We start from the raw sequence: 108,060 nt of genomic DNA on the forward strand, positions 1-108,060 counted from the left end.
ATTCCGACAAGATGGTCCGTCGCGACGTTGGAAACCCCATCGACGCGGTGCAGGACGAGGTCGATGGAAGGCAAGGTCGGCAAGCCGTATTCGGCCGGATCGAGCATCCGCACCGATTTTGGGTGACCTATCGGCGTACGAAGCGCGAGCCCGAGTCCGGCTGCGGTCGCCGCCCACAAGCCTGCGAGACTGGGGCTGACAAACGCCACTCGCCAAGCTGTGCCCTGGCGATCGAGCTGTTCGCAAGCGATATCTCGTAGAAGGCAGGGCGTTTCGAGAAGGGCAAGCGGGAGAGGCTCGCCACGATCGTTACGCCATGCATCATTCGCGGCGGCGAGCCAGCAGAGCGGCACGCTTGCTATGCGTTCGACGCGAGCAGGACGTTCTCCTCCATCCCAGGCGAGAGCGATATCAAGCTGCCGGGATGCAATCTTGTCGACCAGTTCGCCGTTGCGGGCTATCCGGCCCTCGATGCGGACCTTCGGGTGAGCTCGGGCGAACTGTCCCAGGACGCCAGGCAAGATCGTTTCACCGAAATCCTCCTGTAGTCCGAGGCGAATCCAGCCTTCGAGATTGGCCCCGCCTACGGCGCCGAGCGCCTCATCGTTGAGGTCCAGGAGGCGTTGGGCGTAGGAAAGGAGGGTTTCGCCAGCGTCGGTCAATCTCAGTCCGCGCCCTGACTTGCGAAGCAGGGTAACGCCCGCCTGCTCCTCCAATTTCTTGAGTTGGGCGCTCACCGCTGAGGTCGAGCGGCCCAGCCGCTCGGCGGCCCGGGCAAAGGATCCCGTTTCGAAACCCACTGCGAAGCTGCGCAAAGCATCGAGATCAAGATTGGTAGGCCGCATAACTGTCCTGAAAAACCGGATCTTTCGTCCTGAATTATTCGATTTTCCGCACAGTTGTCGATCGCCAGAATGGCGTTGTCAAATGAAGAGGAAGTCAGAACTCGATGAGCGCTGCGTTCGAAACGGAATCCGAATCTCCGACCAGGATGACGGTATGGCGTGACGGATCGAATATCACCGCGGCCCCGCCCGACATCGCCAATCGGCCATTTCTCGCTCAAATGCTGCTGTCGAGCAGCCGAGAAGGCGACATGACCGCAATGCGGGTCTTCATGGAGCCGGGCACGATGACGAACTGGCACAGCCATCCGCGTGGTCAGCTCCTGTTCGTCGTCAGCGGTGTCGGCCATGTGCAGCGTCACGGCGAAGCGGCCGAATGTGTTCGCGCCGGCGACACCGTCTGGTTCGCCGCGGGTGAGCGCCATCGGCATGGCGCCGCATCAGACAGTTCGTTCAGCTATCTCAGCGTGCAATGCGTCAGGGATGGCACTGCGGTTCGTTGGCTGGACACGGCCGAAAGCGAGGAGGCCGAGCAATGATCGCGATGCAATACAGTCTGGTCTTTCCAGCTGACTACGACATGACGATCATCGAACGGCGCATTCGCGACAAGGGGCCGTTGCTTGACGGCTTTCCGCACCTTCGTTTCAAGGCCTATCTGTCTGCGCGCAAGGACGAGATCGATTTCGCGAGCCCGGAGAATCTCTATGCGCCGTTCTATCTCTGGGACAGGCCGGATGGGGTCAGCAACTTCCTGACCGGCCCCGGCTTCGCTCAACTGACAAAGGACTTCGGCTGGCCAAGTGTCGACATATGGCTGATCTGGCATAGCGTCGTCGCCGTCGACGTCGCGGACGCGCGCTTTGCGAGCCGTCACGTCGAGGCCATTTCGCCCTATCGCGATCTGACGGAACTGAAAAACGAGTCGATCCGATGGGCCAAATCGGATTCACCGAAAGGAGCCTTGGCAGTCGTCGTTGGATTTGATCCGAAAGGATGGCGCCTGGAGCGTTTTCAACTTTGGCGAAGCGCCCCGTCGCCTTCGGACGTCGCCGACCAGATCTACCGCGTTGGCCACGTATCAGAGGGTCCCCAGGCCTGAGCCGCGGCCAATTCCGGCGAAGCCGCTGCGTGTCATCACCTTTCGATTTGGGCCGTAACGGATTGCGGCCCGGCCATTTGCCCCGGGCGGCCAATCCAGCGGGGCACGTCAAGTTGCAAATTCGTCCAAAAAGGCTCAAAGGAAGCGCCAACGCGCCGGTCTTGCCGCGCCCTTCCCTTGCTCCTTTGTTGAGTTCTGCCGCCGATGAACGCCGTCGCGCCGAAAATCTCGTTCGTCTCTCTCGGGTGCCCCAAGGCGCTCGTCGATTCCGAACGCATCATCACCTCGCTGCGCTCGGAGGGCTATGAGCTCAGCAAGAGCCATGCGGGCGCCGACGTCGTCATCGTCAACACCTGCGGCTTCCTTGACAGCGCCAAGCAGGAATCGCTGGAGGCGATCGGCTCTGCCATGGCCGAGAACGGCAAGGTCATCGTCACCGGCTGCATGGGCGCCGAGCCCGAGCAGATCCGCGACGCCTTCCCGAACCTGCTCGCGATCACCGGCCCGCAGGCCTATGAGAGCGTGGTCTCGGCCGTGCATCAGGCCGTGCCGCCCAAGCACGATCCCTTCATCGACCTGGTGCCTGACCAGGGCATCAAGCTGACGCCGCGGCACTACGCCTACCTAAAGATCTCAGAGGGTTGCAACAACCGCTGCAGCTTCTGCATCATTCCAAAGCTGCGCGGCGACCTGGTCTCGCGGCCGATCGGCGATGTGCTCCGCGAGGCCGAGAAGCTGGTCAAGGCCGGCGTCAAGGAGCTGCTGGTGATCTCGCAGGACACCAGCGCCTACGGGCTCGACATCAAGTATGCGCCGTCGATGTGGAAGGATCGCGAAGTCCGCACCCGCTTCTTCGAGCTGGCGCGCGAGCTCGGGCAGATGGGGGTCTGGGTGCGGATGCACTATGTCTACCCCTATCCGCATGTCGACGAGGTCATCCCGCTGATGGCGGAGGGCAACGTGCTGCCCTATCTCGACATTCCGTTCCAGCATGCCTCGCCCTCGGTGCTGAAGGCGATGCGCCGGCCGGCCCATCACGAGAAGACGCTGGAGCGGATCCGGACATGGCGCGAGATCTGCCCGGACCTCGCCATCCGCTCGACCTTCATCGTCGGCTTCCCCGGCGAAACCGAGGAGGACGTCGACTTTCTGCTCGACTGGCTGAAGGAAGCGAAGCTGGAGCGGGTCGGCTGCTTCAAATACGAGCCGGTCAAGGGCGCGACCGCCAATGATCTCGGCCTGCCGCTGGTCGACGAGGGCGAGAAGGAGGCGCGCTGGCATCGCTTCATGAAGACGCAGGCCGAGGTCTCGGCCCGCATCGTCAAGGGCCGTGTCGGCAAGCGCATTCCGGTGATCATCGATGAGGTCGGCCCGACAGTCGCCAAGGGCCGCTCGAAATGGGATGCGCCGGAGATCGACGGCAATGTCTATGTCTCGAGCCGGCGGCCGCTGCGGCCGGGCGATATCGTCACCGTGAAGATCGAGCGCGCCGACGCCTACGACCTGCACGGCATGGCGGTCTGATCAGGCAAGCGCAGCCGACACAGTCCGCGGCATGCGGCGCGGTTCGGCGACGCGGCCGACGCGGGGACGCGACGACTTCTCGAAGACGACCTGGGCATCGCTGATCTGGGTGGCGAGCTGAAGCGTCGGACGGGCGGAGAGCTGCGTCTGGAGCGCCATCGCGACAATGACGAAGGAGAGAGCGAAACCAGCGCGGCGAAGAAGCGGGGACATGACGTAGGGACCAGGGATCTTGTTGTTGGTCCCGCTTTGCCGGCTCCAGGCGTGGTTTCGCTTTCAGGTTTCGGGATTTTCGTTTTTCCTGCTCCCTTTACGTCAGGCTCTCGAAACCGACTCTCTCGCGCGTGACGTCCGGCCGAGCCGTCCCAGCCACCAGCCGAAGCGTTGCGCCGCCATGGCGATAGCCAGCGCGTAGGCGAGCAGAGCCAGCATAAAGCCGGCCGCCTGCAGGCCGAGAGCGCCGAGCACGAGAGCCGAGCGCCCGAGCAGTTTGAGCACCGCCCGCGCCGTCGACGGCTTCGCCGTTGCCAGCTTCGCGGCCCGGCCGATGTCCCCTGCGTCCTCGGCGACGGCAAGCACCTGGCGCAGGCCCCGTTGGCCGGTGCGGGCGTAGAGCGAGCCGGCGTCCTGGCCGAGCGCGGTGAAGCGCGCCAAAGCCGCTGGCCGGACGATGCCGCCGGCGGTGGCTTTGGCGGCCGCGAGATCCAGCCTTGCGGCAGCGCCTAAGCTCGCCGACAGGGCCGGCCGGTCGATGGCGCCGGCGGCCATGCGGCCGAGATTCGCGGTCAGCACGGGGGAAAGCAGCTTTGCCTTGCTCGCCGCCTTGACGGCACTGACGCCGCCCCGGGCCGGAAGGCCACCTCCGAGACTGACCCAGGTTGCTGCGCTGATCGCCAGGCCGACAGCGGCGAGCACCAACACTGTCTCGTCGATCGTCTCGCCAGCCGCCAGCCTGCTGCCTTCGCGGGCGAGATCGCGCAGATCGCCGAAGCCGCTGATATCGCCGACCAGCGCACCGGCGAAGGCGGCCTCGCTCTCGCGGTCACCCGCGACGAAGCCGTAGCCGAAGTCGGAGACGGCTCGGGCCAGTGCGTTTGCCTTCAAGGCCTCGATTCGCGCAATGCGATCGGGCGCGACGGCAGTCCCGCGCTCGGCCGCCAGCGCGAGGAAACTCTCGGCGAGGGAAAGATCGCCGGCTGTCACCGCCAGGTCGATCTCACGGGCGATGCGATCCTGCGTCGCGACGCCGGGGAGGCGCAGCCGCGACAGCTCGGTGGGATCGTCCTGCGCCTGCTGGAGGCGCCAGCCCTGCAAAGCCGGCGGAGCGATCACGGCTCCGCCAACTGCGAGAGCCAGAACGAGGCTCGACGAAACGATGACCCTGTGAATGCGCAAGCGGCATACCTGAAACGGAAACGGTCCGGCCACCCGGCCGGACCGCAATTCACCTAACCTTTGATTCAGGCGGAAATTGCGCCGCCGCTACGGCACGATCACCGTCGAGCCGGTCGTGCCGCGCCCTTCCAGCGCGCGGTGGGCGTCTGCGGCGTCCTTTAGCGCGAAGCGGGCGTTGATCGCGACGGCGACCTTGCCGGAGCCGACGGCCTCGAACAGGTTCTTCGCCATCGCGACCAGCGTCTCACGGTTGGCGGTGTGCGTGTTCATCGTCGGGCGGGTGACGTAGAGCGAGCCCTTCGCGGCGAGGATACCGAGATTGAAGGCCTCGACCGCGCCCGAGGCGTTGCCGAAGCTCGCCAGCAGGCCGAAGGGCCTCAGCGAGTCGAGCGAGCCCATGAAAGTGTCCTTGCCGACGCCGTCATAGACGACGTTGCAGAGCTTGCCGCCGGTGATCTCCTTGACCCGCGCCGGAACGTCCTCGTTGCGGTAGAGGATGACATGGTCGGCCTTGTTCGCCTTGGCGAGTTCGGCCTTCTCCTTGCTGCCGACCGTGCCGATCACGGTCGCGCCGAGCGCCTTGCCCCATTGGCACAGGATCGAGCCGGTGCCGCCGGCCGCGGCATGGACCAGGATCGTGTCGCCGGCTTTCACCGGATAGGTGCGATGGAGCAGGTATTCGGCAGTCAGCCCCTTCAGCAGCATGCTGGCGGCGGCCTCGTAAGAGACGTTGTCGGGCAAAGCGACGACGGCCGAGGCCGGAACGATGCGCTCCTCGGCATAGGCGCCATGGGCGGCGACGACGGCGATGCGGTCGCCGGGCTTGAACTCGGTCACGCCGGGGCCGACCGCGAGCACGTCGCCGGCCGATTCATTGCCGAGCGTGAACGGCAGCGGCGCCGGATAGAGGCCGGTGCGGAAATAGGTGTCGATGAAGTTGAGGCCGATGGCGCGGTTGCGGATCAGGATTTCGCCCGGCCCAGGGGCCGGCGGGCTGATCTCCTCCAGCTGCAGAACCTCGGGGCCACCGGTCTTGTGTACGCGGATTGCTTTCGCCATGGCGATCATCTCCTCCTGTCGATGGCGCCGACGATAGGGACTTGCCCTGCCTGGGCGCAACGGCCGCGCCGCATTCGCGACCGGCATTCGACGCCGGGCGTGCTGGCGAATTTGCATAGACGGCGCTGTCCTGCGGCAAGCGTGCGCTCGCCAGCGGCGCCGGCATCGGTTACCGAAAGGCCATGACGGACCAGCAGAATTGCGACATCGCGATCGTCGGGGCAGGCGCGGTCGGGCTCGCGGCGGCGCTCGCGCTCGCCGCCGCCGGGCGGCAGGTCGCGCTGTTCGGGCAGGCCAGCGCGCCGCGCGATGGCCGCACGGTCGCTTTGCTCGACGGCTCGTGGCGATTGCTCGAAGCACTTGGCCTGACGGAAACGCTGGACACAGTCGCGGCGCCGCTTGCGGTCATGCGTATGGTCGATGACACCGGCAGCCTGTTTCGGCAGCCGCCGGTCGAGTTCAAGGCGGCCGAGCTCGGGCTGCCGGCCTTCGGCTGGAACATCGAGAACGCCGCGCTGGTCGAGGCGATGGCCGCGAAGGCGGCCGCCGAGCCACGCATCCGCATGATCCCGCAGGCAGTGACGCAGATCACCGCGGGCGCCGACAGCGTCCGTCTGGCGGGTGACGGCTTCAAGCCTGTCGCGGTCCGCCTCGTCGTCGGCGCCGATGGCCGCAAGTCGCGGGTCCGTGAGGCTGCCGGCATCACGACGCGCGACTGGAGCTATCCGCAGGTGGCGCTGACGGCGATCCTGAGCCATCGCCGCGAGCATCGGGACGCATCGACCGAATTCCACACCCGCTCGGGGCCCTGCACGCTGGTGCCGATGCCCGGCCGGCGCTCCTCGCTGGTCTGGCTGGTCGAACCGACTGAGGCCGAGCGGATCGCCGGGCTCGATGATTCTGCGTTCGCCCAGGCGGTCGAACGCCGGACCCATTCGATCCTCGGCGCGCTCACGGTTGCAGGCCCGCGCGGGCGCGTGCCGATGGGCGGCCTGTCGGTCGATCGGTTCGCGGGTGGGCGCATGGCGCTGATCGGCGAAGCCGCGCATGTCTTCCCGCCGATCGGGGCGCAGGGGCTCAATCTCGGCCTGCGCGACGTCGCGGCCCTGCGCGATGCCGTCGCCGGCGCTGACGATCCCGGCGAGCTTGCGGCGCTGTCAGCCTATGATCGCTCGCGCCAGGCCGATGTGCGCCTGCGCACCGGCGCTGTCGATGCGCTCAACCGGACCCTGCTGACCGACCTGCTGCCGGCCGACCTGATGCGTGGCGCCGGGCTGCTGGCGCTGTCGCGCATCGCGCCCTTGCGCCGCCTGGTCATGCGCCAGGGGCTGGCCGGCGGCACTGCGGCGGGCTGAACCTCAAACCTCGTAGTCGCCGACCGGCGGGCTTGGCCGCAGCGCCGGCGCGGCGTCGCGGAAGACCGGCGCGAGTGGCAATGGCGTCGACACCATGCGCTTTCCACCGGGCTCCTCGACCTGCCGGTCGAGCAGGCCGCGCGCGGTCAGCTGCGGATCGGCCAGCGCCTCGTCGAGCGTGCGCACCACGGTGCAGCAGCAGTCGAGCGGCTCGATCGTCGCCCGCCAATGAGTGGCCGGTTGACCGGCGATGATCTTGGTGATCGCGGCTCGCGTAGCTGCGGGATCATGCCGGTCGTCGCGGAGCTCTTTGGCGAGCCCGATGCCCTCGCAAAAACTCGTCCAGAACTTCTCCTCAAGCGCACCGACGGCGAGGAACCAGCCATCGGCGGTCGCATAAAGGCCATAGCGCGGGCTGGCGCCGGTCAGCAGCCCCTCCCCGCCATTGGGATAGCGGCCCGAGGCCTGCCCCTGTGCCAGCGCGTACCATGAGAAGGTGAGCATCGCGTCGGTCATGGCGATGTCGAGATGGCAGCCTTGGCCGGAGCGGTCGCGCTCGCGCAAGGCCAGCAGGATGTTGATCACCGCCGGCATGGCGCCGCCGGCAATGTCGGCGACCAGGGTCGGCGGCAGTGGTGCCTCGCGGCCCGGCGCGAGCGACTGGCCGAGCAGCCCGCCGATCGCCTGGTAGTTGATGTCGTGGCCAGCCTCGGCGGCGCGTGGGCCGTCCTGGCCGTAGCCGCTGATCGAGCAGTAGACCAGCCGCGGATTGAGCGCCTTCAGAGCCTCGTAGCCGAAGCCGAGCCGGGACATGACGCCCGGCCGGAACTGCTCGATCACGATGTCAGCTTGCCTGATCAGCGGTGTCAGCCGCTCCAGCGCATCGGGCGCCTTGAGATCGATGGCGAGGCTCCGCTTGCCGCGGTTCAGCGCGGCGAAGGGAGCGGAGGTCTCGCCGAATTGCGGCGGAAAGCGGCGCATGTCCTCGCCATCCGGCCGCTCGATCCGGATCACGCGCGCGCCCGCTTCGGCGAGGAAGAGACTCGCTAGCGGTCCGGGCAGCAGGGTCGAGAAGTCGAGGACGAGGAGGTCAGAGAGTGGCTGCATCGCTGGGTCCGGGAAGACAGGCCGTTGCAGGCCGTCAGTGGAACAAATCTGCCGGCATCCTGCCCGTCTTCACCAGCCACAGGAAGCCCGTCAGCGTCACCGTCGAGACGATGGTTCCGACAAGGATGCAGGCCGAGGCACGCTCGATGCCGACGCGGTACTGCGTCGAGATCACGAAGATGTTCAGTGCCGGCGGCAGCGCCGCCATGATCGCGGCGGCATAAACCCAGGGTGCCGAGAAGTCGCCAAGGCCGGATAGCAGCAGCCAGACCAGAAGCGGATGCAGCAGCAGCTTGATGGCGACGAGCCAGGGCAGCTCGCTCGGCATCTGCCGGATCGGCTGCAATGCAACGGTCACGCCGAGCAGGAAGAGCGCGCAGGGGGCCGCGGCCTGCGAGAGCCAGAGCGTCATCTTGTCGATCGCGGTCGGCAATTCGAGCTTGAGAAAGGCCGCGAGCACGCCGGCGACGGTGGCGACGTTGAAAGGATGGGTCACGACCCGCCGGATCACCTCGCCCGCCGTCGCGCCGAAGCTGCGCTTCTCGACGCCGGCCAGGGCCATCAGGAACGGAATTAGCGAGAACAGCAGCAGGTTGTCGAAAACGAAGATCAGGACGACCGGGGCGCTGGCGACGGGCCCTAGCGCCGCCAGGATCAGCGGCGGGCCCATATAGCCGATATTGGAATAGGAGCCGGCGACGCCCTGCATCACCGCCTGCGGCATGTCGCCATGGGTATGGCGCCAGCCAAGCGCGAAGGAGAGCACGAAGGCGCAGAAGGTCGCGAGCGTCGTCACCGCGACGAAACGCCAGTTGGTCAAATCGCTCAGGGGCTTGTCGGCGATCAGCCGGTAGAACAGGCAAGGCAGCGCGACATAGATCAGGAAGAACTGCATCCAGGCGAGCCCCTCGCCCGGCAGGCGCTTGTAGCGGCCGATCAGGAAGCCGAGCAGGATCAACCCGAAGAAGGGTGCGACCAGATTGAACAGGCTGGCGATGTCGGCCATGCGGCACTCTCGAGCGCCGACGATGGCGGCTGCGCCGCCTTATAGGATGGGCGCCGGCGCCTGAGAACCCGCAGGGGCGCACATCCCTGCGCCGGTCGCGAAATGCCGTTGCGGTGAGCCCGCTGCCCGAGTTCCGCCCCCTCGTTTCATGCAACTAAAAATTGCAGCTTTCGACAAAGCTGGAAGCGATCGGGTAACACATTTCTGCCATGTTCCCCGAATGGCTCATGGAAAAGGCGATGATGAGCAGCTCTCAAGCGGCAGCAGGTAGCTCGGTGTCCGGGGCTCTCTGGCGATCTTCGATCACGTCTCCGGTTTTCTGGATCGTGGCATTCCTGGTGATGGTGATCCTGGGGCTCGCACTGCCGATCCGCCTGCCGCTGGGGCCGAACTACTGGGATACCGACATCTATCTCGACGCGGCCCAGCGCATCCGGCAGGGCCAAATCCCCAATATCGACTTCTTCACCTCGATCGGTCCGCTCGGCTTCTATCTCACCGCGGGGATCAAGGCGCTGTTCCCGCAGGCCCAGCCGGCCCTGCTCGCCAACTGGGCGATCGTGCCGATCTCGCTGCCGATCGCCGCGCTGATCGCCTGGGACATCGACGCGCGCTCGCGCAAGCTGGCGCTGGCGATCGTCATTCCGTTCCTGTTCCTGACCTCGCTTCCGATCAATCTTCACAGCCTCTACCCGTCGCCCGGCTTCGATGGCTTCGGGTACTACAACCGCCATGTCGCCCTGCTGCTCTATCTGCTGCTGGCGGCACTCCTCTTCGTCGAGAGTCGGATCCTGCTGACGACGCTCGTCGCGGTGCTGATGGTCGCGCTGTTCCTGGTCAAGGTCACGGGCCCGGTATCGGGCGCCGCCCTCGTCGGCTATGCGGTCCTGGCCGGGCGCATGCGCTTTCGCGATGCGTCGATCGCCGCCGGCGCGGTCATAGCGTGCCTGGGCGCGATCGAGCTCGCGACGGGCGTGGTCTATGCCTATGTCGAGGACATCATCGACCTCGCCCTGCTCAACTCCGCCTCGTTCCTGCGGCGTTTCCTGACGCTGGGCTCGATCAAGTTCAATGTGATAGCGCCCTGCCTGGCGCTGATCGGCGTCCTTGCCTACATGGCGCGAAGAGACAGGCTGTCGCCGGCAAGCCTGCTGATCTCGCCGCTGGGCTGGCTCAGCGCAAGCCTCTTCGCCCTCGTCCTAGGCGAGACGCAGAACAGCGGATCGCTCGAGTTCATCGGGCTCTGGCCGGTGTTGATCCTGATCCTCAAGGACCATTCTCACAGGTCCGGCGACCCGTTGCGCCCATGGGTGCTGGTGCTCGTCATGGCGGTGTCGCTGCCGAGCGCCGTGATTTTCCTGGAGCGGGGCGCGCGGGCGCTGATCGCTGCGCCGCGCTACCAGGCGCTGGCGGTGCCGGATGTCGGACCGCTCGGCCGCGTCAGCCTCAAGCCTGAACTCGCACAGCGGGCGATCGCCCAGATCGAGCACTATCCGAAATACAAGGAGGCCTATGAGGACCTCGCCCGCCAGGGCCTGCTGCCGTCGGCGACCTTGTTCTCGGAGATCGATCATCAGGCGACCTGGCTGCTCGAAGTGCAGCAGGGGCTCGATGCGATCAAGCGCTGGGAGGCGGCGAATCGTCGCCAGCTGAACGGCTTCTTCGCACTCGATTTCGTCAGCCCGTTCAACCATCTGCTCGGTCGCGCCGCGCCGCAGCACGTTGCGCTCGGCATCGATACCGAGCGCACCAATCCGAAGGTCACGCGCGAGATGCTGGAGGCCCTGCGCGACATCGACGCGATCATGCGGCCCAAATGCCCCTACGAGGTCAAGCGGGCGGCGATCTGGAAGCAGTTCGCGCAGGCTCTGGAGGGCCGCCAGCTCGTCGCGCTGTCGCCCTGCTGGGACATGTATCTGAGGAAGTAACCTACCCGGAGCGCCGAGAGGACGTATGCCAAGCGGCGTTGCGATGCTTATAGCGCTGGCGGGAATGGCGCGGTCTACGGGAGTCGAACCCGTCTCCCCAGCGTGAAAGGCTGGTGTCCTAACCGATAGACGAAGACCGCGGGCCTGAGCGCGAAGCGCTCTTGCGAGGCGGGGCGAGCTATAGTGTCCCGGCGAAGCTTGGGCAACCCCGTTGTCAGGGTTTTTCGCATTCGCTCACAGCGGCCGGGCCAGATCCACCACGCGCACCTCGGCCCGTTCGCTGCCGCCCCAGCGATTCAGCGTCAATGTGCCGGCCAGATGCACGCTCTCGCCGCGTGCCGCCAGCAGCGCCTGGCCGAGCGGCTCGCGCGCGGCGCGGAAGGCGATTCCTCCGATGGTGGCGCCATCGCCCGCCCGCAGCTTGATGCGCAGATGCCCGCCGGCGCCGACCTCGATCACCTCCGTCAGGCGGTGCGCCGGCAGCACGAAGACCGGCTCCGGGCAGCCGGCGCCGAACGGGCCGGCCCGATCGATCTCGGCGAGCAGGCGCGGATTGGCACCGCCGGCGCTGATCGCCGCGTCGATCAGCAGGGCTTCGGCCTCGCGCGAGCCGGCGACGCCGCCGGCCAGCCTTTCGCTGACGAAATTGGCGAAGGCGCCCTCCTGTCCTGGCGCCAGCGTCACGCCCGCCGCCATGGCATGGCCACCGCCCTTGACCGCAAGGCCGGCCTCGACCGCCTGGCGCACGGCCGAGCCGAGATCGACGCCGGCGATCGAACGGCCCGAGCCGGTCGCGCCGCCATTGGCATTGCGCGCCAGCGCGAAGGCCGGCCGGTTGAACCGTTCCTTCAGGCGGCCCGCGATCAGTCCGACGATGCCAGGATGCCAATCGGCCGAACCGACGACCAGCACCGGATGCGAAGCGGCATCCTCGAAGTGGTGCTCGACCTCGGCCACCGCCTCCTCGACCGCAGCCCGCTCGATCTCCTGACGCTCCTGGTTGAGCCGGTTGAGCTCGGCGGCGATCGTGCGCGCCTCGACCTCGTCGCGGGTCAGAAGCAAGCGGGCGCCGAGAGCCGCGTCGCCGATGCGTCCGCCGGCATTGATGCGCGGCCCGAGCAGGAATCCGAGATGCCAGGCCTGCACGGGGCCATCGAGCCCGGCGATGTCGAGCAGCGCCGCGAGGCCGGGCCGCTGGCGCAGTCGCATCACGGCGATGCCCTGGCGCACGAAGGCTCGGTTGAGGCCGATCAGCGGCACGACATCGGCGACCGTCGCCAGCCCGACAAGATCGAGCGCCGCGAGCAGATCGGGCTCACCGCCCCTCGCCTGCCAGGCGCCGCGCCGACGCAGTTCGCGATTGGTCGCGACGAGCGCCAGGAAGACGACGCCGGCGGCACAGAGATGGCCCAGGCCGGAGAGATCGTCCTGCCGGTTGGGATTGACCAGCGCCTGGACCTCGGGGAGCAGTTCGGGCGCCTGGTGATGGTCGAGCACGACGGTGTCGAGGCCGAGCCGTGCCGCCTGCTGCAGGGGCTCGTGGCTGGTGGTGCCGCAGTCGACGGTGACGAGCAGCGTCGCGCCCTCGCCGGCCAGCATCGTGATCGCCTCGGCATTGGGGCCATAGCCCTCGATCAGCCGATCGGGGATATGGATGCGCGGCTTTGCTCCGGCCTCCGCGAGAAAACCGGAGAGCAGGGCCGCCGAGCAGGCGCCGTCGACATCGTAGTCGCCGAAGATCGCGACTTTCTCGCCGGATATCGCCGCCTGGGCGAGCCGCTGGGCGGCGCGGTCCATGTCGCGCAGCACGGACGGGTCCGGCAGCAGGTCGCGCAGCTTCGGCTCGAGATGGCGCAGCGCCTCGCTGGAGGCGACGCCGCGGCCGGCGAGGACGCGCGCCAGCGTGTCGGGCACGCCTTCGACTTGCGCCAGCGCCTCGGCCAGCGCGAGGCCGGCGGGATCGAGGCGGTTGCGCCAGGGGCGTCCAAGGGCGGAGTGCGCGACGCCGAGGAACAGGCGATTCTGGCCGAGGGTCATGCGCCACCGCTGGCGCAGCGGCGCGGCTTCGTCAATCGGCAGGGCATCACTCGAGCGGCTTCTGATCCTCGATCGCCTGCGCCGTGACCTTGCGGGCACTCACCGGCGCATGCCCGGAGACTTCGGCGCCGGCATCGGGCTTCAGCCTGATCATCCACAAGGCCGATGAGGCCGAGATCAGGCCGACGAGAGCGAAGGCTGGCCAGAAATCGCCTGCGCCCAGCGCCTTGCCGCCATTGTAGAGATTGGCGGCCTCCAGCGCGAAGGCGCCGACGGTGATGCCGAGGCTGAGGGACAATTGCTGGGCGACGCTGGAGAAGCTGGTCGCGCTCGACATGTCGCGGTTCGAGACGTCGGCATAGCTCAGCGCATTGATGCCGGTGAACTGCAGCGAGCGGAAGCAGCCGCCGACGAAGAGCACGCCGAGCATGAGCCAGTGCGGTGTCGTCGGCGTGAACAGGCCTGAAGCCGCCAGGAAGGCCGAGCCGATCAACGCGTTGAACGTCAACACGCCGCGAAAGCCGAAGCGGGCGAGGATCGTCTTCGCCAGCGTCTTCATCACGAGGGCGCCGGCGGCCGAAGCGAAGGTGATCAGGCCAGATTGCAGTGCGTCGAGCCCGAAGCCGAGCTGCAGCATCAAAGGCAGCAGGAAGGGGATCGCGCCGATGCCGACGCGAAATATCGAGCCGCCGAGGACGCCGATCCGATAGGTCGGAATGCGCAGCAGCGAGAGATTGAGCACCGGATAAGCCAGCCGGCGGGCATGGAACCAGTAGATGACCAGCGCCACGATGCCGAACGCCACGCAGCCATAGGAGACGGCGACAGGCACGAGATGGCGCCCACCGGTTGCGAGGCCGAGCATCAGCGCGGCGAAGCCCGTCGATGACAACAGGAAGCCGGTGATGTCGAGCGGCGCGACGTCCTCCTCGCGGATATCCTCGAAGAACATTGTCGCCAGAGCGATGCCGAGCAGGCCGATCGGCAGGTTGATGAAGAAGATCCAGCGCCAGTCGAAATAGGTGGTGATGAAGCCGCCGACGACCGGGCCGACGACCGGGCCGACCAGCGCCGGCACCGTTAGATAGGCCAGTGCACTGACGAGTTCGGACTTCTCGACGCTGCGCAGTATGACGAGCCGGCCGACCGGCACCATCATCGCCCCGCCCATGCCCTGGATGAAGCGCGCGCCGACGAAGGCACCGAGCGAGTTCGAGAAGGCGCAAAGCACCGACCCGAACATGAAGATGCCGAGCGCCGTCCTGAAGATGGTACGGGCGCCGAATTTGTCGGCCATCCAGCCGGAGATCGGGATGAAGACAGCGAGGCTGACGAGGTAGGAGGTCAGCGCCAGCTTGAGCGCGATCGGATCCTCGCCGAGCGATTTGGCAATCACCGGCAGCGAGGTCGCGATCACCGTCGAGTCGGTGTTCTCCATGAACAACGCGCAGGCGACGATGAGAGGCAGGAGCTTGGCGCGCTGCAAGGTATCGAACTTTCGGATTTTTCGCCGCCCGCTGCCCTTTAATGCGGCTCTATCCGGCTGGCGAGGGCCGACAGGGGTGTGGTGACGAGGGTTGCATCCGGTGCATGGCGAGGGGACTGTGGCTATTCAAGGAAAGCCGGCTTCCGATCTGCTCTCACGTCGTCACAAGGACGTGAGAGCGGCCCCGTTATGCGTTTGCGACAAGGCGATCCGGCTCAACCATACCTATCTCTTGGGTTGAAGGGGCGATGGTTTCGCTTACGCCGACGCGGCCGGTCCGCGGGCAAGAGGTGTCCTATGATCAACTCCACCTACCACGCAGTCCGCTCGCTCACCGTGACCGCTTTGCGTCACGGTGCCGCTGTCGCTTTGCTGGCCGGCGCCGCGTTCTTCAGCGCTGGCCAGGCGCCGGCCTTGGCCCAGTCGACCAGCTGGGAAGACGGCTGCGCGATGCGCGTCGTCACCCCGGGTTCGGGCGATGCGCTGCGGAACTACAACTGCGCCCGTCAGAAGGAATGCCAGCAGATGGCGAACGCCAAAGGCGGCATGATGATGGGCATGGGCTGTTTCGGCGTCGAGCCGAAGGCGGCCGGGCCGGCAGCGCAGCAGGCTGGCCGGACACGCCCGGCGCAGCAGCAATAGGCTCAGCCCCATCTGGGCTCTAAGCGGTCCGGCCGTCCGGCCGGAACCGCTTAGATAGTTTTTGTCACAACGCCCCTAGCGGGCCGGTCACACGCGTGATATCGGGCCTCGTCAACTCGGCTTAGGGCATATCCGCCCTGCCCCTTTTCAGTGCCGGCCGCACCGGCCCCGGAGTTGACGATGGCGACGATCACTGACGGCCTCATTCGCGACGGTTTCACCTTCGACGACGTGCTGCTCGAGCCCGGCCCGTCCGAAGTGATGCCTGGCGATGTCGACATCTCGACCAAGCTCACCAAGACGATCTCGCTCAACCTGCCGATCATCGCCTCGGCGATGGATACGGTCACCGAGGCGAAGATGGCGATCGCCATGGCGCAGGCCGGCGGCCTCGGCGTCGTGCATCGCAATCTCGACCCCGAACAGCAGGCCGACCAGGTCCGCCTCGTCAAGAAGTTCGAATCCGGGATGATCGCCAACCCGATCACGATCCATCCCGACGAGACACTGGCCGACGCGTTGACGCTGATGCGCAACAACGGCATTTCCGGCATCCCGGTCGTCGAGCGCGGGCCTCAGGGGCACAACGGCAAGCTGGTCGGCATCCTGACCAATCGCGACGTGCGCTTTGCCGCCAATCCGGAACAGCCCGTCTCGGAGCTGATGACCAAGGACCGCCTCATCACGGTCCGCGAGGGCGTCGCGCAGGATGAAGCCCGCCGACTGCTGCATCAGTTCCGCATCGAGAAGCTGCTGGTGGTCGACGATCACTACCGCTGCATCGGCCTGATCACCGTCAAGGACATGGAGAAGCAGGTCACGCATCCCAATGCCGCCAAGGACAGCCGGGGCCGGCTCCTGGTCGCGGCGGCGACGACGACCGGCGACCTCGGCTTCGAGCGCTCCGAGATGCTGATCGATGCCGGCGTCGACCTCATCGTTGTCGACACCGCCCATGGCCACTCGGCCAAGGTGCTGGAGGCGGTGACGCGGGTTAAGAAGCTCTCGAATGCCGTCCAGGTCATCGCCGGCAACGTCGCTACCGCCGGCGGCGCTCAGGCGCTGATCGATGCCGGCGCCGACGCGATCAAGGTCGGCATCGGCCCCGGTTCGATCTGCACCACCCGTATCGTCGCCGGCGTCGGCGTGCCGCAGCTCACTGCGGTGATGGATGCGGCCTCGGCAGGGCAGAAGGCCGGCATCCCGATCATCGCCGATGGCGGCATCAAGTATTCGGGCGACCTCGCCAAGGCGCTCGCGGCCGGTGCTGCCTGCGCCATGGTCGGCTCGCTGCTCGCCGGCACAGACGAGACACCGGGCGAGACCTTCCTGTACCAGGGGCGCTCCTACAAGGCGTATCGCGGCATGGGCTCGGTCGGTGCGATGGCGCGCGGCTCGGCCGACCGCTATTTCCAGCAGGACATCAAGGATGCGCTGAAGCTGGTGCCTGAGGGCATCGAGGGCCAGGTCGCCTATAAGGGCCCGGTCTCGGGTGTGCTGCATCAGCTCGCCGGCGGCCTGCGCGCCGCGATGGGCTATGTCGGCGGCCGCGACCTCGAAGACTATCGCAACAAGGCCCGCTTCATCCGCATCACCAGCGCCGGCCTGCGCGAGAGCCATGTCCATGACGTGACGATCGTGCGCGAAAGCCCGAACTATCCGACGCGCTCCTGATCTCGGATCGCCTCACGGCGATCTGTCCTTTTTCGATCGGGCATCAGATACTTCCGGAGCGTGGACCCAGTTGTCGGTCTGCCGCTCCGCGAAGAGGACGACATGACGCTCAAGCTTATCTATCCGGCGCTGGCCCAGATTCTCTGGACCTTCGTCGTCCTCGTCATCATGTTCCAGCGCCGCAAGCGGGCCTTCGCCAATCGCGAGATCGGGCTCGCCGATATCGCCGTCTCGACCGAGCGTTATCCTGACTCCGCGCGACTGGCCGCGGCCAATTTCAGTAATCAGTTCGAGACTCCGGTCCTGTTCTTCGCGCTGATCCTGATTGCGATCCATGTCGGCGCGACCGGCTATGTCATGGCAGCGCTAGCCTGGGCTTATGTCGCGACACGTGTCGTCCATACATTGGTTCACACTGGAACCAACAGCCTGAAGCAGCGTGCACTCATCTTTGCTGCTGGCATTGCTTGCCTATTCTTCATGTGGGTTGGTATCGTGGTTGCTGTTCTCTGAACAGCTTTTGCTTGTCGCACGCAAGACGTGTGCGGCCGATTTCGACCGGCCGAATTGTCGTCCTGTCACCTCGTCGCTACAGCGCTCAATAAACCGTGTTAGACACTTGCGTCGAAACCGGGCCGTCTTCATGCTAAATTCTTGCGGTGAGGACAATGGGGGGAGCGACCGTCCGAATTTGCCGGATACGGCGTTCCCGTGGCGCAAGGCTTTCTATGGCAGTGCTGACTTTCGGGCGTGTGGCTCTGTTCTCGGCCGCGGGCGTGCTCGCCGCGGGCGCGTTTCTTCATTACACCGGGCGCCCCGTTCCCTGGCCGCTCGATCAGGTTCCTTACGGCAAGGTGATCCCCGGCCCAGCCAAGCCCGCCGCCACGGCATCAGCCCCCGCAGCGGGCGGCAACAACCGCTCGGGCCAGGCCAACCGGCCGCCGGTGACGATCGTCACCGCAAAAGTCGAGCGCCGGCCGATGCCGGTGCGGATCGATGCGATCGGCACCGTCCAGGCGATCTCGACCGTCAACATCCGCTCGCGCGTCGACAGCCAGATCATGGCGGTCGAATTCCGCGACGGCGCCATGGTCAACAAGGGAGACGTGCTGTTCCGGCTGGATTCACGCCAGCTCGAGGCGCAGCTCCGTCAGGCCGAGGCGAATGTTGCGCGCGACAAGGCCTCGCTGATTGCGGCCGAATCCGATCTGCGCCGGGCCGAGGAGCTCTCGCGGCGCGAGATCGCCACCGACGCACGGCTCGATACCGCCCGCACGGCCGTGAGCACGCTGCGCGCCGCCATCCGCGGCGGCGAGGCGGCTGTCGACAGTCTGCGCGTCCAGCTCAGCTATTACACGATCAGCGCGCCGGTTTCGGGCCGCGTCGGAGTCGCCGCCCTCAAGGAAGGCAATATCGCCAAGAGCGGCGACAGCTCGGCGATGCTCGCGACGATCAACCAGATCGACCCGATCTATGTCAGCTTCGCCGTGGCGCAGCGCTATCTGCCGGAGATCCGCGAGGCGATGCAGGCGAAGACGGCGGTCGTCCAGGCGAGCCAGCAGGGCGTCGGCAGGACCATCGAGGGTACGATCGCGGTGATCGACAATGCGGTCGATGCGACGACCGGCACGATCCAGATCCGCGCCAGCTTCGACAATCCCGCCGAGACGCTCTGGCCGGGCGCGCTCGGCCAGGTCAGGCTGACGCTGCGGACCGAGCCCGATGCCGTCACCGTGCCGCGTGAGGCCGTCCAGACCGGGCAGAACGGCTCCTATGTCTTCGTGATCGAGAACAATGTCGCCCGCGCCCGGCCGATCGTCGTCGCACGTAATGTCGATGACCGCGCCGTCATCGCCTCGGGCCTGACCGGCGACGAGACCGTGGCGATCGACGGGCAACTGCTGCTGACAGAAGGCGCGCGCACGATCGAGCGCGGCCGCGGCGGCCAGAGCCCGCCAGCGCCCAATCTCACCTCCCAGCGGGGGAGCGCCGGCTGATGAACCTGCCCGAGCTCTGCATCCGTCGCCCGGTCATGACGACCCTCCTGATGGCGACGTTCCTGATCTTCGGGCTGTTCGCCTTCAAGCAGCTGCCGGTCGCGGCGCTGCCCCGGGTCGATTTCCCGACCATCAATGTCAGCGCCCGCCTGCCGGGTGCGAGCCCCGAAACGATGGCCTCCTCGGTCGCGGCGCCGCTCGAGCGCGAATTCGCCTCGATCTCCGGCATCACCTCGATGTCGTCGGTCTCACAGCAGGGCTCGACCTCGATCACGCTTCAGTTCGACCTCAACCGCAACATCGACGGCGCCGCGCTCGACGTGCAGGCGGCGCTCAGTGCGACGGTGCGGCGCCTGCCGCCCGAGCTCCCTGCCCCGCCGAGCTTCAGGAAGGTGAACCCGGCAGACCAGCCGGTATTGTTCATGGTGCTGACCTCGGCGACCAAGCCGCTCTACGAGGTCCATGAATTCGGCGAGAACATCCTGCAGCAGCAGATCTCGCAATTGCCCGGCGTCGCCCAGGTCAACATCTTCGGCGCGCAGAAATACGCCGTGCGGGTGCGGGTCAATCCCGACGCCGTCTCGGCCCGCGGCCTCTCTCTTGCCGAAGTCCGCACCGCCATCGCCGCCGCCAATTCCAACTCTCCGGTCGGCACGCTGAATGGCTCCAACCAGCGCCTGACGCTCGGCGCCACCGGCCAGATGGAACGCGCCGGCGAGTATGGCAACCTGATCATCTCGCAGAAGAATGGCATCCCGATCCGCCTCAACGACGTCGCGCAGATCTATGATTCCGTTGAGAACGACCAGACCGGCAGCTGGTACAACGGCCAGCGCTCGATCATGCTCGCGGTCTACCGCCAGTCGGACGCCAACACCGTCCAGGTCGTCGACAGCATCAAGGACAAGCTCGACGCCTATCGGGCGCAATTGCCCGCAGCGATCGAACTGCACGTCCTGAACGACCGTTCGATCCCGATCCGCGAGGCGGTCGAGGACGTCGAGGTCTCGCTGATGATCGCGATCGCCCTCGTCATCATGGTGATCTTCCTGTTCCTGAAGAGCTTCGCCGCAACGGTGATCCCGACGCTGGCGCTGCCGATCTCCCTGGTCGGCACCTTCGCGATCATGTTTGCGCTGGGCTATTCGCTCGACAACATCTCGCTGCTGGCGCTGACGCTTGCGGTCGGCTTCGTCGTCGACGACGCCATCGTCATGCTGGAGAACATCATCCGGCATATCGAAATGGGCAAGAAGCCGTTCCAGGCGGCGCTCGACGGCTCGCGCGAGATCGGCTTCACCATCCTGTCGATCACCATCTCGCTCGTCGCCGTCTTCATCCCGGTCTTCTTCATGGGCGGCGTGGTCGGCAAGGTCTTCGCCGAATTCGCCGGCACGATCGCCGCGGCGATCATCGTCTCCGGCTTCGTCTCGCTGACGTTGACGCCGATGCTGTGCGCCCGCTTCCTCAAGGCGCACGACCATCACAAGAAGCCGAACATCGTCGAGCGCGTGTTCGAAGCCGGCTTCCAGGACATGCTCGGCGCCTATCGCTGGACGCTCGACCTCGTGCTGAGGGCGCGCTTCCTGATGCTGCTGGTGACGCTCGGCACGGTCTATGTCTCGGTCCAGCTCTATATGGACGTGCCCAAGGGCTTCTTCCCGACCGAGGATACCGGCCTGCTGCGCGGCTCGACCGAAGGCCCGCCGGACACCTCCTTCGAGGCGATGGCGGCACGCCAGATCCGTCTCGCCGAGATCGTCAAGGCCGATCCCGCGATCGACTACCTGACCTCGAATATCGGCGGCTTCAACGCCACCAATAACGGCTTCATGTTCATCGCGCTGAAGCCGAAGGAGCAGCGCGACAAGGCCGAGGTCGTGATCGCACGCCTGCGCCGGGCCGTCTCGGAGGTGCCGGGCATCACCGCGGTGTTCCAGCAGGTCCAGAACATCAACCTCAACGCCGGCCGTTCCTCGCGGGCGCAGTATCTCTATTCGCTGCAGGGGCCTGATCTTGGCGCCCTCTTCAATTACGCGCCGCTGATGCAGCAGCGCCTGTCGCAGCTGCCGCAACTGCGCGACGCCAATATCGACCTGCAACTGCGCAACCCGCAGCTCTCGATCGACATCGATCGCGAGCGCGCCGCCAGCCTGGGCATCTCCAGCGACCAGATCCGCCAGGCGCTCGGCAACGCCTTCGGCTCGCGCCAGATCGCGACGATCTTCACGCCAGCGACCGATTACCAGGTGATCATGGAGGCCGAGCGCGCCTACCAGCAGGACCCGGCGGTGCTGTCGCGCCTGATGCTCAAGGCCGCCAACGGCCAGAACGTGCCGCTCGAGGCGGTGGCGACGATCAAGCCGAGCGTCGGGCCGCTCGCGGTCAACCGGATCTCGCAGCAGCCGGCGGTGACGATCTCGTTCAATACCGCGCCCGGCGTCTCGCTCGGCGATGCCGTCAACGCGATCCGCGCCGCCGAGCGCGACATCAACCTGCCTGCCTCGATCGTCACCAGCTTCGCCGGCTCGGCTCAGCTTTTCCAGGATGCGCTGAAGGGCCAGGGCCTGCTGATCTTCGCGGCGATCCTGGTGATCTACATCATCCTCGGCATTCTCTACGAGAGTTTCATCCACCCGATCACGATCCTGTCCGGCCTGCCCTCGGCGGGCCTGGGCGCCCTCCTCGCCCTGCAGTATTTCCACATGGACCTGTCGGTGATCGCGATCATCGGCATCCTGATGCTGGTCGGCATCGTCAAGAAGAACGCGATCATGATGGTCGACTTCGCGATCGAGCGCCGCAAGATGGGTGACGACGCGCTGACCGCCATCCGTGATGCCGCGCTGGTGCGCTTCCGGCCGATCATGATGACGAGCTTCGCGGCGATCTTCGGCGTGCTGCCGATCGCGCTCGGCCATGGCGCCGGAGCGGAACTGCGCCAGCCGCTCGGCATCGCCGTGGTCGGTGGCCTCGTCGTCTCGCAGCTGCTGACGCTCTACATCACGCCGGTCGTCTATTTCTATCTCGACAAGGTCGACAGCTTCATCTCCGGCCGCGGTCGCGGCGAGCGGGAGGAAGCGGCCTCGGTGCCGGGCGCGATCCCGGTCGCGATCCCGCAGGCGATGCATCGCCGGCCGGATTGAGGCATCCGGCTCCGGCCGCCGGTCGCTTCAGACCGGCAGACCCTATTCCAGCGATCTGCGCATTAACGATGACGCCGGCTTTGCGGTGACGGCTGCTGCGCGGCCGTTGAGTCTTAACGAAAAGTAAACTAAGCCAATCCTGCGGCGGACAATGAACTAGCGAGCGGTGGAGAGATCGCGGTGCTTCGTGTCCGTAATGTCGATTGCCTGCGTTCCGATCCTGTCCCGCCGACCGGTTCCAGTTCCTCGACGAAGGTGAATTCCGTCCCGCGTGGCCGCAGCGGTGGCTTGCGCATGGTCGCCATGGCCGGCGTCGGGCTCGCGCTCGGCGCGAGTGGCACGGTCCTGACCGTCTCGCTGGTCCAGGCCGAGGACGACGCCGGAATCCGCGCCTTTTATCGCGAGGAAGCTACCCGCCGGGCCGAACGCGTGCCGGCTCGGGCCGCCTACGCCTCCGTTCCCGTGTCGGCTTATGCCCCGGCCCGCCAAACCTGGTCCGTGCCCTTCTTCCAGCAGGCACGCCCGGATGGGCGTCTTGCACCGCCGCCGGTCGAGCTCAATCCGTTCAAGCCGGTCCGTGCCGCAACCAGGCAGGTGCAGCAGAAGCCGAAGCTGCCGCCGATCCGCTACGACACCGTGTCCGGCGCGGCCGATGTGACGCGGACCATCTGCGTGCGCCTCTGCGACGGCTTCCAGGCGCCGATCGGCCATCTGCGCAGCCAGTCCGATCTCAGGGCGCATGAGGCGCTCTGCCAGGCCGCCAACCCCGGCGTGCCGGTCAAGGTCTTCAAGGTCGCGGCCGGCGCCGCGACGATCGACGACGCCGTGGCGAACGACGGCAAGACCTATCGCCAGCTGCCGATGGCCTATGCCTATGAGCGCGGCGCCGATCCAGCCTGCCGGCCTGCCATCGCAACGGCGAAGGATCGCCGCGTCTCGCTGCTGCGCGACTTCACCTTGCGTCCGGGCGACAGCATCGTGCTCGACGGACGGGTGCGGACCTTCACCGGCGGCAAATGGCCCTACAACACCGCCGATTTCCGCGATTTCCGCGGCGCGCCCGACCTGACGGCCAGCGACCGTCGCCAGATCGACGAGAAGGTCGGCGTCTCGCATCGGGAAGCGCAGGTCCGCGCCTTGCGCCGGCAGATGCGGGTGCGCGAGGCCAGCCTGCACGATGACAGCTATGCCAGCGACGCCGATACGCTCGGTCTGCGTGGCGTGCTCACCCCCCGCGATCCGATTGCGAATCCGGCGCGCGTCGTGCTGCAGACGCCGTTTTCGCGCAACTGAGCGGTCTTAAGTTTATTATCCTAGGATTCCCGCCCTAGGATAATTCACCCAAATCCTGCCGAAAGACCGATGGACGGCGCGGCGACCTTCCGGCACATTCGCTGCATCGCAGCATGGAGCCGATGCATGACGACCAAGACGCCGCGCCAGTTCTTCCGCCCGCTGGCGATCGGCGCGCCTGAGCCCTATCGCGAGCTGCCGCTGCGGCTGGAGCGGATGATCCATTTCGTGCCGCCGCACCTCGAGAAGGTCCGCGCCAAGGTTCCCGAGCTCGCCGGCCAGGTCGACATCGTGCTCGGCAACCTCGAGGATGCGATTCCGGTCGAGGCGAAGCAGGCGGCGCGCGACGGGTTCATCGAGCTTGCCAAAGCGACCGATTTTGGCGCGACCGGCCTGTGGACCCGCGTCAATGCGCTGAACTCGCCCTGGTTTCTCGACGACATCGCCGCGATCATGGCTGAGATCGGCGGCAAGCTCGACGTCGTCATGGTGCCGAAGGTCGAGGGCCCCTGGGACATCCATTATGTCGACCAGCTGCTGGCGCAGTACGAGGCGCGCCATGCCCTGCCCAAACCGATCCTGATCCACGCCATTCTTGAGACGGCCGAGGGCGTGAAGAACCTCGATGCGATCGCCACCGCCTCCCCGCGCATGCATGGCATGAGCCTGGGCCCGGCGGACCTCGCGGCCTCGCGCGCCATGAAGACGACGCGCGTCGGCGGCGGCCATCCCGAATACAAGGTCATCGCCGACCCCACGCCCGATGGCGGCCCGCGCGCCGTGGCGCAGCAGGATCTTTGGCATTACACCCTCGCGAAGATGGTCGACGCCTGCGCCTCGGCCGGCCTGAAGCCCTTCTACGGCCCGTTCGGCGACTTCTCGGACGGAGCCGCCTGCGAGGCGCAGTTCCGCAACGCCTTCCTGCTCGGCTGCGCCGGCGCCTGGACGCTGCATCCCTCGCAGATCGAGATCGCCAAGCGCGTCTTCAGCCCCGATCCGGACGAGGTTTCCTTCGCCAGACGCATCCTGGAAGCAATGCCGGACGGCTCAGGCGCGGTGATGATCGACGGCAAGATGCAGGACGACGCGACCTGGAAGCAGGCCAAGGTCATTGTCGACCTGGCGCGGCAGGTTGCGGCCCGCGATCCGGCGCTGGCGGCGCGCTACGGCTTCTGAAAGAGCGCTGCCGCGACATCGACGGATATTGACGCATTTGCGACGTAATCCTACGTCAAGCGCAGGGTTACGGCGACACCGGCTGTGACGGGCCGGCCTGGGGCTGAACGAGGATCATGGAATCACGCACGGCGAAATTCCGCATCGGCGACGTTGTACGCCATCGCGTCTATCCGTTCCGCGGCGTGATCTTCGACGTCGATCCGGTGTTCTCGAACTCGGACGAATGGTGGCTGGCGATCCCGGAGCATCTGCGCCCGTCCAAGGACCAGCCCTTCTATCACCTCTTCGCCGAGAACGAGGAAACCGAGTACGTCGCCTATGTCTCGGAACAAAATCTCGTGATCGACGAGTCGGGCCAGCCGATCCGTCATCCGCAGGCGCGCGAATATTTCCGGCGCGACCGCAAGGGCAAGTATCGACTCGACAAGGCCGAGCTGAACTGAGTTGCCGAATTTCCAATAGACGTGCTGCGTGCTGACGAAGGGGTGGTTTCGTGAGCACCAGCCATGCCGACATCGTCATTCTTGGCGGTGGCCATAATGGCCTCGTCTGCGCCTTCTATCTGGCCAAGGCCGGACTGAAGGTCATCGTGCTGGAGCGGCGCGCCGTGGTCGGCGGCGCGGCGGTCACCGAGGAATTCCATCCCGGCTTCCGCAACTCCACGGCGAGCTACACGGTCAGCCTGCTCAATCCGCGCATCATCGCGGATATGGAGCTGGCACGGCACGGGCTGCGCATCGTCGAGCGGCGCATGGCGAACTTCCTGCCGCTGCCGGATGGGCGCTATCTCGCTGCCGGCGAGGGGCGCACGGAAGCGGAGGTGGCGAAATTCTCCGCCCGCGATGCGGAGCGGCTGTCGACCTATGGCGTGCGGCTGGAACGGATCGCTGCCATGCTGCGCGATCTCGTGCTGCAGGCGCCGCCCAATCTCGGGGATGGCGGCTGGCTGGCGGCGCTGCCGCAGATGCTGGACGCGGTTGCGCTCGGGCGGCGCATCGCCGGCCTCGACCAGTCCGGCCGGCGCGATCTCCTCGACCTCTTCACCAAATCGGCCGGCGACTGGCTCGACGGCTGGTTCGGGAGCGATCCGGTCAAGGCGCTGTTCGGCTTCGACAGCGTGGTCGGCAACTATGCCAGCCCCTATACGCCCGGCTCGGCCTATGTGCTGCTGCATCACGTCTTCGGCGAGGTCAACGGCAAGCGCGGTGCCTGGGGCCATGCGCTTGGCGGCATGGGCGCGATCACGCAGGCGATGGCGCGGGCCTGCGCCGAACAGGGCGTCGAGATCAGGCTGGAGACGCCGGTCGCTCAGGTTCTGACCGAAAAAGGCTGCGCCGTCGGTGCCGTGACCGAACAGGGCGATGTGGTGCGGGCGCGCGCCGTAGTGTCCAACCTGCATCCGCGCCTGCTGTTCGAGCGGTTCGTCGATCCGGCGATCGTTGCCGCCGACTTCGGCGAGCGCATCCGCCGCTATGCCTCGGGCTCTGGCACCTTCCGGATGAACGTGGCGTTGTCGGAACTGCCCCGCTTCACCTGCCTGCCGGAGTCGGGTGAGCACCTCACCGCCGGAATCATCATCGCGCCCTCGCTCGCCTATATGGACCGCGCCCATGCACAGGCCCGGCTGTCGGGCTGGTCGAGCGAGCCGATCGTAGAGATGCTGATCCCATCGACGCTGGACGATGGCCTCGCCCCGCCCGGTCGCCATGTCGCCAGCCTGTTCTGCCAGCATGTTGCGCCACAGCTGCCGGACGGCGGGAGTTGGGATGCGCATCGCGATGCGGTGGCCGATCTGATGATCGACACGGTGGATCGCTATGCGCCGGGGTTCCGGGCTTCCGTCATCGGCCGGGTGGCTCTGGCGCCGAGCGATCTGGAGGCGCGCTTCGGATTGGTGAGCGGCGACATCTTCCATGGCCGCCTGACGCTCGACCAGCTCTTCAGCGCCCGCCCGGTGCTCGGCCATGCCGATTATCGCATGCCGGTGCCGGGCCTCTATCTCTGCGGCTCGGGCGCCCATCCGGGCGGCGGCGTCACCGGTGCGCCGGGCCATAATGCGGCCCGCTCCGTGCTCGCCGACCTGAAGCCCCGGCGTTTCAGACTGCGGCCACAGCGAGCGTGACCGGCCTCCTCAGGAGTTGCTGCCGACGCGTTCTGCCTGAGGGAAACGGGCCCCGAAGGCCCCTTCCCGCTCGGGTGGCAGCCTGACCAGCAGGCTGAGCGCGCCGTCTTCCGCATCCTCGCGCTCGAGGATCTCGCCATTGGCGTGTAGCCAGGCCAGGGACTTGCCGTCGCCCGGTTCCAGTGTGAGCCGATAGACTGGCCGGGTGCGGGCGATGCGCCGCTCGATCGCGTCGGTCAGCCTTTCCAAGCCCTCGCCGGTCAAGGCGGAGACCAGCACCGGCCGGGAGGCTCCCGGCTTGAGCTCGGTCAGCGCCGCCTGGCGCTCACGCTCGTCACCCGAGAGTAGATCGGCCTTGTTCCAGACCTCGATGACGCGCTCGCCGTCCTCCGGGTCGATGCCGAGATCGCGCAGGATGCCCTGGACATCGGCGGCCTGGGCCTGCGTATCCTCATGCGAGACGTCGCGGACATGCAGCAGCACATCGGCCTCGATCGCATCTTCCAGCGTGGCACGGAAAGCCGCGACGAGCTGCGTCGGCAGGTCGGAGATGAAGCCGACCGTGTCGGAGAGCATGATCCTGGCGCCATGGGGCAGCTTCAGCGCCCGCGCCGTCGGGTCGAGCGTGGCGAAAAGCATGTCCTGCGCCAGAACTTCGGCCGAGGTCAGCCGGTTGAACAGCGTCGACTTGCCGGCATTGGTGTAGCCGACCAGCGCGACGACCGGATAGGGCACGCGCTTGCGGCTGGCGCGATGCAGCGAGCGCGTGCGCTTCACGCTGTCGAGCTCGCGCTCGATCTTGGTCATCCGCTCCTGGATGATGCGCCGGTCGGCCTCGATCTGGGTCTCACCGGGTCCGCCGAGGAAGCCGAAGCCGCCGCGCTGGCGCTCCAGGTGGGTCCAGGACCTGACCAGGCGGCTCTTCTGATAGTTGAGATGGGCGAGCTCGACCTGCAGCGCGCCTTCGCGCGTGCGGGCGCGCCGGCCGAAGATCTCGAGGATCAGGCCAGTGCGGTCGATCACCTTGCAGCCGAAGGCCTTTTCGAGATTGCGCTGCTGCACCGGCGACAGGGCGCAGTCCATCACGACGAGGCCGATTTCCTCGATCTTGACGCGCTCGGCCAGTTCCTCGACCTTGCCCTTGCCGAGATAGGTTGCTGGCCGCAGCGCCGTCAGGACCACGGGGATCGCCTCGACAATCTGGAGGTCGATGGCGCTGGCGAGGCCGAACGCCTCGTCCAGCCGCGCTGCATGGCTGCGCTGGTTCTCGTCGCCCGCAGCGGCCCGGCTGGCGGCATGGCGCGCCAGGTAAGGACCGATCACAAAGGCGCGAGTGTCCGCGGCCAAGGCATGCTCGGCCGCATCGATCGAGATGCCGATTGCGCTTGCGCTGCCTGTCGTCGAGCCGCCGGCCTTGCCGCCCACGGTCAGGCCTTGTCCGTGTCCTCGGGCTCGAACAGTTGGACCGGATGGCCCGGCATGATGGTCGAGATCGCATGCTTGTAGACGAGCTGCGAATGCCCGTCGCGACGCAGGAGAACGCAGAAATTATCGAACCAGGTGACCACGCCCTGCAGTTTGACGCCGTTCACGAGAAAGATGGTCAGCGGAATCTTCTGTTTGCGGACGTGATTGAGGAAGGTGTCCTGGAGATTTTGAGCCCGTTCGGCGGCCATGGGTAATCCCTGTTGTTGGGATCGCAATCGGCTTGCTCTTGCGATCCAGATCGTTCCGTTCGGCTTCGGCGCCAATCGCCGGGCCGTCGGAACACCGACGCTTCATTAGATCGTGACCCGGCGAGAACGCGCAAGGGTTGCGGAACGTCAATTTCGGCCAACCGCCTTGCGTGCGGCGCAACACGACGGTTGGATTTCAGCCCACTCCAAGCGATTTCAGCTTACGGTGCAGGGCTGAACGCTCCATGCCGATGAACTCCGCCGTGCGCGAGATGTTGCCGGAGAAACGGGCGATCTGCGCCATCAGATATTCGCGCTCGAAGATCTCGCGGGCATCGCGCAGCGGCAGGCTCATCAGCTTCTCGCCACCCGAGCCGGAGGGCGTCGTCGGCACCATGGCGCCGACCTCGGCCGGCAGCATGTCGACGGTGATCTCCGCCGTGGGCTCGCCCTTGGTCAGGATCATCAGCCGTTCGACGTTGTTGCGCAGCTCGCGGACATTGCCCGGCCATTCATGCGATTGCAGAATCGCCATGGCGTCGCCGCCGATTCGACGCTTGGGCAGGCCGGTCGCGACCGAGATCTGGTCCATGAAGAACTCGATCAGCTCGGGAACGTCCTCGCGCCGCTCAGACAAGGCCGGCACGCGGATCGGCACCACGCCGAGCCGGTGATACAGGTCCTCGCGCAATTGACCGTCGGCGATCAGCTTGGCGAGGTCGCGGCTGCTGGACGAGATGATCCTGACGTCGACATGAACGCGGGTCGCGCCGCCGACACGCTGGAAGTTCTGGTCGACCAGGACGCGCAGGATGCGGTTCTGAGTCTCGCGCGGCATGTCGCCGATCTCGTCGATGTAGAGCGTGCCGCCATGCGCTTCCTCGAGCGCGCCGACCCGACGCGAGCGCCCGTCGCCGCCCTCGATGCCGAACAGCTCCTCCTCCATCGTCTCGGGCGTGATCGTCGCGGCGTTGATCACCACGAAGGGGCCGGCCGAGCGGGTCGAGGCGTCGTGCAGGGTGCGCGCGGTCAGCTCCTTGCCGCAGCCCGGCTCGCCCGTGATCAGCACGCGGGCATTGGTCGGCGCGACGCGCTCCAGCGTCTGGCGCAACTGGTTGACCGCGGTCGAGCGGCCGACGATGCGGCTGGCCTGGACCGAGCGCGTCTTGAGCTCGCGGACCTCGCGCCGCAGGCGAGAGGCTTCCAGCGCCCGCTCGGCGACGAGCACGAGCCGGTCGGCCTTGAACGGCTTCTCGATGAAGTCGTAGGCGCCGCTCTTGATTGCCGAGACGGCTGTCTCGATGTTGCCGTGCCCGGAGATCATCACCACCGCTAGGTCGGGATGGCTCTCCTTGATCAGCTCCAGCACCTGCAACCCGTCGAGCCGGCTGCCTTGCAGCCAGATGTCGAGGAAGACGAGGTTGGGCCGCCGTGCCGCGATCGCGGCCAGCGCCTCGTCGGCGGAGCCCGCCTTGCGCGTCCGATAGCCCTCGTCCTCCAGGAGGCCGGCCACCAGTTCGCGAATATCGACCTCGTCGTCGACGACGAGAATGTCAGCACTCATGCCTTCGTCCCGTTTACTTGTCGTGCGGCGGAATTCGCCGGGTGATTGCGTGCGTCTGGCCTGTCTTCGTCGGCCGGCGGCGGTCCGGTCTCGATGAACCAGAGCCTGATCCGGGCGCCGCGGGCGCCGTCGGGGCGGTCAAGCAACTCAATGCCGCCGCCATGATCCTCGAGGATCTTGCCGACGATGGCGAGGCCGAGCCCTGTGCCGCCGTCGCGGGTGGTCATGTAGGGCTCGAGCAGCTTCTGGCGCTGGTCGGCCGGCAAGCCCTTGCCGTTGTCGAGGATGTCGATGACGATCCGCCCGTCCTGTGTCCGTTCGAAACTGATCTCGATGCGGCCCTTGCCGCGCTCCTCGGCTGGCACCGCCTGGATCGCCTCGGTCGCGTTCTTGATGACGTTGGTCAGGGCCTGCGAGATCAGGCGCCGGTCGAAATGGGCCAGGACCGGCGCCTCCGGCAGGTTGTCGGTGATGTCGATCTCGGGATTGCCGACCCGCATCAGGAAGGTGACCTGCCTTGCCGTCTCGATGATGTCGTCCCGTGCCGGCGAGGGCTTGGGCATGCGGGCGAAGGATGAGAACTCGTCGACCATGCGGCGAATGTCCTCGACTTGGCGCACGATCGTCGCCGTGCACTGGTCGAAGATCTCCTTGTCGTCGACGATGACGCGGCCGAACTTGCGCCGGATCCGCTCGGCCGAGAGCTGGATCGGCGTCAGCGGGTTCTTGATCTCATGGGCGATGCGGCGGGCGACGTCGGCCCAGGCGGCTGTGCGCTGCGCCGAGACGAGATCGGTAATGTCGTCGAGCGTCACGACCAGCCCGGCACCAGCCCCCTCGCCTTCGCGCGTCGCGCGGATGTTGAGCATGCGCTCGCGGCCGCCACGGGTGATCGCTGCCTGGCTGGAGCTCAGGCGCTGGCGATTGCTCAGTGCCTCGGAGACGAAGCCGGCGATCTCGGGAACGACGCGCGCGACGGGTTCGCCGAGCAGCCGGCCGCCGGAGCCAAGCAGGGTCTCGGCCGAGCGGTTGCTGAGGGTGATGTGCCCGTCCTCGTCGATGCCGAGCACGCCCGAAGAGACGCCGGAGAGCACCGTCTCGGTGAATCGCCTGCGTCGGTCGATCACTTCGCTCGCCGTGACCAGCCCATCGCGCTGGCGGCGCAGTTCGGCGGTCATCTTGTTGAAGGTTTCGCCGAGATGGGCGAGATCCCCCTCCGCTCGTCGTATCGGCACCTGGACGTAGAAATTGCCGCTGGAGACCTGGTCGGTCGCGTGGATCATCCGCCGGATCGGGGCGACGAGGCCATTGGCGAAATTGAGGCCGAGCCAGATCGCCGAGAGCAGCAGGATCACCGAGATCAGCGCGTACATCGAAGCGAAGGCGACCTGCACGCCCTTCCGCCGCGCGTCGATGCCGAGATATTCGACCACGGCGCCGCGGGCGACGGCCGGGAACTCGACAGCGAGCGGATCGACCTCGCGGGCGACATAGAGGAAGGCGCCGTCATAGGTCGGCAGCTTCATCAGCGCGCCGAAGACCCGCCCCTCCGACGGTAATACGCAGATCGGCTCGGGTGAGCTCTGCGCGTCTTCGAATGCGTCGGCATTGGGCTTGTGGGCGTCGCGCAGCACGTCGATATTGGCGCGGACGACGACGGTGTCCGGCGGCTTCATGATCCAGACCACCGGCAGGCCGAGCGCCGTGGCCCGCGCCGTCAGAAAGGTCTCGAACCAGCGCCGATCAGCGTCGTAGGCGGTTTTCGCCCGCCCGAGATCATCGGCGAGCAACCTGATCTCGCGGCCGAGCGAACGGCATTGGCCGGTCGTGTAGGCGTCGGCGACCTCGACGGATTTGAAGATCACGTCGCGCATCCGGTCGGAGAACCAGGGCTCGAGACCGCGCTCCAGCGTCGCCGTCGCGATGATCGCGACGAGAATCGCCGGCAAGGCGGCGACGATGCTGAACAGGCTGACGATCCGCACATGCAGGCCGGCGGCGGCCACGCCCTTACGCCTGGCGCGGATCAGAACCGCCGCCTCGAAGGCGACGATGATCAGCAGGAGCAGGATCAGCAGGCCGTTGATGATGAAGACGCCGACCACGACCTCGTGGACGGGTGCGACCGGCGTCGCGCCAGAGAGAACGAGGAAGGTGGTGAGCGCCGAGACCAGCGCGAACCCGACGACGAGCGCGCCTAGCCAGCCCGAGACCCGGCGTGGCGGGTCGTCGGTCCGGGGCGTCATGCGCATGTCGCCGGTCGAAGTGGTCAAGACGGAATCGGAGCTCCATTGCAGCGGCGGTCCGTCACCGGAACTACCGCACAGCGCACTGATGCGCCGCCGCAACGGTGTTGTCAAAATATGACAGATGCAAGGCAGCCACAGTTGCTGCGAGAGCCGGCTCCGATCAGGTCGATTCAACCTGATCCGTATATCCGGCTCTCAACTTAAGGCGACGCAGCTTTATCGATCAGCTCGCGGAGCAAGCTGATCGGAGCGGGCTCTAGCGCGGCGAGCGTACCACCTGCATGTCGAGCTCGCGGATCTTCTTGCGGAGAGTGTTGCGATTGAGTCCTAGCAGCTCCGCGGCGCGAATCTGGTTGCCCCGCGTTGCCGCCAGGGCGGCGGCGATCAGGGGCGGCTCGATCTCACGCAGGATGCGGTGATAGAGGCCGGGCGGCGGGATCTGGTCGCCGAAACCGCCGAAATACTGGCCGAGATGGCGCTCCACCGAGCCGGAAAGGGTTTCCGCACGCTCCGGGGCGCTGCTGCTGCTCCCGGCTTGCATCGGAGCACCGCTCGCCGGCTGCAGCTCGGCTTCGACGATCGGCGCCGTGATCGTCTCCTGCGGATAGAGCGCGGCCAGACGCCGCACCAGATTCTCCAGCTCGCGGACATTGCCGGGCCAGCGATAGCGCCGCAGCACGTCCATCGCTTCCGAATCGATCTGCTTGCGGGGCAGTCCCTCCTTCTCGACCATTGCGAAGAAATGGCGGACGAGATCCGGAATGTCCTCGACGCGCTCGCGCAGCGGCGGCAGGCGGATCGGCACGACATTGAGGCGGAAGAACAAGTCCTCGCGGAACAGTCCGTGCGCGATCGAGATGCGCAGGTCTTTGTTGGTCGCGGCGACAATGCGGACGTTGGTCTTGATCGGGGTGCGGCCGCCGACGGTGGTGTATTCGCCTTGCTGAAGCACGCGCAGCAGGCGCGTCTGCGCCTCCATCGGCATGTCGCCGATCTCGTCGAGGAAGAGCGTGCCGCCCTCGGCCTGCTCGAAGCGGCCGGAGGAGCGGGTCAAAGCGCCGGTGAAGGCGCCCTTCTCGTGGCCGAACAGCTCCGATTCGATCAGGTCCTTCGGGATCGCCGCCATGTTTATCGCGACGAAGGGGCCATTGCGACGCTTGCCGTAGTCGTGCAGGGCGCGGGCGACCAGCTCCTTGCCGGTGCCCGATTCACCGTTGATCATCACGGTGAGATCGATCGGCATCAGCCGCGCCAACGCGCGGTAGACGTCCTGCATGGCCGGCGAGCGGCCGACCAGCGGGATGTCCTCAGGCTCGGCGGCATGGTTGCGCGGGGCATCGCCGCGCGGCCGCGACAGGGCTCGCCCGACGATGGCGACGAGCTCCTTCAGGTCGAAGGGCTTGGGCAGGTATTCGTAGGCGCCGCGCTCGGAAGCCTTGATCGCGGTCATGAAGGTGTTCTGCGCGCTCATCACGATGATCGGCAGCTCGGGTCGAACCCGCTTGATGCGCGGCAGAAGGTCGAAGGCGTTGCCGTCCGGCATCACCACGTCGGTGATGATGAGATCGCCGAGGCCCTGCGCCGCCCAAGTCCAGAGCGTCGCCGCCTGGCCGGTGGTGCGGACTTCGTAGCCGGCGCGGGCGAGCGCCTGGTTGAGGACGGTGCGGATCGCGGCGTCGTCGTCGGCGATGAGAATGTTACCCGTCGGCATGCGCTTTTCCGTGTCCTACTCGTCTTTTCACCCGGCCTGAGACGGTTTGGCCTCGTGCAGGGGCAACCGAATGCGGAATGTCGTGCGTCGCGGCACGGATTCGCATTCGACGATTCCGCCGTGATCGCCGATCACCTTGGCGACGAGTGCAAGTCCAAGGCCACTTCCCTGCGCCTTGGTGGTGACGAAGGGATCGAACAGGAGCTGGTGCAGTTCGGGCGGCACGCCAGGCCCATTGTCGCGCACACCGATCTCGAGCGGCAGAGCGAGCCGGGCACCGGAGCCCGGCGCCTGCATGCGGATGCCCGGACGATAGGCTGTGGTCAGCGTGATCTCGCCGTCGATAGCGTCCTGGCCGATCGCCTCGGCCGCGTTCTTGACCAGGTTGAGCAGCACCTGGACGAGTTGGTCGCGATTGCCGGCGACCGGAGGGAGCGACGGATCGTAGGCCTCGCTGAAGCGTATGTGGCGGGCAAAGCCAGACTGCGCCAACCGCTTCACATGGTCGAGCACGTCATGGACGTTGACCGGCCCGCGCTCGCTCGGGCGCTCGTCGCCGAACAATTCGACGCGCTCGACCAGCTTCACGATCCGATCGGCCTCATCGCAGATCAACTGCGTCAGCAGGCGATCCTCGTCGCCGACCGAAGCCTCGAGCAACTGCGCCGCACCGCGGATGCCGGAGAGCGGGTTCTTGATCTCATGCGCAAGCATGGCGCCGAGCGCCGTGATTGAGCGGGCTGCCCCTCTATGCGTCAATTGCCTGTCCATTTTTTCGGCAATTGTTCGTTCTTGCAGCAGAAGCACCACGGCATCGGGCTGGCTGGGCAGCAATGAGGCAAAGACGTCGACGATCCGGTCAAGGCCGAGCCGGGGCGAGGCGAGCTCGAGCCGATACTCGCTGACGCTGGCGCCGCGGCGCTGCACCTCTTCGACCAGTCCCAGGACCGGCGAGCCGAAGGCGACGAGGTCATCGAGGCGCTGGCGCTTCAGGACAAGCGCGCTGGCCTGGAAGAAATCCTCGGCAGCGGTGTTGGCGTAGAGAATGCCATGCCGCTCCCCGATCACCAGCACGGGCATGGGCAGGACGTTCAGGGCCTGGATTTCGAGCAGGTCGGACAATGGATCGTGCCGCCCCTCCACACCGTCGTTGAACATCGCCATCGTCATATTCGGACTTTCGTGATCAGGCGGCCGCGACGAGGCGGTCGCTTGAGAACAATTGCCCGAGCGCAGCGATCGCCCGCGCGGGTTCAGTGGTGGTGAGCAACTCGCGGCGGGCGCCATCGTCGGGCTCCAGCCCGCTGGCGAGCGCTTCGTCGGCATAGGCGGCGAGATGCTTGCGCGCATGACGGACGCCGGATTCACGTCCCATCAGCGACAGCAGGTCCTCATAATGCTCGCGGGCGATGTCGTGCTTGGCGGCGAGCGAAATCTCCAGCGGGACGCGGCCGGAGAGTTCGGCGCCGATCGCGCCGGGCAGCCAGGGGCGACCCATCGCGGCGCGGCCGACCATGACATAGTCGGCGCCAGATCGTTCCAGACAGCACTGCGCCTGGGCCAGCGTCGCGATGTCGCCATTGGCGACGAGCGGAAACGTGCCTGCGGCGCGCACCGGGCGGATCGCGGCCCAATCGGCCTGCCCTTTGTAGAACTGCTGGCGCGTGCGGCCATGAACGGTGATCGCAGCTGCGCCGGCAACGACGGCCCGGCGCGCCAGCTCCGGCGCGTTGCGGCTGGCATCGTCCCAGCCGAGCCGCATCTTGACCGTGACCGGCACTTTCACCGCCGCGACGACGGCCTCGACCAGGCCAACGGCATGGTCGAGATCGCGCATCAGCGCCGAGCCGGCCCAGCCGCCGACGACGCGCTTGGCCGGGCAGCCCATATTGATGTCGACGATATCCGCGCCCGAAGCCTCTGCGACCTGCGCGGCTTCGGCGAGCCAGCGCGCCTCGCAACCGGCAAGCTGGACGACATGCGGCGTGACGCCAGCGCCCTCGGCCCGCAGCCTGGCCTCTTCGCTGCCGCGGACGAGCTCGTCCGATGCGACCATCTCGGACACTACGAGCCCGGCGCCGAAGCGCGCGGCGATCCGGCGCATGGCCAGATCGGTCACGCCCGACATCGGCGCGAGGAAGGCGCGCGAGACCGGCAGCAGCCCGCCGATCGACACTTTGCGCTCGCCCGAATTTGAGGCAGTTTCCATTCTGCCGATTTATTGGACAAATGGTGCGGCGCGCAAGAGAATTTCACGCGATGTTGCAATGCAATATCGACATGCGCGGAAATTGATCCTCATCTCGCCTCTTGCTTCAGCGTGCTGATGGCTTGGCGCGAGGCCCTTGCCGTCCTATCAGCGAAGCCCCGTGATCCGTACCCAAGAGGATCGATGACACCGGCCGTCGCAGCCCTGATCGTTGCCGCCGGGCGCGGCCTGCGCGCCGGAGCTGGTTCTCCCAAGCAGTACCGGCAGCTGGGTGGCGTGCCGGTCCTGTGCCGCACGCTCGCGCCCTTCCTGGCGGAAAGCCGCCTCGGCACGGTGCTGGTGGTGACCGGGGCCGGTGACAACGACCGCTATGACGACGCGATTAGCCGGCTTCCGCAGAGCGCCCGCACTCGGCTGCTCGCGCCGATCGAAGGTGGCGAGACCCGCCAGGATTCGGTTCGCGCGGGGCTGGAGGCGCTTGCGGCGTCGGGATTCACCGGCACCATTCTCGTGCACGATGCGGCGCGGCCTTTCGTGTCGCCAGCGCTGATCGAGCGGGCCTTGGCGGCCGGTGCCGAGAGTGTCGCCGCCATTCCAGCACTCGCGGTCACCGACACCGTCAAGCGCGTCGATGCCACCGGCCAGATCGAAGAGACCCTGCCGCGCGAGCAGCTCGTGTCGGTGCAGACACCGCAAGCCTTCGCCTTCCAGCCGCTGCTGGCCGCGCACCGGGCCGCCCATGCCGCTGGAGCCGCCGGCTTCACCGACGATTCCGCCATCATGGAATGGGCCGGCCACCGGGTAGCGACCTTCGCCGGAGATTCGATGAACCTGAAGCTGACTTATCCCGGCGATTTCGAACTGGCCGAGCAGCGCCTCGCCCGCCCGCTCGTCACCCGCACCGGCACCGGCTATGACGTCCACGCCTTCACCGAGGGCGACCATGTCTGGCTCGGCGGCATCCGCATCCCGCACAGCCGCGGTGTCACTGCCCATTCCGACGGCGACGTCGCCCTGCATGCGCTTACCGATGCCGTGCTGGGCGCCTTGGCCGATGGCGACATCGGCAGCCATTTCCCGCCGAGCGATCCGCAATGGCGCGGCGCCTCCTCTGATCGCTTCCTCGCCTTCGCTGCAAACCGTGTCCGGCAGCGCGGCGGGCGGATCGATCATCTCGACCTGACCATCGTCTGCGAGGGACCGAAGGTCGGCCCGCATCGCGATGCCATCCGCGCCCGCATCGCCGAGATCGCGGGCCTGCGCCTCGACCAGGTCGGCACCAAGGCGACGACCTCGGAGCGTCTCGGTTTCACCGGGCGCGGGGAAGGTCTGGCCGCGCTCGCCACCGCCACCATCCGCCTGCCGGAACCGGAGTGAGGCCATGTTCGATCTCGATATCCGTTCGCTTGCCGCCGAACTGCTGAACATCTCGCGGGAGCGCGGCATCACCGTCGCGACGGTCGAATCCTGCACGGGCGGGCTGGTTGCAGGCGCCCTGACAGCGATCTCCGGCTCGTCCAGCATGGTGCTCGGCGGCCTCGTGACCTATTCCAACGAAGCGAAGACGGTTCTGGCTGGCGTCCCGGCCGAATTGATCCGCCAGCATGGCGCGGTCAGCGAGCCGGTCGCGCGCGCCATGGCGGAAGGCGGCCGCGAGCGGCTGTCATCGCGGCTCGCCGTCTCCGTCACGGGTATCGCCGGTCCTGACGGCGGCAGCGAAGCGAAGCCGGTCGGGCTGGTGCACTTCGCCTGCGCCAACGGGGCACGGACGCTGCATCGCGAGAAGCGCTTCGGCGCGAAGGGACGCGACGAGATCAGGCGCCTCAGCGTGCTGGAGGCGCTCGACCTGCTGCGCGGGGCAGCCCTGACGATCGAATAAGCGGCTGCTCCTATTTCGGCGAAAGCTGCCGCCAGATCGCGCCGACGATGTCGGCATAGTCGTCGCTCCAGGGGCGGGTCGTCCCCGGTCCGACCTGCTGCTTCCACCCCTTCACGACCGGACCCGGATCGACGCCCGGCCGCGTGACCACTGCGACGCTCGGAGCGGTTTTCAGGGCTTGCAGATCGGCTTCGGTCCGAACCGGGGTGTTGATCCAGGTCGTCAGCCCCTGCCCTGCCGCCGTCGCCCTGACCACGGATTGAAGCTCCATGTTCCGGTTGGAGATGTGCAGGAGCACGGCTCCATCCGGCTTGAGCTTGCGCATATAGAGCGCCAGGGCCTCGCTGGTGAGCAGATGGACCGGGATCGCGTCGGACGAGAACGCATCGACGACGATCAGGTCGAGCGAGCCGTTGCTGGCGTCGCCGAGCGTCAGCCGCGCATCGCCGATGACGAAGGTCGGCTTGGGTGCACAGGCGCTGAAGAAGCTGAAGCGGGCCGGATCGGTCGCGATCCCGATCACCGCCGGGTCGATCTCGTAGAAGCGCCAATCCTCGCCGGTGCGGGCCTGGCAGGCGAGCGAGCCCGTCCCGACGCCGATCGCGGCGACGGCCCCAAGGGTGCCTCCCCTCGCCTGGCGAACGGAGTCGATGCCATCGGCAATGCCACCGCCGGTGAAGTAATAGGTCAACGGCTCCGGGCGCCCGGACACCGGCGTACCGTCATCCTGACGCAGGCGTTGCGCACCATGGATCGTGCTGCCGTGACTGAGTACGCGGAAGCGGCCCGCCTGCATCTCGCTGATCCGGTGCACGCCGAAGAAGGAGCGAACCATGTCCGTCCGGGTGGTTTCACGGACGATGAGCGCCGTCATTGCGACAACGGCCAGGCAAGCGAGCGCGGCACCTTGCCGCCGCGACGGCCGGACGGAGGTGAAACCCGGGCGGCAGAGCATGCCTGCCACGACCAGAAGCGGATACTCGGCCACGGAATTGAACAGCAATGGCGCCAGCAAGGCGGCGAACACGCCGCCCAGCACACCGCCGAACGACATCCAGAGGTAGAAGCTCGTCAGCTCCGCCGCTGACGGCCGCAGCCGCGCCAGCTCGCCATGCGCGACCATCGCCGTGACGGACAGAATGGAGAGATGGAGGACGAGTTCGCTGCCCCAGCCCAGGCGCAGGTTGAACACCATCGAGGCCATGTAGCAGAGGACGAGCAGCAGCTGCACGTTCAGCATCCAGCCATGGCGCAGCAGCGGCTTACGCTGGAAGACGATGACGAAGGTTAGCAGGAAGAGTGCGAGCGGGGCGACCCAAAGCAGCGGGCCGGCTGCAACATCGGTCGAAATATGCGCCGTTACGGCTACCAGCAGGCCAGACGGCACGAAGGCAAGGAAGAGCCAATGCAACTTGCGGCCGGCAGGGATCGGCTCGGCCATGAGCGGGGCAGTATCGCTCGTGCCCGCCGCCGACCCGACGCACAATCCGGCGCAAGCCGTGATGCCGGCGAGCAGCAGACCGAAACCCCAGGCCCAGGCCGAAGCCTGTGTCGCCAGTCTGAGGGCGGGTTCGACCGCGAACGGATAGGCGAGCAAAGCGAGGAAGCTGCCGATGTTGGAGGCAGCATAGAGGAAGTAGGGATCGCGGGCATGGGCATGCCCCGTCCGGGCGAACCAGGCCTGCAGCAACGGGCCGTTTGCGGAAACAGCAAAGAAGGGCAACCCGACCGAGGCGGCGAAGAGCAGCAGGAGCCAGGCGAATTCGCCTTGCTGCGGCGGGCGCTCAAAGCCCGCGGCGATGCCGATCGGCAGCGAGGTCGCCACGACCACGATCATCAAGGCGATGTGGATCAGGGCGGCGCGCCGGACGCTGAAGCGCCTGACCAGCCAATGCGCATAAGCGTAGCCCGCGAGCAGAATCGCCTGGAAGAAGACCATCGCCGTCGACCAGACGGCCGGTGAGCCGCCGAGCTTCGGCAGCACCATCTTGGCGAACATCGGCTGGATGCCGAAGAGCAGGAAGGCGGAGAGAAAGATTGTACCGATATAGACCGGCAGCATCGCGCTCATTCGGCGCGTGCCGACATCGACGCCCGCCTGCACAACTGGAGCTTCCATGTCTTCCCCCCACCGAAACGAGGGGAACAATGGTGCAAGCCCCTTAAAACTAGGTGAGCGCCGCCGGGCTGCTGCCATAGATCGCGTCGGCACGCTTCTCGAACGCCTCGGCGAATTTGCGGAAGGCCTTGTCGAACATCGCGCCCATCAGCAGGCCGAGCATGCGGCTGGCGAATTCGTAGGAGATGAAGAAGCCGATCTCGCTGCCCGTATCGAGCGGCTTGAAGCTCCAGCGGTTCTCCAGATAGCGGAACGGCCCGTCGACATACTCGACCACGATCTTGAGATTGCCGGGGTCGAGCGTGACGCGACTGGTGAAGGTCTCGCGGATCGCCTTGTAGCCGACCGTCATGTCGGCGAGCAGCACTTCCCCGCCCCCATCGCGCGGCGTGCGCCGGCGGACCGTCAGCCCCTCGCAGAGCGGCAGGAACTGCGGGTACTTCTCGACATCCGCCACGAGCGCGAACATCTCTCCGGGCGAATGCTTCACCCGGCGGGTGCTGTTGAACATCGGCATGTGACTTGGGCCGATCAGCTGCCGAGCTTGGCCGCGCGTGCAGCCCGCAGCTTGGCGAAGTCCTCGCCGGCATGATGCGAGGAGCGCGTCAAAGGCGTCGAGGAGACCATCAGGAAGCCCTTCACATAGGCGATGGTCTCGAAGCTCTTGAACTCGTCCGGCGTGACGAAGCGGATGACGGCATGATGCTTTCGCGACGGAGCGAGGTACTGGCCAATGGTGATGAAATCGACCTCGGCCGAGCGCAGATCGTCCATCAGCTGCAGGACCTCGTTCCGCTCCTCGCCGAGGCCGACCATGATGCCGGACTTGGTGAAGATGGTCGGGTCGAGCTCCTTGACCTGCTGCAGCAGGCGCAGCGAATGGAAATAGCGGGCACCGGGGCGCACTTTGAGGTACTTGCCGGGCACCGTCTCGAGATTGTGGTTGAAGACGTCGGGCTTGGCCGCGACGACGATCTCGAGCGCGCCGGGCTTGCGCAGGAAGTCCGGCGTCAGGATCTCGATCGTCGTGCCGGGCGAAGCTTCGCGGATGGCGCGGATGACGCGGGCGAAATGCTCGGCGCCGCCATCCTGGAGATCGTCGCGGTCGACCGAGGTGATCACGACATGTTCCAGGCCGAGCTTGGCGACGGCGTCGGCGACCTTGCGCGGCTCGTCATGATCGAGCGCTTCGGGCACGCCGGTCTTGACGTTGCAGAAGGCACAGGCGCGCGTGCAGGTGTCGCCCATGATCATGAAGGTGGCGTGCTTCTTCTCCCAGCACTCGCCGATATTGGGGCAGCCCGCCTCCTCGCAGACCGTGACGAGCTTTTCGGCCTTCACAATCTTCTGGGTTTCGGCCCATTTCGGCGAGCCGGGGGCCTTCACGCGAATCCAGTCCGGCTTGCGCAGGATCGGGTTCTCCGGCCGCTTCTGCTTTTCCGGATGGCGCAGCTCCGGCTTCACCTCGGATTTCGGGCTGCCGGCATTGGGGCGCGGATCGCGGTTGAGGAGGTCGAGCACGACGGCCATGGACGGGTCCGTTACTGGCGCCGCGCAGCAGGGCGCGGCCACTCCCGTCTAGCTAATGCCGAAGTGCCTCGCGAGCAACCCGCGCGCCATGGGACTCAGTTGCGCACCGCGCGCCAGACCACGATCAGCAGGCAGGCGCCGGCGATCGCAGCGACGAGCGTGCGCCAGAAGCCGAAGATCGGGATCTCCAGCAGTTCCGCAATACGGCTACCGACGAAGGAGCCGGCGACGCCGACAATCATGTTGGTGAAGAGGCCGTGATCCGACGAGGTGACGCGCTCGGCGATCCAGCCGGCGATGACGCCGATCAGCAGCGTCATGAAGAAGCCGTAGCCCGGCGTGCCGAGCGCGGCATAGATCTGGTCGTTCATGGCAATCCCCCTGCCCTCAAGTCCGGCCAGCCGGCCGCAGTCTGCAACGCGCCACCCGCGCGCTGGTTCCGTCAGGCGATGAAGCGGGCCAGCAGTACCACCAGGATCGCGCCGATCACCGCCATCGCCATCGAATCGAGGAAGCGGTAGCCGGTGCTGGCGCGCCAGCCGGTGACGCGGACGATGCCCTGACCGACCAGCATGCCGAGCAGGCCGACCACGGCATGGCGCAGGAAGCCGCCGCCCCCGACGACCAGGCTGGCGATGAAGCCCGCGCCGGTACCGAACGCCACTGGAGGCAGAAGCCGGCGCCAGTTGAGCGCGAGCTTCGTGCCGGGCGGCAGGATCTCGATCTTGTCGTCTGGAACGATCCGATCGGGTTTGGCGGATTTGCGGGCGCGCGTCATCGGCCGGATATGGCCTCGGCCGCGCGCGAATTCCAGCGCCGGGAGATCAGGCGATCAACCGGGCCAAAAAGACCACCACGATCGCGCCGATCGTCGCGGTGACGATCTGCGAGACCAGTGGATTGCCAATGCCGAGGCTGATGCCGAGGAACTGCAGCAGGAAGCTGCCGACGAAGGCGCCGATCAAGCCGGTGATGATGTAGCGGATCAGGCCGCCGCCGCCCATGACGATGCTGGCGAGCCAGCCGGCGACGGCGCCGATGGCGAGAGCGACGAGAACGGCACGAAGGTCCATGGCGATCCTCCCGAAACAATGACGGGAGGATCGCCGAGCTTATGTGAAGCGAATGTGAACGCTCAGGCGTTCAGCACCTTGCCATAGGCGTCGAGCACCGCCTCCTTCATCGTCTCCGACAGGGTCGGATGCGGGAAGATGGTGTGCATCAGCTCTTCCTCGGTGGTCTCGAGGTTCATCGCGACGACAAAGCCCTGGATCAGCTCGGTGACCTCCGCGCCGACCATGTGGGCGCCGAGCAGCTTGCCGGTCTTGGCGTCGAAGATCGTCTTGACCATGCCGCTATCCTCGCCCAGCGCCACAGCCTTGCCGTTGGCGACGAAGTTGAAGCGGCCGACCTTGAGCTGGTGCCCGGCGTCCTTGGCCTTTGCCTCGGTCAGGCCGACGCTGGCGATCTGCGGGTGGCAATAAGTGCAGCCCGGGATCATCGCCTTGTCCATCGGGTGCGGGTGCAGGCCCTTGATCGCCTCGACGCAGATCACCGCCTCGTGCTCGGCCTTGTGCGCCAGCATCGGCGGGCCGGCGACGTCGCCGATCGCATAGATGCCCTTCACATTGGTGCGGCAGAGCCCGTCGATCGCGATCACGCCGCGATCGAGCTTCACGCCGAGCGCCTCCAGGCCGAGGTTCTCGACATTGGCGACGACGCCGACGGCCGAGATCATCCGCTCGGCAGTAATCGTCTGCTTGTTGCCCTTGTCGTCCTCGACATGGGCGGTAACCGAGTTCGCCCCCTTCTCGACTTTGGTGACCTTGGTCGAGGTCAGGATCTTCATGCCCTGTTTCTCGAAAGCCTTGCGGGCGAAGGCACCGATCTCGGCATCCTCGACGGGGACGACCTGCGGCATGACCTCGACGACCGTCACCTCGGCGCCAAGCGTGCGATAGAACGAAGCGAACTCGATGCCGATCGCGCCGGAGCCCATCACCACCAGTGATTTCGGCATGGTCGGCGGCACCAACGCCTCGAAATAGGTCCAGATCAGCTTGCCGTCCGGCTCCAGCCCCGGCAGGGCGCGCGGACGAGCGCCGGTCGCGACGATGATATGGTCGGCGGTATAGGTGCCCTCGCCCTTGGCGCCCTTCGGGATCGGCCCCTGCGGCTGCATCGCCGGCTTCTTGGTCGGCGCGACCACGATGGTGTTGGCCTTGGTGAGCTTGGCCTCGCCCCAGATCACGTCGACCTTGTTCTTCTTCATCAAGAACTGGACGCCGTTATTCATCCTGACCGCGATGCCGCGCGAGCGCTTCACCACCGCCTCCAGATCGGCCTTGAACGAGCCCTCCAGGGTCAGCCCGTAGTCCTTGGCGTGCTGGCCGTAGTGCAGGATCTCGGCCGAGCGCAGCAGCGCCTTGGTCGGGATGCAGCCCCAGTTCGAGCAGATGCCGGCAAGGTGCTCGCGCTCGACGATGGCGGTCTTGAAGCCGAGCTGCGCCGCGCGGATCGCCGCGACATAGCCGCCGGGGCCGGAGCCGATGATGATGATGTCGTAGTCAGCCATGGCTAGCGCTCCTCCCCTCCCCCTTGTGGGGAGGGGCTGGGGGTGGGGGTGGTATGACCGGGTTCGGGGCTATTCGTCAGGGCGGCAAAGATCGTGTCGACCACCATATCGGCGTCGATCATCACTTGGCGGTTAGTGAAGCGCAGGACGCGGAATCCTTGGGTTTCAAGCCAGGCGGAACGCTTTGCGTCATAGCGAACCGCCGTATCAGATCCGTGCTGGTCGCCGTCCACCTCGATAATGAGACGGGCGCTGAAGCAGACGAAATCGACAACATAAGATCCAAGCGCGGCCTGCCGGCGAAAATGCCGGCCTTCTTGCGGCAAGCGCTTGCGAAGAAGCATCCAGAGGCGCTTCTCGGGTTCTGTTTGGCTACGCCGTAGCGTCGCAGCGTTTCGCTTAGCTGCCTCGCCAGCGACGCGATCCTTGGCTTGCACCCACGGCATAATGCACCCCACCACGGACCAGCGCTGCAGGACGACCCCCACCCCTGCCCCTCCCCACAGGGGGGAGGGGTTAGCGCATGCGCAAACAACCTGTCGCGCCATCATCCCACGCGCCCAGTAATCCGCAGCGCCGGCCCGCGCGCCGGCAGCGGCAGGCCGAGCAGGCCGTCGACCACGGGGGCAAGCGCCAGCCCGATCGCGCGGGTGTTGTCGGCGTCGAGATGGATGCCGTCCGCGCCGGTCACCGTCGCGACCGCAGCCGCGTCGAAGAAGCTGACGCCGATCTCGTCGGCGATGCGGCGATAATAGCTCGCCAGCAGCGCCATCTTCTCGGGCGCGCCCTCCATGAAGAGATTGGCCTCATGCTCGGGGTCATCCGGCATGCGCACCACCGGCGGCGCGACGATCAGCACCTCCGGTACCGGCATGCCGGGCTCGACGGGTGGGCGCTGCGCCACCTGCGCCAGCATCCGCATCGAGCGGGCGACGTCGTAGGGCGCCAGCGAATGCTGACGCTGGCAGTCATTGGTGCCGAGCATCAGGATGACGAGATCGAGCGGCGCATGGCACTCGATGAACAGCGGCAGCAGCGAGATGCCGGAGCGATAGGGGCGTAAGGGGTCTTCGAGCGCGATCCGCCGGCCGTTGAGCCCCTCCTCGATCACCGTGGCATAGCCGCCGAGCGCCTTCTCGAGCACGCGCGGCCAGCGCACATCGTCGCCATGCCGCTCCGGCCGGTTTGCGATCCGGCCCCAGGTCAGGGAATCGCCGAAAGCGAGGATGCGGGCCTGGCGGGTCATCGCCGCCTCACACCAGCATCGCCATCGGCTTCTCGATATAGCCTTTGAAGGCCTGGAGCAGCTCGGCGCCGAGCGCGCCGTCCACGGCGCGGTGGTCGGTCGAGAGCGTCACCGACATCACCGTCGCGACGGCCGGCTGGCCGCCCTTGACGATGACCCGCTGCTCGCCGGCGCCGACCGCCAGGATCGTCGCATGCGGCGGGTTCACCACCGCGGCGAAGTCCTTGACGCCGAACATGCCGAGGTTCGAGACCGCCGTGGTGCCGCCCTGATACTCCTCGGGCTTCAGCTTGCGCGCTTTCGCCCGTGCCGCCATGTCCTTCATCTCGTTGGAGATCTGGCTCAGCGTCTTGTGGCAGGCGTCGCGGATGATCGGAGTGATCAGCCCGCCCGGGATCGAGACGGCGACGCCGACATCGGCATGCCTGTGCTTGAGCATGGCGGCATCGGTCCAGGAGACGTTGGCGTCCGGCACGGCCTTGAGCGCCAGCGCCAGCGCCTTGATCACCATGTCGTTGACCGAGAGCTTGTAGGCCGGCTTGCCGTCCTTCTCCGGCGCTGCGGCATTGAGCTCGGCCCGCAGCTTCAGCAGCGCGTCCAGCTCGCAATCCAGCGTGACGTAGAAGTGCGGGATGGTCTGTTTGGCCTCGGTCAGGCGGCGCGCGATCGTCTTGCGCATGCCGTCATGCGGGATCTCCTCATAGGAGCCCGGCGCGAACAGCTTCTTGGTCTGCTCGTCCGAGGGGCCGGTCGCGAGCGGCGCGGCGGCGGGCTTTGGCGCGGCAGGAGCGCCTGCCGGGGCAGCAGCCGGCGCGGTCTTGGCCGCCCCGCCCTGCTTGGCGGCCTCGATGTCCTTCTCGACGATACGGCCATGCGGGCCCGATCCCTGGACCTTGCCAAGGTCGATGCCGGCCTCCTTGGCGAGGCGGCGTGCCAGCGGCGAGGCGAAGGGCCGATCACCCGAGACCGATTTGCCACCGGTGTTCAAGCCGGATTCCGCGGTGACCTGCGGTGTCGATTCGTGCTTGGCTTCCGCTTTCGGTGCAGTCGCCTCGGCCTTTGCCGGCTCCTGCTTGGGAGCTTCGGCTTTCGGAGCATCGGCCTTGGCGGGCCCCGAGACGCTCTTGGCATCCTCGCCTTCGCCGGCGATCACGCCGATCACCTCGTTGACGGCGACGTCGGCCGTGCCTTCGGGCACCACGATCTTGGCGAGGACGCCCTCGTCGACCGCCTCGACCTCCATGGTCGCCTTGTCGGTCTCGATCTCGGCGATGATGTCGCCGGACTTGATGGCGTCACCTTCCTTCTTCAGCCACTTGGCGAGATTGCCCTTCTCCATCGTCGGAGAGAGCGCGGGCATCAGGATGTTCACGGGCATGGCTGGAGGCTCGCTTTTTCCAATGCGATGAACAGCATGCGGCGGATAACGCCCATGCCGAAACTGACGGAGACAAGAACGAAGGCGATATAGTCGAGATGCTCCAGCGCCGTGCCGGCCAGCGTCTTGCCGGCCATGAGTTCGGGCGCGAAAGCCTGGACGCTTTCCGGAATCAGCGTCAGCACGCCGGCGGCGGCGAGCACGAAGGCGAATATGTCGACACGGTGCAGATAGAGCCGCGTCGTAGCGAGGTCTCTCGGTGTCAGCGGGCGCGGCGCCAGCCGTTTGCGGGGCTGGACATAGGCATAGCTCGCCAGCCCCCCGATCGCCGCGAGGCCGACCGAAACCAGCATGGCTCCGATCGTCACCTGCATGGTCAGGCCCGATAGCAGACGGCCTTGGCCGCCGCGACGACCTCGCCGATATTCGGCAGCGCCAGCTTCTCGAGATTGGCGGCGTAGGGCATCGGCACGTCCTTGCCGGTGACGCGCGCGACGGGCGCGTCGAGGTAGTCGAAGGCCGCCTCCATGATCTTCATGCCGATCTCGGCAGTGACGCCCGATTGCGGGAAACCCTCCTCGACCGCGACGCAGCGATTGGTCTTCTGCACCGAGGCGATGACGGTCTCGATGTCCATCGGGCGGATGGTTCTGAGATCGATGACCTCGGCCTCGATGCCTTCCTTGGCCAGCGCCTCGGCGGCGCCGAGCGCATAGGTCATGCCGATGCCGAAGGAGACGATGGTGACGTCGCTGCCCGGGCGCACGACCTTGGCCTTGCCGATCGGGATCGTGAAATCGTCGCCCTTTGGCACGTCGAAGGAGCGGCCGTAGAGGATTTCGTTCTCGAGGAAGATGATCGGGTTGGGATCGCGGATCGCGCTCTTCAGCAGGCCCTTCGCATCGGAAGCGCTGTAGGGCATCACCACCTTGAGGCCGGGCACGTTCGAGTACCAGGCGGCATAGTCGTGGCTGTGCTGCGCGCCGACGCGGGCGGCGGCGCCGTTGGGGCCGCGGAAGACGATCGGGCAGCCCATCTGGCCGCCGGACATGTAGAGCGTCTTGGCCGCCGAGTTGATGATGTGGTCGATCGCCTGCATGGCGAAGTTGAAGGTCATGAACTCGACGATCGGCTTGAGGCCGGTCAGCGCCGCGCCGACGCCGATGCCGGCAAAGCCGTGCTCGGTGATCGGGGTGTCGATGACGCGGCGGGCGCCGAACTCCTGCAGCAGGCCCTGCGTGACCTTGTAGGCGCCCTGATACTCGGCGACCTCCTCGCCCATGACGAAGACGTCGGCATCACGACGCATCTCCTCGGCCATGGCGTCGCGCAGCGCCTCGCGCACCGTCATCGAGACGATCTCTGCGCCGGCCGGGAACTCGGAGGAGGCGTCATAGGATTTCGCCTGAGCCGGAACGCTCGCCGCTGCGGCAGGAGCCGGGCTGGTGGGCGCCTCGGCGGCCTTTTCGGGCTCCGCCGGCTTCTCCGCGGCCTGCGGCGCGGGAGCCGCCTTGGCGGAGCCGCTGGCCGCGGCGGATACGTCCTCGCCATCGGCGGCGATCAGGCCGATCAGCGTGTTGACCGCGACGTTCTCGGTGCCGTCGGCGATCAGGATCTTGGCGAGCACGCCCTCGTCGACCGCCTCGACCTCCATGGTCGCCTTGTCGGTCTCGATCTCGGCGATGATGTCACCAGCCTTGATCTTGTCGCCTTCGGCTTTCAGCCACTTGGCGAGCTTGCCCTGTTCCATGGTCGGCGACAGGGCGGGCATCAGAATGTCGATCGGCATTTACGCACCCGGATTTCTGGGATGGCCGCGAGGGCTGAAAGGGCGGGGAGGATCGAGCGCGGCCTTCAGGCCTGCGCCGGCTCCAGCAGGATATCGGTGTAGAGCTCGGAGACGTCCGGCTCCGGGTCATGCGTCGCGAACTCGGCCGCGTCGTTGACGATCTCGCGGACCTTGGCGTCGATCGCCTTGAGCTCGTCCTCGCCGACCTTGTGCTCGCGGGTCAGGCGGGCACGGACCTGCTCGATCGGATCGTGCTCCTCGCGCATGCGCTGGACCTCGTCCTTCGAGCGGTACTTCGCCGGATCGGACATCGAATGGCCGCGATAGCGGTAGGTCTGCATTTCCAGGATGTAGGGGCCCATGCCGGAGCGGGCATGCTCGATGGCGCGGCTCGCCGCCTCGCGCACGGCCCGGACGTCCATGCCGTCGACCTGCTCGCCCGGGATGCCGAAGGAGACGCCGCGCTTGGAGAAGTCGGTCTGGGCCGAGGCACGGTTGACCGAGGTGCCCATTGCATAGCGGTTGTTCTCGATCACGAACACGACCGGCAGCTTCCAGAGCTCGGCCATGTTGAAGCTCTCATAGACCTGGCCCTGATTGGCGGCGCCGTCGCCGAAATAGGCCATCGATACGCGCCCGTCCTGGCGGTACCAATTGGCGAAGCCGAGGCCGGCGCCGAGCGAAACCTGGGCGCCGACGATGCCGTGGCCGCCATAAAAATTCTTCTCGCGGCTGAACATGTGCATCGAGCCGCCCTTGCCGTGCGAATAGCCGCCGCGCCGGCCGGTGAGCTCGGCCATCACGCCACGCGATTCCATGCCGCAAGCCAGCATGTGGCCGTGGTCGCGATAGCCGGTGATGACCTGGTCGCCCTCCTTCGACGCCATCTGCATGCCGATGACCACGGCTTCCTGGCCGATATAGAGATGGCAGAAGCCGCCGATCAGGCCCATGCCGTACATCTGGCCCGCCTTCTCTTCGAAGCGGCGGATCAGCAGCATCTCGCGATAGGCGTGGAGGTCTTCGTCCTTGTTGAAGGTCGGGACGTTCGAAAGCGTCTTGGCCGCACCTTTCGAAGCGCTCTTCGCTGGCACCTTTGCGGCTGCCTTCGCAGGCGCCCCTGCTTTCGTCTTCCGTGCGGCAATGGCCATGAACGGTCCTCCCGAGCTCTACTGCTTTGGTTGTAGAGTAAGCCCCAGAGCTTGGCGAGACGGGCATCTCGCACTGCAACATAGGCTAAGTACCTGCTGTTTCTATGATAATGTCATTTAACCGATTATCGGTTAATCGATCTTTTTGCGACCATTGACGTTGGGAAAGCCGGCTCGGCGCCGCTTTCGGCGTGTGCCTCGCAACCGATCCGTAGAGCTGTTTTCCAGGCCGGAACGTCGGTTCGCTGGCCTCGCCTCAAGGACGCTGCGGGGCGTCAACGCCCCATGACGACGACGTCGTTGCGGTGGATGCGCCCGAGCACGGCACGCGCCCTCTCCTCGAGCAGGTCGCGATCGATGGCCTCGTCGCGCATCAGTCCCAGGCGCTTCTCCCAGTCCTGCCGCTCGCCGTTCAGGCTGGCGAGTTCCGCTTCCATCTCGCCGAGCTTCTCGCGCAGGCCGGCCGATGTCTCGAGCCCGCGCGCTCCGTGCTGCGCGTGGAACAGGAAATAGCCGACCACGGCGCTCGACACGAGATAGAGCGCGAGCGTGACGAGGACGGAGCGGAGACCGCGGCGGATGACCATGCCGCCACGGTAGAGTCGCTTGGTTGATGCGCCGTTAACGAGGAGCGCCGATCACGATCAAGGCCGGGTCGTCCGGCGCTCGCTGCCCCTGTCCCAGCGCGATCAGATCGGCTTCGAGCCGGCGCGCGATCGGCAACCGATAGTGCAGCGGGTCCCAATAGTTGGCATCCTCGCGGGTCAATGCCGACGGATGGGTGTAGTCGGCGACCACTGCCTTTTGACGTGACGCGATCGCCGCGATCTGCGCCTTGCAGGCAGTAAAGCGCTGCCAGGCCGGGCTGCCTTCGCGCGGCATCGCGCCGGCATGGACCGGGGGCAGCACGATCAGACGCCGCGTCGCCGCCGGAAACGCGGCGAGGCCCTGCTCCAGCCAGGCAAGCGCCGGGAAGCGCCAGCTCGCGCGTTCGGCGGCCGACACCGCGGCGCCAGGCGCCTGGGGCGCCAGATCAGGCGCTCTGCCGCCGTGGCTGCGATAGAGATGGGAGCGCGCGCGAGCGAGATCGTACGTCTCTTCGGGCGGCGTGAAGACCTCGTAGCCGTCGCCGCGCAGGCGCTCCGGCTGCAGGCCGAGCCGATAGGCAGCCAGGCGCAGCGCGATCTCGAGCGTGGTGACATTGAGCTGCTTTGGCCAGTTGTACCAAGCGCTGTCGTCATAGAGCCAGGGCGGGAACGGCCGCGGCGTCAACCGGCGAGCCTCGTCGGTCGCATCGGCGTCGCACCAGGTCTGGTCGATACCCCAGATCACGACCTTCGGGGCCGTAACCTTGCGCGCGAACAGGCCGGCGATCTGGCTCTGCTCCCAGGGTGTGGCGGCATTCATGCCGAGATTGGCGAAGCGGGCGGACAATCCCTTCGACAGAATCTGCGGATCGAGCAGGCGCATCGTCGAGGTGCCGAGGACGGCCGAATCGAACGCTCCCGACTTGACGATCTGCGGGTACATGAAGCGCTGGTTGAGATCCATCAGCGGCCGCGCGGGCTGGCCGGACCGCAAGCGCGCACCGTAGGGATCGAGCACGATGATGAAGCCGAGCAGGAAGGCCGTCAGCGTCGCGGCGGCAAGCGCGAACGCCGTGGTCCAGCCGCGCCAGTCTTTCGGTGCGCCGCTCGACGCTTCTCCGGTTGCACGCTCGTTCGCCATCGGCAGGGCTTCTGCCACGATGCGTCCGCCGGAACAATGTTGACCGGCGCGCGCCACCTGCCTATGTCAGCGCACCGGAGCAGACTGAATTGGTGCGCTGCATGATCGTTTCGCTGATCGAGCGAACGGGAAGCGAGCCGGTGAGGGCGGGTAGCTCAGTGGTAGAGCACGTGACTTTTAATCATGTGGTCGAGGGTTCGATCCCCTCCCCGCTCACCATCGCAACTATCTGATTTTGTTATCAGATCAGGTTTTGCGAATGAGAACGAGACCAGAACGTACGACAATTTGCGACGCTGAATTGGCCGTCGCACGTCGCATGTGCGACGGGTTCCGTTCTAGGGCCGTTCCTGCGGAGCCCCGTAGCGTTGATTGAGAATTTGGCGATAGCGCCTGATTTGCGCCTTGGCTTCCTTCGTCTCTGGCGCGTTTGGGATGTGGCGATAGGCGTCGGCGAGCGAAGCTTGCCAGTTCATTGCGTCCAGCAAGGCCTCCCGGATTATGTCGCGGGCGGTCACAACCCCTCTCCTTCCTTGCCGCCGCAGTGACGCAGGAAAGGGCACCACCCCTGCGTCGGATCGTGCAGCCAGCAGTCGAGGTAGGTGCGCCTGTCGCCGTCCGGCGTCGGGCCTGGAACTTCGGCGCAATCCTCGTCGAAGTCGCGGCAGCGGTGCTCGATCGCGAATTCGGCGTCGGCTTGCAATTGCTGGCTCACAACCCCGCCCCTTCCTTTTCGAGCCACAGCACCATCTTGGCGATGGCATGGTCGGCCAGCTCGGGATGGCGGCCGAGATAGTGTTTGAGGATTTCGGTCGCGGCCGTGGCGCTGTGGCCGGTGACGGCGATGATCTCGGGCACGGTCGCGCCCGACAAGGCGAGCCAGGTCACGGCCGTGTCGCGCAGGTCCTGATCGGTGAAGTCGGCGAGGCTCGGGCATGGCGGAACCTTCCATGCCGGCTCGCTGCGCCCCTGCGCGCGGGCAATGGCGGCGACGCGGTCCTGCGCCGTGGCGTCCGGCTTGAGCTCAAGCGGCTGGATATAGAGCGCTTTGTCGGGAACGCCGTTCACGGCGGCGTCGCGCATGGCGACATAGATCTTGCGATAGGTCGCCTTGGTCAGCGGCTTGCCGTTCGACGACGCGACCAGCAGCTCGGCCGGCACGACATTCCATTGCTTCTTGCGCTCGAAGGCCTGCGTGAGCCGGGCGGCGAGCTGCGGCGTCTCGACCACGCTGACCACGGCCTTGGTCTTGCGCTGCACGAAGCGGCGGCGGTTGCCGATCAGCCCGCCGTCGAGCATGTCGAGACGGTCGGCCTGGCGCTGGCCGGTGAAGACGCCGAGATAGACCGCGTCGGCGCCCTCGGGCAGGCCGATCGCGTCGGCTGCGGCGCATAACGCCTCGATCTCGTGAATTTCGCCGATGCGCAGGCGCGGATCGGGCACCGGCATGGTGAGATTGGCCATCGGATGGGCCTTGCCCCGGAAGCACAACCCCTGCCCCATGCCCCATGTGATCGCGCGCGAGAGCACCGCCATGATGGCGCGCGCCATTGCCCGGCCCTTGGCCTCCTCAAGCTTGGTATGGATGCCCTTGGCGATGTCGAGGGTCAGGTCTTCGACCGGCGAGGCGGCGAGGTTCGCATCCCATTTTTCCAGAACGCGGGAATTGATCCTGTAGCCGTCGATCGTCGAGGCCGATTTCTTCTCGATCCGACGCTTGCCGACGAAGTCCGGCCCCTTCACCTGCAGGGTCTCGTCGTCGCGGAACATGCGGGCGAACAGCTCGGCGATGGTGATCAGTCCCGGCCGGCGCGGCGCCGTCGCCGGCAGCGCCTTGGGCTTTGCGGCCGTCTCGCGCTCGGCGATTTCGGTCAGGATCGTGGGGTGCCAGGCGCGGACCTGCTCCAGCGTCCACCATGGGCCGGTCTTGCCGTCGCGCAGGTCATAGCCGGTGAAGCCGAGGCCGCGCAGGCGCGGCCCCGGATTGAAGCGCGGGCGGCCGTCACGCCAGTCGCAATGCAGGATCGTGACCTTGACCGTTCCCATGCTCTTCCCCCGCCGTGGCGTGGCGGGAGCATGCCTCGCGCGCGAGGCTGTGTCGACGGCGAGGCTCACGGCGTCACCAGAACGCTGGCGGTGAAGGCTGCAAAGGCGACGTAGCCGAAGCCGTCGACAGCCGCCGGGAAGCGGAAGCCGTGGCGCCAGCGGCGTTCGGCGCTGACATAGCAGAACAGCGAGGCGGCGAACGGGAGCAGCGCGGTCCAGTTCATGGCCGTGCCTCCTGTGCCGGCGTGCCCGCCTGCCGACGCGCGGCCGCCCGCAGGAGAGGACGCCCCAGCTCGGCCTGGCCGGCTGCTGTCAACACGATCTGCGACATGACCACCCCGAGACGCGGATGCGTGACTGGCTTTCGCTCTAGCCAGCCGAGCTTGACGCAGTCGCGTAATGTGACGCGGCCGAAGCTGTGCACATGCCGGAAGACGCCAGCAGGGTTACCGACGATGACGCTCTTGGGCAGCTCGTAGAGGTACCCGCGCGAGGCCGCAGCCAAGGCGTAATGTTGCTGGACGCTGCGGCCCTTCATGACAGCACCTCGCCGGCCGGCGCCTCAAATTCCGGCGGGGTCTCGATCCCGTCGAAGAAAAACGACGGCCTGACCTGCAGCTTCCATGCGATCTGCTGCATGCGGCTGGCGCTGATCCGGTTCTTGCCGCTCTCGTATTTCTGGATCTGCTGATAGGTCACGCCGCAATGTTCGGCGATCGCAGTGAGCGGAAAGCCGCGCTGCTGGCGCAGGACACGCATTTGGCGGCCAACATGCTGGTCGATGAGGTCAAGCTGCTTCATCCGCAGCCTCCTCTTCCTCGACGGCGTCATGGACGCGATGGGCGAGGTCATCGATTGCGACGTCGAGCGGTGCCGGGCAGGCTCGGCCAGGGCTGGCGTTGCCGCTGGTGCCGATGAAGACGGCAGCGCCGCAGGTGTAGACAAATTCGACCGCCTGACCGTCCGGAATGCCGTCGTCTGGCGTGTTCTCTTCGCGGATGCCCATACCGCAGCACGGACAGGTCGTGAGCGCGTCGCGCCAGTGCTTTTCGAGGATAGCGGGCTTCATCGACCGCCTCCCTCACGCTCGCGCCGCCGCAGCTCGTTCGACCGCGCCCATTCGCCGCGCGGGCTCTGCGGCTCGGGCTGCGGCGCAGGCGCGGCGGGCGAGACGAACGCCGCGAGCGCGGCCGAGAGGTTCACGGCGGCGACGATGCCGCGCCAGAGCTCGCGCTCGTCGGGGCCGTCGAGATCGGCGATGGTGACGTTGCCGCCGTCGCGATCCAGCACCTTCTGGCCGCAGTCGCCGAGGCGCCACGGGGCCGGGTGGGCTTCGCCGAAGGGTTTCACCGTGCTCATCGGCCGCCCCCGTAGTTCGCCTGCAGATAGGATTTGCCGAGCTGGGGGGCATCGACCGTGATCGTCACGGCCTGCTCGCCGCGCAGCCAAGCCATGAATTTCGGGCCGGACCAGACCAGCGGCAGCATGCCGGGGATCGGCTGCGGGAAGCCGTTCTTCTTCGTCCAGCTGCGATGCTTGTCGCGGACGGTGTCGGCATCGCAGCCCCGGATGGCAGCGATATCCTCGGCCGACATCATCAGCTTGACGCCTTCGATCGGCGGGTCGTTCGCCGTGACGCGCACGGCTTCCCTCAGTTCTGCGATTTTGGCGCGCTCTTGCGCGAGTTGCTGCGACATGTGCCCATGCTCCTGTGCTTCGGACACAGACAGGGTAAACATGCTAATTTCTGATTTGCAAGTATGCTAATCGCGATTGGCATTAAACGACCGAAACGCTGCAGCGCAGCCGGCGCTGCACCGTTGCAATCATGCTGCCAGGCTGTGGACTGTCTTAGGCGGCCCTGCGCCGCAGCATGCAGGTTACAACGCCCTTGATCACGGTGTTGTCGTCGTCAACCATGACGGGCTTGCGCAGGGCCGGATCGCGCGAGGCGGTGAGCAGGAAGCTCGGCGCCTCAAACAGGCGGAACACGGTCTCGGCCTTCTTCTCGGCCCATCGATAGAGCTGGGCGCAGACGATGTCGCCTGCGCGTGGCTCCATATTGAGGTCGACCATCAGCACGTCGCCCGGCAGATAGCCGGCCTCGACCAGAGCGAGCGAGCGCAGAACCCATGGATCGAGGCCATTGCGGCCGTTGGTCATGGCTCTGATGGCGCTTTCGAGTGGATCGGCCGCCTCGGCGCGGTAGGGCGCCGCCTCTCCCTCGCGCAACTGCATCGGCGGCGAGGCCGCATGCTCGCCGAGCAGGTCGGCGGTGACAGCAACGCCCGTGCCCTGGGCGATCTGCGACATGGTCTGCGCCGAGAGCGCGTTCGGATATTTCGGATCGCGGTTGTCGAAGCGCAGGATCGTCGTCGGCGTCAGCCCGCTTTCGCGCGCGATCCGCGTCGGCGTCCAGCCAGTGCGGCCCTTGACGACCTGCAACCAATCCCACTGCGCCGACTTCAGGGCCTCGCGGGTTTCGGTCCGATTGATCGGGCGACGCGCCATGTCGTGCAAGTTCCGCTGCGCAGGAATGCGCACCGGACTGTGCATCGCGATAGGGACGCTGTGAATTTGCATCAACGCTACTTGCAACCGAACCGCAAATCAGATTTGCGTTAGCATTATTGCTAATCATGTTTCGCAAGCGAGAGCAACCGAATGAGCAGCACCGACCCTATCGGCCTGTTCGAGCGCGCGGCCAAAATCCGCCTGCCGATCAAGGAATGGGCCGAGAAATCGGGCGTCAACCTGCACACCCTGTTGCGTATCAAGGCAGGCAAGAACCATCTCAAATCCTCGGTCGACGCCGCCGAGGCCGGATTGCAGCGCGAAGAGGCCGAGCTGCGCGAGCACCTCGACAAGGTGCGGCCGTGAGCGCCGCCCTGCTCTCTGCCATGCCGGCATTGCCGATTGCGATGCCGGAGATCGACCTCAGGCAAACGCAGGTGGCGCTGATCTATCACGCGCACCTGCTCGCCGCCGCGATCGAGACGAAGACAGATGCGCGGCTGTTCGAGAACCCGCCGCGCAAGCGCCAGATCGGCCGGCCCGATTGGGATGCGGTGTTCAAGGCGCGGCGCTTCGCGATCTACCTGACCGTCACCGAATACGACCGGGCCGGCGCCTTCGTCGCCCGCGCCGCCGGCCTGACGAAGCAGGCCGTCTCGCACCTGCTGCGCGAGGTCGAGGACAGCAGGGACAACCCCGACACCGAGGCCCTGCTTGCCCGCATCGCGGCGCGGGCGGCCGGCCGCAAGGGAGAGCTGGCATGACCGAGCGCGACCTGTTCCCCGTTCTCTGGGACGATCACACCGACAAGTGCGCGCCGCAGCGCCATCTCGTCCATATCGGCGAAGAGACTGGCACCGACGAATATCTGCTGGTCGACGGCCGGCCCGGCAGCCTGACGAAGGTGATGGGGCCGCTCTCCTATGAAGAGGGCGTGCGCTTCGCCGAAAGGCTGCTGCGCGACGGCATCGTGACCGAAAGCGACATGGCCCGCGCGCTCTGCGTCTGCATGGTGCTGGTCGCCTGCACCCGGCCACCCGAGCAGGAGAACGTCAGCCCACGACTGACCCGGATCGAGCCCGAGATGCGCCAGCGCATCCGCGCCGTGAAGACCGAGGCGGCGTAAGATGGCGCGCGTGCTGGTCGCCTGCGAACGCTCCGGCATCGTGCGGCGCGCCTTCGCCGATCGCGGACATGATGCCTGGTCGTGCGATCTGCTGTCGGCCGAGGATGGCAGCAACAGGCACATCGTCGGCGATGCGCGCGCCCTGCTTGGCGACGGCTGGGATTTGCTGATTGTCGCGCACCCGCCATGCACCCGGTTGTGCAACAGCGGCGTGCGCTGGCTGTCGGGACCGCCGCCGGGGCGGACGCGTGAGGCCATGTGGGCCGAGCTGCGCGAAGGCGCGGCCCTGTTCTCGGCATTCTGGAACGCGCCGATCGAGCGCATCTGTGTCGAAAACCCGGTGATGCATCGGCACGCCAAGGCGCTGATCGCTGGTTACGCCCCCCCTGCCCAAAGTGTCCAGCCTTGGCAGTTCGGCCATGGTGAGACCAAGCGAACCTGCCTGTGGCTGCGCAACCTGCAGCCGCTGCAGCCGACCCGGATCGTCGATGGCCGGGCGGCGCTCGTCCACCGGCATACCGGCTGGGGCAAGCGCGGGCTCGAACGCGCGGCTAATCGCTCGCGCTTCTTCACGGGCATCGCCGAGGCGATGGCCGACCAATGGGGCGAGTTGCCCTTGGCTGTGGCGGCATGACCGCCCGGCGCTGGAAAATCGCCGAGGTCAAGGCGCTGCTGCAGGAGCGGATCGAGGAGCTGTGCGAGCGGCTGATCCCGACCGGCCAGCACAAGACCGGCTATTACCTCGCGCGCAACCCGCATCGCGACGACAAGAAACCCTCGCTGGTGATCGCCACGACCAAGCGCGAGCCAGGCGCCTGGAAGGATTGGGGCGCCGAGACCTATCGCGGCGATGTGCTCGACCTGATCCAGTTTGTCGAGCGGCTGACGGACACCCGCGCCGCGATGAAATGGGCGCTCGGCTGGCTCGGCAAGGAAGACGTCGATCCCGAGCAGTTCCGGCGCGTGACCTACAAGGCGATCCAAGGCCGCCAGCGCAAGGCCGAAGACGAGATGAAGCGGCTGAAAAAGGATCGCGGCCGCGCGCTCGGCATGTGGCTCGCTGCCCGCAAGGATTTCCAGCCCGAGGCCGACCGCTATTTCCGGGCGCGCCATCTCGACCTCTCGCGGCTTCCGAAATGGCCGGGCGCGATCCGCTTCGAACCGAAGATGCCGTATTCGCAGCTCGCGGTGCGCGATCAGCGTGGCGGCATCGTCCGGCCGGCGCCGGAGCTGCCCTGCATCACGACGCTGCTGACCGACCGCGACAACCTCAACGGCGCGCTGCACCGCATCTATCTGAACGTCGACTGCACCGACAAGGTCGACCTCGGCCTTGACCCGAAGGGCGAAGCCTATCCGCCGCGCCTATGCTGGCCGGCCTATAGCGGCTTCGTCGGCCGCATCTGGAACGGCGATGGCGACATGCCGATCCGCGACGCGATCAAGCACGGCGTCGTGAACGACCTCGTCATCTGCGAAGGCGTCGAGGACGCGCTCGCGGTCGCGATCTCGGAACCGTCCATGCGCGTCTGGGCGGCGATCAGCCTCTCGAACCTCGCGCATTGCTACATCGATCTGCCCTGCATCGGCGACGTGTTCGTCTGGGCCGACAATGACTGGGGCAAGCCGCAGGCGATGAAGGCGCTCGACGCCGCGCTTGCCGCCTTGAAGACCCGCGCAGTGGGCCGTCGCATCGAGGTGGTGCGCGCGCCGGGAGCCCGCAACGGCTCCGGCCCGAAGGACGCCAACGACCTCATAGGAGCCTGACATGGCGAAGAGAGCCAAGGGGAAGCCGCATGCCGATCGCAACCCGGAACGACCCGTACCGGTGCCCGCCGTGGTGGCGGAAGCATCCAAGCAACAGACGGCCGCAAGCGCGATGGATATTCCATCCGATGGGGCGTTACCAGACGCTGGCGCCGCGTCCGACGAAGGCGGACATCCTTCGGGAGAGGCTGCACGGGGGCAGCTGGGCGAAGGTGCCGCTGGTGAGCCCGGAGGATCGGCGTCGACGCCTGCAGATCAGGCTCCGGCATCAGCCGATCATTCCGCCGATGATGTTCGACATGACACCGCTGAGGCCGAGGGAGATCAGGCGCCCGCCGGACCTGTGGCGGCTGCTGAAACGCCGGCTGCAGAAGGTGGCCTGGCGGATGCGGCCGAAGGGCCGGAGCTGACCTTCGCGCAGCTTCTCCTGCTGGCCAACAGCTTCGTGCCGCAGCAGCTGGCGATCGGCAGTGTCGCGGGCATGCTCTATGCGCTGTATCCGGTGGTCGGCCTGTACGGCGACGGCGCGCCGGATGTGCTGTCGGCCTTCGGCGATCTCTTCGGCCAGCCCGAGCGTTGGGCAGCCGAGGCGCATCAGCTGATCATCGACCACCCTGACCTGTCGCCCGATGCGCTCTGGCTGCACCTGACGGCGCGCGATCTGCTGCCGAAGACGGTCGATGCCTTCGCCGAGCTGCCGGGCTGGCAGCAGGACGGCTTCCGCCTGATCATAGCCCTGCACCTCGCGGCGTGGCGCGTGATCAAGGCATCGCTCGACCGCCATGGCGAGCGGCTGCGCGAGCAGGTGGAAGCCGAGACGCCTCTCCCGCGCGTCAAGCTGTCGGACACGATCTTCGAGAAGCACGATCGCATCGACGCGCTGGTCGACGGGTTGCGCGTCAACCCGCGCCACTGACGACGGCGAAACCAGCCCGGCTGCGTGGCGCATCGGCCGGGCGCCCTCTCCTTTCCCTTCATGCCTAGAGAATTCCGCGCCCGATGAGCGAAGACGGCCAGAACATGGTGAGCGGCGTGCTGCGCCGCAGCCGGCAGAAAGAGGGTTTCGTCAAGGTCTGGTCCGATCCCGAGATCGGCGAGGGGCTGGACTGCTCTCTTGGCCGGCTCAACCCCGGCCAGTGGGTCGCCGACCCGGCAACGGGGCTGCCGAACACGGGCGAGATGCCGTTCCCGGTGACGATCCTCGGCAAGGATGGCGACGACATCTGCCTTGTCGACACGCTTGGCCAGTTCACATCGGTCGGCCCCTCGCAATTCGGCCAGGGCGTGATCCAGTCGATGTTCGGCGACCGGCAGCGCTATCTCTATTGGGCCTTTCCGCGCTTCAACCGCGACATGCAGATCACCGGCTGGAAAGCCGAGCAGGTCCGCGAGGTCATGTATTTTGCCGCGAACCGGCGCGGCATCTTCACCGTGCTCGACCGGGTGCGCGGCCTCGGCGGCTGGACCGACAAGAGCGGCGAGCTGCTGTGGCATGCCGGCGATCTGATCTGGCAGCTCGAACGCAACCGCGACGGCAAGGGCGTCGCGATGAAGGCGCAGCCGGCCGGCGAGCATGACGGCTATTTCTATACGCGCCGGCCCGACACGGTGACGCCCTGGCCGACGCCTGTCGGCTGGTCGGCCTGCCCGGCTCGTGAGATCCTGCGCGGCCTCAAGACATGGAACTGGACGCGGCCGATCGACCCGCTGCTGCTGGTCGGCTGGATCGGCTGTGCGTTTTTGGGCGGCGCGCTGGAATGGCGACCGGCCTGCTTCATCACCGGCGACCGCGCCGTCGGCAAATCGACGCTGCAGGCGCTGATGCGCGCCATCTTCGGCAACTCGCTGCATTCGACCGCCGACGCCACGGCCGCCGGCATCTATCAGCGCGTCAAGCAGGACAGCCTGCCGGTCGGTGTCGACGAATTCGAGGCCGGCGGCAACAATGCCCGCGTCAAGCAGGTGTTCAACCTCGCGCGGCTGGCCGCCTCCGGCTCGGTGATGTATCGCGGCGGCGCCGACCACAAGGGAACCGAGTTCCGGGCGCAGAACTGCTTCCTGTTCTCGTCGATCAACATTCCGCCGCTGCATCCGCAGGATTTGTCGCGCACCGCGATCCTGCGCCTGGCCAAGCTCGACAAGGCGCGCTCGGCCGAAAAGCCGATGACGGTCGATGCGGATACCTGCGGCTCGCTGATCCTGCGCCGCCTGTTCGACGAATGGCACAACTATCCCAAGCTGCGCGAAGCCTATCGCGAGGCGCTTCGCGAGGCCGGCGGCCATGACGGTCGTGGCCAGGACACCTACGGCACGCTGCTCGCCGTGGCGCATATGCTGCTCGGCGACGAAGGCATGGACGAAGCCGGCTACCCGGTCGAAACCCTCGACAAATGGGGCGAGCTGCTGCCGGCCTCGGCCCTGCCGGAAAACGAGAACGCATCCGAGAACTGGATCGGCTGCCTGGTGCGCCTGCTGACCTCGCCGGTCTCGACCTGGCGCGATGGCGGGCGCCAGACGGTCGGCGCGCTCCTCGAGGAGTATGAGGAGAGCGGCCCGAGCAGCGACATGAACTTCACCAAGGCGCGCAACCTGCTGCAGCAGGCCGGCCTTGGCCTGCTGCCGGCGGGCCAGCGCGTCAAGGACAGCGCCGTCCTCGCCATTCCCAACAATTCGCAGCTGGTCGCGAACCTCTACCGCGACAGCGATTGGGCCGGCGCCGGGCAAATCGGCGGCTGGGCCGACGCGCTGCGGCAAGGGCCGCCCGAGATCGTCCTGACCACGAAAAATCAGGTGAAGGTCAACGGCGTCAACGTGCGCTGCACGCTGATCGTTCTCAAGCGCTTCCACGAGCTGATGGAGAAACAGGGATGATGCCGCCGCGCATCCGCTGCGCGCTCTGCGACCGACCCGTCAGCGAGGTCGAGCAGTGGCGCAACGATGCCAGCATGACTGTCCGCCTGCGCGTGTTCTGCCATGGCGACAGCGACGCGATGGAATTGCCGCTTCACGCGCTGGCCGATCCCGATTTCGCCGACCAGCTCCGCAATCAGGAGGGCGTCGCCTTCGCGACGGCGCGCCTCGATCCGCCGGCCGGGCGGTCCCCCGGCATCATCAGGAGAGCAGACAATGACTGAGAACGGTGGGAACCCTGCCACAACCACAATCGCGGACCTCATCAACCGGCCCGACCATATCGAGCAGTTCTTCGCCTGGTCGCATCTGCCGCCGCATCTGCAGGCGGTGTCGCGGCCGTTCGGCGAATTGGCGCAGCAGATCGTCGCCAGCGTGCCGCGCAACCCGGAGCGCACCGTCGCGCTGCGCAAGTTGCTCGAAGCGAAGGACGCCGCCGTCCGCGCAGTCGTCGCGAAGTAACCGCCTATCAGCCCGCCGGCCGGGCGGTTCCCGGCCACGCAACCCGGAGAGAACCCATGTCCAATGCAACCCTGATCGAGACTGGCGACCATCTCGCCAGCGGTCAGCTCAAGTCGATCGTCGAGCGGATCGAGCGCCGCGAAGCCGACAAGCAGGAGGCGGCCGACGACATCGCCGAAATCTATCAGGAGGCCAAGGCCAACGGCTATGACGTCAAGGTGCTGCGCAAGGTGATCGCCACGCGCAAGCGCGACCTCGACGAACGCAAGGAAGAGGAAGCGATCTTCGACCTCTACATTCAGGCTGTCGGGGAGAGCGCCTGATGGCGTCGCGACGCGCGAAGCGGCGGCGGTTCACGCCGATCCCGTCGAACCGGCTGGTAATCCGGTTCATGGGCGACCAAGGCGCCGGCAAGACCACGGCGATGAAAGCCGTGCGCCTGCTGCTGGAAGACGCTGGCGCCGAAGTCAGCGAGGCCGAGCACGGCGGCCCCGGCGAATTCTCGGGCGAGCCCAACATGCTGATTGCGCGGACCTCGCCCGAGATCCTGCGCGAGCTGGGCGACTGGATGAAACAGGAGCCGACATGAGCAACCAGAAATCGCTCTTCGTCGCGGCGGCCGTGGCCGAGCGGAAGGCCGGTTCCGGCACCGCGTCGACGCACGCGATCGAACGGACATCGCCGAAGGGCGGCCCGTTCATCGGCACCTGCAGGCTGTGCGGAACGCCCGGCCTGTCGGCAGCCGACGCCCTGCAGCCCTGCCCCAATCAGCGCGGCCTGACGGCCGACGAAGCCCTTTTGGAAGCAATCGACCCCGGAGAACAGTCATGAGCTCCGGTCCAGCACAACCGGCGCCGATCCTGACCGAAAAGATGATCGCCGATGCGGAAAAGGCCGTGCGGCGCACGATCATCTCGGAAGCGACCGGCACGCCCGAGGATGCAGCTTTCGTCCGCTTCGCGCGCGATCTCTGCCCGCTGTTCACGCGCAAGACCCTTGAAGAGGTCCGCCTGCACGGCATCACACCTGCGGCCTTTACGGCCAAGGTCAAGGTCATCGCCTGGATGATGGCCCAATGCGTCGCAACCATGCCCGCCGGCTCCGACAAGGCCGGCGCCGTCAAACGCCTCGCCGACGCGATCGGCGATCACGCCGCCAACATGGTGTCCGAGCCCGAGGCTCCGGCATCGCGCATCATCAAACCCGAGGGCTATCCGCAATGAGCATCAACCGCGCCATCCTGCTCGGCAATGTCGGCAACGAGCCCGACATCCGAGGCCAGGGCGACCAGCGCGTCGCCAGCTTCCGCCTCGCGACCAGCGAGTTCTGGACCGACAAGCAGACCAATGAGAAGAAAGAGGCGACCGAATGGCATAGCGTCGTCGTCTTCAATCAGGCCCTCGTCGGCATGATCGAAAACCATGTCGAGAAAGGCCACAAGGTCGCTGTCGAGGGCATGATCAAGACCCGGAAATGGGAGAAGGACGGGGTCGAGCGCTATTCGACCGAAATCGTCGTCGGCCGCTTCGACGGCTCGATCAAGCTTGAAGGCAAGCCGCAGGGCGGCGGCGCCGGCCGGCGCGACGAACACAGCTATGGCGAGGCCCGCACCCGCCAGCCTGCCGGCGATCGCGAGGCTGCACCGCGCACGGAACGCCTGGACGATGACATTCCGTTCTGACGGCGCCTTCGCGCCTGGCCTGCCGCCTGACGGGGCGGCAGGCACCTTTATCGCGCTCGATGCCAGCGGGCGGCTCTGGCTGCTCGCCTGGCATCCGCGCGGGGAATGGACCGGCCTAGCCTATGAAGAACCGAATTGGCCGGTGCTGCGGCGCGGCGTCGAGCTGGCCGCGCGGATCGTCAAGCATCTGCGACGCGGCTAGCGGCCGGGAAAGTCCTCGCGCGGCTGCGGATGCGTGTCGCGGATCACGCGGGCGCCATGGCGCAGCATCAGGCGATCATGCGGCCAGCGTTGCAGAGCAGCCTCATAGACGGCGAAGCCGAGGGTCAAGCCTGCGCATTGCGCCACGATGGTCCGCACGGGATCTCGCCGCTTCAACTCGCGATCCTCGGCTTCGACGGTGACGTCCAGTTTTTCAGCTATGACCATGACCCTGCCTCCGCATGAGAACGAAAGCGGAACATAGGAAGGAATGCCTCGGGGGCTGTCAAGGCTGGCGGCGCTTCTTCTGGTCGATGCGGACCTGCAGCACCACGGCCGTTGCCCGGTCGAGCACGATCTCGCGCTGCATCAGCATGGCGCGCTCGATCTCGGTGGTGCTGGCCTTCGGCATACCGTCGCGCAAGACCGCCTCGCGCTCGCTGCGGCACGGCGCCAGCAGCGCGGTCGCGATCGATCGGGCGTCGGACATGCCGTCGTCCAGCGTCACGGCCTGGCGGGCATAGCAGCGGGTCAAGGCCTCCTGGCTATCGCCGGCCGCACTGGCCGGCGCGACTGCAAGGATGGCGAGAGCGGAGAGAATGGCGCGCATGGGCAAACGGTGCCGCGCAACCTGTCCGTGCGTCAAGCGCTACGGCGTGCCCTGCCCACAACGGTGATGGTGTAGAGGTAGGCACGATCGAGCATGACGGCCGCGAGGCGACGCCAGCTCTTGCGGCCGGCACGCTGCGCCTTGTCCTCCTCGCGCCAGTTGCTCGCGAGCCGGTTCATCGCGTGCAGCACGCGGGCTTCCTGCGCGGCCTGGCGCTCGAAGCGATGGGCCATGAACAGGTCATAGAGTTCGGCGCCGCGCAGAGCCCGGCGGTTGTTGAAGGCCTTGCGGCAGGTGGCCGAGCAGAATTCGGCGGTGGGCCGCGCGGCCTTGTGCGGGGCTCCGCATTCGGCGCAGACGCGATTTAGGGTGCGAGGTAGCGGGCCGGTCACGGCTTCGACTCCCTGATTCGTTTCTAGGCTTGCGACTAGACGCAACAATTTACCGATCGTTAGGGCTTACAGACTGCGCGTCAGACGGCCGCCAGCAGCAGCTTTTTCATCATCTCGGCGATCGTCATCTCGTTCTCGACCGCGAGGGCTTGCAGACTGCGATGCTCGGCTTCGGACAGCCAAACCTCGATCTTGTGTTCGCCCCGCGCCCGGCGTGCGCCGCGCGATTTCCGCTGGCGCTCGGCCACGGTCGGCGCCGGCCGGTCGGTGTATTTGCGCGGGGCGGGCATCTGGTCTAGCTCCTGTCGCGGGTCGCGGCTGGCGTTTCCCCTCTCCGGGTTGGCCAGCCTAAGCCCATGCCCGGCCGCCTGCCAGCGGCCGGGCGCCTGGTCAAGTCAGTCCTGCCGCTTCGCGAAGCGGGGGAGGAAATGGTCGGTTAATCGGCCGGTGTCGCGGTCAAGGTGCCGATCGATACCGAAAACGTCATGCGCCAAGTTGAAGTCATCGGCGCCGACCATGCGGGTGAAGTCGAGCGGGCAGCCGTTTGCGTGGCAGGCGCACAAATTCATTTCGTGGTGCAGCCGGTCGAAAGGCTGCCGTGCGCTGGCATAGAGCGCAGCCGTCCGGTCAAGAATTTGGTCGACAAACGGGCGCAGCTCCGGCGCAATTTCAAAGCTTACAGCATTCATGATCGTTCTCCGGGTTCGCTGGCCGGCCCCTGCCAGGGCCAGGATGCGCTGGCGCATCGTGCGAGGTCGGGCAAGTGCCCGGCCCCGAGGCGACGGGTCAGCGCAGGAAGCGGGCGTCCGCGACGTTCTCGCGAACGATCGCTTTTGCATCCTCCCGGTCGCGCGCCCGCAGAAAGGCGATGTTCCCGGCGGCGTCCGACACGCAATAGAGCGGCAGGCCGAGGCCCCAATAGGAGCCGCTGGCATCGTATCCGCCACGGTTGACGCGCCAGCGGCACAGGCCGAGCCTGCCGCCGGCCGGGTCGATATCGCGCAAGGCCGCGCCCGCGCCGAAGGGTGCGCCGCGCGACAGGCCGGTGGCGACGGGTTCGCCATGATGGTTGAGCGTAGTCATGATCGTTCTCCGGGTTGAGAGGCCGGCCCCTGCCAGGGCCGGGACGCCTTGGGGCATCGTGCGAGGCCGGGTTTCCCCGGCCCCGAGGCGATGCCTCACGCCGCCTTGCGGTGGCCGGCCATGGCCTGCGCCACGATCCACAGCGCCTTGTTCAACTTCACGTCCTGATCGATGCCGCCGATCTCGCGGGTCGTGACGCGGCGGCGGGTGCCATCGGGGTTGCGCTGCACGCCGCGCAGGCCGCCGCGAATGACGTTCTCCTGCACGACGTTGAAGGTGGTCCACAGATCGTCCGCGCGATCGTCGAAGCGGCGCGGGGTCAGGAGCTGGCGCGGCTCGATCGGCGTTGCAACATTGCCTTCGTTATCGGCGAAGCGAAGGACGTGCGCGGCCTCGGCAAGGGCTGCCGTCTCGTCGCGGTTGAGGCGCAGGCCGCTCCAATCGGCCGGGGCTGCCAGCGCTTCCTGCGCCTGGCCGAGGACGCGATAGGTGCCTTCAATCACCTTGGCCTGGACGTCGCCTGAGTGACGGACCTTGACCGCGTCGATGGTGCCGGTCTGCGCCACAAGGCTGTTGAGGCAGCGAATGCGGAAGAGGCCGGCCATCAGATCGTAAGCTGACGTGCCGTCGTTCGCGTTCTTGAGCAGGATCTCGCAAACCGTGTCGCCGACGCGGAACTTCTGTTCGGTGTCGAGTTTGCGCAGGCGGATCAGGTGCTTGGTGAAATCGACCTTGCTGGCGTCGCGGCTGCCGGACTGGCGGGCGCCAACCGGCATGAAGCCTTCCTTCATCAGACCGCGCAGCACCTCAATGGTCGGGATCGGCTGGAAACGCTCCGACCGGCTCTCATGCGCGGTGACAGCGAAGATGGATGGGGCGAGCTTGCGCAGCTCGTCCTCACCGAGGGCGCGGGCGGCGTCGAAGCGGGCGGTGGAAGCGTAGACGGTCATGGTGGTCTCTCCGGGTTGGGTTGGCGGCCCCTGCCAGGGCCGTGGTGATTGTGTGACATGTAACAATAACTGCTGTCAAGCGGCCTCGCGAAAGTTTTTCGCAACCGCTTCCACATGCCGGCATTGCTGCCCTGCCCGCACCCGCTCCGGCCAGACCCGGACCCGCGCCCGGCGGGGTCTGTCCCGGCCCGGACCCTAAGAGATCAAGATTGCGTCCGCCGCTGCGCGGCCGGACTGGTCTGTTGCGAAGAGATTGTGCGGCGTCCGCGCTGGTCGCGCGGACTGGTCTGATACATTGGATCGGCGCGGCGCTGGTCGCGCCGCTGGTCTGACGCAGGCCGGCATGTTATGAGCGGGGAGTTGCGGAGATCGGCCAGCCCGATGGGTTCGGGGGTGCTACTCAATAGCTCAATGATATCAAAGCGGTATCAGGGGCAGTAGCAGGGCCGTAGCAGCAAAACCCTAATGATATCAGGGCAGTAGCGGCGTAGCAGCCAAGGCGCTCTCACGCATACATATCTGTACGCACGCGCGCATACGCGACAGTTAATGTTACCTTGCTACCCTGCTACGGGTATATCTATCTATCTGAGATCGCAGTGGAATTTCGGTAGCACTGCGGTAGCACCTGCAAAGGGCGGTGCTACTGGCCGGCATGACACATTTGACCGGCCGCGACGCCCCATAGCCTCGCCGGGCAATTAAATATTCGGTGTCTAATGCCCGATGACGGCGTGAAGCCCGGCGTCGCCACAGCTGTCGCGGCGCTCGGGAACGAAGCGGCGCAGGCGGCGCGGCTCGCGGCGCAGCAGCAGCAGGCCGAGCTGTTCGCGGCCGAAGACGCGCGGCTCGATGCGAACCTGCCAGTGACGCCGAAGGGCGCGGGCGCGGTCGGCCGGCCGAAGGGCAGCCAAAACCGGCGCACGGCGCTGGTCGCGGACTACTACCTGCGCCGGCATGGCGACCCGGTCGAGGCGCTGCTGGTCATGGGCCTCGGCAGCCTGAAAGACCTGATCCGCGAGCTGGACGAGGTCGCGGCGCTGTTTCCGGGGCGGTTCACCGCACCCACGGACCTGCTGGAAATCCTGAAGTTCAAGAAAGCGTGCCTGGCCGAGGCCTCGCGTTTCGTGCGCTCGCCCATGCCCGTGCAGCTCGACGTCAAGGATGAACGGCGGGCGCTGCTCGTCATCGGCGATATCCGGGCGCCTGCGGGTGCGCCTGGCCAAGGCGGCGCCGGCATGAGCATCCTCGATCTCTCGCCAGAGGAAGAGGAGCAATATCAACGGCTTAGCGAGGAAGCCGAGGCGGCGGCGGATGGCGCGTCGCACGGCGCTGCGTCGCACGGTGAGCCAAGTGATTGATATGGCTACGCTATTCGCGCCCGATCACATGATTGGAATTCATGTGCTGTCGACAGGCGGCATGCTGCCTGGCCCGTGCTGCTCGGCCTCGGCTGGCGCCAGCGCGGCGCTGCGGCTCGCGGACCTCCCCCCTCCCCATAGCGATCGGGCGCGCCTGCGCGGCCGCCTTGCCGGCCCGAAAACCGCCCACCCCGCCGGGGGGGTATCGCCCCACACCGGGCCAGCGGAACCCGTGGGGCCGCCGATCGGGCGCGGGGGCGGGTTCTGGCGAGCGGTTCAAGGGGCGCGGGGGGCGGCGCGATGAGCGATCTCACTTATCGCGCCGAGGATGCGAAGCCTGTCGAGGCGCCGTTCACGCAGGCCGAGTTCGACGTCTGGCACCGGTCGCAGCTGGATCGCGGCGCCGAATTCGACCTGATGAACTATGCGCCGCCGGGCAAGGTCGCGGCGGCCTTCATCAAAGACCTGCGCAAGGTCGTCGCGATCATGGGGCCGCCCGGCTCGGGCAAGACCACGTCGACCATCTTCAAGATCATCGCGTTCGCGGTACGGATGCCGAAATGCCGGGACGGCGTGCGGCGCTGCAAGGTCATGGTGATCCGCGACACCTACCGCCAGCTCTACAAGACCACGATCGCGTCGTGGCTGTCCTGGTTCCCGCTCAAGCATTTCCCCGAGTTCACCGGCGGGTCGGATCGCCCGGCCGAGCACCGGATCAAGTTTGAGCTCCCGAACGGCGACAAGCTCGATCTCATCATGGAGTTTGCCGCGATCGGCGAAAATTCGGTCGAGACGATCACGCGCGGTTGGGAGGGCAACGGCGCCTGGCTGAATGAAGCGAACTACCTGCCGCCCGATGTGCTTGACGCCTTGCGCTCTCGCGTCCTCGCCGGCCGCTATCCGCCCGCGAAAGACCGTGTGCCTGGCGTGCCCGTGCCGGCCCTGATCGTCTGCGACTTCAACGCGCCCGACGAAGAGAGCTGGACCGTCGACCGCCTTGTCGAGGGCGACCCGAAGGATGTCGGCTTCCACCGCCAGCCCGGCGCGCGCTCGGCCGAAGCGGAGAACGTCCACAACCTGAACGCCGGCTACTATGAGGAGCTGGCGCGCGGCATGCCAAAATGGAAGGTCAAGCGCGATATCGACAACATGGTCGGCATCTCGCGCGACGGTATGCCGGTCTATGATGATTGGGACGATGATCGCCATCTCTCGCGCGAGAGGCTGAAGCCGGTCGAGGGCATTCCGCTCGATCTCGGTTTCGACCAAGGCCTGCACCCGGCCTGTATCATTACGCAGACCATGCCGAGCGGCCAAATCCGCGTCCTGCGCGAGGTTGTGCCCGAGCGGATCGGTGTCGCTGGTTTCTGCGCGATGCTGCTGCCGGTGCTCGAACTGGAATTCGCCGGCTGCAGCCTGCGCTTCACCGAATGCGACGAGGCGGCGTTCCATGGCGCCGACAAGGAAGGCGGCGAGATGGCGTGGGCGGATACGGTCTCGCTCGCGCTCGGCAAGGCGTTGACCCCTGCCCTGACGCAAGAAATCGGTCTTCGCATCGGCGCGGTCGAGCAGCTGCTGCTGCCCGATAATGCGTTGCGGGACGAAAGGCGCTCGTCGCCTATCCTTGTCTGCGCCCATGGGTGCCCCAAGCTCGTCGCGGGCTTCCGCTCGAAATATCGCTGGCAGACCGACAAGCGCGGCCAGCTCGTTGCCGGCCAGAAGATCCCGGTCAAGGATCGCTGGTCGAACCCGCATGACGCGCTGCAGTACATCATCCTGCGGCTGCGCGGCCGCTTCGGCATCATCTCCATGGCGGCGGCCGGTGGTCGCGTCGGCCCGCACCCGGACAAGCCGCAGTCCAGCGTCATCGGCGGCAGCTTCGATGTCTGGAAGTCATGAGCCTGCGCCTCGCTCGTCCGGTCGATGCGGCGGCCGTGCTCGCCATGATGGACGCGGGCTGCGAGCTGGAAGCGCGTTCGCACCGCGTGCAGGTCTTCGGCTTCCCCTGCTTTGGCATCGTGCGGGATGACGGGGTGACGGTCGCGGCCGGCGGCTTCGTGCCGCGCCCGGAGCGGACGCCGGGAGAGGCCTTGAGCGAAGCCTGGTTCGCCTGCCGGCCGGATGCGGCGGCCCACATGCTCGGCATCATCCGGCTGACACATTTGACCCTGCGCCGACATTGCGAGGATGGCCCCGCCACGGTGCAGGCCTTCGTCCGCGAGGGCTGGCGGCCGGGCCGGCGCATCGCGGCAGCTCTCGGCTTCGGCTTCGACCGGGTCGAGAGCGACCCGCAACTGGGATGCGTCGAGCGCTGGACGATAGGGGTCTGACATGAGCAAGGCGGTCTCGGGCCTGATGGGCGGCAGCAGCAAGCGCAAGACGGCCGCCAAGGAAGCGCAGCAGCAGGGCGAGCGCCTGGCGCAGCAGTCGCAGGTTCTGAACGATCGGAACACAGAGCTGGCGAAAGAGACGGCCGGGGCTCGCGCCCGGCGCGGTCGCCGGCTGCTCGCCTTCAAGGGGCAGGAGACCGGCCTCCGCAGCAAGCTCGGCAGCTGAGCTATGGCCCGAGAGCAGAAAAAGCGCCCGCAAAATCCCGAACCCGCCGGCCCGGCCGCAGGCGCGACTTCGGGAAACTTGGCTGGGCAGCGTGCCCGCGCCGACGCCGCCCATGCGGTCACCACGCAGTGGTGGTCGCAATGGGATGAGGCCTATGAGTTCGCCCTGCCCTTCCGCAAGCCCGCCGAAAGCGGCTCCAACGGCGAAAAGCGGGCGGATCGATTATTCGACAATACCGGCCTGGTCTCGACCTTCCGCTTTTCCGAGCGGATGCAGCGCGATCTCGTCCCAGTCGGCCAGGAGTGGTTTCAGCTCGAACCAAGCGCCTTCCTCAAGATCGACCCTGACCTCAAGATCGAGGTCGACGAATATCGCCTCGAGCTGCAGCGCATCTCGACGCTGGCGCGCGAGTGCTTCTCAACCGGCTCGTGGGATACCGCCTTCGTCGAGATGGCGCTCGATCTCGCCATGGGCACCGGCGCCATGCTGATCATGCCGGGCTCGGAAGCGCATGAGCCGGTCGCCTTCATCGCCACGTCCATCCGCGAGCTGGCGCTGGAAAGCGGCCCGTTCAACAAGATCGACGCCATCTTCTGGAAAAAGCAGCGCCCGGCCCGCGAGATCAAGGCAGAGATGCCGGACGGCACGTTCCCGCGCGAATTCGAGGATGTGCTGCGCGACAAGCCCGAGACGAAGTTCACGCTGAGCCAGGACGTGGTGCTCGATCGCAGCGTCAAGCCACATGTCTGGCGCTATACGGCCTATCTCGACAAGAGCGAGCGGCCGATCCGCACCGCAACCTATCGCACCTGTCCATGGATCGTCCCGCGCTACTGGCGGGTGCCGGGCGAGACCTTCGGGCGCGGCCCCATCATGGTCGCGCTGCCGGCGCTGAAGACGCTCAACAAGACGCAGGAGCTAACGCTCCGCGCCGCCGCGCTCGCCATCCTCGGCGTCTACACGCAGCTCGACGATGGCGTCTTCAACCCGGATACGGCCCGCCTCACGCCCGGCGCGCTGTGGAAGGTCGCCCGGAATGGCGGCGTGCTCGGCCCGTCGATCCAGAAGCTCGACGTGCCCGGCCGTTTCGATGTGTCGAACATTGTCCTCGCCGACCAGCGCCAGCAGGTGCAGCGTGCCATGCTCGACGACGGCTTGCCGCCCGAGCAGGGTGGCGTGCGCTCGGCCCTCGAAATCGCCGAGCGGATGAAGCATCTCGCCGCCAACACCATCGGCGCCTATGCCCGCCATGTGCAGGAAATCATCGTCCCGGCCGTGCGCCGCGTGATCGACATCCTCGACACCATGAAGCTGCTCGTCACCAAGCTGCCGATGAACCAGCTGCTGACGCAGGTCAAGGTGACCTCGCCGATGGCGGCGGCGATCAAGGCCGACATGGTCAAGCGCCAGGTCGAATGGGTGCAGATGATCGCGGCGCTCGGCGGCCCGCAGGCCACCGCGCAGGTCGTCAAGCTGGAACAGATGATGGCCGATATGGGCCATGATCTCGGTATCCCGGCCAAATACATCACCACGGTCGACGAGCGCCAGCAGCTGATGCTGACAACGCAGAAGCTCGTCGCGCTCGCGCTTGCCGCCATTGCCGAACAGGCCAAGCAGGGGGGCGGTCTTCCTGCCAATCAGGGGGCCGCGCCTGACGCGGCAGTCGCATGACGCAGGAAATTCCGCTCTCGCTCCTCAAGCAGCAGGCCGAGGCCTCCGGCTGGGCGATCTTCGACGACGAGGCCGACCCGAACGCGCCGAAGCGCCCGCGCGCCCTGTCGGAAGCCGAGCAGCGTTGGGCCGAGGCCTGCGCCCGCGTGCTCGCCAGCGAGGACGGCGAAATCATGATGGAAGGCCTGCTCGACCGCACGGTCAGGCGCGAGGCCTGGGCCTATGAGGTCGGCGCCGATCCGCTGCAGATCGCCATGCGCGGCGTGCGCCGCGAGGGCCAGAACACCATCCCGCACATGCTCCTGCAGGCTGCCGCGCGAGGCCGGCAGGAACAGCCCCCAGCTCCGCGCGAATAGGCTGCTCCCATGATCACAATGCGTCGCTACGCCCTCGGCCTTTGGGCCGTCCTCGCCCTCGCCCCCGAGGGCGATGGCGCTGGTGCGCCTCCTCCTGCCGGCACTGGCGGCCAGCCGCAGGGCGACGGCGGCGCCGGGGGTGGCGCGGCCTTCGTGCCGCCCGACTTCCTGCCCGAGCATCTGCGCGGCAAGGATGCGGTCGAGACCCTTGGCAAGCTCGCGCCGGAATGGAAGACCCAGCGCGACAGCCTGGCGCAGCGCTGGACGCCGCCGCCGGAAAAGCCGGATGGCTACGAGTTCGCGCCGGCCCCGGAGCTGAAGCAGTTCTTTGCCGAGGATGCGGGCAAAGACCCTGTCGTCGGCGTTCTGCGCGGCGTCGCGCACAAGATCGGCATGTCGGCCGACAAGTTCGCCCCCTTCGTCAATGAGGCGGTCGGCGAGCTGCAGAAGGCCGGCCTGATCGGCAAGGATCAGGGCGCCCCGGACTATGACGCCGAGATGAAGGCGCTCGTGCCCGAGGATAAGCGTTCGGCGCCGGAAGCCGAGCAGAAGGCGGCGGCCAAGGCCCGGCACGACAATGCGCAGACCTTCGCCGACACTCTGCTTGCCCGCAAGGATATCGACGAGGGCATGCGCGAGGAATTCGGCCTGCTGCTCGAAAGCGCCAATGGCGTGCGGCTGGTCGAGATGATGATCACGCACATGACCGGCGAAAAGGGCTTCGTCTTCGGCGGCCAGGGGGGCGGCGGCAGCGGCTACACCATGGCCGATTACAACCGCGACAGCGCCGATCCGCGCTACAACTCCAACTCGCCGAAATACGATCCGGCCTTCCGTCAGGAGACGGACAACAAGTCCAAGCATCTCTGGAAGTGACACATTTGACCGGTTGCGGGCGCGGGCATCCTGCCCCCGTCCGCTAGGAGTAAGACCCGCGCGGCGCCCCGGCCTTCGGATCAGCCCCCGGACCCGCGCGGCGCACCGGCTTCTCGGCCTGGCGGTTTGGCAAAACCGAACCCCGAGAGGCTGTAACCCATGTCCCTGAATACCATTCCCGCCTGGTCCGAGACCAAGTATTCGCAGGATGTCGTCAAGGCATTCGCGTCGTCCGGCTTCATCCTGTCCGGCACCTATATGCCGCCGATCTCCTTCACCGGCTCGAAATGGGTCTGGAAGACCTCGGGCCTGCTGGTCGCGCAGGAATTCAAGCGCGGCCATGAGGCCAAGGTCCAGAATCAGGGCCGCGGCACGATCGAGGTCGACATGAAGACCTGGCAGGTCTTCACCGAGATCCACAAGAAAGACCTCAATCAGATGTCGGTCAATGAGTATGACCAGACGGTTGAGGATGGCGCCGAAGCCATGGGCCGCAAGGCCGACGAGATCATCATGGCTGAGCTGAACGTCGGCGCGGCTGGGGTAACGGCGGGGACCACGTCGACGACGAACGGCATGACGATCGGCTTCGCACTCGGCGTCATCGCGCAGGCGCAGCGCCAGTTCAAGCGCTGGAAGGGCGATGTCTTCTGCCCGCTGCCGTCGCAGGCCTGGAACCAGATGATGGGCTACAAGCAGTTCTCCTCGGCCGATTATGTCGAGGGTCTGCCGATGGCGAATATGACCGACACCCGCTTCTGGAACGGCGTCAAGTGGATGCTGGCGCCGGACGAGTTGTTCCCGGTCGTCTCGGGCCAGAACATCGACTGCTTCCTGTGGAGCCGCAAGGCCCTCGGCTTCGCCACCAACGAAGCCATGGAGACCACGGCGCAGTGGGACAACCGCAAGTCCGTCACCACGGTCAATCAGACCATGGGCGGCGTGCCGAAGACCCTGCGGCAGGAAGGCATGGTCCGCTTCCGCATCAACAACGACGCGGCGATCGTCCCGAACTGATCGCCCCTGCCCGGCGCGGTCTCGGCCGCGCCGGCCTTCCCCGTTTCGCCAGCATCGGCCGGATGGCCGGAACCACAGGAGAACATCATGGCTTTCGATGCCAAAGGTCTTTCGCGCACGCGCATGGGCGGCACCTCGGCGGCCGGCGTCAGCGTCTCGGAATTCAGCTACGCGACCGAGGACGCCGCCGCCGTGGTCGAGGGTGCCAACTACTTCCCCGGCACCTGCGGTCTCTCCAAGGGCGACAAGGTCAGCGCCCATATGGTGCTCGGCGGCACGCCGATCCTGAAGCACTACATGGTCACCGCCGTCGCGACCGGCGGCTGCACCATCGCGATCCAGACCGCGACCGCCGGCTGACGCCTCCTCCCCGCCGGGCTCGCCCCGGCCGCCTTCCCCGCGCGCCTGGCCGCGCGGGGCTCTTCGTCACCGGGGATCGCGATGCGCGACAAGCTGGGATTGGTCAACGCAGCCATGGCGGCCTTCGGGGCGACGCCGCTGCAATCGCTCGACGCGGAGACGCCCGCCGGTCGCGCCGCCGATCTCGCCTATGACGCGACTGTCGATGCGATGCTCGGCTTCTATCCATGGTCCTTCGCCCGGATGACCGTGCCGCTGACGCAGCTCGCCGATGAGCCGGTGAACGGCTGGGCGCACAAGTACCTCCTGCCGAGCAACCGGCTGTCCCTGCCGCATCGGATACTCGCGAACCCGCGCGACCCGGATCGCACGCTCAAGGCCTGGGCGATCGAAGCCGGCCATCTCTATGCCGACGCCGAGCCGCTTTGGGGCGTCTTCTCGTTTCGTGTCGACCCCGAGGACTGGTCCCCGGTCTTCTATCAGGCCGTCATCTACGCGCTTGCCGCCGCTTTGGTGGTCCCGATCAGCGGCAATGCCACCGGCGCGGTCGAGACTATGCGCGCGCTCGCGTTTGGAACGCCGGGCGAAAACATGCGCGGCGGCTTCATGGGCCAGGCGATGCAGGCCGACGCGCGCAATCAGCCCTCGCGCGCGCTCGGCTTCGACGACAACCCGCTGGCGATGGAGCGGGCCTGATGGCGCCGCGCCCTGGCACCTACTCCGCCGCCTTCACCGCAGGCGAGCTCGATCTGCGCGTTCACGGGCGCCCGGACATCAAGCAATATTATCAGGGGGCGGCCCGCATGCAGCGCGTCGTGCCTGTCCCGCAGTCCGGCTTCACCAATGACCCTGTGCTCGGCACCGAGGCGCGGGGCTTCATCCGTCATGCCTTGCGTGGCCTGCAGCTCTATCCGGTCCATATCACGGGGTGGGCCGGCGTCGCCCCGGTGAGCGATCTGCTCGATGCCTCGACGGCCGAGAGTACGATCGCGCTCGGGGCGGATGCGGTGGTGCTGACGATGGACCTCGGCGGGCCGAACGACATCGTGGCATTCGACCTCTACCAGTTCTCGGCGCAAGTCGCGTCGACGAACCGGCCGCTCGTCGTGCAGACATCGCTGGACGGCGTCACCTATACCGATCTCGGCGCCCGCTTCGGCATCGATACCGAGGCCCGCAGCCGCCGTTTCGCGGTGCCGCCCGGCCAGTCGCGGCTGATGCGCTTCCTGCGGCTGATGGTCACCGGCGCATCATCGGCGCCCGGCGTGATCACGCTGCAGGGCATCGCGCTCTATGCGAACGGCCCGGCATCGACCTATCGCGTCAGGCCGTTCACCCGTTCGCGGGCCGAGGCCTATGATTTCGTCTTCACCGAGAACAATATCGACGTTTGGGGGCAGTCGGGCTGGCTGGCGGCGATTTACCTGCCGGCATCGTCCGACCAGATCGCGACGCTCGATCTGGTCCAGCAGCTCGACACCATGTTCGTGTTCCATCAGGACATCGCGCCGCAGCGGATCATGCGCCAGGGCGCCGATGACGAATGGACCTGCTGGCCGGTCGAATTCAAGCGCATCCCGCGCGTCGACTATGGCGGCGTCTACAACAACGGCGTCGCAGCGGGCTTCTCGATCCAGTTCGTCAACCTGACCCTGCCGGCGACCTTCGCGCTCAACGTCTCGGGGGAAGAGACCGAGGCAATCGACGCGCAGGGGTCGACGGCGGCGAATGAGGCGGTGATCAAGGCAGCGATCGAGGCGTTGCCCTCGGTCGAGCCGGGGATCACCGTCGCCTATAACGGCGCCCGTGACCTCTATGAGGTCAGCTTTACCGGGGCCGACAATGACGGCGATGCCTGGAGCATGTCCGGGCGCATGGTAACGCCCGCCACCGCCGCGATCGTGGTCTCGAAGCGCCAGCGCGGCCAGGCGGGCGGCGAACCTGTGATCAGCGCGGCGCGCGGCTGGCCAGCCTGTGGTGCGATCTATCAGCAGCGGCTGGTGATGGGCGGCTTCAGGTCGCGGCCGAACGGCTGGCTTGCGAGCGTGCAGGGTGACTATTTCGACCTCAACACCGAGATCACCGCCAACACCGGCGCCTATCTCGCCGCGATCGACACAACCGGCGGCGAGACGATCAGGCGCATTGTCTTCGGCACCTATCTGCAGTTCCTGACCGACGAATTCGAATATTACATGACGGACGCGGCGCTGCAGAAAAACCAGCCGCCGAATATCCGCAAGGCCAGCAAGAACGGTATCCGTGAGGGCGTGCAGCCGGTCGTGACCGACACGACGACGCTGTTCATTCACAAGAACGGCTGCAACGTGATCGAATTCGAGTATTCCGACGCGGTGCAGAACTATGTCGGGACGAATATCTCGGTGCTCTCGACCTCGCTGCTCAAGGATGTCGACGATCTGTCCTTTCGCGGCGCCGCATCCGCCGGGGATGCCAGCACGATCTTCGTCGTCAACGCCGATGGCAGCATGCGCCTGCTGGTGATGCTGAAATCGCAGGATGTCGTCGCCGCGCCAGGTCGTTTCGAGACCGATGGCCTGATCCGCTCCTGCAGCGTCAACGGCCGTGACGAGGTCGTTCTCGCCGTCGACCGGACGGTGACGACGGGCGTCGTGCAGGTCCTGGAGCGGATCAGCGAGAGCGTGCCGCTCGATTGCTACGTGCGCCGGCAATTCCTGGTGCCGGAAACCGTTATCGACGGGCTCGGCGCCTATCACGAAGGCCGGACGGTATGGGCCATCGCTGATGGCAATCCCTTCGGCCCGTTCGTGGTGGCGGGCGGGCGCATCGTCCTGCCGGAGCCGGCGGCGGATGTCTATGTCGGCCGCTGGCTGCCGCCGGTCATGATGACCCTGCCGGTGCCGAAGGATGTCGGCGAAAAGACCGTCGTCGACCGCCCGGTAAGGCCACATAGCGTGCGGGCCTATGTGCTCGGCACGTCCTCGATCGCGATCGGGACCGAGACGGATGGGCCGTTCGACGTGCCGCTACTCGCTTTCGGCGACGCGCCGGACCGCAAGCTTCTGCTCGATCCGGTCTCGAAGGCCGTCGCTGTCGAGGGACTGGCCGGCTACTCCGACGAGGGCAAGGTCATCGTGACGCAGCTGAGACCTGGCCGCCTGTCGGTCAGGAACATAACGGTCGAAGTGGAGCGCTGATCATGGAAATCGTCGGCGGTTTGTTCACGGCAGCGGCGTCGGCCGGCAGCGCCGTCGCTTCGGGCGTGTCCAGCCTGGGCGGCTTCCTGGCCGGGTCCGGCGTGCTCACCGGATTGCAGGGCGTGACTGGCCTGCTCTCGATCGCCGCAAAGAACCGGGCATCGCAGGAACAGAAGCAGGCGAATTTCGACAAGGCGGCGGAAGCCGAGATCGACGCGCAGGCGGAAGGCGTCGCCGGCCAGGCGCGTGCGGTGCAGTTGCGCAAGGGCCTGATCGACGCCATGGCAGAGCGGGATGTCGCGGCAGCCTCGGGCGGGCTCGATCTCGGCTTCGGCTCGCCGGTGCAGGCGCGCGAGGATGCGAGCAATGATGCCGAGCGCGCGCTCTCCCTGGACGCGCTCGAAACCTCGGGCCGCCAGCAGCGTCTGCGCACGCGCAGCGCCAGCTATATCCGTGCCGGCCGCGCCGCGCGGGCTGGCGGGCTGCTCGAAAGCCTCGCAACGGGCCTCGGCACTCTGACCGATATCGGCGCGCGCGGCGTCGTTCCCGGCGCCAGAACGTCGGTGAGGACAACCTGATGGCCAACCGCAATCGCCGCAACGCGGTCGAGGTCCGCGATTTCAATCCGAAAGCCGAGGTCGGCGGCGCCCTACCCTCCGCTGTCGTCGATGCTTCGGCGCCGTTCGCCGCCGCCGGCAATGCGCTCGCCAGCGCCTCGGCCAAGATCGGCGACCGGGCCGACGCCGCAACGCGGATCGAGGCGAAACGGGCCGGCGCCGTTGCCGGGGCCGAGCCGGATTTCCGGCCGACCGGTGGCAGCACGATCGCGGAAGCGACCTTCGATCAGGCGGCGACCGCAACCTATATCGACAAGCTCGATGCCAAGGTCTCGCGCAGCACGCGCGAGGCCTATCAAGCCTGGTCGGCCGATCCGAACCGGCAGCCTTCGCAACTGACGGCGACGCTGAACGAGATTCGCGATGGCATCCTGAAGGACGATGCCTTCCCGGAAATCCGTGGCCAGGTCGAGGCGCGTTTCGAGCGCCTGCGCACGCCGCTGGAAATGCAGGCGGCGAGCGATTTGCTCGACCGGCAGCGCGACGCCGCGCGCGGCGCGCTGGTCGAGGCCGTCGCCGAAAAGCAGACCAATATCGCCCGGCTTGCCGCCGGGGACGTGTCCGACAAGCGCACGCAGGCCGCGATCCAGCAGGAGGCCAATGCGGCGGCCGAACGCTATGACCGGGCGGCCGCCAACGGCGAGATCACGCGCGAAGCGGCGGCCAAGGCCAAGCAGGCGTTGGCGCGCGACACCCGCATGCGGATTGGCGCGACCGCCGTCGAAAAGCTGAAGAGCGTCGCCGAAGTCGACGCTTCGGAAAAGACGCTCGATCAGGACTTCGCCGCCGGCAAGCTCCGGGGCATGAACGACGATGCCTATGACGCGGTCAAAAAGGCGCATGACCAGCGCCGCCGCCAGCTGCAGACGGAAGGGACGCGCGACGCCACCCTGATCACCAAACGGCTCGACAGCATCGTCGACCGGGAAAAGCAGGGCCTGCCGATCCCGCCGCAGGAATGGGAGGAACTGCGCCAGGCCTCTGGCCGCTCGCCGCAGGGCGAGGCGGCGTTCGATCTCGCCGACCGCAAGCGCCAGCTGGCGCAGCGCATGCGCGGCATGACGCCCGAGGCGATCGACGCGACCGCGCGGATGATGCGCGATCAGTTGCGCATCTCGGCCGGCGGCGTGTCGGCGGCGCAGAACGAGGTCGTCAGCTTCGTCGAGACGATGGCCGACGAAAAGCGCAAGGCGGTCGCGACCGAGCCGCTGCGCGATGCCGACCGTTCCGGCGTGCTCAAGGTCGCGCCCTTCGACCCGAGCAATACTGAGCAGCTGGAAATCCTGACGGCGCGGCGCGTCGCTGAGGCGCGGGCCGTCGCCAGCCATAATGGCCGCCAGGTGACCTATTTCGATCCCGGCGAGATCGACCGTGTCAAGGCGATCGTCGCCGAGGGCGGCGAGCGCGCCTTGACCACGATCGGCAATATGGTGAAGGGCGCCGGACGTGACGCCCCGGCCATGCTCGCCGAGATCGGCAACGGCGCGCCCGAGCTTGCCCATGCCGGCAATCTCCTCCGGGCAGGCTTGCCGCAACAGCGCGATCTCGCCCGCGACGTGCTTGAAGGCGTCCGGGTCAAGGCGCAGCCGGGGGCGAAGCTGCCGTCGATCGGCCGCGAGGATGACGACGAAGCCTTCCGGCTCGTCTTCGGCGGCTCGCTCGCCGACCAGCCCGAGGATCGCGAGCGCATCCGCGCGACGGCGCGCGGGGTCTTCGCGGTACGGGCGGCGCGTGCCAATCTCGACCCGAAATCCTCGGAAGCCGGCGACTTGATGCGGCAGGTCTATCGCGAGGTCGGCGGGCGGGTAAAGGTCGGCCGCGACGAATATGGCGGCGTCGACGGCTACCGGCCGACCTGGCTGTCGAGCCGCGTACAGGTTGTGCTGCCGCAGGAGGTCAAGGCCGGGCGCATCGGCGATGTCTTCGGCGCGATCACCGATGCCGACCTCGCCGCCCTGCCCGGCGGCCCGCCGGTCGGCGCCGATGGCCAGCCGCTCAAGGCTTCGGTGCTGGCGCGCTCCTATCCGGTGCGCACAACCGCCGGCTGGCGCTTCAACGCCTCTACCGATCAGGGTGACAGCAAGCCGCTGCGCAGCGCCAGCGGCGGCGTCTGGACGCTCGATCTCGATGCGCTGATGCCGCGCCTGCGCTCGCGCGTGCCCGATGCCTTCCTCGGGGGCATGAAATGAGCTTCTTTCTCGGGGAGACCCGCGAGCGCGAGATCAAGAGCTTCGCGACCGGCGACGAGTTCAGGGGCTTCACCGAAACCCTCGGCGACGCCTGGCGTGGTCATGTCGCCGAGGGGCGGCGATATGCCGAGGGCTACAGCGAGGCCGATCTCGACCGGATCAATGGCGCGCAGGGCCGGCTGTTCACGGCGGCGCGGCGCTCGTCGGAACTGGTCGACAGCTGGAGTTCCCGCGCCAACGCCATGGCCGAGGCCTATGACAACCGGATCGACACCGTCCGGCGCGTGACCGGCGTGACGCTCGAAAATCCCGAGCGCAACGCCTACTACAAGGAAGCCGAGGCGGATTACCGGCTGCTGCGCGAGCAAGGCACGATCAGCCTGCATGACGTGCAGAACGGCGACAATTTCGCCAGCCGGCGGATCGAGCTGCAGCGGGCCGTCTTCAACCGCAAGGTCGACGAGCTGGCCCAAAGCCAGCCCGACAAGGCATCAGCGCTTGTCTTCGGTCAGTCGATCGAGGAACAGGCCAGGGCGATTGCCGCGAGCGCGGCGGCCGAGCTGGACACGGCCCGCAAGGATGTCGGCGGCGCCGCCGGCTTCATGACTGAGATCGGCGGGGCGCTCGCCGGCATGTGGCGCGAGCCGGCCAATGTCGCGGCCCTGTTCGCAGGTGGCGGCCCCGGCACGGCAGCTTCGGTGACGGCGCGCCTCGGCCAGGTCTTCCTGCGCGAGGGCGCGATCAATGCCGGCGTCGAGGCGCTGCAGCAGCCCGATATTCAGGCCTGGCGCCGCGAACTGTCCCTGAAATCCGGCCTTGAACCGGCGCTTGAAAACATCGGCATTGCCTTCCTGTTCGGCGGCGCCATCGGCGGCGGCGTACAGGGGCTGCGCGAGACCTTTGGTTCGGCGGCAGCGCGGCTGTCGGATGCAGACCGGACGGCGCTTGGCAATGTCCTGCGTGGCGAGGCGACGCCTGCCGAGGTCGAGCAGGCGGCAAAGGCGATGGGCGTCCAGCTCGACGACGCCGCCAGGGCCGATCTTGCCCTCGCCGGCCGTGTCGGCGCCGATGATGCGACCTTGCCCGAGCCGCCGGCCGGGATCGCGCGCGGCGACCATAACGAAGCGCTCGCGGATGCGGTGCGTTTCGCCGAGGATGCCGATGCGCCGCCACCGGCCGCGCCGCTCGACGGCCAGCGGCTGCGCGGCGCCATTACCGAGCGGCCAGCGCTCGCCGTCTATGGCGACGAGCCGCCGCAGACCGTTCTCGGCCTTGCCGCCCTGCGTGATGATGTGTGGCGCGCGGTCGAAGCGGGCGAGGTCGACCCCGTCCATGCCGCGTGGATCGGGCGCATGGTGCCGGACGCCCCGGAAAACCATGGCTCGCTGCTGCTTGCCTTGCAGGCCTCCCGGCCCGAGACGGTGGCGGAAGCACGTCTCGTCATCCGCGATGCGATGGCCTCGGCCGAGCGCTACCGCACGGCGCAGGCGTCGATCCTCGGCGCGATCGACGACGGGCTTGACCGTCTGGCGCGGCAGGTCGACCCGGATTTGTTCGCGGCCGTCGACGCCGTCGAGGCCCGGCTTGCCGGGTTGCGCGCCGAGCTGGCCCGCCTCGACCAGCCGGCCGAAGGCGCGGCAGTGTTGGCGCCGCGCATCGCCAGCCTGGAAAGCGAGCTTGCGGGGATCTCTGGCAAGCGGCGGTCCTCGCCGCGCGCGCAGGCGCTGCGCGACGAGATCGAGCGGCTGAAGGGCGATCAGGATTTGCTGAGGCGCACGGCGCGGGAGCAGGCGGCCGCGACCGAACAGGTGCTGCGCCTCGGCATCGCCGATGCCAGCATGGACCGGGCGCGGCTCGGGCCGCAGCTGCGGCGGGCGCTAGAAGCCGCCGAGGCCTCGCCCGAGGTCGCCGCCTTGCGCGAGCGCCTGGCCGGGCTGACGATCGAGCCGCCGAAGCCGCGCGAGCCGCCGCAGCTGCGCCCGCAGCAGACGATCGAGCCCGGCTCTCCCGAGGCGATCCGGCAGACCGAGGCGCTGTTGCCGCCCGAGCGGGCGGCTGCCGATGACGTCGCCGGCAAGGTCGAAGCGCCGCCGGGCGAGGCTGTCGTATCCGACCTGCTGCCGGTCGCGGCCCGCGAGGACGGGCGCGACATGCGGGCGATGACGCTCGCCGATGCGCTACGCGAGGCCGGGCGCCCTGACCATCTCGGCGACATCGTCGCATCCTGCAAGCTCTAGGAGAGCGCCATGGCTCTGGCGGATTGCCTGGCGACGGCGGTGGCCGGCGGCGAGATCAGCGAAGCGGAAAGCCGCGCCCTGCTGCGCCGCTTCGACCAGCTGCAGCGTGAGCGCGGCCAGGCGCCGGGTGCGGCTGCGGCGGCCAAGGTGGCCCTGGAACAGGAGATGCGGGCCGAGGCGGTCGAGGCCAGGCGCATCGTCGCCCTGACCGAGGCGGTGCGCGCCCGCGTCGTCGCCGATGTCGTCGCCTATCGCACCGCCAAGGGCGAGGCCGACATCATGGAGGGCGTGCTCGGCCTGTTCGAGCATTTCGGCTTCCATGGCTATTCCTCGGTCGAGGGCCGGACCAAGGCTATCGTCGGCGCCGCGCATGCCCGCATGGAAGAGGCGCTTGCGACCTTCGATCGCTCGGCCGTGCTCGGCCGGCGCCGCAATCAGCCACAACTCGAGCAGGTGGTTCGCGAGCTGTTCGGCGAGGATACGAAGAACCCGGCGGCAAAGCGCATGGCCGAGGTTTTCGCCGAGGTGGCCGAGGATTTGCGCCAGCGCTTCAATGGCGCGGGCGGCGCGATTGGCAAGCTCGACGGCTGGGGTTTGCCGCAGTCGCATGATGCGCGGGCGCTGCTCTCGGTCGGCCGCGATGAGTGGAAATCCGCGATCCGGCCGCGTCTCGATCTTGACCGGATGCGCGACCCGCTGACCGGCGAACGGCTCGGCGCCGAGCGGCTTGACGAAGCGCTTGACCGGGCTTTCGAGCGGATCGTCACCAATGGCGAGATCGATATCGAGCCCAAGGGCGTCGCGCTCGGCTCGGCACTGCGCAATCAGCGCAGCGAGCATCGCTTCCTGATCTTCAAGTCGCCGGATGACTGGCTGGCCTATGCCGCCGATTTCGGCCAAGGCGATCCGTTCGCGGCGATGATGAGCCATGTACGCGGCATGGCGCGCGACATCGCCGCCATGGAAATCCTCGGCCCGAACCCCGGCGCGACGGTCGAATGGCTGAAGCAATGGGCCAAGGTCGAGCGCGCCAAGCTCACGACCGGCGAGGCCTCGCTCTGGCGCGGGGGGCCGAAGGACGTCGAGACCAAGGCCGGGCTGATCGACTACCGGGTCGATGCGCTCTGGCAGGAAATTCGCGGCAATGAGCCGGTCTCGGGCCGGCTCGCCATGGGTTTCGCGGCGGTGCGCTCGGCGCTGACCAGCGCCCTGCTCGGCTCGGCCTCGGTGACGGCGGTCGCGACCGATCCGTTCGTCGCCAACGCCGCCAAGCGCCTGTCGGGCCTGCCGACGACGAATTACCTCGCCAGCGTGGTCAAGACCTTCACCGGCGCGTCGCGGGCCGAGGCGATCCGTTCCGGGCTGATGCTGGAAGACGCCATGCACGTCATGGGCAAGGAAGCGCGCTATGCCGGCTCGCTCGGCGGCCCGGTCTGGACGAACTGGCTGGCAGACCGGACCTTGACCCTGTCGGGCCTCTCGCCCTGGACGCAGGCGCGCAAGCATCTTTTCGGCATGGAAATGCAGGCCTTCGCCGCCGATGAGGCCGGCAAGGCCTTCGACGCGATCGACCCGCGCTTCCGCCGCATGCTGGAAGGCTACGGCATCGACAGCGCCGGCTGGGATGTGATCCGCGCGGCCGAGCCGCACAAGCCGCCGCGCTCGGCCGGCGTACTGCGCCCGGTCGACGTGATGGCGGCCGATCGTGCTGTCGGCGAGCGCTGGCTTGAGGCGATCATGGGCGAGACCGAACGCGCCGTTCCGTCCGGCACGAAACGGATGCGCGCCTATGCCCGCGCCGGCACGGCCAAGGGCACGGTGACCGGCGAGTTCGTCGACAGCTTCATGCAGTTCAAGGCTTTTGGCCTCTCGCTCACCATGCTGCAGCTTGAGGCGGTCGGCCGCGAGATGGGCGGCTTCGGCCGCGCCGCTGGCGCCCGCTATGCCGGCAGCCTGCTCTTCGGTCTGACCATGGGCGGGGCGCTCGCCTCGCAATTGCGCCAGATCGCCAACGGCAAGGACCCGCAGCCGATGGATGATGCCCGCTTCTGGATGGGCGCGATCAAGACCGGCGGCGGCTTCGGCCTCTATGGCGATTTCCTCTTCGCCGACCAGAACCGGTTCGGCCAGGACGTGTTGACGGCGATGGCCGGGCCGACCTTCGGCCTGGTCACCGACGTGACCAAGGCGACGCTCGGCAATGTCCAGAAGGTCGCGAAGGGCGACGACACCGAGACCGGCAAGGATGTCGTCGGGCTTGCCCGGCGCTATACGCCGGTCGCCTCCTCGCTGTTCTATGCGCGCGCCGGCTGGAACCGCGTCTTCATGGACCAGCTGCAGTTCATTGCCGATCCCGACGCGCACCGGCGCTTCCGCGACATGGAGCGGCGCACCCGGCGGGAATACGATCAGGGCTATTGGTGGCGGCCGGGCGATCTCGGCCCGGCCCGCGCGCCCGAGCTGGGCAACGTCGCAGGCGATCTCGCGCCCTGACACATTTGACCTGCTGAAGGCGGCTGCATTCTGCGCCCGTTCGACAGGGCGAGGCGATGTCGCAGCAGTTTCCAATCCCGCAGACGACCCGTGGTCCATACGATGCCACCGCGACCGAGGGGCAGGTCAATTTCGACGTTCCCTTCATCGTCTTCGACGGGGCCGACCTGCAGGTTCGTATCAAGCCGGTTGGCGAGACGGTCTTCGGCCCGCTGCTCCTGTTCGGCGTCGATTTCACGGTCAGCCAACTGGCAATACCTGGCGGGGCGCGGCTCTCCCTGAGCGTCGGCCGCTCGGCCGGCGACGTGGTGCGCTACAAGGGCGCGCGGCTGGCGAAGCGCGAAACCTCGGTGACGCTCGGCGGCAGCGTTCGGTCTTCCCCACTTGAGCTTGAGCTCGACAAGGTCACGGTGACTTTGCAGGAGCTGCGCCGCGATGTCGGTGCGGTCGAGGTCATCGGCGACGAGCTGGTGGTTGTGCAGGCCACCCTCGCCGACCACGAGGCGCGCCTGCTTAGCGCCGATGAAGCCGCCGATCTGGTCGAGCAGGCGCAGGGCGCCGTCGAGGCGGCTTCGGGCTTCAGTAGCACGGCGCAAGGCTATGCCGCTGATGCGGCGACCTATGCCGCGATGCTTGGCGCCAACCTGTTCGATTTCGCCCTTGAGAGCGACCCCGCCACCCCTGGCTATGACTGGAGCGAATGATCATGCGGGTACCACGTCGGTTCATGCGCGGTAACAATGCGTTCGCGACGAGCTATGCCGGGCCGGACGGCGAGCCGATCCACAACCTGGACACCGGCCGGCTCCACATGCAGCGGGGCGGCGTGCCCGGCGGCGACGTGATGGCCCGCTTGTCAGACGTGCAGGCTCTGGAAGCTCTGATCGTGCCGGCGACGTTCGGGTCGCGCGTGCTTGCGGCGGCGGCGGCCGTTCCCGTGGTCGTCGCCTGGTTGTCGATCGGCGGCTTCGGCGCGATTGGCGACGGCGGGCACGGCATCTACAAGCGGGTCGCCGACACCGGCACCCTAGAGGCCTGGCAGTTCCGCTCCAACGCCAACACGGTGCGTTGGGAGCTGGTCGACGAGCGCGCGAACCTGCTGCAGTTCGGCTGCAAGCGGGATGCGTCGGCCGACGCCTCGCCCGGCATCCGCGCAGGGGTGAAATATTCCGCCGGCCGCCCGCTCTTAGGCCCGATGGGCCAGTTCCTGATGGGATCGGCGATCGACGAGACCGTGCCGATGCACGTCTACGGGATCGGGACCGGCGCCGGCCCTGGCGAAGCATCGCAGTCGAACAGCAATTGCACGCAATTCTTGTGCAATTTCGCCAATCCGTCCGCGTTCATCGCCCGGTCGATCTATCCGTCAATCTTCCGCGACTTTCAGGTCAACGTAATGCCGGCGTTCCGCTCGCCGACGGGCGGAGCGGCGATCCAGCTGATTGGCACTGGCGCCAACATGGCCAATGCCCGTGTCGAGAATGTCGCGTTCAATGAGTTCCATCGCGGCATCTATATGCTCGACGCTAGCTGGCACATCGTGCGCGGCTGCTATTTCGGCAACTGGGTCGCTGACGCGATCTACAGCGCCTCGACAGGGATCGAATCAGGCGCCGGCCATATCACGAACAACTATTTCTTCGGCAAGGCGACGGCGGCGCAGACCTCCTGCATCAACCTGCGCCACGGTTACACGATCGTCGCGCAGAACGAGATCGTCGGGGCGCAGTATGGCGTCAAGGTCGAGATCGCCAACCATGCGGCCGGCTTCCTCAAGATCGTCGATAACACGATTGAGGAGAGTTTCTACAACGGCGTCTACGTCGCCTCGGTCGATCCGGACCCTGGGCTCGGCGCTGGCGCCATGTTCGACATTTCGGGGAACGAGTTCTCGAACCTCTATACCGGCGCGAGCTATCTCGGCGCGATCAACATTCTGGAACGGCCCGGCGGCGGGGTCTGGCTGACCGATTTCAGCATCTGCCGCAACACGACGCGCTCGCTCTGCGCGGCGGGCGCGTCGCATATACGTGTCTCGGCGGGGCAGAACGGCATCATCTCCGAAAACGTGCTGCAGGAGATGGGGGGCAACAATCCGAACGGGATCGTCGTCAATGGCGTCGGCACCAACGCCTCGCTCGGCGCCAATATTCAGGTGCTCGACACAACGTTCCTCGGCAGCTTCGGCACGAAATTTATCTTCAAGGCCGCCACGGTGACCTGGCGACAGCTGATGCCGATGACGACGGCCGAGATCAACGCCATCGCGGCTCGCGACGGCTCGATCGCCTATGCCGGCGACGGCCAGTCGGACGGGTCCGGCAATCGCGTTCTCACCGCTGGCGGTGTCGGGACACTGGCGCTGCGGCGCGCCTCAATCTGGAGCGTGATGATCTGATGGAAAAATACGTCAAGCGGTTCGACCCGGTGGCCTTTGCGAAGAGCGAGGCCGAGCGGTTCTCGCGCGAGCGGCGGCGCTGGCGCCTCGGCCTCCTGTCCAGTGTCGCCAAGCGGAGCCTGCTCGCGGCGCAGGGCGTCATTCGCCCCCTTCCCAAAGAGGCTTGAGCGATGACGCGGCAACTCAACCGCACAACCCTGTTCGCCTATCTCCGGCGTGCTCCGTTCGGCGGCAGGTTGTCGACGGCACAGGTCTCCGGCTGCGAGCGCCTGCTCGCGGCCTGCCTTGCTGAGGGCGTCACCGATCGCCGCCAGGTCGCCTATGTGCTCGCCAGCGTTTTCCACGAGACCGGCGGGCGCATGCAGCCGGTGCGCGAAGGCTTCGCCGAGAGCGATGCGCAGGCCGTTGCCCGGCTCGACAAGGCCTGGGCGGCCGGCCAGCTCGGCAAGGTCAAGGCGCCCTACTGGCGCGATGGCTGGTTCGGGCGTGGCGATATCCAGCTTTCGCATGAAGAGAACTACCGCAAGCTCGGGCGCGCGATCGGTGTCGATCTCGTCAAGAACCGTGACCGGGCGCTCGATCCGAAAGTGAGCGCGCGCGTCGCCGTGGTCGGCATGCGCGACGGGCTGTTCCGCTACAGCAAGGAACTGTCGCGGCCTGAGCGGTTGAGTGACTATTTCAGGCCGAGCGGAACGAACGTCGTCGGCGCCCGCGCGATCGTCAACGGCGGCGGCGACAAGGCGAAGCTGATCGCGGGCTACTGGAAGAGCTTCCTCGACGCGATCGAGGCGGCCGAGGCGGCCGAGGTGCCGGCCGATGTCGCGCCGGCCGCTGCCGAGCCCGATGACGTGCCGCCGTCGCGCTCCGGCAGCATCGGCACCGTCGCGGTCGCGACCGGAGCCGGGGCCTGCTCGACGCTGGTTGCCGGCATCAGCAACCCGTGGGCGCTCGCCGCCCTGGCGCTGATCCTAATCGCGGGTGGCGTCGGCGCCTGGCTGCTGCTCACCGGCCGCGTCACCATCAACCGGAAGGTCGCGGCGTGAGCCTGCGCGCTGGGATCTATCTCGCCGGGCTCGGCGTCATTTTTCTAGCGCTCTGGTGGCTCGTCGACGTGGCGTCGCAGAACAAGGTCTCGCAAGCGACTGAGACCTACAATCAGGAGAACCGCGATGTTGCGGACGCTGCCTCGGCTGCTCGCGCTCGCGTGCGCGACTGCTATGCTCGCGGGATGCTCTGGGACCGTACGGCCGGCCAATGTGTCAGGGCAGTGCCGAGCGCTAGGGAATGAACTGGCGCGGGCCGTCGAGCGTTCCCATGTCGACGAAATCTTTGAAGGCGGCGTCGCGGCGGGCTGCTGGACGCGACCGAGGCGGTGAGATGCGGGTGGCATCGGACGGCAAATTTCTCGATCGACTGGTGCCATCGCTGATCTCGGTCCTGCTCGGGATCGGCGTCGCCTTGGGCGGCCAAGCGCTAGGCTTCTGGGCAGATACGCGGGCTGCGGACGAGCGCACGGCGCAGGCTATCACGCGGCTGGAGCGGCGCCTCGATGCGGTCGAGGTCGAGGCCAAGGATGCTCGCAAGGCTGCGGCAGATGATCGTGCCAAAACAGTCGAGATCGCGGGCGACGTGCGCAATCTGGTACGATCGAACGCGCGGATCGAAACGCTTCTAGACCGGGTCTTGATCCAGCCGCTGCCCCGTGCTCCATAGTGTCGAAAGTCATACGACAGACACATGAATAGAGCAGGAAGTCGCACGGCAGCCGTTCCTAAGTCATTGAAAGTATTGACCGAAAACCACACTTTTAATCATGTGGTCGAGGGTTCGATCCCCTCCCCGCTCACCAACAAAATCAATAGTTTGGCTTGATTTTTTATAAGTAGCGTTTTCCAGATTGCTTCCCAATCTGTGTTTTGGGAAGCATTTTGCTGGTCGGGAAGCGCGATTCCCCGGCATCGGTCGCGACTGAACCGCTGCTTCACGCGGCCTACTCCAGCATTTCAGAAAGCCAGTCCAGGTGATGCTTGATGTGGAGTCCCCAGTGGAATCCTCCGGAGCATGCCGCCAGCATGAGGCCAGGTTAAGCGCCCGACGTCGTTATTTGGATCGGCAAAGCCGCCGGCCCTGCCGTCTTTAGCCCAGAAGTTCGACGATGCCGCCCGGCAGCTTCCCCCGCGGTTGCCGCAGCGCCCTTCCACCGAAGGACTGGCCTCCCGACGGCGCGATCGCTCCGCCATAGGCGTCGAGTTCCCAACAGCGCCAGCGCTGGTAGTCGGCTGCCGTCGTCCCCTCGGAGCAGACGCGCCATTGCGAGCGCTCCCAGAAGGCCGCGGCGGGCAGTGTCGTCGCGATCATACCGAGGGCAGCGAGGCTCAGAAGCGTGAAATTCCTGCGCATCCTGTCAGGCTCCGAGCCACGTGGCGGGCCGTCAGCAAAGCGCACAGGCCTTACCGAAGCGCTAAGCCGACAGGCGTCGCGGGGTTCCGCCTCCGTCAAACGAAAGGCGCATGCTCCCCATACGCGAACCAAAACGCCTTTTCCGCGTTGTTCGATCATTCCGCACATGCGGACATGATAGGAGGAAATACGATGTACAAGCGTCACGTTGCATTGACGGCTATCGGCGGCGTCATGCTTGCCACCGCTGCGGTCGCGCAGACCAGCGCGCCCTCGAACCAGCCGCCGAGCCCGCAGCCGACCGCGCCCGCGACGAGCGCGCCGGCCACCCCGGCGCCGGCGGCCGAAACCGCCAAGGCTCCCGAGAACAACCTCGCCGGCCAGGGCAAATGGCGGGCGTCGAAGCTGATGGGCGTCGACATCTACGGTCCCGACAACAAGAAGGTCGGCGACGTCACAGAGGTCGTGTTCGACAAGGCCGGCAAGATCGAGCTTGTCACGGTCGGCGTCGGCGGCTTCCTCGGCATCGGCACCAAGGATGTCGCCATCCCGTTCGAGCAGGTGCAGTGGAGCGAGGAGCCGATGGTTACGCCGGCTCCCGCCCCGGCCGGCGGGACCGGAACTGGCGGCAGCACGGCGATGAACGCGCAGCCGGCAGCCAAAAAGGGCCCGGAGATGTATCCCGACCACGGCAAGATCACGATGACCAAGGAGCAGCTGACGTCCGCTCCGGCCGTGACCTACGCCGCTCGCTAAGCACGCGCTGGCAACGCTCACTGGAGGCCCGCCCTGAAAGGGGCGGGCCTTTTGTTTGCCGAGCACCTCAGTCCTCGACCTCTGCCAGCAAGCCGGGGAGCGCCTCAGGCAGGTCGTCGGCGATCAAGCCCATGCCGCTCGTCTCGCCAGCCCGCCCATGCAGCCATACGGCGGCGCAGGCCGCCTCGAACGCCGGCATCTTTTGCGCCAGCAGGCCGGCGACGATTCCGCCGAGGACGTCACCTGAGCCGGCGGTCGCCAGGGCGGAAGAACCGGTGTTGTTGATCGCGGCGCGCCCATCGGGCGCGGCGATGACCGTATCCGGCCCCTTGAGGACAACGACTGCTCCCATCAGCCCGGCAGCGCGACGCGCCCGCTCGAGCTTGCCGCGTTCGGGGTCGAAGCCCGCGGCATCGGCGACGAGGCGCTTGAACTCGCCCTCATGCGGCGTCAGCACCGCCGGCCCTGGGCGCTGCTGCAGCAGATCGGGGAAGGCCGGCCGCTGCGCGCCGATGTGAGTCAGCGCATCGGCATCGAAGACGCAGGGATGGCCGCCGCGCAAGGCTGCCGCCACCCAGGATCGCGCTTCATCGTCGAGGCCGAGAGCCGGCCCGATCAGCAGCGCGTCGACCTTGCCTCCTGATAGCATCGCCTCGAAGGCTGCGGGGTCGGCCGCCGCGCGTTGCATCAAGGCATCGGGGCCGCGCGCGGCATGCGCCGCCAGCGCCTCCGGCCGGCAGATGATCGTCGCGAGCCCTGCGCCGACGCGCAGCGCCGCACGAGCACCAAGCCGCGGCGCCCCGACACCGGACAATCCGCCCGCAGCGACTGCAACAGCACCGCGGGCATATTTGTGGACGCCGGGGTCATGGTCCGGCCATCGCGTGCGCCAGAGGCCTGGCGCATTGCGGAAGGTCGATGTCGTGATCCTGCCCGGCGCGAAGATGGTCTCGGCCCGGATGCCGATATCGGCCAGGGTGACGACACCGCAGAGCGATCGACCCGGTTGGAGCAGATGGCCGGGTTTCAGCCGGAAAAAGGTCACGGTCTCGGCAGCGCGGATGACGGGGCCGTCCGCGAGCCCGGTATCGCCGTGGACACCGCTCGGCACGTCGACGCAAACGACGGGTTTGCCTGCGGCGTTGACCTGCTCGACAAGCGCCGCGAGCTCGCCGGAGATCGCACGGCTGAGCCCGGCGCCGAACAGGGCGTCGACCACGAGGTCATGCCTGGCCGGGTCGATTTCACCGACTGCCGCGACGGGGCCCGTCCAGCCCTGCGCCGCCAGCGCCGCATCGCCCGTCAAGGCGGTGGGGTCAGCGGCGAGCGCTAGCGTGACCCGGCAGCCGCGCTCGGCCAGCAGCCGGCCCGCGACGAAACCATCGCCGCCATTGTTGCCGGGGCCACACAGCACGAGGACGCTCTGACCGGGGCGGATGCGCCGCGTCACCGCATCGGCGACCGCCTTGCCCGCCCTTTCCATCAGGACGATGCCCGGCGTACCGGTCGCGATCGTCGCCGCGTCCGCCGCCGCCATCTCGGCGACGCTGAGCAAAGCGAGGGGCGAGAGATCGGCAGCCATCGTCATCCGAGGATTGTCTGCCGGCACAGGCGCCGAGGCAAGGATGCAGGCAATTTCCTTGTTTGCACCCAAGATAAGCATCTGCATATTTTTTGGACGGTTTTTCGCCTCTTCAAGAGGCGGTTTGCCCTGGGGGGCGTCATGGCGGCCGGACGGCGCCGATGCTATGAGCAGCACAGGCGGGGTTTTGCTGGACGCGCCGAGGTTGATCCGGACCGGCCGCCATGGTCAGAACGGAAAAAGGCTGCGTACAGTGGTCGAAGGTCACGCCAAGGAGGTCGGTCGGCGCATGAAGAAGATCGAAGCGATCATCAAGCCCTTCAAGCTCGACGAGGTGAAGGAGGCGCTGCAGGAGGTCGGCCTCCAGGGCATCACGGTGCTCGAGGCGAAGGGTTTCGGCCGCCAGAAGGGTCATACTGAGCTCTATCGCGGCGCCGAATACGTGGTCGACTTCCTGCCGAAGGTGAAGATCGAGATCGTGCTGGCCGACGACATGGTCGAGCGGGCGATCGAGGCGATCAAGAAGGCGGCCCAGACCGGCCGCATCGGCGATGGCAAGATTTTTGTATCGAGCGTGGAGGGGGCGATCCGCATCCGCACCGGCGAGTCCGGCGCGGACGCGATCTGAGGATTTGTCCCATCCCCCAAGGAATGCGTGCGCCAGCGGAGCCCCGCGGGCAGCGTCTGTCGTGAGACCCTAGCAGTCGACAAAGGAAGTCGTGAGATGAAGAACGCCAAAGAGGTCCTGAAGGCGATCAAGGACAATGACGTCAAATACGTCGACTTCCGCTTCACCGATCCGCGCGGCAAGTGGCAGCACGTCACCTTCGACGTCTCGATGATCGACGAGGAGATTTTCGCCGAGGGCACGATGTTCGACGGCTCCTCGATCGCCGGCTGGAAGGCGATCAACGAGTCCGACATGCTGCTGATGCCCGACCCGACGACGGCCTGCATCGACCCGTTCTTCTCGGCCTCGACCATGGTCATCAACTGCGACGTGCTCGAGCCGGCCACCGGCGAACCCTACAGCCGCGACCCGCGCGGCATGGCCAAGAAGGCCGAGGCGTACCTCAAGTCGACCGGCATCGGCGACACCGTCTATGTCGGCCCCGAAGCTGAGTTCTTCGTTTTCGACGACGTAAAGTTCTCGGCCGACCCGTACAACACCGGCTTCAAGCTCGACAGCGTCGAGCTGCCGATCAACGGCCAGACCGAGTACGAAGGCGGCAATCTCGGCCACCGCATCGCGATCAAGGGCGGCTACTTCCCGGTTCCGCCGCAGGATTCGGCGCAGGACATGCGCGGCGAGATGCTCGCTGCCATGGCGGCGATGGGCGTCAAGGTCGAGAAGCACCACCACGAGGTCGCCTCGGCCCAGCACGAACTCGGCATGAAGTTCGACACGCTGACGCATATGGCGGACCAGATGCAGGTCTATAAGTACGCCATCCACAATGTCGCCCAGAGCTACGGCAAGACCGCGACCTTCATGCCCAAGCCGGTCTATGGCGACAACGGCTCGGGCATGCACGTCCACCTGTCGATCTGGAAGGGTGGCAAGCCCCTCTTCGCCGGCAACAAGTACGCCGACCTGTCGCAGGAGTGCCTGTGGTTCATCGGGGGCGTCATCAAGCATGCCAAGGCGCTGAACGCCTTCACCAACCCGTCGACCAACTCCTACAAGCGCCTGGTCCCGGGCTATGAGGCGCCGGTGCTGCTCGCCTATTCGGCGCGCAACCGCTCGGCCTCCTGCCGTATCCCGTGGACGACTTCGCCGAAGGCCAAGCGCGTCGAGGTTCGCTTCCCCGATCCGATGGCGAACCCCTATCTCGCCTTCGCCGCGCTGACGATGGCCGGCCTCGACGGCATCCTCAACAAGATCGATCCGGGCCCGGCGATGGACAAGGATCTCTACGACCTGCCGCCGCGCGAGCTGAAGAAGATCCCGACCGTCTGCGGCTCGCTGCGCGAGGCGCTGGATTCACTGAAGAAGGACAACGCTTTCCTCAAGGCCGGCGGCGTCTTCACCGACGACTTCATCGAGAGCTATATCGAGCTCAAGATGCAGGACGTGGCGCGCTTCGAGATGACGCCGCACCCGGTCGAGTTCACGATGTACTATTCCTACTGAGCAGGTTTCCGGCCGGGCTTCGGGTCCGGACAGGATTTCCTCCTGGCTGCGGCGATCCGCAGTCCACCTTCGAACCGGGGCGGAAACGCCCCGGTTTTTTCATGTCCAGCGTCCGGCCTCCCAACAGGGCGTTCGGCGCTCTTCGCATGGCGCCGCTCAAGGTAGCTTGCATCATGCAAGTCGCATCTGTAACTTGCATGATGCAAGTCAATCGAGACGACCCATGAAACGGACCCCCTTCGCCGCGATGTCCTGCCCGATCGCCCGCGGCCTCGACCGCGTCGGCGAGTGGTGGAGCATCCTGATCCTGCGCGATGCCCTGCAAGGGTTGACCCGCTTCGACGAGTTCGAGCGCAGCTTGGGGATCGCGCCCAACATGCTGGCGCGACGGCTGGCAGGACTGGTCGACGGCGGCTTGGTGGAGAAGCGCGCCTATAGCGAGCGTCCGCGGCGGTACGATTACGTCCTGACCGAACGCGGCCGCGATTTCCGCGAGGTGGTGCAGGCGCTACTCGCCTGGGGGAACCGGCACTTTGCGCCGGAGGGGCCGAGCATGCTCATCGTCGATCGGACGACGGGCCTGGCCGCCGAGCCGATCCTCGTCGACAGCGTCAGCGGCAAGTCGCTCGCCGACCCGATCTTCGAGACCAGGCCCGGCCCGGCACTGGGCAGTCGCGGTCTTGCGCGCCAGGCGTTGATCGCAGCGGCGCGCGTCCGGCACGAGGCGGAGAGCCGTTCGTGACCACGACCGAGGCGGCGCCCGGAAACGCCATCCACAGCGCGCGCACGCTGCGTTTGCTCAACGACCCGATCGTCCCGACGCTGCTGCGTCTCGCTTGGCCCAACATGCTGATCATGCTCGCCCAGGCCTCGACGGGCCTGATCGAGACATGGTGGGTCTCGCATCTCGGCACCGAGGCGCTTGCGGGAATGGCTTTGGTCTTCCCGGCGGCAATGCTGATGCAGATGATTTCCGCCGGCGCGATGGGAGGCGGCATCTCCTCGGCCGTGGCCCGGGCCCTCGGCGCCGGCCAGCGCGAGGAAGCCGACGCGCTCGTGCTCCATGCCGTCGTGATCAACCTGCTGCTCGGACTGGTCTTCTCGGCGGTCATGCTGGTCTGGGGGCGGCCGATCTATCGGGCACTCGGCGCGACCTCCGGCGAGCTTGATGCCGCCCTCGCCTATTCTGATGTCGTCTTCGCGGGAAACCTGCTGCTCTGGCTGATGAACGGCCTGGCGAGCGTCATCCGCGGTACCGGGAACATGCTTGTCCCGGCGCTGGTCACCATCGTCGGCGTCGCGCTGCTGATCCCGCTTTCACCACTGCTGATCTTCGGCTGGGGGCCGGTGCCCGCATTGGGCATCGCGGGAGCGGGCACCGCGCTCGTTCTGTTCTATGCGGGCGGAGCGGCCGCACTGGCCTGGTACGTGCTCTCTGGCAGGAACCTCGCGCATTTCCGCTGGGTGCCGCTGCGCTGGCCGCTGTTCTGGTCGATCCTGCGCGTCGGCGCTGTAGGCTCGGTGACGTCGCTGATGACCAATCTGACGATCGCGACCGCCACAGCTCTGGTCGCGGGTGCGGCGGGCGTCGGCGCCGTTGCCGGTTTCGGGACAGGCGCACGGCTCGAATACCTGCTGATCCCGCTCGTCTTCGGGCTCGGCGCCCCGCTCGTCGCGCTGGTCGGCACCAATATCGGCGCGGGCCGCCAGGACCGCGCACTGCGGATCGCGCTGACGGGCGGAGCCATCGCCTTTGCGCTGACGGAAGCGATCGGGCTGGCCGCCGCGGCATGGCCGGCGGCCTGGATCGGGCTTTTCACGACCGATCCTGCCGCGACCGCGACCGGAAGCCTCTATCTGCGGATCGTCGGGCCCGCCTATGGTTTCTTCGGCCTCGGCCTGTCGCTCTATTTCGCCTCGCAGGGTGCCGGCCAGTTGCGTTGGCCGTTGATCGCGGGCGGTGTCCGCATGACCATCGCATTGGGGATCGGCTCGCTGGCACTCGCGTCCGGCGGAGGGCTCACCGGGCTCTTTGCGGCGCTGGCGGCGGCTCTTCTCTGCTTCGGGTGCATCATGCTCGCCGCGGTCGCGAACGGGACCTGGTTCAGGCCGGTGTCCTGATCCGGGGGGCGCCGCGCAATCCCTTGTGCTGGGGCCGGCGCTCAACCGAAGCTTAGCAAAGCGGTGCGAAGGTGGGCCACCCGCCCATGCTGTAGATTGCCGCCGATGCCCGCTGCCCCCGCCCCCTCCGTCGTCATCTTCGGCTCGGCCAAGCCCGTCACCTGCGCGGTGATGGACTACGCCTATCGGCTCGCCGGCGCCGTCAATGCGCTGCGCCCGGGCCTCGTCGCGATCCGGACGATCGAGCCGGAACGTCCGGCCGCCTTCATCGGCGCCATCGCCGAGGAATTGCGCCGCGACCGCATCGTGCATTTCCAGATGCCGATTGAGGGCTGGGGCAACAGCGTCGTGCCGGGCTCGGCGCTGATGGCGGCGCGGTTGATGACCCGCAAGGGCCGCATCGCCATCACCCTGCACGAATGGGCCTCGCTCAATCGCCTGCGCTATCTCTCGATGGTACCGGACATCCTCGCCTGCGACGGCTTCGTCCTCGTCTCGCCGCAGCAGCGCGAGGGCTTCCTGACGACGCCATTGGTCGGCGCGGCGAAGAAGCAGGCGGCGCCGGTCATCCCGATCGGCCCCAACATCATGCCGGCCCGGATCGATCCCGAGCGGGTCGCGGCGGAACGGGTGAAGCTGCGCGGCAGCGGCGCAAGCGAAGCCGATGTCGTTATCGGCTATTTCGGCGTGCTCTATGCCAGCAAGCGGCCCGATGTCCTGCTGCGCACGACGCAGGCGCTGCACCAGCGCGGCGTCAAGGCGCGCCTGCTGATCTGCGGCGATTTCCTCTGGGACAAACCTGGAGATCGCGAAGCCTTCCTTGCGCTCGCCAGCGAGCTCGGCGTCTCCGACTGGCTCGATTTCCGCGGCCGGATCGACGACGAGAGCGAGCTGATGGCGACGCTCTCGGCCGCCGATGTCTTCCTGCTGCCTTTCACCGACGGGATCAGCACGCGGCGCGGCAGCTTCCAGGCGGTCAGCCAGCTCGCGATCCCGCTGGTCTCGACCGAACCGGAGCGGCAGGACGAGTTCGCGCTTGCGCCCGCGTTGAAGGCGAAGATCGACAATCCGGCGACCGTGCTCTGCCCGACAGACGCCACGCCCGAGCGCTTCGCCGAGGCGATCCTCGCCGCCCAGGCCCGCAAGGCCGAGGCGATCGGCGTCGATCTCGCCAAGTTATGGAGTGAGGCCGCCCTCGCCCATATCAGCTTCTATGACGGCTTGAAGGCGCCTGCCTGAAATACGCTCAGCGCAGCGCGACGATCGCCAGACCGATCAGCGCGACGATGGCGGCGCCCCACCAGAGCCGTCGCAGCTGCGCGCTCTCGGCATCGTGCCGCGTCTCTACGCTGGAGAGTTCCTCGTAAGCGAAGGCCTCGCCGGCAAAACGCGCGGCCCGCTCGAGGCCGGCAATACGGATCTTGGGTACAGCGGAACGCGACGCCACGAGACCTTCCCCCCTCTGGCCAGCTTAGCCGAATGTGATGTCGGAGCCAGTCCCGATTTGCATCGCGATGATGAAACCGGGGCCTTTAATGGCTGCTGAACCGACAAGTGCCGGCCAAGGTTCCATGGCCGACCGTGTCATCCTTGAATGACGGTTCGGCGACGGTCTCGCTGATCCTGACTTTCGGCGGCGATCCGATCGGTTTATTGCGGGAGAGCGGCGGGTTATAGGGGCTCCGGCAGGCGGTCGGCAGGCCGATGCGCTATCCTGCGATCTCAGCGAATCAGCGAGTGCGGTGACGATGACGGACGATCTCTTCGGCGAAGATGGCGGCAAGGAGATGCGCGAGGAATCGCGTGCGCCCGCCCCTGCGCCGAAGCCGGCCGCGCGCCCTGCTCCGCCGCAGCGCAGCGGCACGCCCTCCGAGGCCGGCTACGACGCGTCCGCGATCGAGGTGCTCGAGGGTCTGGAGCCGGTGCGGCGCCGGCCGGGCATGTATATCGGCGGGACCGATGAGCGGGCGCTGCATCACCTCTTCGCCGAGGTGATCGACAACGCCATGGACGAGGCGGTCGCCGGCCATGCCAGCTTCATCGATGTCGAGCTCTTCGCCGACGGCTCGCTCGCGGTCACCGACAATGGCCGCGGCATGCCGATCGACCCGCATCCGAAATTTCCGGACAAGTCGGCGCTCGAAGTCATCATGACGATCCTGCACGCCGGCGGAAAGTTCGACTCCAAGGTCTACGAGACCTCGGGCGGTCTCCACGGTGTCGGCGTCTCCGTCGTCAATGCGCTCTCCGATCTGGTCGAGGTGGAGGTGGCGCGCGGCCAGATGCTCTATCGCCAGAGCTTCTCGCGCGGCATCCCGCTGGGGCCGCTGGAGACCGTCGGCCGGGCCCCGAACCGCCGCGGCACCCGCGTTCGCTTCCATCCGGACGCGCAGATCTTCGGCGAAGGCGCGCATTTCGTCCCGGCGCGGCTGTTCCGCATGGCCCGCTCCAAGGCCTATCTCTTCGGCGGCGTCGAGATCCGCTGGCGCTGCGCGCCGTCGCGCTTGCAGCCGGAAGGCGATGTCGCGGCCGAGGCGGTGTTCAAGTTCCCAGGCGGCTTGCGCGACTATCTCGCCCGCGAGATCGAGGGAAAGGACCTCGTCGCCGAGCCAATCTTCTCGGGCAAGATCACCAAGGAAGGCGGCCACGGCTCGCTCGAATGGGCGGTGGCCTGGCTCGCAACCGGTGAGGACGGCTTCTCCTCTTCCTACTGCAACACCATCCCGACGCCGGAGGGCGGCACGCATGAATCCGGCCTGCGCATCGCGCTGCTGCGCGGCCTGCGCGACCATGCCGAACGCATCGGCCAGTCAAAGCGCATGGCACAGGTCACCGCCGACGACGTGATGGCGACCTGCGCCGCCATGCTCTCGGTCTTCATTCGCGAGCCGGAATTCCAGGGCCAGACCAAGGACAAGCTGGCGACGCTTGAAGCTGCCCGTATCGTCGAGAACGCGATCCGCGATGCTTTCGACCATTGGCTCGCCGCCTCGCCGCAACAGGCGCTGAGGCTGCTCGACTGGTCGGTCGACCGGGCCGAGGAGCGCCAGCGCCGCCGCCTCGAGAAGGAAGTCTCGCGCAAGACCGCGACACGCAAGCTGAGATTGCCCGGCAAACTCGCCGATTGCAGCAATGCCGGCGCGGCAGGCTCCGAGCTGTTCATCGTCGAGGGCGATTCCGCCGGAGGCTCGGCCAAACAGGCGCGCAATCGCGCCAATCAGGCGATCCTGCCCCTGCGCGGCAAGATCCTCAACGTCGCCAATGCGACACGCGAGAAGCTCAACGCCAACCAGCAGCTCGCCGACCTGATCCTGGCGCTGGGCTGCGGCATCGGCAGCCAGTTCCGCGAGGACGACCTGCGTTACGAGAAGGTCATCGTGATGACCGACGCCGACGTCGACGGCGCCCATATCGCTTCGCTCCTGGTCACGTTCTTCTGGCGCCAGATGCCGCGCCTGATCGAGAAGGGGCATCTCTATTTGTCCGTGCCGCCGCTCTATCGGCTGCGTCATGGCACCAAGTCCGTCTATGCGAGGGACGAGGCCCATAAGGACGAGTTGATCGAGACTGTCTTCAAGGGCAAGAAGCCGGAGATCGGCCGCTTCAAGGGCCTGGGCGAGATGATGCCGGCCGAGCTCAAGGAGACCACGATGGACCCGAGCAAGCGCTCCCTGCTCAAGGTCATGGTCGACCATGAGGCTAAGGAAGAGACCTCGGACACGGTCGAGCGGCTGATGGGCAACAAGCCCGAGGCGCGTTTCCTCTTCATCCAGGAGCGGGCCGCATTCGCCGGCGAGTTGATCGACCTGTGAGGCGAAGCCTGGCCGGCTCGCGCGCCGGGCTCCCCGGCAAGCCTGCCGGGCTGTCTTGCAACCGACATGCGCGCACTTTGCGCGCATGTCGACCGACCCGCACAATGCCGACCATGATCCCACCCAGGGCCACGAGTCCACGCCCTCCTTCCGGCCCTTGAGCGCATGGGCGAGCCTCCTGCCTCTCCATCTCGACGCGATGCCCAGGCCTCGGCCCAGACCTCGCTCTGGGCCGATCTTGAAATCTTCCACGCCATCGCCGCCACGGGCGGCCTCGCTCTGGCAGCGTCTGCGCTCGGACTGAGCGAGACGACGGTTGCGCGGCGCCTGAAAGCGTTCGAGGCGCGTCTCGGCCTGCCACTGTTCAAGCGCGGCGCCAACCGTCTGATCCCGACGCAGATCGGCCTATCGCTCGCCGAGGATGCGGCAGCGGCGGCCGAGGCCGTCGCGCGCTTCGCGACACGAGCGAACGCCGCCCGCGCCCGCGACGACGCTCCCGTCCGCATCACGGCGACGACCTCGATCAGCCTGTTCCTGACTCAGCACGCCGCCCGGCTCTCGGCGGCCGCGGGCGGCATCGAGATCGTCATCATCAGTACCCGCGAGCGGCTCGATCTGGCACGCGGCGAGGCCGAGATCGCGATCCGCATGCGCAAACCGCCAGGTGACGCCGGCTATTTCGGCCAGAAGGTCGGCAGGCTGGCGCAGGCCTTCTACGTCCACCGCGATGTCGATCCTTCGACCGCACCGGTGATCTCGGTCAGCCGCGACGTCTCCTCGCGGATCGAGCAGCACATCCTGGCCTGGGCCGCCGGACGGCCGATCGCCGCGCGCGTCGGCGATTCGGCTGCGCGCTATGAGAGCATCCGCTCATCCGGTGCGGTCTCGATGGCGCCCTGCTTCCTGGCGGATGCCGATGCGGGGCTGATCCGGCTGGAGGAACCGCCCGAGGCGACCGCCGACGAGATCTTCCTGGTCTCGCACGAGAGCAGCAGGCAGCGGCCAACTGTACTGGCCGCGCTCGACGCCTTGCGTGCACTGTTCCGTGAGCATCGGGGCAGGCTGGAAGGCAAGCGCTGACGGCGCAGCGCGTTTTTCGTCACGATGTCTGGATGCCCAGATAGAGGCAGTAGAACGGCATCGTCCAATTGTGCATGTAGTCGTACTCGCCGTCGGTCTTCAGGCGAAAATTCGCCCATTCATTGCGCCAGCGGCCGACCGGCAGGAAATCCGAGCCGGGCAGCGGCGGCCCCTGCGAGGTCACTCCGCTGCGAAACAGCCTCTTCTTGCCCTTGGAGTTCGCCGGCCGAGTCTGCGGTACGGGATCGATGGCGTAGCTGGCGGCAATGTCGAACTGCTTCTCGGCATGTGAGACGAACAGGTTGTGATCGCTGACGCCGCTCGAAAAGGTCATTGTCTCCAGAGTGTCGAACGAGAAGGCGCCGTTAGTCAGGTCGCTCATCTCGGTCAGCACCTGCCGCAGGAAGGCAGCGTCCCTGGCGAAGGGACCGAGCTCGCCGCCAGCCGCGCCGGAGCGGACGATCTGCATGTAGCCGAGATTGCGCTTCTGGGCCGCAAGCGTCTGGGCGCCCCAGCGATTGACGACATGATTCAGCAGCACATAGTCGATCAGCGGCTTCGACAGCGGATTGGTCCAGTTCAGCGCCGCGAGCCTGGCCCGCGTCTTCGGCCCCTGCCCGCCGAAGCCGTGGCTGATGCAGATCAGCAGGCGATCAGGCTTGACCTGCGCCGGCAGCAGCAGGATCACCGCGCGCTCGATCCCGTCCTTGTTGCGGGCGGCGAAGATCGCGAGGCGCCCGGTCGTCAGCGGCATGATCTGGAAGTCGAGCGGCGGGCCGCCCGCTCCCTGCTTGTAGGTCGCGGTCTGGATCACGGCGATCGGCGGGATGACCTGCGTGATGAGGCCGTTCGCCGATGGAAAGGAGCCGAGGATCTCGTCGGTGACCAGCCTCACCGCCGACGGCTTCTTGGGAACCGGCACGGGCGGCGGAACCGGCAGGATATTGTTGAGGTTCTTGAGCAGGTTCTCGATCAGCTGCACCGTCAGCGGGCCGACGACGCCATCCTTCTCGAGCTGATTGTTGCCCTGGAATTCCAGTACCCGGCCATGGGTCCGCGTGCCGAAGATGCCGTCGACGACGAGCTTGACCAGCCGCGTCGGCAGCATGTTGAGCTGGTTCTGCAGCAAGCGGACCGGCTCACCCCGTGCCCCCAGTTTCAGCATCCGACGCCCCTCTGACGGTGACGACCACTGACTGTTCTAGCGTAAGCCGTTTATTCGCGCCTAGCGATGGCGAACTGAGCCAGAGACGCTTCGCTAACCAAGTTTTTACAGCCGCTGCCGCATGCTCTGTCGATCGGCGATCCCAGCCATTTGCTTTCCGGAGTTCTGCGATGCAGCTCGTCATCGCCTTCCTGCGCAACACGCGCGGCACCATGGTCGCCGATGTCGCCAAGGCCGGCGCGGCGATCGCCTTCCTTTCCGTCATCGCCGCCAATTTCGTCTCGAACCACACCGCACAGCTCGATCGTGACGCGATGCGCGAGGTCGCCCAGGCCGCGGCGAAGGGCCAGGCGATCGACCCGCTTGTCACCGGCTCGCTCGCCAAGCGCGCCAATGATACGAAACTCGACCCCTGCGTGGTGCCGCGTTGAGCCCTAAGCGAGCCAGTCGCGCAAAGCCGCCGTGACGATCTCCGGCGCCTCCAGCGTCGAGAGATGGCCGCAGCCCGGTATTTCCAGATAACGCGCCTTCGTCCCGATTCCGCCGGCGATTTCGCGCGCCTCGTCGGGCGGCGTGATCGCGTCCTCCGCGCCGACCACGACCAGCGTCGGGACGGATATCGTACGCAGCACCGGCCGGGCGTCCGACCTGCCCATGATGGCGCGCTGCTGGCGGATGAAACCTGATGGCCCGACCGCCTCGGCCATCGCCCGCACCTCCAGCCGCAATGTATCGTCGGCCAGCCGGTCGGGCGCGACCAGCTTCTGCCAGAGCAAGGTCACGACATTGTCGAAGGCGCCCTTCTCCGCCAGCGCGATCATCTGCTCGCGCGGCGCGTTGGTCTCGGGCGTCGGCGGCTTGGCGGTGGTGTCGAGCAAAGCGAGCCGCGTCACCCGCTCCGGCGCACGACGCGCCACCTCGAAGGCGACATAGCCGCCCATAGACAATCCGCACAGCGCAAAGCGCTCCGGCGCCGTAGCCAGCAAACGCTCGACCATGGCGGCGATCGTATCGTCGGTTGTGTTGTCAGCGACAAGGATCTGCCGCCCCGGCGCCAGGGCTGGCCATTGCGGAGCATAGAGTGCAGGCGTGCAATTCAGTCCCGGAATCAGGACGAGTGGTTCTGGAATCGTTATCTGCATCGCAGCCATTCTTCATCAAGCTCGCTAGAATGTTGACTTTGCCCTGTTTTTTCTGCATTGCACGGGCGTCCGAAGGCGCGCAACCCAGCAAAGTCGCGCCACCGTTGCGGTCGATCGGTCATCCCGCCACGTGTCACCGACCCTTGAGAAGCGCAGCCATCGATGTCTTTTGCCGAACTCGGCCTGAGCGATAAGGTTCTAACCGCGGTCACCACCGCCGGCTACACGACGCCTACCCCCATCCAGGCCCAGGCCATTCCCCACGTGCTCGCCCGCAAGGACGTGCTCGGCATCGCCCAGACAGGCACCGGCAAGACCGCGGCCTTCACCCTGCCGATGCTGACCATCCTGGAAAACGGCCGCGCCCGTGCCCGGATGCCGCGCACGCTCATCCTGGAGCCGACGCGCGAGCTCGCAGCGCAGGTCGAGGAGAATTTCACGCGCTACGGCGTCAACCAGAAGCTTTCGGTGGCACTGCTGATCGGCGGCGTGTCCTTCGGCGACCAGGATGCCAAGATCACGCGCGGCGTCGACGTGCTGATCGCGACGCCGGGCCGCCTGCTCGACCATGTCGAGCGCGGCAAGCTGCTCCTCACCGGCGTCGAGCTGCTCGTCATCGACGAAGCCGACCGCATGCTCGACATGGGCTTCATCCCGGACATCGAGCGGGTCTGCAAGCTTGTTCCCTTCACGCGGCAGACCCTGTTCTTCACCGCGACGATGCCGCCGGAGATCACCCGGATCAGCGAGCAGTTCCTGCACAATCCAGTGCGGATCGAGGTGTCCCGGCCTGCGACCGCCGCGACCACGATCACGCAGCGCCTGATCGCCTCCAACAGCCAGGATTTCGAGAAGCGCGAGACCCTGCGCAAGCTGATCAAGGACGCCAAGGACCTGCAGAACGCGATCGTGTTCTGCAACCGCAAGCGCGATGTAGCAACGCTGCACAAGTCCCTGCAAAAGCATGGCTTCCCGGCCGTGGCGCTGCATGGCGACATGGACCAGTACGCCCGCATGGCGGCGCTCGAGTCCTTCCGCACGGGCGAGAACCCGATCCTGGTCGCAAGCGATGTCGCGGCGCGCGGCCTCGATATTCCCGCCGTCAGCCACGTCTTCAATTTCGATGTCCCGACCCATGCCGAGGACTATGTCCACCGCATCGGCCGCACCGGCCGCGCCGGCCGCGAGGGCGCTTCCTTCACCATCGTCACCCGGCATGACGACAAGCTCCTCGCCGCGATCGAGAAGCTGACCGGCCAGAGCATCGAATGGGCCGGGCCGGGCCTCGATAGCCTGCCGGCAGCCGAGCCGCGTGAAGAGCGCCGCGGCCGCCGTGGTGACGACCGAAAGGGCGGCCGCCCGCAACGCGGCGGACGCGACAGCAAGTCGTCGCGGGGCGAGCCAAGGAGCGAGCACGCTCGATCCGAAAGCCGCCCCGAGCGGGCCGAGGTGGAGGCTGTGCGCAGCAGCGAGGCACCACGGGCGCCACGCCGCGAGGAAGCCTCCGGCAACGGTGCGCCGCACGGCAATCGCGGCCGTTCACCGCGTCGCGACGACCTCGACGACGGCCCCAAGGTCAAAGGCCTCGGCGACCACGTCCCTGCCTTCCTGCTGCGCCCTGTCCGCGTCGGCTAAAATACGTATCCTGGCAACCTTGCTTTAACTTCGCCTGTCCTAGGGTCAGGCGCGTAGCGGGCGCGGAAGAATTTCGCGCTCGGCAGGGGACAGGATGTCATGACCAACAGCAGCTCAGGCTCGCCGCAGGCTCACGACCTCGCCGAGCAGGTCGTCGCAGCGATGCGACAGCATTACTCCCCTGGGTATCCGCGCGCTTTCGAGGTCTGGTACGCCCATCTCAGCGGCGAGATGCCGGCGCTCAGCATGGCGATGCAGGCTGTGATCGCCGCCAGCAATGGCGAAGTCGGCGCTGCCGACATCGACACGCTCTACGAGAAGTTCGTCAGCACCGACCGCCTGTCGCGACAGGCGGAGCGTACCAGCCTGCAGGTGCTCGCCGAGATCGAGAGCATGATGGCGCTGGTCGATAGGGCGCTCAGCTCCAGCGAGCAGTATCATGGCCGGCTCTGCGCCATGTCGGAGGAAGTGCCTCCGTCCGCGGACCGGCAGAAGCTGCGCGAATGGGTCGAGGCGCTCGTCCTGTCGACCCGCGAGGAGGTCGCCCGCAAGACCCAGCTCGAAGGCCAGCTGCGCGAGAGCGCTCATGAGATCCGCAATCTGCGCGAAGCGCTGGAATCGACACGGGCGGAGGCGCTGACCGACCCGCTCACCGGTCTTGCCAATCGCCGCCATTTCGAGGAGATGCTGCAGAAGGCGATCGATCAGGCGACGCTGCGACGCGAGCCCTTCGCGCTGGTCATGGCCGATATCGACTTCTTCAAGCACTTCAACGACATGCACGGCCATCTGACGGGCGACCAGGTGCTGCGCCTGGTCGCCAGGACGATGAAGGACAAGTTCAAGGACAAGGCGATCATCACCCGCTTCGGCGGCGAAGAGTTCGCCATCATCCTGCCGGAAGCCGATGTCGTTGCCGGCAAGTTCGGCGCCGAGACGGTGCGCCAGGCGCTGCTGACCCGCGAGCTTGTCAAGCGCTCGACCAATGAGAGCCTCGGGCGGATCACCATCTCGCTCGGCGTATCGATGTACCGACGCGGTGATACGGCGAGCTCAATCGTCGAGCGGGCTGACAATGCACTGCTGCAGGCCAAGCGCGACGGCCGCAACCGCACCGTCACTGAGGACGCGGTCCAGGACGCCGCGAAGGTCGCCTGAGCGGCCTGATACCCTTATTGAGCGCTGCCTCGCGCGCTGCGGCAAGCGCGAGCTCAGTGAAATGGCGCAGCGCATCCTCGTCGTCGAAAGCCGCAGCCGGCAAACGCCAATAGCCGGTTTCGCGCTCACGGCTTCGTGCGGCATAGCGGAACGGCTCGCTGCCGGCCGCCATGAATTCCGGCCGCGTCGCTTCCGTCGTCTTCAGGAAAATCTCGCCATCGAAGGCGAGCGCGAACATCGCCTCGCCCGAGTATACGCCGAGCCCGCCGAACATGCGGCGCGTACGAACCGCGACCACCGGCGCGAACAGTTCCGCAAC

116 protein-coding genes and 2 tRNA genes (2 of these 118 cut by a window edge) are annotated in these 108,060 nt (G+C 66.9%); 64 read left to right on the plus strand and 54 right to left on the minus strand.

Annotated elements, in window-relative coordinates; translation table 11 throughout:
* Window positions 1-845, minus strand: partial view of a LysR substrate-binding domain-containing protein gene (locus BMZ21_RS01320; RefSeq protein ID WP_091828982.1) — the 5' portion only. Its footprint begins 64 nt before the window's first position; the window shows 845 of its 909 coding nt (coding positions 1-845); the start codon lies at window positions 843-845; its stop codon lies off the left edge, out of view.
* Between the two features lie 251 nt (window positions 846-1,096).
* Here BMZ21_RS01320 and BMZ21_RS01325 point away from each other — a divergent pair, with 251 nt between their 5' ends.
* The 3 genes from BMZ21_RS01325 to rimO all read left to right on the plus strand — a co-directional run bounded on the left by BMZ21_RS01325 (window position 1,097) and on the right by rimO (window position 3,471).
* Complete coding sequence (locus BMZ21_RS01325; protein WP_342029014.1) at window positions 1,097-1,384, plus strand: cupin domain-containing protein; 288 nt, start codon at window positions 1,097-1,099, stop codon at window positions 1,382-1,384.
* On the plus strand, window positions 1,381-1,947 hold the full coding sequence (locus tag BMZ21_RS01330; RefSeq protein WP_091828987.1) for a DUF4865 family protein: 567 nt from the start codon (window positions 1,381-1,383) through the stop codon (window positions 1,945-1,947). The genes BMZ21_RS01325 and BMZ21_RS01330 overlap by 4 nt, the downstream gene beginning before the upstream one ends.
* 204 nt (window positions 1,948-2,151) lie before the next feature.
* Window positions 2,152-3,471, plus strand: coding sequence for a 30S ribosomal protein S12 methylthiotransferase RimO (gene rimO, locus BMZ21_RS01335; protein WP_091828990.1), 1,320 nt, complete (start codon window positions 2,152-2,154; stop codon window positions 3,469-3,471).
* On the opposite strand, the gene BMZ21_RS01340 is transcribed toward rimO, so the two are convergent.
* From BMZ21_RS01340 to BMZ21_RS01350, 3 genes are all read right to left on the minus strand, one after another.
* Window positions 3,472-3,684, minus strand: a complete 213-nt coding sequence (locus BMZ21_RS01340) for a hypothetical protein (protein WP_091828993.1) — start codon at window positions 3,682-3,684, stop codon at window positions 3,472-3,474.
* 102 nt (window positions 3,685-3,786) lie between these two features.
* Window positions 3,787-4,803, minus strand: a complete 1,017-nt coding sequence (locus BMZ21_RS01345; RefSeq protein WP_091828995.1) for a hypothetical protein — start codon at window positions 4,801-4,803, stop codon at window positions 3,787-3,789.
* 150 nt (window positions 4,804-4,953) lie between these two features.
* Window positions 4,954-5,925, minus strand: a complete 972-nt coding sequence (locus BMZ21_RS01350) for a quinone oxidoreductase family protein (RefSeq protein ID WP_091830466.1) — start codon at window positions 5,923-5,925, stop codon at window positions 4,954-4,956.
* Window positions 5,926-6,107: 182 nt separating this feature from the next.
* Between BMZ21_RS01350 and BMZ21_RS01355 the strand changes: the two genes are divergently transcribed.
* Window positions 6,108-7,280, plus strand: a complete 1,173-nt coding sequence (locus BMZ21_RS01355) for a UbiH/UbiF family hydroxylase (protein ID WP_091828997.1) — start codon at window positions 6,108-6,110, stop codon at window positions 7,278-7,280.
* A gap of 3 nt (window positions 7,281-7,283) precedes the next feature.
* Here BMZ21_RS01355 and BMZ21_RS01360 read toward each other — a convergent pair whose 3' ends face one another.
* Both BMZ21_RS01360 and BMZ21_RS01365 read right to left on the minus strand, forming a co-directional pair.
* Entirely contained in the window at window positions 7,284-8,387 is a 1,104-nt protein-coding gene (locus BMZ21_RS01360) for a CaiB/BaiF CoA transferase family protein (protein WP_091828999.1), read from the minus strand.
* Window positions 8,388-8,421: 34 nt separating this feature from the next.
* Window positions 8,422-9,393, minus strand: a complete 972-nt coding sequence (locus BMZ21_RS01365) for an AEC family transporter (protein WP_091829001.1) — start codon at window positions 9,391-9,393, stop codon at window positions 8,422-8,424.
* Between the two features lie 326 nt (window positions 9,394-9,719).
* Between BMZ21_RS01365 and BMZ21_RS01370 the strand changes: the two genes are divergently transcribed.
* Window positions 9,720-11,321: a hypothetical protein gene (locus BMZ21_RS01370; protein WP_143079623.1), complete on the plus strand. Its 1,602-nt coding sequence runs from the start codon at window positions 9,720-9,722 to the stop codon at window positions 11,319-11,321.
* Between the two features lie 65 nt (window positions 11,322-11,386).
* Here the strand turns inward: BMZ21_RS01370 and BMZ21_RS01375 are convergent.
* The 3 genes from BMZ21_RS01375 to BMZ21_RS01385 all read right to left on the minus strand — a co-directional run bounded on the left by BMZ21_RS01375 (window position 11,387) and on the right by BMZ21_RS01385 (window position 14,844).
* A tRNA-Glu gene (locus BMZ21_RS01375) sits at window positions 11,387-11,461 on the minus strand.
* Between the two features lie 94 nt (window positions 11,462-11,555).
* Window positions 11,556-13,358, minus strand: a complete 1,803-nt coding sequence (recJ, locus tag BMZ21_RS01380) for a single-stranded-DNA-specific exonuclease RecJ (RefSeq protein ID WP_091829007.1) — start codon at window positions 13,356-13,358, stop codon at window positions 11,556-11,558.
* Between the two features lie 46 nt (window positions 13,359-13,404).
* Entirely contained in the window at window positions 13,405-14,844 is a 1,440-nt protein-coding gene (locus BMZ21_RS01385; protein ID WP_091829011.1) for an MFS transporter, read from the minus strand.
* Window positions 14,845-15,141: 297 nt separating this feature from the next.
* Between BMZ21_RS01385 and BMZ21_RS01390 the strand changes: the two genes are divergently transcribed.
* The 9 genes from BMZ21_RS01390 (at window position 15,142) to BMZ21_RS01430 (ending at window position 26,897) form a co-directional block, all read left to right on the plus strand.
* Window positions 15,142-15,486, plus strand: a complete 345-nt coding sequence (locus BMZ21_RS01390; RefSeq protein ID WP_091829014.1) for a hypothetical protein — start codon at window positions 15,142-15,144, stop codon at window positions 15,484-15,486.
* 180 nt (window positions 15,487-15,666) lie between these two features.
* The gene (guaB, locus tag BMZ21_RS01395) at window positions 15,667-17,160 is read left to right on the plus strand and encodes an IMP dehydrogenase (RefSeq protein ID WP_091829017.1); all 1,494 of its coding nucleotides are present in this window, start codon (window positions 15,667-15,669) and stop codon (window positions 17,158-17,160) included.
* Window positions 17,161-17,262: 102 nt separating this feature from the next.
* Window positions 17,263-17,673 carry an MAPEG family protein gene (locus tag BMZ21_RS01400; protein ID WP_091829020.1) on the plus strand — a complete coding sequence of 137 codons (411 nt, stop codon included), beginning with the start codon at window positions 17,263-17,265 and terminating at the stop codon, window positions 17,671-17,673.
* A 215-nt stretch (window positions 17,674-17,888) separates the two neighbouring features.
* The gene (locus BMZ21_RS01405) at window positions 17,889-19,157 is read left to right on the plus strand and encodes an efflux RND transporter periplasmic adaptor subunit (RefSeq protein WP_158673318.1); all 1,269 of its coding nucleotides are present in this window, start codon (window positions 17,889-17,891) and stop codon (window positions 19,155-19,157) included.
* Window positions 19,157-22,303, plus strand: a complete 3,147-nt coding sequence (locus BMZ21_RS01410) for an efflux RND transporter permease subunit (protein WP_091829026.1) — start codon at window positions 19,157-19,159, stop codon at window positions 22,301-22,303. The genes BMZ21_RS01405 and BMZ21_RS01410 overlap by 1 nt, the downstream gene beginning before the upstream one ends.
* 180 nt (window positions 22,304-22,483) lie before the next feature.
* Entirely contained in the window at window positions 22,484-23,596 is a 1,113-nt protein-coding gene (locus BMZ21_RS01415; protein WP_143079624.1) for a DUF2865 domain-containing protein, read from the plus strand.
* 126 nt (window positions 23,597-23,722) lie between these two features.
* A complete protein-coding gene (locus BMZ21_RS01420) occupies window positions 23,723-24,772 on the plus strand; it encodes an HpcH/HpaI aldolase/citrate lyase family protein (RefSeq protein WP_091830468.1) in 1,050 nt (349 codons plus the stop codon).
* Between the two features lie 116 nt (window positions 24,773-24,888).
* Window positions 24,889-25,218, plus strand: coding sequence for a heat shock protein HspQ (gene hspQ, locus BMZ21_RS01425; protein ID WP_091829030.1), 330 nt, complete (start codon window positions 24,889-24,891; stop codon window positions 25,216-25,218).
* 50 nt (window positions 25,219-25,268) lie between these two features.
* Window positions 25,269-26,897, plus strand: coding sequence for a phytoene desaturase family protein (locus tag BMZ21_RS01430; protein WP_091829032.1), 1,629 nt, complete (start codon window positions 25,269-25,271; stop codon window positions 26,895-26,897).
* 9 nt (window positions 26,898-26,906) lie between these two features.
* On the opposite strand, the gene hflX is transcribed toward BMZ21_RS01430, so the two are convergent.
* The 7 genes from hflX to dusB all read right to left on the minus strand — a co-directional run bounded on the left by hflX (window position 26,907) and on the right by dusB (window position 36,306).
* Entirely contained in the window at window positions 26,907-28,277 is a 1,371-nt protein-coding gene (hflX, locus tag BMZ21_RS01435) for a GTPase HflX (RefSeq protein ID WP_091830470.1), read from the minus strand.
* Between the two features lie 47 nt (window positions 28,278-28,324).
* Window positions 28,325-28,573, minus strand: coding sequence for an RNA chaperone Hfq (gene hfq, locus BMZ21_RS01440; protein ID WP_057192822.1), 249 nt, complete (start codon window positions 28,571-28,573; stop codon window positions 28,325-28,327).
* A 196-nt stretch (window positions 28,574-28,769) separates the two neighbouring features.
* Window positions 28,770-30,137 (minus strand): nitrogen assimilation response regulator NtrX, encoded by a 1,368-nt coding sequence (gene ntrX / locus BMZ21_RS01445; protein ID WP_091829035.1) that lies wholly within the window; start codon window positions 30,135-30,137, stop codon window positions 28,770-28,772.
* Entirely contained in the window at window positions 30,134-32,410 is a 2,277-nt protein-coding gene (locus BMZ21_RS01450; protein ID WP_244543650.1) for a sensor histidine kinase NtrY-like, read from the minus strand. Before BMZ21_RS01450 ends, ntrX begins: the two co-directional genes overlap by 4 nt.
* A 232-nt stretch (window positions 32,411-32,642) precedes the next feature.
* On the minus strand, window positions 32,643-34,097 hold the full coding sequence (gene ntrC, locus BMZ21_RS01455) for a nitrogen regulation protein NR(I) (protein ID WP_091829038.1): 1,455 nt from the start codon (window positions 34,095-34,097) through the stop codon (window positions 32,643-32,645).
* Between the two features lie 27 nt (window positions 34,098-34,124).
* On the minus strand, window positions 34,125-35,177 hold the full coding sequence (locus BMZ21_RS01460) for a two-component system sensor histidine kinase NtrB (RefSeq protein ID WP_244543705.1): 1,053 nt from the start codon (window positions 35,175-35,177) through the stop codon (window positions 34,125-34,127).
* A gap of 106 nt (window positions 35,178-35,283) precedes the next feature.
* A complete protein-coding gene (dusB, locus tag BMZ21_RS01465; RefSeq protein WP_091829040.1) occupies window positions 35,284-36,306 on the minus strand; it encodes a tRNA dihydrouridine synthase DusB in 1,023 nt (340 codons plus the stop codon).
* 183 nt (window positions 36,307-36,489) lie between these two features.
* Here dusB and BMZ21_RS01470 point away from each other — a divergent pair, with 183 nt between their 5' ends.
* Window positions 36,490-37,683 (plus strand): bifunctional 2-C-methyl-D-erythritol 4-phosphate cytidylyltransferase/2-C-methyl-D-erythritol 2,4-cyclodiphosphate synthase, encoded by a 1,194-nt coding sequence (locus tag BMZ21_RS01470; RefSeq protein WP_091829043.1) that lies wholly within the window; start codon window positions 36,490-36,492, stop codon window positions 37,681-37,683.
* 4 nt (window positions 37,684-37,687) lie between these two features.
* Window positions 37,688-38,185, plus strand: a complete 498-nt coding sequence (locus tag BMZ21_RS01475) for a CinA family protein (protein WP_091829046.1) — start codon at window positions 37,688-37,690, stop codon at window positions 38,183-38,185.
* Between the two features lie 10 nt (window positions 38,186-38,195).
* Here BMZ21_RS01475 and BMZ21_RS01480 read toward each other — a convergent pair whose 3' ends face one another.
* The 15 genes from BMZ21_RS01480 to BMZ21_RS01550 all read right to left on the minus strand — a co-directional run bounded on the left by BMZ21_RS01480 (window position 38,196) and on the right by BMZ21_RS01550 (window position 51,719).
* Complete coding sequence (locus BMZ21_RS01480) at window positions 38,196-40,304, minus strand: fused MFS/spermidine synthase (RefSeq protein WP_091829048.1); 2,109 nt, start codon at window positions 40,302-40,304, stop codon at window positions 38,196-38,198.
* A 49-nt stretch (window positions 40,305-40,353) separates the two neighbouring features.
* Window positions 40,354-40,821 carry a type II toxin-antitoxin system RatA family toxin gene (locus tag BMZ21_RS01485; RefSeq protein WP_091829050.1) on the minus strand — a complete coding sequence of 156 codons (468 nt, stop codon included), beginning with the start codon at window positions 40,819-40,821 and terminating at the stop codon, window positions 40,354-40,356.
* A gap of 14 nt (window positions 40,822-40,835) precedes the next feature.
* Entirely contained in the window at window positions 40,836-41,834 is a 999-nt protein-coding gene (gene lipA / locus BMZ21_RS01490; RefSeq protein ID WP_091829052.1) for a lipoyl synthase, read from the minus strand.
* Between the two features lie 95 nt (window positions 41,835-41,929).
* Window positions 41,930-42,205, minus strand: coding sequence for a GlsB/YeaQ/YmgE family stress response membrane protein (locus BMZ21_RS01495; RefSeq protein WP_091829055.1), 276 nt, complete (start codon window positions 42,203-42,205; stop codon window positions 41,930-41,932).
* A gap of 71 nt (window positions 42,206-42,276) precedes the next feature.
* Complete coding sequence (locus tag BMZ21_RS01500; RefSeq protein WP_091829057.1) at window positions 42,277-42,612, minus strand: GlsB/YeaQ/YmgE family stress response membrane protein; 336 nt, start codon at window positions 42,610-42,612, stop codon at window positions 42,277-42,279.
* 46 nt (window positions 42,613-42,658) lie between these two features.
* Window positions 42,659-42,907: a GlsB/YeaQ/YmgE family stress response membrane protein gene (locus tag BMZ21_RS01505; protein ID WP_091829060.1), complete on the minus strand. Its 249-nt coding sequence runs from the start codon at window positions 42,905-42,907 to the stop codon at window positions 42,659-42,661.
* Window positions 42,908-42,969: 62 nt separating this feature from the next.
* Window positions 42,970-44,409: a dihydrolipoyl dehydrogenase gene (gene lpdA / locus BMZ21_RS01510; protein ID WP_091829063.1), complete on the minus strand. Its 1,440-nt coding sequence runs from the start codon at window positions 44,407-44,409 to the stop codon at window positions 42,970-42,972.
* Between the two features lie 2 nt (window positions 44,410-44,411).
* Window positions 44,412-44,960, minus strand: coding sequence for an endonuclease domain-containing protein (locus BMZ21_RS01515; RefSeq protein WP_342029015.1), 549 nt, complete (start codon window positions 44,958-44,960; stop codon window positions 44,412-44,414).
* Complete coding sequence (locus BMZ21_RS01520) at window positions 44,957-45,655, minus strand: SGNH/GDSL hydrolase family protein (RefSeq protein ID WP_091829066.1); 699 nt, start codon at window positions 45,653-45,655, stop codon at window positions 44,957-44,959. Before BMZ21_RS01520 ends, BMZ21_RS01515 begins: the two co-directional genes overlap by 4 nt.
* A 7-nt stretch (window positions 45,656-45,662) precedes the next feature.
* Complete coding sequence (locus tag BMZ21_RS01525; RefSeq protein WP_091829068.1) at window positions 45,663-47,033, minus strand: pyruvate dehydrogenase complex dihydrolipoamide acetyltransferase; 1,371 nt, start codon at window positions 47,031-47,033, stop codon at window positions 45,663-45,665.
* Entirely contained in the window at window positions 47,024-47,407 is a 384-nt protein-coding gene (locus BMZ21_RS01530) for a hypothetical protein (protein ID WP_091829071.1), read from the minus strand. Before BMZ21_RS01530 ends, BMZ21_RS01525 begins: the two co-directional genes overlap by 10 nt.
* A gap of 2 nt (window positions 47,408-47,409) precedes the next feature.
* A complete protein-coding gene (locus BMZ21_RS01535; RefSeq protein ID WP_091829074.1) occupies window positions 47,410-48,822 on the minus strand; it encodes a pyruvate dehydrogenase complex E1 component subunit beta in 1,413 nt (470 codons plus the stop codon).
* A gap of 65 nt (window positions 48,823-48,887) precedes the next feature.
* On the minus strand, window positions 48,888-49,973 hold the full coding sequence (gene pdhA, locus BMZ21_RS01540; protein ID WP_091829076.1) for a pyruvate dehydrogenase (acetyl-transferring) E1 component subunit alpha: 1,086 nt from the start codon (window positions 49,971-49,973) through the stop codon (window positions 48,888-48,890).
* Window positions 49,974-50,248: 275 nt separating this feature from the next.
* Entirely contained in the window at window positions 50,249-50,560 is a 312-nt protein-coding gene (locus BMZ21_RS01545; protein WP_091829078.1) for an FtsB family cell division protein, read from the minus strand.
* A 34-nt stretch (window positions 50,561-50,594) separates the two neighbouring features.
* Window positions 50,595-51,719 (minus strand): hypothetical protein, encoded by a 1,125-nt coding sequence (locus BMZ21_RS01550; protein WP_143079626.1) that lies wholly within the window; start codon window positions 51,717-51,719, stop codon window positions 50,595-50,597.
* 126 nt (window positions 51,720-51,845) lie between these two features.
* Between BMZ21_RS01550 and BMZ21_RS01555 the strand changes: the two genes are divergently transcribed.
* Window positions 51,846-51,920: transfer RNA gene (locus BMZ21_RS01555), tRNA-Lys, on the plus strand.
* A gap of 119 nt (window positions 51,921-52,039) precedes the next feature.
* Here the strand turns inward: BMZ21_RS01555 and BMZ21_RS01560 are convergent.
* From BMZ21_RS01560 to BMZ21_RS01600, 10 genes are all read right to left on the minus strand, one after another.
* Window positions 52,040-52,219, minus strand: a complete 180-nt coding sequence (locus BMZ21_RS01560; protein ID WP_091829083.1) for a hypothetical protein — start codon at window positions 52,217-52,219, stop codon at window positions 52,040-52,042.
* Window positions 52,216-52,416: a hypothetical protein gene (locus tag BMZ21_RS01565; RefSeq protein WP_091829085.1), complete on the minus strand. Its 201-nt coding sequence runs from the start codon at window positions 52,414-52,416 to the stop codon at window positions 52,216-52,218. Before BMZ21_RS01565 ends, BMZ21_RS01560 begins: the two co-directional genes overlap by 4 nt.
* Entirely contained in the window at window positions 52,413-53,747 is a 1,335-nt protein-coding gene (locus tag BMZ21_RS01570) for a site-specific integrase (protein WP_091829089.1), read from the minus strand. The genes BMZ21_RS01565 and BMZ21_RS01570 overlap by 4 nt, the downstream gene beginning before the upstream one ends.
* 65 nt (window positions 53,748-53,812) lie before the next feature.
* Window positions 53,813-53,971, minus strand: a complete 159-nt coding sequence (locus tag BMZ21_RS30175; RefSeq protein ID WP_167561485.1) for a hypothetical protein — start codon at window positions 53,969-53,971, stop codon at window positions 53,813-53,815.
* Window positions 53,968-54,285, minus strand: coding sequence for a hypothetical protein (locus BMZ21_RS01575; RefSeq protein ID WP_091829093.1), 318 nt, complete (start codon window positions 54,283-54,285; stop codon window positions 53,968-53,970). Before BMZ21_RS01575 ends, BMZ21_RS30175 begins: the two co-directional genes overlap by 4 nt.
* Window positions 54,282-54,599 (minus strand): helix-turn-helix domain-containing protein, encoded by a 318-nt coding sequence (locus tag BMZ21_RS01580; protein WP_091829095.1) that lies wholly within the window; start codon window positions 54,597-54,599, stop codon window positions 54,282-54,284. Before BMZ21_RS01580 ends, BMZ21_RS01575 begins: the two co-directional genes overlap by 4 nt.
* Entirely contained in the window at window positions 54,535-54,816 is a 282-nt protein-coding gene (locus BMZ21_RS01585; protein ID WP_091829098.1) for an SIR2 family NAD-dependent protein deacylase, read from the minus strand. Before BMZ21_RS01585 ends, BMZ21_RS01580 begins: the two co-directional genes overlap by 65 nt.
* Window positions 54,813-55,106 carry a hypothetical protein gene (locus BMZ21_RS01590; RefSeq protein WP_091829101.1) on the minus strand — a complete coding sequence of 98 codons (294 nt, stop codon included), beginning with the start codon at window positions 55,104-55,106 and terminating at the stop codon, window positions 54,813-54,815. The genes BMZ21_RS01585 and BMZ21_RS01590 overlap by 4 nt, the downstream gene beginning before the upstream one ends.
* Window positions 55,103-55,444 carry a hypothetical protein gene (locus BMZ21_RS01595; protein ID WP_091829104.1) on the minus strand — a complete coding sequence of 114 codons (342 nt, stop codon included), beginning with the start codon at window positions 55,442-55,444 and terminating at the stop codon, window positions 55,103-55,105. Before BMZ21_RS01595 ends, BMZ21_RS01590 begins: the two co-directional genes overlap by 4 nt.
* Before the next feature lie 154 nt (window positions 55,445-55,598).
* Window positions 55,599-56,258, minus strand: coding sequence for a hypothetical protein (locus BMZ21_RS01600; protein ID WP_091829106.1), 660 nt, complete (start codon window positions 56,256-56,258; stop codon window positions 55,599-55,601).
* Between the two features lie 153 nt (window positions 56,259-56,411).
* Between BMZ21_RS01600 and BMZ21_RS01605 the strand changes: the two genes are divergently transcribed.
* From BMZ21_RS01605 to BMZ21_RS01680, 15 genes are all read left to right on the plus strand, one after another.
* Window positions 56,412-56,627 carry a hypothetical protein gene (locus BMZ21_RS01605; protein WP_091829109.1) on the plus strand — a complete coding sequence of 72 codons (216 nt, stop codon included), beginning with the start codon at window positions 56,412-56,414 and terminating at the stop codon, window positions 56,625-56,627.
* Window positions 56,624-57,025: a hypothetical protein gene (locus BMZ21_RS01610; RefSeq protein WP_091829112.1), complete on the plus strand. Its 402-nt coding sequence runs from the start codon at window positions 56,624-56,626 to the stop codon at window positions 57,023-57,025. Before BMZ21_RS01605 ends, BMZ21_RS01610 begins: the two co-directional genes overlap by 4 nt.
* On the plus strand, window positions 57,022-57,387 hold the full coding sequence (locus tag BMZ21_RS01615; protein WP_091829115.1) for a hypothetical protein: 366 nt from the start codon (window positions 57,022-57,024) through the stop codon (window positions 57,385-57,387). Before BMZ21_RS01610 ends, BMZ21_RS01615 begins: the two co-directional genes overlap by 4 nt.
* A 1-nt stretch (window position 57,388) precedes the next feature.
* Window positions 57,389-58,021: a hypothetical protein gene (locus BMZ21_RS01620; protein WP_091829118.1), complete on the plus strand. Its 633-nt coding sequence runs from the start codon at window positions 57,389-57,391 to the stop codon at window positions 58,019-58,021.
* On the plus strand, window positions 58,018-59,154 hold the full coding sequence (locus BMZ21_RS01625; protein ID WP_167561486.1) for a DUF7146 domain-containing protein: 1,137 nt from the start codon (window positions 58,018-58,020) through the stop codon (window positions 59,152-59,154). The genes BMZ21_RS01620 and BMZ21_RS01625 overlap by 4 nt, the downstream gene beginning before the upstream one ends.
* 1 nt (window position 59,155) lies before the next feature.
* Entirely contained in the window at window positions 59,156-60,070 is a 915-nt protein-coding gene (locus BMZ21_RS29810) for a hypothetical protein (RefSeq protein ID WP_143079627.1), read from the plus strand.
* A gap of 83 nt (window positions 60,071-60,153) precedes the next feature.
* Entirely contained in the window at window positions 60,154-62,025 is a 1,872-nt protein-coding gene (locus tag BMZ21_RS01640) for a hypothetical protein (RefSeq protein ID WP_091829128.1), read from the plus strand.
* The gene (locus tag BMZ21_RS01645; protein ID WP_091829131.1) at window positions 62,022-62,288 is read left to right on the plus strand and encodes a hypothetical protein; all 267 of its coding nucleotides are present in this window, start codon (window positions 62,022-62,024) and stop codon (window positions 62,286-62,288) included. The genes BMZ21_RS01640 and BMZ21_RS01645 overlap by 4 nt, the downstream gene beginning before the upstream one ends.
* Entirely contained in the window at window positions 62,281-62,526 is a 246-nt protein-coding gene (locus BMZ21_RS01650; RefSeq protein ID WP_091829133.1) for a hypothetical protein, read from the plus strand. Before BMZ21_RS01645 ends, BMZ21_RS01650 begins: the two co-directional genes overlap by 8 nt.
* A 56-nt stretch (window positions 62,527-62,582) precedes the next feature.
* Window positions 62,583-62,849 (plus strand): DUF2312 domain-containing protein, encoded by a 267-nt coding sequence (locus BMZ21_RS01655; RefSeq protein WP_091829135.1) that lies wholly within the window; start codon window positions 62,583-62,585, stop codon window positions 62,847-62,849.
* Window positions 62,849-63,115, plus strand: a complete 267-nt coding sequence (locus tag BMZ21_RS01660; RefSeq protein ID WP_091829138.1) for a hypothetical protein — start codon at window positions 62,849-62,851, stop codon at window positions 63,113-63,115. Before BMZ21_RS01655 ends, BMZ21_RS01660 begins: the two co-directional genes overlap by 1 nt.
* Window positions 63,112-63,357, plus strand: coding sequence for a hypothetical protein (locus BMZ21_RS01665; protein WP_091829140.1), 246 nt, complete (start codon window positions 63,112-63,114; stop codon window positions 63,355-63,357). The genes BMZ21_RS01660 and BMZ21_RS01665 overlap by 4 nt, the downstream gene beginning before the upstream one ends.
* Window positions 63,354-63,749 carry a hypothetical protein gene (locus BMZ21_RS01670; protein ID WP_091829142.1) on the plus strand — a complete coding sequence of 132 codons (396 nt, stop codon included), beginning with the start codon at window positions 63,354-63,356 and terminating at the stop codon, window positions 63,747-63,749. The genes BMZ21_RS01665 and BMZ21_RS01670 overlap by 4 nt, the downstream gene beginning before the upstream one ends.
* Window positions 63,746-64,207 carry a single-stranded DNA-binding protein gene (ssb, locus tag BMZ21_RS01675; RefSeq protein ID WP_091829144.1) on the plus strand — a complete coding sequence of 154 codons (462 nt, stop codon included), beginning with the start codon at window positions 63,746-63,748 and terminating at the stop codon, window positions 64,205-64,207. Before BMZ21_RS01670 ends, ssb begins: the two co-directional genes overlap by 4 nt.
* Entirely contained in the window at window positions 64,191-64,409 is a 219-nt protein-coding gene (locus BMZ21_RS01680; RefSeq protein ID WP_091829146.1) for a hypothetical protein, read from the plus strand. Before ssb ends, BMZ21_RS01680 begins: the two co-directional genes overlap by 17 nt.
* Here the strand turns inward: BMZ21_RS01680 and BMZ21_RS01685 are convergent.
* From BMZ21_RS01685 to BMZ21_RS01715, 7 genes are all read right to left on the minus strand, one after another.
* Window positions 64,406-64,636 carry a hypothetical protein gene (locus BMZ21_RS01685; RefSeq protein WP_091829148.1) on the minus strand — a complete coding sequence of 77 codons (231 nt, stop codon included), beginning with the start codon at window positions 64,634-64,636 and terminating at the stop codon, window positions 64,406-64,408. The two genes, BMZ21_RS01680 and BMZ21_RS01685, sit on opposite strands and share 4 nt — an antisense overlap.
* 58 nt (window positions 64,637-64,694) lie before the next feature.
* Window positions 64,695-65,018: a hypothetical protein gene (locus tag BMZ21_RS01690; protein WP_091829150.1), complete on the minus strand. Its 324-nt coding sequence runs from the start codon at window positions 65,016-65,018 to the stop codon at window positions 64,695-64,697.
* 32 nt (window positions 65,019-65,050) lie between these two features.
* Complete coding sequence (locus tag BMZ21_RS30725) at window positions 65,051-65,410, minus strand: transcriptional regulator (protein ID WP_244543652.1); 360 nt, start codon at window positions 65,408-65,410, stop codon at window positions 65,051-65,053.
* An 80-nt stretch (window positions 65,411-65,490) separates the two neighbouring features.
* Entirely contained in the window at window positions 65,491-65,700 is a 210-nt protein-coding gene (locus BMZ21_RS01700; protein ID WP_091829152.1) for a hypothetical protein, read from the minus strand.
* A 105-nt stretch (window positions 65,701-65,805) separates the two neighbouring features.
* Entirely contained in the window at window positions 65,806-66,156 is a 351-nt protein-coding gene (locus tag BMZ21_RS01705; protein ID WP_143079628.1) for a DUF6874 family protein, read from the minus strand.
* Window positions 66,157-66,196: 40 nt separating this feature from the next.
* On the minus strand, window positions 66,197-66,493 hold the full coding sequence (locus BMZ21_RS01710) for a hypothetical protein (RefSeq protein ID WP_091829156.1): 297 nt from the start codon (window positions 66,491-66,493) through the stop codon (window positions 66,197-66,199).
* Window positions 66,494-66,588: 95 nt separating this feature from the next.
* Complete coding sequence (locus BMZ21_RS01715; protein ID WP_091829158.1) at window positions 66,589-67,443, minus strand: DUF932 domain-containing protein; 855 nt, start codon at window positions 67,441-67,443, stop codon at window positions 66,589-66,591.
* A gap of 734 nt (window positions 67,444-68,177) precedes the next feature.
* Between BMZ21_RS01715 and BMZ21_RS01720 the strand changes: the two genes are divergently transcribed.
* The 21 genes from BMZ21_RS01720 to BMZ21_RS01815 all read left to right on the plus strand — a co-directional run bounded on the left by BMZ21_RS01720 (window position 68,178) and on the right by BMZ21_RS01815 (window position 90,469).
* Window positions 68,178-68,804: a hypothetical protein gene (locus tag BMZ21_RS01720; RefSeq protein WP_167561488.1), complete on the plus strand. Its 627-nt coding sequence runs from the start codon at window positions 68,178-68,180 to the stop codon at window positions 68,802-68,804.
* A gap of 300 nt (window positions 68,805-69,104) precedes the next feature.
* Window positions 69,105-70,703, plus strand: a complete 1,599-nt coding sequence (locus BMZ21_RS01725; RefSeq protein ID WP_091829162.1) for a hypothetical protein — start codon at window positions 69,105-69,107, stop codon at window positions 70,701-70,703.
* Window positions 70,700-71,134, plus strand: coding sequence for a hypothetical protein (locus BMZ21_RS01730; RefSeq protein ID WP_091829164.1), 435 nt, complete (start codon window positions 70,700-70,702; stop codon window positions 71,132-71,134). Before BMZ21_RS01725 ends, BMZ21_RS01730 begins: the two co-directional genes overlap by 4 nt.
* 1 nt (window position 71,135) lies before the next feature.
* Window positions 71,136-71,360 (plus strand): hypothetical protein, encoded by a 225-nt coding sequence (locus BMZ21_RS01735; protein WP_091829166.1) that lies wholly within the window; start codon window positions 71,136-71,138, stop codon window positions 71,358-71,360.
* A 78-nt stretch (window positions 71,361-71,438) separates the two neighbouring features.
* Complete coding sequence (locus tag BMZ21_RS01740; RefSeq protein ID WP_167561489.1) at window positions 71,439-73,034, plus strand: portal protein; 1,596 nt, start codon at window positions 71,439-71,441, stop codon at window positions 73,032-73,034.
* Window positions 73,031-73,390, plus strand: coding sequence for a hypothetical protein (locus BMZ21_RS01745; RefSeq protein ID WP_091829170.1), 360 nt, complete (start codon window positions 73,031-73,033; stop codon window positions 73,388-73,390). The genes BMZ21_RS01740 and BMZ21_RS01745 overlap by 4 nt, the downstream gene beginning before the upstream one ends.
* 9 nt (window positions 73,391-73,399) lie before the next feature.
* Window positions 73,400-74,266 carry a hypothetical protein gene (locus tag BMZ21_RS01750; protein ID WP_091829172.1) on the plus strand — a complete coding sequence of 289 codons (867 nt, stop codon included), beginning with the start codon at window positions 73,400-73,402 and terminating at the stop codon, window positions 74,264-74,266.
* Between the two features lie 159 nt (window positions 74,267-74,425).
* Window positions 74,426-75,283, plus strand: a complete 858-nt coding sequence (locus BMZ21_RS01755) for a phage capsid protein (RefSeq protein ID WP_091829174.1) — start codon at window positions 74,426-74,428, stop codon at window positions 75,281-75,283.
* An 87-nt stretch (window positions 75,284-75,370) separates the two neighbouring features.
* Entirely contained in the window at window positions 75,371-75,643 is a 273-nt protein-coding gene (locus BMZ21_RS01760; RefSeq protein WP_091829176.1) for a hypothetical protein, read from the plus strand.
* Between the two features lie 81 nt (window positions 75,644-75,724).
* Window positions 75,725-76,339, plus strand: a complete 615-nt coding sequence (locus tag BMZ21_RS01765) for a phage connector family protein (RefSeq protein ID WP_091829178.1) — start codon at window positions 75,725-75,727, stop codon at window positions 76,337-76,339.
* Window positions 76,339-78,822, plus strand: a complete 2,484-nt coding sequence (locus tag BMZ21_RS01770) for a phage tail protein (RefSeq protein WP_091829180.1) — start codon at window positions 76,339-76,341, stop codon at window positions 78,820-78,822. Before BMZ21_RS01765 ends, BMZ21_RS01770 begins: the two co-directional genes overlap by 1 nt.
* A 2-nt stretch (window positions 78,823-78,824) precedes the next feature.
* A complete protein-coding gene (locus BMZ21_RS01775) occupies window positions 78,825-79,400 on the plus strand; it encodes a hypothetical protein (protein WP_091829182.1) in 576 nt (191 codons plus the stop codon).
* Window positions 79,400-81,628, plus strand: coding sequence for a hypothetical protein (locus BMZ21_RS01780; protein WP_091829184.1), 2,229 nt, complete (start codon window positions 79,400-79,402; stop codon window positions 81,626-81,628). The genes BMZ21_RS01775 and BMZ21_RS01780 overlap by 1 nt, the downstream gene beginning before the upstream one ends.
* Window positions 81,625-83,865, plus strand: coding sequence for a hypothetical protein (locus tag BMZ21_RS01785; protein ID WP_091829186.1), 2,241 nt, complete (start codon window positions 81,625-81,627; stop codon window positions 83,863-83,865). Before BMZ21_RS01780 ends, BMZ21_RS01785 begins: the two co-directional genes overlap by 4 nt.
* A 9-nt stretch (window positions 83,866-83,874) precedes the next feature.
* Window positions 83,875-86,358: a hypothetical protein gene (locus BMZ21_RS01790; RefSeq protein WP_091829187.1), complete on the plus strand. Its 2,484-nt coding sequence runs from the start codon at window positions 83,875-83,877 to the stop codon at window positions 86,356-86,358.
* Between the two features lie 56 nt (window positions 86,359-86,414).
* Window positions 86,415-87,062: a hypothetical protein gene (locus BMZ21_RS01795; RefSeq protein WP_091829189.1), complete on the plus strand. Its 648-nt coding sequence runs from the start codon at window positions 86,415-86,417 to the stop codon at window positions 87,060-87,062.
* 2 nt (window positions 87,063-87,064) lie between these two features.
* Window positions 87,065-88,756 (plus strand): hypothetical protein, encoded by a 1,692-nt coding sequence (locus BMZ21_RS01800; protein ID WP_143079629.1) that lies wholly within the window; start codon window positions 87,065-87,067, stop codon window positions 88,754-88,756.
* The gene (locus tag BMZ21_RS30180; RefSeq protein ID WP_167561490.1) at window positions 88,756-88,923 is read left to right on the plus strand and encodes a hypothetical protein; all 168 of its coding nucleotides are present in this window, start codon (window positions 88,756-88,758) and stop codon (window positions 88,921-88,923) included. Before BMZ21_RS01800 ends, BMZ21_RS30180 begins: the two co-directional genes overlap by 1 nt.
* A 3-nt stretch (window positions 88,924-88,926) precedes the next feature.
* Window positions 88,927-89,799, plus strand: a complete 873-nt coding sequence (locus BMZ21_RS01805; RefSeq protein WP_091829193.1) for a glycoside hydrolase family 19 protein — start codon at window positions 88,927-88,929, stop codon at window positions 89,797-89,799.
* On the plus strand, window positions 89,796-90,044 hold the full coding sequence (locus BMZ21_RS01810; RefSeq protein ID WP_091829195.1) for a hypothetical protein: 249 nt from the start codon (window positions 89,796-89,798) through the stop codon (window positions 90,042-90,044). The genes BMZ21_RS01805 and BMZ21_RS01810 overlap by 4 nt, the downstream gene beginning before the upstream one ends.
* On the plus strand, window positions 90,041-90,469 hold the full coding sequence (locus tag BMZ21_RS01815; RefSeq protein WP_143079630.1) for a hypothetical protein: 429 nt from the start codon (window positions 90,041-90,043) through the stop codon (window positions 90,467-90,469). Before BMZ21_RS01810 ends, BMZ21_RS01815 begins: the two co-directional genes overlap by 4 nt.
* Before the next feature lie 423 nt (window positions 90,470-90,892).
* Here the strand turns inward: BMZ21_RS01815 and BMZ21_RS01820 are convergent, their stop codons facing one another.
* A complete protein-coding gene (locus BMZ21_RS01820; RefSeq protein WP_091829199.1) occupies window positions 90,893-91,156 on the minus strand; it encodes a hypothetical protein in 264 nt (87 codons plus the stop codon).
* 192 nt (window positions 91,157-91,348) lie between these two features.
* On the opposite strand from BMZ21_RS01820, the gene BMZ21_RS01825 reads away from it, so the two are divergent.
* Complete coding sequence (locus tag BMZ21_RS01825) at window positions 91,349-91,912, plus strand: PRC-barrel domain-containing protein (protein ID WP_143079631.1); 564 nt, start codon at window positions 91,349-91,351, stop codon at window positions 91,910-91,912.
* Window positions 91,913-91,979: 67 nt separating this feature from the next.
* On the opposite strand, the gene BMZ21_RS01830 is transcribed toward BMZ21_RS01825, so the two are convergent.
* Window positions 91,980-93,494 (minus strand): NAD(P)H-hydrate dehydratase, encoded by a 1,515-nt coding sequence (locus tag BMZ21_RS01830; RefSeq protein ID WP_091830480.1) that lies wholly within the window; start codon window positions 93,492-93,494, stop codon window positions 91,980-91,982.
* A 289-nt stretch (window positions 93,495-93,783) separates the two neighbouring features.
* Between BMZ21_RS01830 and BMZ21_RS01835 the strand changes: the two genes are divergently transcribed.
* The 5 genes from BMZ21_RS01835 to BMZ21_RS01855 all read left to right on the plus strand — a co-directional run bounded on the left by BMZ21_RS01835 (window position 93,784) and on the right by BMZ21_RS01855 (window position 98,988).
* Window positions 93,784-94,122 (plus strand): P-II family nitrogen regulator, encoded by a 339-nt coding sequence (locus BMZ21_RS01835; RefSeq protein WP_057192756.1) that lies wholly within the window; start codon window positions 93,784-93,786, stop codon window positions 94,120-94,122.
* A gap of 96 nt (window positions 94,123-94,218) precedes the next feature.
* Window positions 94,219-95,628, plus strand: a complete 1,410-nt coding sequence (gene glnA / locus BMZ21_RS01840; RefSeq protein WP_091829205.1) for a type I glutamate--ammonia ligase — start codon at window positions 94,219-94,221, stop codon at window positions 95,626-95,628.
* 223 nt (window positions 95,629-95,851) lie between these two features.
* On the plus strand, window positions 95,852-96,370 hold the full coding sequence (locus tag BMZ21_RS01845) for a winged helix-turn-helix transcriptional regulator (protein ID WP_091829207.1): 519 nt from the start codon (window positions 95,852-95,854) through the stop codon (window positions 96,368-96,370).
* Entirely contained in the window at window positions 96,367-97,749 is a 1,383-nt protein-coding gene (locus BMZ21_RS01850) for an MATE family efflux transporter (protein WP_244543653.1), read from the plus strand. The genes BMZ21_RS01845 and BMZ21_RS01850 overlap by 4 nt, the downstream gene beginning before the upstream one ends.
* Window positions 97,750-97,854: 105 nt before the next feature.
* A complete protein-coding gene (locus BMZ21_RS01855) occupies window positions 97,855-98,988 on the plus strand; it encodes a glycosyltransferase (RefSeq protein WP_091829209.1) in 1,134 nt (377 codons plus the stop codon).
* A 7-nt stretch (window positions 98,989-98,995) separates the two neighbouring features.
* Here the strand turns inward: BMZ21_RS01855 and BMZ21_RS01860 are convergent, their stop codons facing one another.
* On the minus strand, window positions 98,996-99,196 hold the full coding sequence (locus BMZ21_RS01860) for a hypothetical protein (protein ID WP_091829211.1): 201 nt from the start codon (window positions 99,194-99,196) through the stop codon (window positions 98,996-98,998).
* 301 nt (window positions 99,197-99,497) lie between these two features.
* On the opposite strand from BMZ21_RS01860, the gene parE reads away from it, so the two are divergent.
* Window positions 99,498-101,561, plus strand: a complete 2,064-nt coding sequence (gene parE / locus BMZ21_RS01865; protein ID WP_091829213.1) for a DNA topoisomerase IV subunit B — start codon at window positions 99,498-99,500, stop codon at window positions 101,559-101,561.
* 165 nt (window positions 101,562-101,726) lie between these two features.
* Complete coding sequence (locus BMZ21_RS01870; protein WP_091829215.1) at window positions 101,727-102,641, plus strand: LysR family transcriptional regulator; 915 nt, start codon at window positions 101,727-101,729, stop codon at window positions 102,639-102,641.
* 19 nt (window positions 102,642-102,660) lie between these two features.
* Here the strand turns inward: BMZ21_RS01870 and BMZ21_RS01875 are convergent, their stop codons facing one another.
* On the minus strand, window positions 102,661-103,806 hold the full coding sequence (locus BMZ21_RS01875) for a peptidoglycan-binding domain-containing protein (protein WP_091829217.1): 1,146 nt from the start codon (window positions 103,804-103,806) through the stop codon (window positions 102,661-102,663).
* Between the two features lie 170 nt (window positions 103,807-103,976).
* Here BMZ21_RS01875 and BMZ21_RS01880 point away from each other — a divergent pair, with 170 nt between their 5' ends.
* The gene (locus BMZ21_RS01880) at window positions 103,977-104,237 is read left to right on the plus strand and encodes a hypothetical protein (protein ID WP_091829219.1); all 261 of its coding nucleotides are present in this window, start codon (window positions 103,977-103,979) and stop codon (window positions 104,235-104,237) included.
* A 3-nt stretch (window positions 104,238-104,240) separates the two neighbouring features.
* Here BMZ21_RS01880 and BMZ21_RS01885 read toward each other — a convergent pair whose 3' ends face one another.
* Window positions 104,241-104,957: an alpha/beta fold hydrolase gene (locus tag BMZ21_RS01885; RefSeq protein WP_342029016.1), complete on the minus strand. Its 717-nt coding sequence runs from the start codon at window positions 104,955-104,957 to the stop codon at window positions 104,241-104,243.
* Between the two features lie 153 nt (window positions 104,958-105,110).
* Here BMZ21_RS01885 and BMZ21_RS01890 point away from each other — a divergent pair, with 153 nt between their 5' ends.
* Window positions 105,111-106,583, plus strand: a complete 1,473-nt coding sequence (locus BMZ21_RS01890) for a DEAD/DEAH box helicase (RefSeq protein WP_091829220.1) — start codon at window positions 105,111-105,113, stop codon at window positions 106,581-106,583.
* 99 nt (window positions 106,584-106,682) lie between these two features.
* On the plus strand, window positions 106,683-107,741 hold the full coding sequence (locus BMZ21_RS01895; RefSeq protein ID WP_091829222.1) for a GGDEF domain-containing protein: 1,059 nt from the start codon (window positions 106,683-106,685) through the stop codon (window positions 107,739-107,741).
* On the opposite strand, the gene BMZ21_RS01900 is transcribed toward BMZ21_RS01895, so the two are convergent.
* Window positions 107,701-108,060: the 3' portion of a TfoX/Sxy family protein gene (locus BMZ21_RS01900; RefSeq protein WP_091829223.1), read on the minus strand. The gene runs 15 nt beyond the window's last position; only the last 360 of its 375 coding nucleotides appear in the window; its start codon lies off the right edge, out of view; the stop codon is at window positions 107,701-107,703. The genes BMZ21_RS01895 and BMZ21_RS01900 overlap by 41 nt on opposite strands.

This window comes from Allobosea lupini (assembly GCF_900109525.1).
GTDB classification, from domain to species: Bacteria; Pseudomonadota; Alphaproteobacteria; order Rhizobiales; family Beijerinckiaceae; genus Allobosea; species Allobosea lupini.

What these genes read in the sequence shown, in the direction of transcription:
- hfq (WP_057192822.1), bottom strand. Translation starts at nt 28,573, where the DNA reads ATGGCCGCCGAACGGGCTCAAAATCTCCAGGACACCTTCCTCAATCAC.
- BMZ21_RS30180 (WP_167561490.1), top strand. Translation starts at nt 88,756, where the DNA reads ATGGAAAAATACGTCAAGCGGTTCGACCCGGTGGCCTTTGCGAAGAGC.
- BMZ21_RS01495 (WP_091829055.1), bottom strand. Translation starts at nt 42,205, where the DNA reads ATGAACGACCAGATCTATGCCGCGCTCGGCACGCCGGGCTACGGCTTC.
- BMZ21_RS01660 (WP_091829138.1), top strand. Translation starts at nt 62,849, where the DNA reads ATGGCGTCGCGACGCGCGAAGCGGCGGCGGTTCACGCCGATCCCGTCG.
- BMZ21_RS01460 (WP_244543705.1), bottom strand. Translation starts at nt 35,177, where the DNA reads ATGCCCGTGCTGGTGATCGGGGAGCGGCATGGCATTCTCTACGCCAAC.
- BMZ21_RS01470 (WP_091829043.1), top strand. Translation starts at nt 36,490, where the DNA reads ATGACACCGGCCGTCGCAGCCCTGATCGTTGCCGCCGGGCGCGGCCTG.
- BMZ21_RS01390 (WP_091829014.1), top strand. Translation starts at nt 15,142, where the DNA reads ATGATCAACTCCACCTACCACGCAGTCCGCTCGCTCACCGTGACCGCT.
- BMZ21_RS01530 (WP_091829071.1), bottom strand. Translation starts at nt 47,407, where the DNA reads ATGCAGGTGACGATCGGAGCCATGCTGGTTTCGGTCGGCCTCGCGGCG.
- parE (WP_091829213.1), top strand. Translation starts at nt 99,498, where the DNA reads ATGACGGACGATCTCTTCGGCGAAGATGGCGGCAAGGAGATGCGCGAG.
- BMZ21_RS01855 (WP_091829209.1), top strand. Translation starts at nt 97,855, where the DNA reads ATGCCCGCTGCCCCCGCCCCCTCCGTCGTCATCTTCGGCTCGGCCAAG.
- BMZ21_RS01355 (WP_091828997.1), top strand. Translation starts at nt 6,108, where the DNA reads ATGACGGACCAGCAGAATTGCGACATCGCGATCGTCGGGGCAGGCGCG.
- ntrC (WP_091829038.1), bottom strand. Translation starts at nt 34,097, where the DNA reads ATGCCGACGGGTAACATTCTCATCGCCGACGACGACGCCGCGATCCGC.
- BMZ21_RS01670 (WP_091829142.1), top strand. Translation starts at nt 63,354, where the DNA reads ATGAGCTCCGGTCCAGCACAACCGGCGCCGATCCTGACCGAAAAGATG.
- BMZ21_RS01620 (WP_091829118.1), top strand. Translation starts at nt 57,389, where the DNA reads ATGGCGCGCGTGCTGGTCGCCTGCGAACGCTCCGGCATCGTGCGGCGC.
- BMZ21_RS01600 (WP_091829106.1), bottom strand. Translation starts at nt 56,258, where the DNA reads ATGGCGCGTCGCCCGATCAATCGGACCGAAACCCGCGAGGCCCTGAAG.
- BMZ21_RS01835 (WP_057192756.1), top strand. Translation starts at nt 93,784, where the DNA reads ATGAAGAAGATCGAAGCGATCATCAAGCCCTTCAAGCTCGACGAGGTG.
- BMZ21_RS01485 (WP_091829050.1), bottom strand. Translation starts at nt 40,821, where the DNA reads ATGCCGATGTTCAACAGCACCCGCCGGGTGAAGCATTCGCCCGGAGAG.
- BMZ21_RS01365 (WP_091829001.1), bottom strand. Translation starts at nt 9,393, where the DNA reads ATGGCCGACATCGCCAGCCTGTTCAATCTGGTCGCACCCTTCTTCGGG.
- BMZ21_RS01480 (WP_091829048.1), bottom strand. Translation starts at nt 40,304, where the DNA reads ATGGAAGCTCCAGTTGTGCAGGCGGGCGTCGATGTCGGCACGCGCCGA.
- BMZ21_RS01880 (WP_091829219.1), top strand. Translation starts at nt 103,977, where the DNA reads ATGCAGCTCGTCATCGCCTTCCTGCGCAACACGCGCGGCACCATGGTC.
- BMZ21_RS01735 (WP_091829166.1), top strand. Translation starts at nt 71,136, where the DNA reads ATGAGCAAGGCGGTCTCGGGCCTGATGGGCGGCAGCAGCAAGCGCAAG.
- BMZ21_RS01650 (WP_091829133.1), top strand. Translation starts at nt 62,281, where the DNA reads ATGACTGAGAACGGTGGGAACCCTGCCACAACCACAATCGCGGACCTC.
- BMZ21_RS01825 (WP_143079631.1), top strand. Translation starts at nt 91,349, where the DNA reads ATGTACAAGCGTCACGTTGCATTGACGGCTATCGGCGGCGTCATGCTT.
- ssb (WP_091829144.1), top strand. Translation starts at nt 63,746, where the DNA reads ATGAGCATCAACCGCGCCATCCTGCTCGGCAATGTCGGCAACGAGCCC.
- rimO (WP_091828990.1), top strand. Translation starts at nt 2,152, where the DNA reads ATGAACGCCGTCGCGCCGAAAATCTCGTTCGTCTCTCTCGGGTGCCCC.
- BMZ21_RS01730 (WP_091829164.1), top strand. Translation starts at nt 70,700, where the DNA reads ATGAGCCTGCGCCTCGCTCGTCCGGTCGATGCGGCGGCCGTGCTCGCC.
- BMZ21_RS01745 (WP_091829170.1), top strand. Translation starts at nt 73,031, where the DNA reads ATGACGCAGGAAATTCCGCTCTCGCTCCTCAAGCAGCAGGCCGAGGCC.
- BMZ21_RS01815 (WP_143079630.1), top strand. Translation starts at nt 90,041, where the DNA reads ATGAACTGGCGCGGGCCGTCGAGCGTTCCCATGTCGACGAAATCTTTG.
- dusB (WP_091829040.1), bottom strand. Translation starts at nt 36,306, where the DNA reads ATGGAAACTGCCTCAAATTCGGGCGAGCGCAAAGTGTCGATCGGCGGG.
- BMZ21_RS01590 (WP_091829101.1), bottom strand. Translation starts at nt 55,106, where the DNA reads ATGAGCACGGTGAAACCCTTCGGCGAAGCCCACCCGGCCCCGTGGCGC.
- BMZ21_RS01885 (WP_342029016.1), bottom strand. Translation starts at nt 104,957, where the DNA reads ATGGCTGCGATGCAGATAACGATTCCAGAACCACTCGTCCTGATTCCG.
- BMZ21_RS01580 (WP_091829095.1), bottom strand. Translation starts at nt 54,599, where the DNA reads ATGACCTCGCCCATCGCGTCCATGACGCCGTCGAGGAAGAGGAGGCTG.
- BMZ21_RS01340 (WP_091828993.1), bottom strand. Translation starts at nt 3,684, where the DNA reads ATGTCCCCGCTTCTTCGCCGCGCTGGTTTCGCTCTCTCCTTCGTCATT.
- BMZ21_RS01890 (WP_091829220.1), top strand. Translation starts at nt 105,111, where the DNA reads ATGTCTTTTGCCGAACTCGGCCTGAGCGATAAGGTTCTAACCGCGGTC.
- pdhA (WP_091829076.1), bottom strand. Translation starts at nt 49,973, where the DNA reads ATGGCCATTGCCGCACGGAAGACGAAAGCAGGGGCGCCTGCGAAGGCA.
- BMZ21_RS01595 (WP_091829104.1), bottom strand. Translation starts at nt 55,444, where the DNA reads ATGTCGCAGCAACTCGCGCAAGAGCGCGCCAAAATCGCAGAACTGAGG.
- BMZ21_RS01870 (WP_091829215.1), top strand. Translation starts at nt 101,727, where the DNA reads ATGGGCGAGCCTCCTGCCTCTCCATCTCGACGCGATGCCCAGGCCTCG.
- BMZ21_RS01420 (WP_091830468.1), top strand. Translation starts at nt 23,723, where the DNA reads ATGACGACCAAGACGCCGCGCCAGTTCTTCCGCCCGCTGGCGATCGGC.
- BMZ21_RS01775 (WP_091829182.1), top strand. Translation starts at nt 78,825, where the DNA reads ATGGAAATCGTCGGCGGTTTGTTCACGGCAGCGGCGTCGGCCGGCAGC.
- BMZ21_RS01605 (WP_091829109.1), top strand. Translation starts at nt 56,412, where the DNA reads ATGAGCAGCACCGACCCTATCGGCCTGTTCGAGCGCGCGGCCAAAATC.
- BMZ21_RS01750 (WP_091829172.1), top strand. Translation starts at nt 73,400, where the DNA reads ATGATCACAATGCGTCGCTACGCCCTCGGCCTTTGGGCCGTCCTCGCC.
- guaB (WP_091829017.1), top strand. Translation starts at nt 15,667, where the DNA reads ATGGCGACGATCACTGACGGCCTCATTCGCGACGGTTTCACCTTCGAC.
- BMZ21_RS01360 (WP_091828999.1), bottom strand. Translation starts at nt 8,387, where the DNA reads ATGCAGCCACTCTCTGACCTCCTCGTCCTCGACTTCTCGACCCTGCTG.
- BMZ21_RS01790 (WP_091829187.1), top strand. Translation starts at nt 83,875, where the DNA reads ATGGCTCTGGCGGATTGCCTGGCGACGGCGGTGGCCGGCGGCGAGATC.
- BMZ21_RS01725 (WP_091829162.1), top strand. Translation starts at nt 69,105, where the DNA reads ATGAGCGATCTCACTTATCGCGCCGAGGATGCGAAGCCTGTCGAGGCG.
- BMZ21_RS01330 (WP_091828987.1), top strand. Translation starts at nt 1,381, where the DNA reads ATGATCGCGATGCAATACAGTCTGGTCTTTCCAGCTGACTACGACATG.
- lpdA (WP_091829063.1), bottom strand. Translation starts at nt 44,409, where the DNA reads ATGGCTGACTACGACATCATCATCATCGGCTCCGGCCCCGGCGGCTAT.
- BMZ21_RS01505 (WP_091829060.1), bottom strand. Translation starts at nt 42,907, where the DNA reads ATGGACCTTCGTGCCGTTCTCGTCGCTCTCGCCATCGGCGCCGTCGCC.
- BMZ21_RS01515 (WP_342029015.1), bottom strand. Translation starts at nt 44,960, where the DNA reads ATGATGGCGCGACAGGTTGTTTGCGCATGCGCTAACCCCTCCCCCCTG.
- BMZ21_RS01665 (WP_091829140.1), top strand. Translation starts at nt 63,112, where the DNA reads ATGAGCAACCAGAAATCGCTCTTCGTCGCGGCGGCCGTGGCCGAGCGG.
- BMZ21_RS30175 (WP_167561485.1), bottom strand. Translation starts at nt 53,971, where the DNA reads ATGAACTGGACCGCGCTGCTCCCGTTCGCCGCCTCGCTGTTCTGCTAT.
- BMZ21_RS01830 (WP_091830480.1), bottom strand. Translation starts at nt 93,494, where the DNA reads ATGGCTGCCGATCTCTCGCCCCTCGCTTTGCTCAGCGTCGCCGAGATG.
- BMZ21_RS01895 (WP_091829222.1), top strand. Translation starts at nt 106,683, where the DNA reads ATGACCAACAGCAGCTCAGGCTCGCCGCAGGCTCACGACCTCGCCGAG.
- BMZ21_RS01760 (WP_091829176.1), top strand. Translation starts at nt 75,371, where the DNA reads ATGGCTTTCGATGCCAAAGGTCTTTCGCGCACGCGCATGGGCGGCACC.
- BMZ21_RS01780 (WP_091829184.1), top strand. Translation starts at nt 79,400, where the DNA reads ATGGCCAACCGCAATCGCCGCAACGCGGTCGAGGTCCGCGATTTCAAT.
- lipA (WP_091829052.1), bottom strand. Translation starts at nt 41,834, where the DNA reads ATGGCCGTCGTGCTCGACCTCCTCAACCGCGATCCGCGCCCCAATGCC.
- BMZ21_RS01545 (WP_091829078.1), bottom strand. Translation starts at nt 50,560, where the DNA reads ATGGTCATCCGCCGCGGTCTCCGCTCCGTCCTCGTCACGCTCGCGCTC.
- BMZ21_RS01700 (WP_091829152.1), bottom strand. Translation starts at nt 65,700, where the DNA reads ATGCCCGCCCCGCGCAAATACACCGACCGGCCGGCGCCGACCGTGGCC.
- BMZ21_RS01475 (WP_091829046.1), top strand. Translation starts at nt 37,688, where the DNA reads ATGTTCGATCTCGATATCCGTTCGCTTGCCGCCGAACTGCTGAACATC.
- BMZ21_RS01715 (WP_091829158.1), bottom strand. Translation starts at nt 67,443, where the DNA reads ATGACCGTCTACGCTTCCACCGCCCGCTTCGACGCCGCCCGCGCCCTC.
- BMZ21_RS01575 (WP_091829093.1), bottom strand. Translation starts at nt 54,285, where the DNA reads ATGAAGGGCCGCAGCGTCCAGCAACATTACGCCTTGGCTGCGGCCTCG.
- BMZ21_RS01325 (WP_342029014.1), top strand. Translation starts at nt 1,097, where the DNA reads ATGACCGCAATGCGGGTCTTCATGGAGCCGGGCACGATGACGAACTGG.
- BMZ21_RS01535 (WP_091829074.1), bottom strand. Translation starts at nt 48,822, where the DNA reads ATGCCGATCGACATTCTGATGCCCGCCCTGTCGCCGACCATGGAACAG.
- BMZ21_RS01625 (WP_167561486.1), top strand. Translation starts at nt 58,018, where the DNA reads ATGACCGCCCGGCGCTGGAAAATCGCCGAGGTCAAGGCGCTGCTGCAG.
- BMZ21_RS01640 (WP_091829128.1), top strand. Translation starts at nt 60,154, where the DNA reads ATGAGCGAAGACGGCCAGAACATGGTGAGCGGCGTGCTGCGCCGCAGC.
- BMZ21_RS01820 (WP_091829199.1), bottom strand. Translation starts at nt 91,156, where the DNA reads ATGCGCAGGAATTTCACGCTTCTGAGCCTCGCTGCCCTCGGTATGATC.
- BMZ21_RS01400 (WP_091829020.1), top strand. Translation starts at nt 17,263, where the DNA reads ATGACGCTCAAGCTTATCTATCCGGCGCTGGCCCAGATTCTCTGGACC.
- BMZ21_RS01785 (WP_091829186.1), top strand. Translation starts at nt 81,625, where the DNA reads ATGAGCTTCTTTCTCGGGGAGACCCGCGAGCGCGAGATCAAGAGCTTC.
- BMZ21_RS01770 (WP_091829180.1), top strand. Translation starts at nt 76,339, where the DNA reads ATGGCGCCGCGCCCTGGCACCTACTCCGCCGCCTTCACCGCAGGCGAG.
- glnA (WP_091829205.1), top strand. Translation starts at nt 94,219, where the DNA reads ATGAAGAACGCCAAAGAGGTCCTGAAGGCGATCAAGGACAATGACGTC.
- recJ (WP_091829007.1), bottom strand. Translation starts at nt 13,358, where the DNA reads ATGACCCTCGGCCAGAATCGCCTGTTCCTCGGCGTCGCGCACTCCGCC.
- BMZ21_RS01705 (WP_143079628.1), bottom strand. Translation starts at nt 66,156, where the DNA reads ATGCGCCAGCGCATCCTGGCCCTGGCAGGGGCCGGCCAGCGAACCCGG.
- BMZ21_RS01655 (WP_091829135.1), top strand. Translation starts at nt 62,583, where the DNA reads ATGTCCAATGCAACCCTGATCGAGACTGGCGACCATCTCGCCAGCGGT.
- BMZ21_RS01800 (WP_143079629.1), top strand. Translation starts at nt 87,065, where the DNA reads ATGCGGGTACCACGTCGGTTCATGCGCGGTAACAATGCGTTCGCGACG.
- ntrX (WP_091829035.1), bottom strand. Translation starts at nt 30,137, where the DNA reads ATGAGTGCTGACATTCTCGTCGTCGACGACGAGGTCGATATTCGCGAA.
- BMZ21_RS01805 (WP_091829193.1), top strand. Translation starts at nt 88,927, where the DNA reads ATGACGCGGCAACTCAACCGCACAACCCTGTTCGCCTATCTCCGGCGT.
- BMZ21_RS01615 (WP_091829115.1), top strand. Translation starts at nt 57,022, where the DNA reads ATGACCGAGCGCGACCTGTTCCCCGTTCTCTGGGACGATCACACCGAC.
- BMZ21_RS01690 (WP_091829150.1), bottom strand. Translation starts at nt 65,018, where the DNA reads ATGCGCGCCATTCTCTCCGCTCTCGCCATCCTTGCAGTCGCGCCGGCC.
- BMZ21_RS01875 (WP_091829217.1), bottom strand. Translation starts at nt 103,806, where the DNA reads ATGCTGAAACTGGGGGCACGGGGTGAGCCGGTCCGCTTGCTGCAGAAC.
- BMZ21_RS01350 (WP_091830466.1), bottom strand. Translation starts at nt 5,925, where the DNA reads ATGGCGAAAGCAATCCGCGTACACAAGACCGGTGGCCCCGAGGTTCTG.
- BMZ21_RS01845 (WP_091829207.1), top strand. Translation starts at nt 95,852, where the DNA reads ATGAAACGGACCCCCTTCGCCGCGATGTCCTGCCCGATCGCCCGCGGC.
- BMZ21_RS01570 (WP_091829089.1), bottom strand. Translation starts at nt 53,747, where the DNA reads ATGGGAACGGTCAAGGTCACGATCCTGCATTGCGACTGGCGTGACGGC.
- hspQ (WP_091829030.1), top strand. Translation starts at nt 24,889, where the DNA reads ATGGAATCACGCACGGCGAAATTCCGCATCGGCGACGTTGTACGCCAT.
- BMZ21_RS01710 (WP_091829156.1), bottom strand. Translation starts at nt 66,493, where the DNA reads ATGACTACGCTCAACCATCATGGCGAACCCGTCGCCACCGGCCTGTCG.
- BMZ21_RS01795 (WP_091829189.1), top strand. Translation starts at nt 86,415, where the DNA reads ATGTCGCAGCAGTTTCCAATCCCGCAGACGACCCGTGGTCCATACGAT.
- BMZ21_RS01525 (WP_091829068.1), bottom strand. Translation starts at nt 47,033, where the DNA reads ATGCCCGTGAACATCCTGATGCCCGCGCTCTCTCCGACGATGGAGAAG.
- BMZ21_RS01645 (WP_091829131.1), top strand. Translation starts at nt 62,022, where the DNA reads ATGATGCCGCCGCGCATCCGCTGCGCGCTCTGCGACCGACCCGTCAGC.
- BMZ21_RS01765 (WP_091829178.1), top strand. Translation starts at nt 75,725, where the DNA reads ATGCGCGACAAGCTGGGATTGGTCAACGCAGCCATGGCGGCCTTCGGG.
- BMZ21_RS01500 (WP_091829057.1), bottom strand. Translation starts at nt 42,612, where the DNA reads ATGACGCGCGCCCGCAAATCCGCCAAACCCGATCGGATCGTTCCAGAC.
- BMZ21_RS01685 (WP_091829148.1), bottom strand. Translation starts at nt 64,636, where the DNA reads ATGGTCATAGCTGAAAAACTGGACGTCACCGTCGAAGCCGAGGATCGC.
- BMZ21_RS01680 (WP_091829146.1), top strand. Translation starts at nt 64,191, where the DNA reads ATGACATTCCGTTCTGACGGCGCCTTCGCGCCTGGCCTGCCGCCTGAC.
- BMZ21_RS01520 (WP_091829066.1), bottom strand. Translation starts at nt 45,655, where the DNA reads ATGACCCGCCAGGCCCGCATCCTCGCTTTCGGCGATTCCCTGACCTGG.
- BMZ21_RS01755 (WP_091829174.1), top strand. Translation starts at nt 74,426, where the DNA reads ATGTCCCTGAATACCATTCCCGCCTGGTCCGAGACCAAGTATTCGCAG.
- BMZ21_RS01405 (WP_158673318.1), top strand. Translation starts at nt 17,889, where the DNA reads ATGGCAGTGCTGACTTTCGGGCGTGTGGCTCTGTTCTCGGCCGCGGGC.
- BMZ21_RS01410 (WP_091829026.1), top strand. Translation starts at nt 19,157, where the DNA reads ATGAACCTGCCCGAGCTCTGCATCCGTCGCCCGGTCATGACGACCCTC.
- BMZ21_RS29810 (WP_143079627.1), top strand. Translation starts at nt 59,156, where the DNA reads ATGGCGAAGAGAGCCAAGGGGAAGCCGCATGCCGATCGCAACCCGGAA.
- BMZ21_RS01585 (WP_091829098.1), bottom strand. Translation starts at nt 54,816, where the DNA reads ATGAAGCCCGCTATCCTCGAAAAGCACTGGCGCGACGCGCTCACGACC.